The following is a 115,343-nucleotide window of genomic DNA, read 5'->3' on the forward strand; positions in this document are numbered from 1 at the left end:
GCGAGGTACGAAGCAATCCCCGACAGGCAGGTAACGATCTTTGTTCTATGGACTTACATCGTCGAGCTCTTGGCCGCGCGGGGCCAGATACTTTTGTCTTGACACAAAAGTATCCAAAAAGTCAAGTCAGCAGGTAGGCTTCTTTGCGCACAAGGCCTTTGCCCTGCAAACCGGACAGAACCACGGGCTGCAATTATTTTGCCCCGCTGCGCTCCCTAYGCTTCTGCAAAAACTTGCTATGCCCCTTCCCGCGCACAAGGCCACCATTGTTCTGCCCGCTTTCACCCGAAGCTTACCTGCTGACGCGAACATCCTTCATTTATTATGTCATGGGTAGGAATGAAGCATCTTCTTCGCCCTGTATAGCGGTCATGCTTGTTGAAGAAGATCCTTCGTACCTCAGGACGACAAGCGTTTTTTAAATTATGTTATGGTAGCTTGTCGAAGCATGGCGGGTAGGCCTCTGCGCGCGACCCTTCGACAAGCTCAGGGTGACAGGCCTAAGCTTGTAATGTTAATATGCTTCTAAAGGACAGAGATTTACATACTATTAAGATAGTAAATATTAATGTACCGGATGTACCGCCGAATCGGTGTCAGCGCCAAGCGTGGTAGTATCCGACGAATTAGGTGTAGCGGCGCTGTTGCCGGGCGTAGTTTTGGCTGAATCGGCCGGGCCGCCGCTGCCTTTAGCTGCGCTGCTATCGTTTTGACGGGTAGTATTTTTTTCGGAGCTGTGGCAGGAACTCAGGATTACACCTGTTGCAAAAAACAAAACAAATATTTTTTTCATGGATGTTGTTTAATGTGGTTAACAATGTTGTGTGATATAAGTTCTTAAGATGCCTTAAAGACTATTTGCAATACTTTTTGATATTATCCGGTGCAAGTTTATTGCCAAGTGTAGCAGCTTTATTGAAATCGGTACAGGCGCCCGTATCGTCATTAAGTAAATGTTTCGCATAACCACGATTATTATAGGCATCGTCATTTTTTGGATCCAATAATAAAACCTGGTTGTAATCGGCTATAGCCCCTTTATAATCATTAAGGTTTCTTTTGCAAAGGGCACGGTTATAAAGTGCATTTGAATATTGAGGATCGATTTTTATCGCCATGTTGTAATCTACCATAGCATTTTTATAATCCTCAAGATCAAATTTAGCATTGCCGCGTTTTAAATAACCATCAGTGTCTTTAGGCTCCAGCGCAATGTATTGTGTATAATCATCTATAGATGAGTTAGGATCATTCAAACCGTCCTCGGCTAACCCGCGGTTATAATATGGGGCCGAAAATTTATTATCAATAGCGATAGCTTTGGTAGCATCTTCTTTGGCACCATAATAGTCTTCCATGTTTATTTTGGCTAAACTCCGGTTATTGTAACCGTCCACATCGCCAGGTTCAAGATTGATATATACAGAATAATCAGCAATCGCATCTTTATAGAGACCAAGTTTTCGCCTTGCATTTCCCCTTGCAAAGTAGGCATCTGAGCGATTCTGTTCTTTTGATATCACAAGGTCAAGATCGGCAATTGCTCCTTTGTAGTCTTTCAAAGCATTTTTTGCGATCGCTCTGTTATAATAAGGATCGGTTTCTTTTGGATCAAACGCTATTGCCCTGGTATAATCGGCAATCGCCCCTTTATAATCTTCAAGGTGTTTTTTGCAAATTCCGCGCTCAATAAATGCATCCGGATCCTTGGGATTTAAGAGGATTGCCTGATTGTAATCAAGGAGAGCCCCTTTATAATCCTCTTTTTGCCGTTTGGCCAATCCGCGATTATAAAAGGCATCGGTATTGCCTTTCTTCAGCGCAATGGCTTTAGTATAATCGGCAATGGCCTTGTCATAGTCTTTAAGGGCAAAATAGGTACGACCGCGATCAAAAAAAGTTTCTTCGGTTTTTACATCCATCGAAATGCTTTTGTTCAGATCATCAAGCGCGTCTTTAAAATTATCAAGGTTTAAATAGGCAGCCCCACGTTTATGATAGTAGTCGGCGTTGTTTGGCTCCTGAGTAAGAGCTTTAGTATAATATTTAACGCTGCTGATGTATTTTAAACTATCAGTGTTGGTTTGAGCTCCTGCAAGTAAAGGAACAAAAAGGGTAGCGAAAAGCAGTTTTTTCATTTGTGATAAAGAATAAACAGGATAAAAATAATATTTTATTTTAGGTTCTGATTATCGATATGCTAAAAGCGAATTTGTTCGCTAAGGAGATTCACAAATAAAATAAATTATCAAGCCGTTGATTTACGGGATTGATAAGCATGCTGTTTACTTCGTGCTAACAAAAGGCTACGAAGCAGCAACACAGGCGCATGCTGTAAAATTTATTTTAATGATAAAAGAGTTGTACATGATACCCACAGGGAAATCAAACGTCCTGTACAGTTACCTTAAACTGCTTAAATTACTGAGCTTTTTCTACCCTTAAACCTACATCGCTGATCTCATGCAGTGGGTTATCGCGCATGTTTTGCTCTATCTGAAAACGGTAAACACCTTTTGCCGGGAAGTGATAATTTTTGCGCAAAAGTACCTGGTAACTGTATAAATTACCTGACCCTTTGCCCAGCCATTCGCCATCGGGGTTGGCCAGCTTTACTTCAAAACGGGTAGTCTGCGTTTTTTTATCAGGCGTGATCTGATAAACAATCACGAATATGTTGGAGTATTTATAGTTGCCTGTTACCCGTAAATTAAGGTATTGGTTATAGGCGGCCTTTTCATCATCAATTTTAACATCAAAATTTACGCGGTTAACGTACGACCAGTTATGATCGGTAATTTCGGTGTTGGTATCAATGATGCTATTAGGATCGGTACAGGAACCGGCAAGCATTGTTATCAATAACAATGCTGCCGGGTAAAGTATATTTAAAGCCCGTTTCATTCAGGTTTTGCCTGTTGATTGTTGTTGTTATTATTATTCCGGTTTGGCCTGCGGCGTCTGTTGTTATTACTGCCGCCTTCTCCCTGCGGTTTTCCCTCTCCTTGTGGTCTCGGTTCGCCCTGTGGTTTGCCCTCCCTTTGCGGTCTTGGTTCACCCTGTGACCTGCCCTCCCTTTGCGGTTTGGCTTCACCCTGTGGCCGGCCCTCTCCTTGTGGTTTATTTTGCTGTGGAGGTCTGTTTCCCTGAGGCCTGTTGTTTTGCGGCTGGCGGTTTCCTTCAGGACGTGGCTGTTGGGCCGGTTTTTCCTGCGGATTACCTGATCCCTGCTGAGGCTGCTGATTGGCAGGTTTGCCTTCGGCTTGCGCCTGGCCTCCGGGTTTCTGGTTTTTATTACGGCTTTTGTTCTTCTTTTTATTGTTGTTACGGCGCTCGTCAAGACGGGTAAGGCTATCCTGGCCAACCACGTTTTCGTAATCAAGCACTTTTGAGGGTGCTGTTTCCACTTCAACAATTTCGCCCAGGTCTTCAGGGATCACGCCATCTTTATTTTGCTGCTGGATCTCTTTAACCTTTTTTATCGGCAGCGGAACCCATGATTCTTCGCCGGGGTAACTAAACCACATCAGTTTTTTAAAGATGTCGGTTTTTTGCAGGCGGGCATCACCTTTTTGTGTTCTGAGTATGTTTACATTATCAGGGATGTGTTTAAGTGCATCCATGTAAGTATCCAACTCGTAGTTAAGGCAGCATTTCAACTTGCCGCACTGGCCGGCCAGCTTCAGCGTATTTAACGAAAGATTTTGATAGCGGGCAGCTGAAGTAGATACCGTTTTAAAGTCGGTAAGCCAGGTTGAGCAGCACAATTCGCGGCCGCATGAGCCTATGCCGCCTAAACGGCTTGCTTCCTGCCTCATGCCTATCTGCCTCATCTCGATACGGATGCGGAAGGTTTCGGCCATTTTTTTGATCAGTTCCCTGAAATCAACGCGGCCTTCGGCCGTATAATAAAATGTTGCCTTGGTTTTATCGCCCTGGTAATCTACATCGCTCAGCTTCATGCTCAGGTTAAGATCAAGCGCCAGCTTGCGCGATTTGTGCATGGTTTCCCATTCCATATCCTTGGCGGCTTTCCATTTTTCAACATCAGCAATGGTAGCTTTGCGGTAGATCTTTTTTACTACATCGGCTTCCTTAACGTGGCGTTTCACCATTTGCATCCGCACCAGTTCGCCGGTAAGCGAAATGTGGCCGATATCATAACCACCGGTAGTTGCTTCAACAGCCACCAGTTCACCGGCTTCGAGGTAAATATTATCGTGGTTTAAATAAAACTCCTTGCGCGAGCCTTTAAACTTAACTTCAATAACCTGGAAAGGCTTATAGTTAGTTGGCATGTCCATATGCGACAGCCAATCGTAAACATCTAATTTGCTGCAACCATTAGTAAGGCAACTGCCGTTACTTTTGCAGCCCGCAGGCGAACATCCGCCACCTGTTGAGCAACTTCCACATCCCATAATTAACTTGGCATATATTGATTCCCCGCAGGGACATTTTTATTAATTAGTATTTTAATAATTTGTAAAGATACATCTAAAAATAAGATTTTAGGATTAGCGTTACGCTCCACATGATAATGTGCTTTTTCAAGCTCGTCAATGATCAGTTGCGATTTGCCTATACTCAACACATTACTCATTTTTTGAGCCGTATCCAGTTCTTTCGCCGGTAAATGCACCAGGCTTCCTGCACCGGCAATCAACAAACAGCATTCACGAACAAAGCTGGTTCCGTAACGCAAAAAGTTCTTTTGGTTTTCGCGACCCATTTTGGCAAACTGATCAACAAAGGCCATAACCTCAATGCCCTTATTGCCAAAGCAATAGCGAAGCCACTGTACAAACAGCTCGTGGTAGCTTTTGTTATCCTGTTGCAGCATGGCTAAAGCCTCGGTCATGTTGCCGTTGCTCAGGTAAGCCATTTCGGCAGCCGCTTCTTCGGTTTGGTGATGGGCACTTATTAAATGTTCTTTAATTTCATCATACTCAAGCGGTGGTATTTTAACCAGTTGCGTACGCGATAATATGGTGTTCAGAATCTGGTCCTGGTTTTGAGCAACCAATAAAAACAGCGTATTGGGCTGCGGCTCTTCAATAATTTTAAGCAATGCGTTCCCTTCCTTATCCAGGTATTCGGGCAGCCAAAGGATCAGGATTTTATACTCCGATTCAAAAGGCTTAAAGCTTAATTTCTTGATGATCTGGTGGCATTCGGCAATGTTGATGTTGGCCTGTTTGTTTTCTGCATCCAGGTATCCTCGCCAAATATCGAGGCTTAAATAAGGATTGGTAGTTAAAGCCCCACGCCATTGCTCAATAAAAGTAAGCGCGGTATCGTCCTTATGTTTAGCAAAAAAAGGATAGGAAAAATGCAGATCAGGATGCATCAGTTTCTGATACTTCCGGCATGAAGAACATACTCCGCATGAGTCATCCGGCTGTTTATCTTCGCAGGAAAGGTACTGAGCATAAGCAACAGCAAGCGCCAGGCTACCCGAACCTTCAGGGCCTAAAAATAATTGCGCATGGCTTACCCGGTTCTCGCTCACTGTGTTAAGCAATCGTTGCTTGGTTGCCTCCTGTCCTACTATTTCTTTAAACTGCATTTGGTGCAAAATAGTAATTAGATATGAGATTTTAGATGTGAGATATGAGACAGGAATATTTTTTGACAGTAAAGAAAAGATATATCATGTATAATTTTCATCTGATTTGTAGAGATGATAGAGCTAAATCTCAAATCTATATTCCACATCTCATATCTTTACAAAATGAGAGTAATGGCATTTGATTACGGAACCAAGCGCATTGGCATTGCAGTTACCGACCCCCTGCAGATCATCGCTACCGGGCTTGATAATATCCACCCTAATAATATCATTGAGTTTTTAAAAAAATATCTCCAAACAGAACAGGTTGAGCGTTTTATTGTAGGCGAACCTAAGCAGATGGACAATACACCCTCTCAATCGGCCCCGCATGTAAAAGGCTTTGTGAACCTGTTAAAGAAAACTTTCCCTGAAATGCCCGTCGAAATGGTTGATGAGCGCTTTACCTCCAAAATGGCGTCGGCAACTATTGCTCAAAGTGGTATGAACAAAAAGAACCGACAAAATAAGGAATTGGTGGATACGATATCGGCGGTGATATTATTGCAGAGTTGGATGGGAACGAGATTTTAATCGATCTTGAGAATATTAATAAATTTCCTTTATGATGCAGCTGACCATTTTCTCCGTTCGGAGAAAATGATATTAAATAGATTTAAAGCGGTTAAAAGCAAAATAGAAGCGTCATTGCGAGGTACGAAGCAATCCCCTATTAGCAGGTCTGCCCTGTATAGTTTGGGATTGCTTCGTACCTCGCAATGACGCTTTTTTTACTGTACTTATTTTGAGCTACTGTTTTTAAAAAGGATTTAAAAGTGTTGTTATTCACTTGAAAACGCCATAGAAAGAGGACTAAAATAAAATTCCGTACATTTGCCCCCATGGATATTCTCCCTAATGCCTTATTGGCTTACTTAGATGACCATTGCGACCCGGAACCGGAAGCGCTTAAAAAGCTCAACCGCGAAACGCATATGAAGGTGTTAAAACCTAACATGCTATCGGGACATTACCAGGGCAGGCTGCTTAGTTTTTTGAGCAAAATGGTGCAGCCTAAACGCATCCTGGAGATAGGTACCTACACAGGCTACTCGGCTATTTGCCTGGCCGAAGGTTTGGCCGAGGATGGCATTCTCCATACCATTGAAGTTAATCGCGAGATGGAGGAGATCATCACTTCACACCTTAAACTAACAAATGTTGAAAATAAAATAAAGCTGCATTTTGGGCCGGCAGAGACTATTATTGCTGATTTACAGGAAGATATTTTCGATTTGGTGTTTATAGATGCGGATAAAAAGAATAATTATACTTACTTTGAATTAGTTTTTGACAAAGTCAGATCCGGAGGATTAATAATAATTGACAATGTTTTGTGGAAAGGAAAGGTGTATGGCCCCGAAAAAGATGCCGATACACAAGGAATTCGCAAACTAAATGACCAGATAGCTGTTGATAGCAGGATAGAAAAATTAATCCTGCCGGTACGCGATGGGCTGCTGGTTATCAGAAAAAAATAAATTATGAAGAAAATCTTACTGATTACAACACTGTTGATCTCAACATTAGCTGCTTCAGCACAGAAAAATACCTCATTATCCTACATCGATAAATTCAAAGATGATGCCATTCGCATCATGCATGAAACCGGGATCCCTGCAAGCATCGTTTTAGGTGTGGCCATGCACGAATCGGGCTGCGGTAACAGCACAATAGCACAAAACCTTAATAATCAATTTGGAGTAAAAGGTTACAACACTGTAGTTTATACCAAACACAATAAAAAAGTTCGTACTTCATATAAGCGTTACGATTCGGTTTTTGACTCATTCCAGGATTTTGCACGCATCATGACCGAGCGCAAACAGTTCAGTCACCTGGCCGACGCGCTAACCCATTATGATTACAAAGGATGGGCAAAAGGTATTCAACGTGCTGGTTATGCAGGTAGCCGCAAATGGGCCGCGCAGGTATTAGGCATTATTAATAAATATGACCTTAACGAACTTGATGAAAATCCGGCAACCCAAACTCAATTAGCCGACGCGACAACTAAACAATAATATTTACGTTTATAAATCTTAATTTGGCCCCTATTTATATGCCACTCAATAAGATTTAAGCATAATGCGAAAAATTATATACCTGTTTATTGCTGTCGCCTGCTTCAGTTCGTGCTCTGCCCGTAAAAAAACGTCGACCGTATCAAACCGCGATGCCCGGCGGAATAACAATAGCATCCAAAAAGCAAATAAGGACGCCGTTGCCAACTACAAATCATACACTTCGTTAGAATATATTGAACGCTTTAAGGCTATAGCTATACAGGAAATGAACCAGTATGGTATCCCTGCGAGTATTACCCTTGGGCAGGGTTTGTTTGAATCCGGTGGGGGCAGCAGCGATCTGGCTAAATATGCCAACAATCACTTCGGCATAAAATGCACCAGCGACTGGACGGGTAAAAGCTATTATAAGGACGATGACAACGTGAACGATTGCTTTCGCGTTTATGACAACCCGGAAGATTCTTTCCGCGACCACTCTAATTTTCTGAAACGTAAAAATTACGCCAAGCTTTTTGAGTTGGATAAGGATGATTATAAAGGCTGGGCTTTCGGCTTAAAAAAAGCCGGATATGCAACCAATCCTAATTATCCGCAGTTGCTGATCAATATCATCGAAAAGTACAACCTTGCCCAATATGACCGTCCTGAAGGTGAAATAGCTAAAATTAAACGGGAAGACCGCGTATTGGCCCAAATTAATAACAACATCAATAAACCCGCACAAGATACCCTTTCCAAAACCCCGCCCGACGATAAGATCTACACCGTAAAACAGGGCGATACACTATACAACATATCTAAACGTTTTGGAATAACTATCGACGACCTGAAAGCATTAAACAGCATGAGTGACATTGGCATTAAAATTGGCCAGAAGCTTGTCGTCGTGAAGTAAACAAGAGGCAAGACAGCAAGAACCAAGAGTCAAGATGGTAAGAGAAAGGATCTCCAAAACTGCCTTAATTCTTGATTCCTGACATCTTGACTCTTTCTCAAAAGGTTAATTGTTGTTAAATTGTATGATCACCCGCTACGCAACACGTATTTTTGCCTCCTCAATGAAACTGTGGTTGCTTTTCATATGTTTGGCCTTGCCCGCGACTGAAGTTTTTGCCCAGCAAAAAACGGTTGACGGAGTTGTGTTTGATAAAGACAGTAAGGACCGCATAGCTAAGGTAAACGTTCAAAATATCACTTCAGGCAAATCCATTTACAATACTTTTAAAGGCGAGTTCAAGATAGAAGCCCAACCCGGCGATGTGCTTGTTTTTACCAAGTTTGATCATCTCCCTGATACTTTAAAAGTGCAAAACGACGAATCACTTGCCGTTTATATGAAACGTTCGGCGATACAACTCAAAGAGGTTGTTGTACGCGATACCTTGCTTAATCCGCTAAAGCGCCTGGCGGCAACTAAGAATGATTACACTAAGATCTTCGGTCCGCTAAATAGCAAGGATCTGCTAAGTTTTGGGCCTGGTGGCGCAGGATTAAGCATTGATGCCATTTACAACGCCCTAAGCCGAAGCGGGCGTAATGCTGCCCATCTGCGTGAAACTATCGAAAAAGATTACCAGCAAAACGTTATCGACTATCGTTTTAACCGCACTTATGTTGGCGCTATAACCAATTTAAAAGATCAGCAGCTTACCGATTTCATGTTGCGGTACCGGCCCGGTTATTATTTGGTAAAAACCGCCAGCGACTATGAATTTATAGCCTCCATTAAAACAAACCTCAATCGCTTTTTAAAGTATAAAAAACGGCCATATTCCCTTACCCCCCTCATTACACCCGAAGACAGCAAGAGAGATCTTGGTCGCGACAGTATATCTAAATCTTAATAAAAGGTTCACTTTAGTATTCAAAAATTCCAATATTTTTGGCCAAAACTTGTTAGCCTGATTAAACCCAGGGGCAACATTTTTGTTTATTGTAGGTAAAAAAGGAGATTTTTGCTTTAATTTGTTTACTATGTTAAAAACAAAACCGGGATTACTAATACTCGCATTATCAGTCACGTGTGTTTTTTCAGTAAAAGCACAAACAGATACCCTGAAAAAAGACACTGTTAAAATAGACACAGCAGTACTCAATAAATACCGGATCAATTCCCGCAAAAACGCCATCCCCACCCGGGTCCGCCCTATACAAATTCAGCGCGAAATGGTACCCGTTACCATGCTTGATTATAAAATAAACTACTGGAAAAAAGCCGTCACCTTTGGGTTAAACTTTAGCCAGTCGGCATTCAGCAGCAATTATGCCGCTGGTGGTGTAAGTGCAGTGGCATTAGGCTCCAATTTTATTTATCACACCGAATATAACAAGGCTCCATTCAGTTATGTATCGGAGCTTAACCTTACTTATGGTGTATCAAAAAACAAGGGTCAGGGTAAGCGTAAAACGCAAGACCGTATCTATTTTGATAACAAAGTGGCCTCGCAATTATCAAAAAGCTGGTATTTCTTCGGTGCGTTGACCTTCGAGTCGCAGTTTGATAAAGGCTTTAATTATGTTGATCTTGGTAACGGCAAGTTCGATCAGCAATATATTTCAAACTTCATGTCACCGGGCTATTTAACCGAATCTATCGGTTTTGAGTATAAGCCTACAGGTTGGTTCGATTTGCGTTTAGGTACTGGTACCGCAAGGCAAACTTTTGTACTTGATGATAAGATCCACATCAAGAAGCCCGATAACTACGGTGTGGATACCCTAAAGACCGTTAAAAATGACCTCGCATTCCAGATTGTAGCCCTGTTTGATAAAGATATTGCCAAAAACATTCACCTTAATACGCGTTACGCACTATTTATCCCCTATGCGCAATCGCCCAAGTTTATCACACACCGTGTCGATTTGGTATTATCGGCAAAGGTTAACAGGCTCATCAGTGCAACAGTTAACGGCACTTTGCTTTACGATAAACACACCGCCGCCGCCGCCCAGGGCTATGAAGGTATTGGGTTGGGGATGCTATACAGGTTTCCGTAGCAGTTATTTGTAAAACACTAATACACTCATTTTGCGTTCGGCCTTATCCAGTATAAGGCCGAGCTTGTTTACAGACTGGATTACCCCCGCTTGTGTACGAACATCGACAGTTGTTTTAATATCATATTTTTCTTTCAGTCCGGTTTCGTCCACAACCGGAAGATCAAGGTCATTGCTTAAATAATCCTTCGCGAAATTTGCCAGAGACACAGATGTGCCGTTATACCCCTCCCCGCTAAAACTGACCATTGATTTATTTTGCGTTGATACCGGGAAAGCCAATTTTTCACCAGGATGTACCCTGAGAACATAAACCGGGATTAATTTTTCGGTTACCCGGGCCTTTATGGATAGGGATGCAAGCAGCTTTTTTTGCATGATGCTGTTAAGGCTATCCTTATCTTCCGGCTTAACCAACAGGTCAAAACAATAAAGGGAGTTTTTATTATCAAAATCACATATCTCTTTTTTATCCATCTCGTAAGCGATCTGTTTAGATGAGGTAATGTCGAAGGCATCTTTATATAAAACATCAGCACAAACGTTGACGAAGCTTACTCTCCTGCCATTGTATGGTGCATTGAGATAATGCCTGCCCATGCTTTGTTGTCCTTTCATATAACCGCGAAGCGTAAAGCTTTCGGCAATAGTGCTATCTACACCAAAAATGTCTTTACTATTGTTTACAGGAACCTCTTTTACTTCGGCCGAAGAAATAATTGCTTTACCGGCTAAAAGGTTGTTGATAAGCCGCTGATTTACAGAATCGGTTTTAACAAGTGCTACCACCCGGTGTTTGCTGTTGATGATGGCACTTTGCCCAACGTACGAAAGCCCGAAAGCTTTGTATAAAAAAAAGGTGGTGTCGCTGGCCAGCCATAGGGCCGAAGGCTTTTTTATTAAATATTTTTTTAACCGTTCAACCGGCTCGTTGGAAATGGCGATCACCCGGATTTTGCCTTCATTTGCTTTTTGCAGTTTAGCCAAAGCATCCATTTCGGGAATGCAGGGGCTGCACCAGGTTCCCCAAAAGCTTAAAATGTAAAATGGTACCTTGATCGGGTCTTTGAGGTTTACCTGGGTTACCGGGGCGTTGATCACCGGGCTTATTACGATAGCCGGGAAAGCATCGCCGGTTTTTAAAGTTTGCTGGGCCGATACCGAAAAGCACAAGGCCGATAAAAGGATAACAAATATTTTTTTCATTATGGATACAGATTTATACCCGCAAAAATGGCGTGGATGAAAATAAAACCGTGTTATCGGGCAGGTTAACTAACGTTATATTATGTTAACGGCCGGGTATATTTAATGCCGATGTTTTACATTTGACTATGCCGAAAAGTACCCGTTTTGTTATTGTTGTGTGCGCCATTGCCATAGCAATGGTTTTACTGCTGCAATTTTACTGGGTGAAAAATTACTATGCCGTAAACCAGGCCACTTTTGAAAAAGAGGTGAACATGGCTTTTGAGGATGCGTTGAAAAAAGAGTTTAGTCTTCGTTGCGATACTATACAGCAATTAATTGCCAAACGGCTGATGGATACAACCGAGTTTAGGATTACAAGCCAGTTTGATACAATACAAGGGAAACACATTTTTACCATCGCAAATGCCCATAAGCCGGGGCAAAAATTTTCATCGTCGGCATTAAGCTTCCGCGGCGTTAATAAGGCATTAATGCCAGGGGATACTACCTTTAAATGGACAATTGCCAGGCGTTTTGCTTACACCTTGCGCACCGAGGACCTGCAAAATCACGTGGTTTACTATCGTACTCAGAACCTCGGTGGCTTCATGGTTGATAACGTTAATAAATATGATTTTGACACTATACGGCTAAGACCTGTGCTTGTACATTATCTGAAGGACAGAAATATCGACATCCCTTTTCATTTTTATTTGCGCGAAGCAGACAGCACAATGAACCGGAGCCATTTTAATGAAAAACTGCTTTCCCACTATCCTATCGTTACAAAAGCGTATCCCACTTACAAGCAAACAGGGAAAGAACAATATGTAAGGGCGATGTTCAGTAATCCGTTTTCTTACATTGTTGGACGCATGGGGCTTATGTTTGCAGGTTCACTATTGCTTATTGCATTGGTGGCTTTTAGCCTTATTTACTTATTGCATTCCTTATTTAAGGAAAAGAGGTTATCGGCCATCAAAAACGATTTCATCAGTAATATTACCCATGAATTTAAAACGCCGATTGCCACGGCTTCGGCTGCAATTGAAGCATTGACTGGTTTTGGGGTGCTTGATGATCCTGAAAAAGCCCGGCGCTATCTCTCTCATTCAAAAAGCGAACTCGAAAAACTTGCCGGCCTGGTAGATAGGGTATTAAGCATTTCAATGTACGAAAGCCTGGATTTTAATATAAAGCCTGAAGCTGTTGATATCGACGCTAAAATAAACGAACTGTTAACCTGTACGGTTGCGTTGTCCGGAAAAGAGATTAATTGGGACTATATAAACAACACAGGGATAAACACTATAATGGCCGACGATCTGTATTTTGAACATGCGGTTAATAACATAGTTGATAACGCGCTTAAGTATTCGGGCGGCAAAGTTCAGTTACAAGTAAGTGTTGACATAAAAAGTGACTTTTTAATTCTGATGATAAAGGATAACGGAATAGGAATAGCCGCTGCCGACCTGCCAATGGTATTTGAAAAGTTTTACCGGGTACCATCCGGAAACCAGCACAAGGTAAAGGGGCATGGCCTTGGGCTAAACTATGTAAAAAGCATAGTGGAGCGGCACAAGGGCTGGTGCAAAATAGAAAGCGAACCAGGTAAGGGGACGATATTTAGTTTGGCATGGCCGTTATAAGCAGCGTTAAAGTTTTACTGGTTGAAGACGAACCGGTACTGGCCGAAATTGTGCAGGAAAGCCTGCAATCGCGTGGTTTTGAAGTGGTTCATGCCGATACTGTTGCCGGCGCAAAAGTGGTTTATTACAACAACAAACCTGATATTATTGTGCTTGATGTAATGCTTCCAGATGGAAGCGGGTTTGATTTTGCCCGGCAGATCAGGAATGTTGATACAGATTTGCCCGTTATTTTTTTAACCTCCAGGTCATTACCACAGGATGTTGTTGAAGGTTTTGAAAGCGGCGGTAACGACTATTTAAAAAAACCATTTAGTTTGGAGGAGCTCATTATCCGGATCAGGGTTTTGCTGAGTAAAAACCGGCTGGTGATAAATAAAAGTACGGGGGTAACTGAAATGGGCAGGTACCGGTTTTATTATCCACAGGGGGAGCTTAATTTTGAGGGCATTAGCCGTGCGCTTACCACTCGCGAAAGCGAGATCCTTAACCTGTTGATCATGAATAAAAACCAGCTGCTTAATCGCGATGAGCTATTGTTAAGCCTGTGGCAAAACAACGATTATTTTAGCGGCCGAAGCCTGGATGTGTTCATCACTAAGCTGAGGCGTTATTTAAAAGACGACCCATCGGTAAGCATCCTTAACATTCGTGGGCGTGGCTACAAGTTAATCTATTAAGTAATTATTTAATATAGTTCAAAATCATACCTTTGCATTCTTACAAAAGAGATTAAAGTTTTTTATCATAATGTTTGAAAATCTTTCGGATAAACTCGACAGGGCATTTAAAGTCCTAAAGGGTCAGGGATCAATTACTGAAATAAACGTGGCCGAAACTATGAAGGAGATCCGCAAGGCTCTTCTTGATGCCGACGTTAACTATAAAACCGCCAAAGCATTTACCGACGATGTAAGGCAAAAAGCGCTTGGTAATAATGTATTAACATCTATTTCGCCTGGGCAGCTGCTTACCAAGCTCATGAACGATGAGCTTACAGAACTAATGGGCGGGACCACTGCCGATCTGAATTTATCGGCTACGCCTACCATCATCCTCATTGCCGGTTTGAACGGTGCCGGTAAAACAACCTTTACCGGTAAGCTGGCCAACTACTTAAAAACACAACGTAATAAAAAGCCTTTACTGGTTGCTGATGATATTTACCGCCCTGCGGCTATTGACCAGCTGGAGGTATTAGGCCAACAGATAGGCATCCCTGTTTATGCCAACCGCGACTCAAAAGACCCGGTTGCTATTGCCCGCGAAGGTATAGCCCAGGCTAAGCAAAACGGAAATAACGTAGTGATCATCGATACCGCCGGCCGTTTAGCTATTGACGAGGCCATGATGGTGGAGATTGAGCAGGTAAAAGATGCCGTAAAACCACACGAGATCCTGTTTGTGGTCGACTCCATGACTGGTCAGGATGCTGTGAACACCGCTAAAGTGTTTAATGACCGCCTTGACTTTACCGGTGTGGTATTGACCAAATTGGATGGTGATACCCGCGGTGGTGCTGCGTTATCTATTAAATCGGTTGTTAACAAGCCTATCAAATTCATTGGTACCGGCGAGAAGATGGAAGCGCTTGATGTTTTCCACCCTGATCGTATGGCATCGAGGATCCTGGGCATGGGCGACGTGGTATCCTTGGTTGAACGTGCGCAACAGCAGTTTGACGAGAAAGAAGCCGCCGAGTTACAGAAGAAGATCCGCAAAAACAAATTCGACTTTAACGATTTTTACAGCCAGATCCAGCAGATCAAGAAAATGGGTAACATGAAGGATCTGATGGGCATGATACCGGGCGTAGGTAAAATGATGAAGGATGTTGAGGTTGATGATAATGCGTTTAAAGCTATCGAAGCAATTATACAGTCGATGACTCCATTTGAAAAGGAAAACCCTGAAACAATCAATCAAAGCCGCCGTAACCGAATAGCCAAAGGTTCGGGTACAGATTTGCAGGAAGTAAACCGCCTCATGAAGCAGTTTGATGATATGAAAAAGGTGATGAAGCAAATGAGCAACCCTGCCGCCATGGCCAACATGATGCGCCGGATGCCGAAGATGTAAAGTAACGTTTAATCTGAATTATAGAATGCCCCTTGCCAAACAAGGGGCATTTTGTTTTAACGAAAATAAAACAGCAACAAATAGCATTTACCTTACTTCAATATATCTTTAACTATTACCTAACGAAGCGTGTTTTTATTAGCTTTGTTGCAGAACACCACAAACTGAAGGAAGCATATGCGCAGGATATTTTTAGTTCTTTTATCGTTACCAACTTTTTTTGCTATACCGGCCATTGCACAGGTTCCCGGGGCAACGATTGATGTTAAACATTATACGTTTGATATTAAATTGAATGATACCGACAATAACATAGAAGGAAAAGCCACAGTTTCGGTAAAGTTTTTGAATGGAGCGGAGGGATTTAACCTTGACCTGGTAAAAAAGAACGCGGAGGGAAAGGGTATGCTGGTATCTGCAGTAACTGAAAATGGAAAGCCGGTAAAGTTTACACAGGATGATGAACAATTAAAGATTAATACCCGCGCATACAAAGGGAATACCCGCGATTATACCATAAGCTACAACGGTATTCCGGCTGATGGCTTGATCATCTCAACCAATGCTTTTGGTCACCGGACTTTTTTTGGTGATAACTGGCCTAACCGGGCCCATAACTGGCTGCCCTGCGTTGATAATATTGCCGATAAAGCCCCGGTTGATTTTATTGTTACTGCGCCTGATCATTACCAGGTAGTATCAAATGGTTTGCAAACAGAAGAAAAACAACTCGACAGAAACCTGAAACTTACCCATTGGGTTGAAACCGTTGCGCTGCCCACTAAGGTGATGGTTATTGGCGTAGCCGAATTTGCGGTTGATCGCCCTGGAGATGTTAATGGCATCCCGGTTTTTACTTATGTGTTTCCGGAAAGTAAGGAGGCTGGGTTTAAAAGCTATGCGGTGGCTAAAAACATTCTCCCCTACTTCATAAAAAATGTAGGCCCTTACAGCTATGAAAAACTGGCCAATGTACAATCGAAAACCATTTTTGGCGGAATGGAAAATGCCAGCGCTATATTCTACTTTGAAGAGTCGGTTAAAAGCCCGGAGATAGAGGAACTAATGGCGCACGAAATTGCCCACCAATGGTTTGGCGATGGGGCAAGCGAAAAAAGTTTCGGTCACCTGTGGCTAAGCGAAGGTTTTGCTACCTACATGACTAACCTCTATCTCGAAAACAAATACGGTGCTGATACATTAAAAACGCGCTTAAAAGCCGACCGCAAAAAGGTACTCGATTTTGAAAAGAAACGATTGACCCCTGTTGTTGATACTGCCGTTAAAACACAATATATGCAGTTGCTTAATGCTAACAGCTATGAAAAAGGCGGCTGGGTACTGCATATGCTAAGGCGTAAACTGGGCGATGATATTTTTTGGAAAGGGGTAAGAAATTACTATTCCAAATACCAGGGCAGCAATGCCAATACCGATGATTTAAGGAAAGTTATGGAAATGACCAGCGGTAGAGATCTGAAACAGTTTTTTACCCAATGGCTGCGCACGGCAGGGCACCCCAACCTGGTTGTTAGCTGGAAGTATGATGAAAAAGACAGTACCATTGCTATAAATGTAACCCAGAGCCAGGAATATGTTTACAATCTGTCGTTAGAGGTTTCTGCTGACGGGCAATTGCTGACTGTGCCGGTAAAAGAAAAATCAGCTACAGCAAAATTTAAAGTAAAAGCCAAGCCTGTTGATGTTAAGATTGATCCGAATGTGAATCTGTTGGCATCGTTTGAGGAGAAATAAGTAAAAAAAAGATTAAAAATAAAAATGTCATTTCGATAGAGCTGTGAGGGCCTGAACAAGGGGGCGAAAGAGAAATCTTCTACGCCAGGTAGAACCTTATGCAAGATTTAGAGTAGGGTGTATAAGATTTCTCCTCACCTCCCCCACGCATTCCTCAGCTAGTTCGTCGAAATGACAATTGGATTTTTTTGTAGTAATAAGATTTAAAAGAGGACCCTCTCAAGAGGGGAATCGCACGAACCGGAGTTTTTTCTTCTTGGCTCTCTCCAACCTACGCCGCAATCACTCTATTGATTACCTTTTCCAGGTCTTCCAGGTCAAAAGGCTTGGCTAAATAGCTTTGGGCACCGGCGTCGTTGGCCAGGATCTGGATATCGCTGTTGGCCGAAAAATAAATCACGGGTATTTCTTTAAGGACATCTGTTTTTTTGAGGGTTTGCGTGGCAATGATCCCGCCCGAATCAGGGATCCAGTTATCCATCATGATAACATCGGGCAAAATACCCGAAACTTTTTCAATGATGTTATTGCAATCGCTAAAGGTGTATACTTCCCATCCCTGTTCCTCTAAAATATAACTGCAAATAGATAGGATGTCCTCATCATCATCAAATATGACAATCTTTTTGTGTGAAGTATTCATGAGATAGTTGTACGTGAATTTATAAACATCTTTTCATAAAACCAAATGTTTTAAATTGCTAATTAAATTTATGGTGTTTAAACGGATTTTTAAGTCGTCTCTACGCGGATTATTTGCATAAAAGACCACTTCTTAACTACTACAAAACTCAATTATTGACTTTGTAACCGATTAATTACTGCTTTATATTGAAAACAGTAATATTTTTACCTATCCAATTCAAACAGCCTTATTAATTCCTGTTACACCAACAATATACCTGTAAACTCTGTTTCATGAACACGAAAATTAAATCTATTTTATTGGGTGCCTTGCTGCTTGGTCCGGCCGCTACAATAAACGCCCAAACAACAAAGGCAAGCTTATGGCTTACCAAGGCCGATAGGTCGGTACTTTTTGAGCAGCAAAAAGAGCCGCTTACATTTAAAACGGGGGAAGCCGCCGGTACTACTATTACGGTTGATGACAAGCAGCATTACCAGCCGATAGATGGATTTGGGTTTGCATTAACCGGGGGCAGCGCCATGCATATCATCCGTATGAGTGCCGATAGCCGTGCAGCCTTACTTAAAAATCTTTTTGCCGTTACCGGGAACGATATTGGCATCAGTTATTTAAGGCTGAGCATTGGCGCATCTGATCTGAACGAGAAAGTGTTCTCTTATGATGATATGCCCGGAGACCAAACCGATCCAACGTTAAAACACTTTGACCTTGGCCCGGATAAGACCGATGTGATCCCGGTAATGAAACAGATCCTTGCTATAAACCCGGCAATTAAGATCCTGGGCTCGCCATGGTCGCCACCGGCATGGATGAAAACCAATAATGATACCCGAGGTGGTCGGCTAAAACCCGATTGCTACCCGGTTTACGCCAGATACCTGGTTAAATATATCCAGGGCATGAAAGCCAACGGGATCAATATCGATGCCATCACCATTCAGAATGAGCCTTTGCACCCTGGTAATAACCCTAGCTTGCTGATGGTTGCACCAGATGAAGCTGATTTTATCAAGAACAATCTTGGCCCGGCATTTAAGGCCGCAGGCATCAAAACAAAAATTATTGTTTATGATCATAATGCCGACAGGCCCGACTACCCTATCTCGATATTAAATGACCCGGCTGCCCGTAAATATGTAGATGGTTCAGGCTTTCACCTGTATGGCGGCGATATCTCGGCGCTTACTGATGTGCACAATGCGCACCCGGATAAAAACATCTACTTTACCGAACAGATGACCGTTGAGCCTGAAAATCAAAGCACCATCAACATTGCCTGGCCTGTAAAAAGCCTCATCATTGGTGCTACCCGTAACTGGAGCCGTAATGTGCTGGAATGGAACCTTGCCGCCGACCCGGAATATAAGCCGTATACCGACAGAGGTGGCTGCCCTTCATGCCAGGGTGCGGTTACTATTGATAAAAACGAGGTGAAGAAAAATATTGCCTACTATTCGGTAGCGCATGCTTCAAAATTTGTGCGTCCGGGTTCGGTGCGTATAGCATCAAACAGTTCAGATACTTTGCCTAACGTGGCCTTTAAAACGCCCGATGGCAAAAAAGTGCTTATCGTAGCCAATACCGGCGATAGCGCGCAGGATTTCAATATCAAATGCCAGGGGAAAGTATTGGCAGTTAAGCTTGACAAAGGTTCGGTTGGAACATATATCTGGTAGTATAAACGGGTTCAGAAAAATTTAAAACGTACAACAACATGTTAACATCGTTAATAAAAAATATAAGGGTAAGCTCAGGGATTAAAGCCCTGTTAACCGTGGTTCCTGCCCTGTGTATCTCGCTGCAAAGCAATGCGCAAACCGGCTTTTTAAAGGCCGACGGTAAAAAAATAGTTGATGAAAAAGGCCAGAATGTACTGCTGCGAGGTATGGGTTTGGGTGGATGGATGCTACAGGAAGGCTATATGCTGCATATTAATAAAGACAGCCGTCAGTACCGCATCCGCGAGCGCCTGGAAGAACTGATGGGCCCGGCCGAAACCAAGGAGTTTTACGATACCTGGCTGGCCAACAATACCCGCAAAATTGATGTAGACTCGATGAAGCGCTGGGGCTTCAATTCTATCCGTCTGCCGATGCATTATAACCTTTACACCTTGCCGGTTGATAAAGAGCCAGTGGCCGGTCAAAACACCTGGCTGGATAAAGGTTTTAAAATGACGGATGATCTGCTGGCCTGGTGTAAAGCTAACCACATGTACCTGATCCTTGACCTGCATGCCACCCCCGGCGGGCAGGGCAACGACCTTAATATCTCCGACCGCGCCCCGGATAAACCATCACTCTGGGACAGCGAAGCCAATAAGCAAAAAACCATTGCCCTTTGGCGTAAACTGGCCGAGCGTTATAAAAATGAGCCAAACATAGGTGCATATGATATCATCAACGAGCCAAACTGGGGTTTCGACGATCGGCTGAATGATAAAAACGGTCTGAAGGAAAAAACAAACGGCCCGCTAAGAAAACTGATGGTTGATATTACCGCGGCCATCCGCGAGGTAGATAAAAAACACATCATCATTATTGAAGGCAACGGCTGGGGCAACAATTATAACGGTATTTTACCTCAATGGGATAAAAATATGGTGCTGAGCTTTCATAAATACTGGAATTTTAACGATCAAAAATCCGTTGATCATATCGTAAAAACACGAGATCAGTATAATATCCCCGTATGGCTGGGTGAAACAGGCGAGAACTCAAACACCTGGATAACTGAAGCGATAGGTTTGTTGGAGAAGAATAACATTGGCTGGTCGTTATGGCCATTGAAAAAACTTGGTATCAATAACCCGATGGAGATTGTATCAAACCTGAATTATGATGATGTCGCCAAGTATCTGAACACCAGCAGGCATAAACCTAAAGAAAGTAATGTGTACAGCGGTACTTTGGAGCTGGCAACTTATGCTAAACTGGAAAACACAATCATTCATCATGATGTGATCGACGCTATTTTCAGGCAGCCGCATACAACGGTTACCAAGTCGTTTAAGGCCAATAAAATCGGTAATGGTACAGTGATCAATGCTGTTGATTATGATCTGGGTCGTAATGGCTATGCTTATTTTGATACTGATACTGCCGACTATCATACTTCGGGCAAACCGGGCGTTGGCAACAAAGGGCATCTTTACCGCAATGACGGAGTTGATATCAGCAAAGATTCGACCCAATATAACAGCTATTATGTTGATCATATTGAGACCGGTGAATGGACACAGTACTCCGTACTGGTTAAAACACCGGGGGTATATTCTATAAGCCTCAAAGTGGCTTCCGCTACCGACGATGCAAAACTTTCTGTTTTGGTTAATAATACAACCCAGGCAAAAGAAGTGACAGTACCCAACACCGGCGGTCTTAAAAAATGGCAGGTTATTGCCGTTAAAAATATTGTACTAAAAGCCGGAAGCAACAAAATAAAAGTGTTGGCAAATACCGGCGGATACAACCTGCATTACCTGCAATTTTGGAAGGGTAAATAAAATATAATAGCGCTAAACAGCCGAGGTATGAAAATGCTCCGGCTGTTTTTTCTTCTCCCATTTCTGGCCCATCTCATCTCATCTCTGGCGCGAGTATGCAGCGTTGGCCAAAAGCGTGGAGTACTCGTGACTGTTTTTGCAATCCAGCATAGGTGTCACAAGTAGCCTTTGCCCTCATTCCCGCCCTTCATACTTGCGCCAGGAAAGATTTTATTTAATGCCAGGAAGGGGGAGCCAACTGTTAATATTATTTTTCTGATAATAGCTATTGTAAATAAGTGTTTTTATAGTTAAATTTATTATACCAATTATCAATATAATCTAAACAGGGGGATTCGTTATGAAAAAACAAGCTACGATAGTTTGTCAGCCAGATAAGACTGAAACTACCCAACCAATTTTGGTAAACTGCCCGCCACAACACCAAAAAATGTACCGCGATCATACACATTGCGATCACCAGTATGGTAGAGTTAACAAGTTCCCAATAGGCAGCAGCCGGGGGCCATGCTTCTTTTAAGTTAAAGCGCTATTTAATATAATAATACAGTTGGCCGTATGGCTTAAAGTTTTGCAGGTAAACTGCCAGGCTGCATAATCCAATTTGCTCCCGCCGGGTATCAACCCCGGCTTCGTCGGCAATAGAATAAGCTTCATATTGCCCGTTATTGAGCCTTAAATGAGTGCCATAGATCTGTGTATTGTTTTCATACAGGGCAATATTATCGGCCATGATCGCAAAGCCTTCGGCTGGCAGCGATCCGTTAAGCGCGGCAATTCTTATTATCGAAAAGTATTTTTTCTGATTGGCGATACTCGCATGAAGCAGCGTGGCGATCAGGGCTTCCGGCCCATCGGGGCCAAAGTATTCTTTGCCCTTCCATCCATAGGTGTTAACTATTGATGATACTTTTATAAAGTTGATAGAATCGGTTTCACGGATGCGCTCTTTAAACGATCTGGTTTCAGCAGCGTTTTTACCATGCTGATTAACCAGCAACTGATATTCGTCGAAATCCTTTTGGTAGTTTTTCAGCATCTGGGAAAGCTCCGCGGCTACAGCAGGAATAAGCTTAACCCGGTTTTGATGAACAGCCGATAAAATGGTTTCCCACTGGCTGTCACGATGCAACCTTGTAAAAAGAGGATCGGCCGATAGCATTCGCTCATTTTCAAAACCGCGACCGGCTATAAACTCCAGGTATAAAAAAGCGCTGTCGCGTTTACCAGTAGCAGCCCAGCAGGCTGCTGCTTTATACAGATGGGCGGTATCCAACACACCATAATTGAGCGTACGTACAGTGGCATAAACCGTGGCTGCTTTTTGATATTTTCTTGCTGCAAATAAGGAGTCGGCAATATGAAGCGGGAGAGCATAGTTTTGCTTGTCCTGCGCTTTGCTTTCAAAGGCAAAGGTCATGAACAATAATAAACAGCAGTATTTAAGGCACATGGTATAGGTTTAAATGATAATCATAAAAACGTATTTGCCATATTAAAAGATATATGAGAATGGTGGATTTAACATTTGAGGGCAGAGATTTAACAAATAAAGGCAAGTAGGAACACGAGGAATCGATTATAAATCCAAACCATCCCCTTTATGGTCAATAAACGTTTGGTTAGGATATAGCGTTAACTTATATAGAAAATAGCTATTAATCGAATCGAGTTGTTCTATCTCAACAATACCAAATTTGGGGCTAACACTAATTCTGAATATCCTGTCTTTGTAATAGCGGCCATCATTAGAATACGATTCATAAGGGTGAAACTCAAAAACATAATACTTTTCTCCATTAACTTCTTTCTTTTTTCTAAAAATCACAGAATCACCGCTAACAGTGTTGCGATCTGTCTGGTATTTAATTATCCAAGAAGCGTTTTCTTTGGCCTTAAAATCAAACAGTTTGTATTCGCTCAATGTGGGCTTAAACCATTTGTAATCATGGGGAACAAACATTACTGAATCCTTCGTGCTTCGCAGATAACCGGATAAGAAAAAGTACGATTGGCTATCATCATTGAGTTTCCAATATGTTTTTCCTCGGATATTATTGCTTGACTCTGAAAGACCAAAAGATTTTATAAAATAACCATATGCGATTTTTACGTCGGGATATGATTTTTTCATTTCCTGAAAAAAAGGCCTTCTGGTTTCTTCTTTGCAACCTTGTATTATAGCCGGTTGAAGTAAACAAGCAGCGATAATACAAGAGTGTAATTTGATGTTTTTTATCATGCGTTAAATCGCTGCATTACTCTGCCCTTTTCAACTCAAGTTTTCCTCCATCTCCATAAAATATCAAATGGATCTTACCGTCGGGATCTTTGTTAAACTCCAGTTCGTAAGGTAAATCTTTCAAAAAAAAGCGGTTGAGTGACTGTGGAAAAAGTTCCCGTTTGGCCTCTCCGCTGGCCTCGGCATAGAGCTTGCCATTTGTTTCGCTTATTATTAAAGTTCTTGGCGGGCCGATAAAAAATTTACCTGTATAAGTTTTCAGCATATCGGCTGGTACCGGTACTATTTTCTTTAGGTTGGCATGAAACAATCCTTTAAAGCCATAAACCTTTGCCACGCTGTTAATCAACTCCTGGATAACACCACCATTATCGCTGTTAACCATCACAACCACGCCATTTCCTCCCTCCAGGCTGCCATAATATTGACAGCGGAAACCTTCATTCCCGCCACTGTGGCTAAAATACAAGGTGCTGTCCATTTTATCTATAAAAGCTCCCAGTCCTACGTTATTACCGGCATGAACAGTAAGCCTGATCCTGGTAGTTTCCTGGTTTAAGATTTTTGCCGATTTCCCCTCGTAAGCCAATTGGGTTTCAATGATGTACTTTGAAAGATCGGTTGGGTTTGTCCATAAGCCGGCCGCGGCCTGTTCAGGATAAATATGATAATTGCCTTTAATTGGTTTGCCTTGCGGATTATAAGCAACCGTAAGCAGGTTCTGATCCACATCATAAGGTGGCTGAGCATAGGTACTGCCAGTCATGCCAAGCGGTTTTAATACTTCGTTTTTCATATAATCGGAATAGGGCATATGGGTTATATCCATCACTATCAGCTGCGTAATGGTGGTGCCCCCTCCCGAGTACTCGTACCGTTTCCCCGGTTCAAACATCGATTTAATGGCGGGAGAATTGGCCGGCTTTTCGCCATTGAGTACCTGTACTATGGTTGGCAACGATGTGCCGCGTTCATACCCGCCAAAGCCATGTACATTTAAGCCTGCACTATGGCTTAACAAGTTTGCGATGGTGATCTTTTTGCCTTTTGATAAGCTATCATACGGAAACTTCCAGCTTTTGAGGTAAACGTTGATATCGGTATTCAGATCGAGTTTTTTATCCTGCACCAGTTTAAGCAGCCCCATCGAGTTTAGCGACTTACTGATGGATGCCGCCTGGAAAAGTGTTTTCTCTGTCACCGGAATTTTGGCGCTGTCATTGGCAAATCCATAACCTTTGGCCCAGGCAATTTTATAATTTTGAATAACCGCTATACTTAAACCGGGAATTTTATAATATGCCATCCGGTTTAACAGGTTCCAGGGTTTTTCGCCCTCGATTTGAACACTACCAACCAGGCCATTCTCAACCTGTGTGATTTTATCCTGTGTGCTGTTTTGGGCATGAACTGCTACCTGGATAAATAGCAGCAGGGAAAGGGTTAATGATTTGCTTAAGATCCTCATAGGTTTAGCATTAAGGAAAGGAGTTTATTTCCTTTTATTAAAGCTAAAATATGAAATTAAGATTTATGAAATCAAAATTAAATTTTATAAATATTAGAATATCGAAATTATGTTTCGCTCCGATTGCGTAGAGACTGAGCTACTGTGCCTTTTAGGATCAAGAAGAACACCAATGGCCATTACTCTCGTTGCTGGCCCTTCATGCCTTGCGCCTTTGAACACGACCCCTTGCATATAATAACAAAGCCCTAAAATCAATGCCATCGGGCCTTTACAGCAATGAAGTTATCATCAGCTCCAACGTACGATGGTTCTTTTGATCGATGCGGAAATTTTTAAAAATTATTTTTCCATCTTTATCTATCAGAAAATTTTCGGGCTCGCCCTGCACAGCATAGTTTTTAAGGGCAAACGCCTCGCTGCCGCGTAACGGGATAAATGAATATCCTGCGTTTTTTATTAAAGGGGTTACGTACGGATCCTGCTCAGGTGCTACATTAATGCCAACATAAACAACATCTCCGGATTTAAATTTATTGATCACGGCCTGAAAGTGAGGAAACTCGGCACGGCACGGCCCACACCCCGGAAACCAAAAGGTAAGCAATACTACTTTTCCTTTCAGATCATTCAGGTTTAAGCTATCCTTACTGCTATACAGCCCTAAATTAAAGGGATAGGCTGCAACTTCTTTGCTGTTTCTTATTGTTTTAATATCAGTTATAATTTGCTCTTTATCTTTGCCTATTTCCTTTCCATACAATTCAAGTGCGGCGTAAAGCTCATCGGTGGGTAGTTTTGCAAATTTTTCGGCGAGGCTGTTATATGCTGTCTTAACATCGCCGGTCTTTTGCTGTAACGATGCTTTTTTTAATAATATAAAATCGTCTATATAATTAAATCGCGGAAGTATTACCTGGTTAAGCACATTAAAGGCTTCTTTATAATTTTTCGTTTGCTCCAGCTTACCGGCTTGTATTAGTGATTCGGCCACCTTTTTCCTCATTTGCCAACCCTTTTCATCACCCATGCTGTTAATTAATATCAGGGCTTTTTCAGGATCTATTTGCAAATACGCATCGGCCAATCCAATCATTCCGGAAGATGACCAATTAAACTCTTTAGGCGGGTATAACTTGCGAAGCTCTTCCAGATAGTTGATTTTATCGTGAATATCAATAGCATTTTCGCCCAACCAGTATAATGCCTGTGCACCATGTTCATCTGTTGGGAAGCGCTTTACAAAGTCAAAAACCTTTTGTTTGTACTCATCAGGGTTGCTATTGCTAAATATGAAAAGGTACGTAAATGCGTAACTCACATTTGAAGGGTCGGCAAGCGTGGCTTTTTTAATATATTCATTTGACAGATCGGTTTGCCCCCTGATAAAAGCATCTTGCGATAGCATAAACCATATTTGGGCATTATTGGGATCAATTTTAGCGGCCTTTAGCAAAAACTCTTTAGCCTCCGACATTTCGGCGTGATAATAAATCGTGCCAATGGTTAATGGAATATTTATGTTTTTCGGATATTTTTTCATCCACGCCCTATATTGGGGAATCAAAAGTGGATTATCCAGGTTCAACGCATAGATGTAAGTTTTATGCGCCTCAATGCTCTCCATATTAAGCATTACCGCCGCCCGCGCTTTCTCAATCTCCCCGGCAGGTGCCGGACCGATACGGACAAGCCTTTGGGCTGTAGCCGGCCCGCAATAAAAGGCTATTGTCAATAAGAGGGTATAAATGAAATAATTCAACTTGTTTTTCATCAGAGTGTGTTTTTGGTTCTTGTTGTGCTGTTATAAACAACCAACGGCTATACCATTGTTATTGAATTGACTCCTGTTTTAGCTTATGCCAATGGATATATCGTTTCTTTTACCCTGCCCAACCCTCTCTATCCAAACTCCTGAAATGAATAGCTTCGGCCAGGTGTTCCAGTTTAATCTCTTCGCTTCCGGCAAGGTCGGCGATGGTACGTGATACTTTGAGGATCCGGTCGTACGCCCTCGCCGAGAGGCCGAGCTTTTCCATTGCTTTTTTAAGCAGGGTTTGGCCGGCTGGGTTAATCTTGCATAGGTCGCGCACCATTTGGGGGCTCATCTGGGCGTTGGCATGTAAATCCTGCCGGTTGCCGAAACGCTCTACCTGGATTTCTCTTGCCTTAATCACCCTATCGCGGATAAGCTCGCTTTTTTCGGCCGGCCGATCAGAAGAAAGTTCGCTGAAGTTAACCGGCGTTACTTCCACATGCAGGTCAATCCTGTCTAACAGCGGACCGGAGATTTTGCTCAAATATTTTTGCACCATCCCCGGCGGACAGATGCATTCCTTTTCCGGGTGATTGTAATAGCCGCAAGGGCAAGGGTTCATACTTGCCACCAGCATAAAACTGCTGGGGTAATCAACCGTAAATTTGGCCCGCGATATGGTTACCCGGCGTTCTTCGAGCGGCTGGCGCATTACTTCAAGGGCGCTGCGCTTAAACTCGGGCAATTCATCTAAAAACAAAACGCCGTTGTGTGCTAATGAGATCTCTCCGGGAGCAGGATTACTACCCCCTCCTACTAAAGCCACATCACTAATAGTGTGGTGCGGACTTCTGAACGGACGAATAGTTACTAACGCGTCTGCGGCGGCAAGCTTCCCTGCAACTGAATGGATCTTGGTGGTTTCTAACGATTCATATAAACTTAAAGGTGGCAAAATTGATGGCAGCCTCCGGGCCAGCATAGTTTTACCAGCTCCCGGCGGACCAATCAATATCACATTATGGCCACCTGCTGCGGCTATTTCCAATGCCCGCTTAATGTTTTCCTGGCCTTTTACTTCGCTGAAATCGCTGTCGTAATTGCAAAGGCTGTCGTAAAATTCTTCGCGGGTGTTTACTACTTCGGGTTTAAGTTCGGTGGTGCCGTTGAAAAAGCCAACCACGTCTTTAATGCTTTCAACGCCGTAAACTTCCAGGTCGTTTACAATGGCGGCTTCGCGGGCGTTTTGCTTGGGAAGTATAAACCCTTTAAAGCCATCTTTGCGAGCTTGAATGGCAATGGGCAAAGCTCCTTTTATCGGCTGCAAGCTTCCATCAAGAGAAAGCTCGCCCATGATGATAAATTTTTCAAGGGTCTCGGGTTCTATCTGACCGGATGCTGCCAATACACCGGTGGCGATGGTAAGGTCATATGATGATCCTTCTTTTTTAATATCGGCGGGGGCCATATTAACCACTACCTGCTGGCGCGGCATCCTGAAACCACAGTTTTTCAGTGCCGATTCTATCCTGAAATAACTTTCTTTTACAGCCACATCGGGCAGGCCCACAATGAAATATTTTGTGCCCGACGCAATATTCACCTCAACCGTTATGGTGATAGCTTGTATCCCATAAACCGCGCTTCCAAAAGTTTTAACCAACACTGTGATAAAAGTTTAATTGAAGCGAAAGATATAGAATTTTGATGAGGGGATAAAGCCGGGAACATACAAAAAAAACCCGCCGGTACCGGCGGGCCTTCTATAATCACATTGTTAATCTTATCTTAAAAACACCCCGGCTTCAGAAACAACCAATAGCATAGCGCAGGAAACTATTACACAAACCATCAGCATTATTGACCATGTGTTGGGATTGTGTTTGCTGATGCGTGCAAATGCAATGTTTACCTTTTTAAAATAGATGCTGTTTAGCAGCACAAAATAATTAAGCACAAAAGCACCTGTGGCACCCAGCAATATTATTAAGCCTGACATCGGGCTTATCTGAAACCAACCGGAGTTTAAAAATAGCTGTGCAACACTTACTAAAATGGCCAGCAAAATGATCATTAAAAAACTTGCTCCAAAAAGGGCGTTGGCTTTTGGCAATCCGCCGTGACCAAAGTTTTTAACATTCCACCTGTAAAACGTTACATAAATGGATTTGTAGGTTTCTGCTGCTTTCATAATGTTATGGTTTTAGGTAATTAATTCGGTGCAAAATAATATTACTTGCACAATATTGGTTTAAAAACGGAATTGGCAAAATTTTATTGCGCTTTCATTTGATTTTTATCGGATTTGTATTCATTTATTTGGTTGAATACATATATCGCAACAAATACAATAAAGCGAAATGAATAATTTTATTTCTAACAAGAACAGACAAGACGGTCAGTTTAGTAAAACAAATGTTACAATGTTAAAATATGTGTTAAAAAAGCCCTTTCCTGGCAGGCATAGGGCAATATTTATACTGAATCCTTGTTATAGGAGCAAATTATAGCATATAATGCTGCCGTGCGAGGGTATTGTGTAGTGGTTAAGTAGAGGGGTGGTTATTTATGCTTTAAACCTTTCTGTTGATATTTGTCTAACACACGTTTATCAATAAAACAATTAACAAAATGCAACACATCTAAACCCTATAACTACCTCATGATTTAATTTCCAAACTTACCACGGCCCTACATCACCTATAACACAATTTACTTTTACCTTACACCGTCTGCACCTAAACCTGGATGAAAACAATTTTTCTTTCATTAATCCTGTTATGCCTATTTTCTTCGGTATCCGTTGCCCAAAACAGGGTTACCATTAAAGGCAAAGTTACCGACTCGCTGAATAACCAACCGCTTGAATTAAGTACAGTGGCGATGGTTGATCTGAAAGATACCTCGCTTATTGCATATACCCTAAGTAAAAAAACCGGAGATTTTGAATTACAACGCCTCCCTGTCGATAAGCAGGTCAGGCTGGTTATTTCTTATGCCGGGTACAAAAGCTATGTCCGTCAATTTAACTTTAAAAAAGGCGAAACAATTGATCTGGGTAATGTCGCCCTCAACAGCAAAATGCTTAGCGAGGTTATAGTGCGCGCTGAACGTGTACCTATCAGGATGAAAAAAGACACTATCGAGTTTGATGCAGCCGCCTTCAAAACACGGCCTAATGCCGCTGTTGAAGAACTGCTTAAAAAGCTTCCTGGTGTACAGATAGACGGCGATGGAACCATCACCGTTAACGGGAAACAGGTAAGCAAGCTGCTGATTGATGGTAAACAGTTTTTCGGTTCCGATCCCAAAATAGCCACCAAAAATCTTGACGCGGCTATTGTTGCGCAGATTCAGGTTTATGATGACCGCGAAAATGATCCCGACCACCTCGTGAGCGAAACCCAGGTACAAAAGATCATCAATATCAAACTTAAAAAGGCCATTAAAAAAAGCATTTTTGGCAAGGTATTCGGTGGTGTTGGCTCGCGCGACAGGTATGAGGCCGGCGGGCTGTTTAACATGTTTCGTGATACGTTGCAGGTAAGCCTTATCGGGTTAAGCAATAACCTTAACCATACTGCTTTTTCGCGCGAGGACCTTAATGCTCAGGGCGGTTTTGATCGCAGCGGAGGCAATACATCATTTAACGGTGGCCGAAACTGGGGCGGCGGCATAGAAAAAATAACCTCGGGAGGTTTTAACATCAACCAAAACTATGGCGAAAAACTAAAGCTCAACCTGCAGTACTTTTATACGCAGCGCAATAATGTAAATGAATCGGCCAATTTTCAACAGCAGTTTCTGAAGGATACTACGCTGTTAACCCGATCCTCAAACAGCAGGATCGCGAACAGCTATGTACATACTTTAAGTGGTCTTGTGGAGTGGAAACCCGATACCATCCGCAACCTGCGGTATAACCCGTCGTTAAATTATAATTCAAATAGCAATACTTCAACATCGGCGGGGAGCACCTCAAACAATTTTGATATGCCGGTAAACCAATCGGCATCAAATTCATGGGGCGATGGCCATTCAACACAGTTTAACCAAAGCTTTTATTTTCATAAACGCTCCAAAAAGAACAGTAAAGAGTCGTTCACTATATCGCATAACCTCAGTATTAATCCTAACCATAACAACAATTTCAATAATAATGATGTGGTTAATTATCAACGTCCGGAATTATCCGATAGCTTGCACAGGTTATCTGCCCGTACATCAAACAATGCTTCGGGCAATCTCGATTTCAGCTACAGGTTCCCGGTAACTAAAAAGCTCATTGTGGATATTACTACATCTGGCATATACAACAAAACCAGCGATCAGCTCTTTACCTACGACCGCAAAACCGGCTTTGATTCGCTGCTCACCAATCAAAGCTCCGACCTTAAACGCGATCAATGGACAGAGAACATCAAACCTGGGATCACCTATCAACTCAACAAAAAAACACAGATCATAGCCGGCCTTAACACCCAATGGCAGCAGATCAACAACAACTTTGTAACCAGCAGGCTTCTGCAAAATTATTTTTTCCTGCTACCAACTATCCGTATCGAAGCCTATGGCATATCTTTGAGTTACGAGCGCCGGGTTAACCAGCCAGGTATATCAAGCCTGCAGCCTATTACTATAGTTTATAGCCCGTTGTATAGCTATACGGGTAACCCTAACCTGGTGCCCAGTATTAGTAACAACTACAACTATAGCTTTTTTAAGTATTGGGATAACAGTCAATTTGGTGTTTATTCAAACGGCAGTGTATACTCACAAAAAAATATGGCCGTTACACAACAAACCATTCGCTCGGACGGGGCGCAGACTAATACAACGGTTAACCGCGACGGCAGGCCAAACTATAATTTCTCAGTCGGGGCTTTTAAAAGGCTTAAAACGAACAAAGACTGGCAGCTTAATTCATCAACCAGCTTTTACAGTAATTATTACCAAAGCCTTAATCTGCTGAATGATGTGGAAGGCTGGCAAAATACCTTTTCATACGGGGTTCATGAAAACATAAACGCTAACTGGAAAGATAAGATAGAACTGTACACCGGTTTTGGTTTTAACCAGTCGAACACGAAATACCGTTATGACGATTTCAGGAACGTAAAGGTGGGTACCTACAACATTAGCAATAGTCTGATAGTGAGGTTTCCTAAAAAAATTGTTTGGGAAACTAAACAGGATTTTAATTATAATGGCCAGGTGGCGGCAGGATTTAAAAAAGGCGTTAATGTAGTGAGCTCTTCACTCGCCCTGCAAATGCTTAAAAAGGATCGCGGAGAGCTTAAGTTTTCAGTTTATGACATCTTTAATCAAAATGTGAGCGTTTACCGTTACATTAATTCTAACTCGGTTAGCGATGTGCAAAACAATACATTGAAGCGATATTTTATGGTTACTTACAGCATTAAGTTTAATAAACTAATCACTAAATAAAAGCAGAAGCATCGGCATAAAACAAAGGGGCTGTATCAAAATTCAAAAGATGCAGCCCCTGTTTTTTACGAAGCTTTTCTGTAACTTTCTTTATCAAGGGATCGTCTTACTTACAATCAAATTACCTATCATGATGAGTACCAGGACCTGCCTTTTTTTAGCCATTGCTATCACATTAACATTTTGCCTGCCAGGCCGCGCTGCAGCGCAGGACATGCCCGGCAAACGCGACTCCATCAAATCAGTTGTATTGAATGAGAAACGCGTTATCCAGGTAATCCTGCCCGATGGCTATAAAGCAGGTTCAACGACTAAATATGATGTATTGTACATCATTGACGACTGGAATATAAAATTAGGGCGCGATATACAGCATTTCATAGTAGATGAGCACACCATGCCGCCGATGATAATAGTTGGCGTGTTGAATACCGACCGGAATAAGGATTTTTTGCCGACCCATAATAATGGGAATGGAACATCAGGCGGGGCTGATAAATTCCTGAAGTTTTTCAAGGACGAGCTGATACCATATGTTGATAAAACCTATTCTTCTGATGGTGACAATACACTTTTCGGCCACTCTTTCGGTGGCGTGTTTGTTACTTATGCTTTACTGAACGAGCCTCAGCTTTTTAGCAATTATATTGCCGGCGACCCAAGCTTTTGGTGGGATAACGGTGTTATGCTTAAACAGGTTAAAGAGAAATTGCCTTCGCTTGCCAACAAAGGGAAGTCGCTTTATATCGGCGGGCGTGAAGGACAGGGCATGAAGGAAATGAACATTAACGCCATGGATAGCCTGCTGAAAAAAGATGCACCGGCAGGGTTTGAATGGGTAGTGAAAGCGTATCCAAAGGAATCGCACGGTACCGTGAGGTTGAAAAATATGTATGATGGACTGAGATTTGCCTATAATGACTATGGCGGTAAACCGCTGGAGTTTCACCCATCCCGCGGGATCGTGCTTAAGGACAAGCCAATAAAGATCTGGTACTTTGATGATACAACAAAAGTGCATTATACATTCGATGGCTCACAGCCTTCAATGACATCGCCGACGGTAAGACCCGAAATAGAATTATCAGGCTCCACAAATGTTACCATGCGGCTGATCGCCGGTCGCTCTAAATTTGACAAATCCGCCACCGGCGAATTTACGGAAGGTACTTATCTGCCCGCGACACGGCTCAAGAAAAACTACAAGCCCGGCGGCTTTCACTACACTTACTACGAAGGCCAATGCGATAAGCTGCCCAACTTTAAGGCGTTAAAACCGGTTAAAGAGGGCGTAGCCGATAGTATCTTCAGTATCAATAAACTTCCCCGTCAAAACAATTTTGGCTTAGTGATGGATGGGCAATTTGAAGTTAAAGAGGATGGTTATTACATTTTTGGATTAGGGAGTGATGATGGCTGCAAAGTGTACCTGAATAATAAGCCGATAATCGACCTTGATGGTTTGCACGATGGCGATATAGAGCGGTCATACATTGTTCCCCTGAAAAAGGGGTTTTATCCGTTGCGGATAGAGTACTTTCAAAAAGAAGGAGGCCGTAAGCTTGAATTGGTGTACGTAACCCCCGATAATATCGCCAAAAAGAAGATAACGCCAATTCCTTACGCATTGCAATACGGCCCAAGATAGGTTGCCTGCCTTAGAGACTGTTTAAAAACGATAGTAAAGTTTTTTGTAGAGACGCATCACATGCGTCTCCCGGCGGATAGGCCATTTAAAGGCTTCTAATTCCGTCGGAAACTGCACGTGGGAGAGGCATGTGATGCGTCTCTACATTTAAAACAATCAATTTTAGCAGCTTCTTAGAATCGAAAAAGACTGTTCTATATTAAAGCAAAAGAGGCAACATCACGATCATGATGCTGCCCCTTTTGCGTTTTTATATAAAGTCTATTAATGATTTCACATAAAGCAATTAATAGTATCGATAAACAAGGTATTCGCTTTAAGCTTTGTGCATTCCGCTTTCAGCCTAAATTAGGTACATTATTCGTTAGAAAGAACCCGGACCGCCGGGGCCGCCACCACCGGGACCGCCGCCTGGTCCACCCGGGCCTCCGCCATCGCGGTTAAACCTGCGCTGGCCGGGCTCTTGTGTTGGGGCTTTGCCTGCAAATTTTTGCAGGCGGAATGTAAAGCTTAACAAGTAATAACGGCCAAGCCTGTTCACATTAGATTGCGTGGTAATGTTGCCATTAACAACCGATGTAAAACCAGTATTTTGATTAAACAAATCGTATGCCGCTAAGCGGATAGTAGCGCGGTGGTCTTTCAAAAACCGGCGCTCAACATAGGTATTAAAGATATTGGGGTTTTTAACATTAAGGGTGGCGGCATAGCCATAATTTACCGTACGGGTAAAATCGTAGCTCAATGTCCAGTCCTTCCAGAAATAGTTTTTGCCGGCTAAGCCTAAAGTCAGCGTACGGAAGTTTGAGCTGCCATCAATAATCTCAGTATGGATAGAGTTGCTTGTTTTGTTGATGCCATAGCTGCTGCTGGCTTCTGCATCAATAACATCAACAATGCTTACCCTGAATTTTAAACCCGGGGTAAAGTTGAGGTTTTTGGCTATGTTTTTTAATGGCACTTCTGACGCCAGGACGTTATTAGTAGTAACGCTATCAGAAAACGCAATGCCATTGGTGTACGTTAAAGCGCCATTAAATTGCAGGGTAAATTTACGCTGGGCCCATGGTTTGGCATATACCACATTTGCACTACCGGTATAGTAACCACCGGCATTTAAATAGTTGGTAAGGTTGGTCCCTTCAAAGCTTTTTAGCGATGGATTTGCTGCTAAAGCGGCTGGGGTAAATGCGCGGGGATAAGATATGGTGTATTGTACTATTTTATTTTGAGTTGTGGTAAAGTTGAAATTAGTAAAGAAAATATCGCCGGTTTGGAAGCTGAAATTATTGTATCTCAGTGAAAAGTTATTGGCAAACTCGGGCTGCAGGTTAGGGTTACCCTGTACCGGGTAAAGCGCGTTACTGAAATCAATAACCGGCTGCAACTGGCTGAATGTAGGCTGGTTGCTTGATCCGCTATACAGGAAGTTTAAAGCTTTTCCTCTTGTAAAGTTATAGCTGAAACGAGCTGTTGGGATCACATTAAAGGTGGTTACGTGGGTGGCCGAATCGTTTTTAAGGTTCAGGCCGTTCAATGTTGCCGGCTGTACGCCAATACCTACAGTAACGTTGTATTTCTTTTCGATAAAGCGATAGTTAAGGCCAACGCGGTTGGTGGTAAAGTTGTATTTATAATTGTTGCTCAACCGGTCATAATGATCATATGTATTGGAGGTACTAAGCGTATCGGTTTCCTTATCGCTTGTGGTATTTGAACGGTTAAAGGCATAGTTTAACTCCAGGTATCCCCTTTTGCTTATAGGCTCAATGTAGGAGAAATTTGCACCGACGCTGGTAACACGGCTATCGGTAAAAGTTTGCTGATTGGCAGGTGCCTGAACTGGTGCACCTGCGGCATAATCATATGTTGGATTATCAAACTGCGACGTTTTTGAGGTGTTAGCGCTCACATTAATACTCAGGTTACGGCCATGCCCGTTAAAGCGGTGGTTATACAACGCGTTAATACCGTAACTTGGTGTTGTGCCATCGCTGTGCGATAACGAGGTATATGACGGACGTGTTATGCCCCCTACCGTTGATGTTACATCCTCGTTAGCATCGGTATTGGTACTTGAATAGGTGAAGTTTGGTACAACCTTTAAATAGTTGATAGTATCCGGCTTCCACTCCAGGTTGAAGTTAAAACGGTGGTTGATCGGGTTGTCTGTCTGGTTACTTTTTTGTGTACTTCCGCTTGGTGATAAATTGTTATTGGTTTGAATAGATGAGCTAATGGTGTTCGTAGTATTATCTGTATAGCTATAGCTGCCGTAAACAGAGAGGGTTTTACCCCATTGGTCGCGGAAATTTGCCCCTATTGAATGTGCGTTGGTAATACCATTAGCGCTGGTTGTTGAGCCGCTTGAGCCGCGCAGAGCATTGCCCCTGCCGCCGCCGCCACCGCCAAAACCACCGCCGCCCCCGCCACCTGATGTTGCGCTGCCATAGGTGAACGTATTTACGTTGGTATTGTTAATGGTGCCCAATACGGCTATCTGTTGCTCGTTGTTAAAGTTGAAAAATTTCAAATCGCCTATGTAGCGGTTGGCATTGGCTATGCCCTGGTCTTTCGGTAAAAAGTCCTCGCCATCGCCGGCCGTTGCCTGGCCAAAGTAGCCGTGATTTTTGTCTTTGCGGATAGTGATGTTCAGGATCTTGTCTGGCTCGCCGGTTTTAATGCCGGTAAGGTTGGCCTGATCCCCGTAATCATCAATTACCTGAATGCTTTCTACCACATCGGCAGGAAGGTTCTTGGTAGCTGTTTTAACGTCGCCGCCAAAAAAGTCCTTTCCGTTAACCCTTACTTTGGTAACCGATTTTCCCTGGGCTGTCACGTTGCCGTCTTTATCCACATCAACGCCAGGTAGTTTTTTTAACACGTCTTCAACAGGTGCATTTTCGCGTACGGGATATGCGCTTACCTTATATTCGGTAGTATCCTCTTTTAATATTACGGGATTGACGCCTACAATGGTAACCTGGTTAAGCATATTGGTTTCTGCCTTTAAAATTATTGGGCCCAGATCAACCGGTTGTGTACCTGCATCAAGCGAGTAATGTTTTTTTATTGCAGTGAAACCAATTGATGAAATGGTAAGCGTTAGCTTGTTGCCCTTCACTACCGGAAACGAAAACTTACCGGTAGCATCGGCAATAGCTATAGTGCTGTCGCCGCTGTTTGAAACCAGTTTAACGCTGCTTCCCGGCAGGGAAAGCTTCGTGGAATCAACAACGGTTCCTTTTACTTCCCGTCCCGTTTGGGCATAGGAATTAAAGGCAAATAAAAAGGTAAAACTCAAGATAAGAAGTAGGGGTTTCATAAGTGTTTTTTCAGCGTACGATTGTTGTATTTGTGGTATATAGACGTAATTGAACTACAAATGTTCAACTTAATATATACATAAAGCCTAATCAATATATTATTGTTACATATAAGACCTGTAAAAGCCTATCAATCATATTATTGTTACAGATTATTAAATGAAAAAGGCCGGGATTTCCGGCCTTGAGATTGGTATAAAGATCCGTCAGTCAATTACAAGCAGAAAAGAAGCGCTGTCAGATTGGCATATTCGGTTTAATGCCAACAAAACTATTGGAAAACCGCATGGATTAAACCATTCCTGTAGGTGGGCACTATCAGGAAAGCCAGCCTTTAATATTTGATAAAGCTATGTGTGTTATTACGAATTGTGTGGATAATTAGTTTCAAAAAATGTTGCAGCGGATACCAATAACGCTTTGAAAGCGTTAAGTATTCCACACAAGAAATAAACTATTGTTTAAAATCATTTTATATGATAGTAACATTGTGGCACAGTATTTCGTAATACTTAATCAAACATTAACCTATGAACAATATTGGAAGCACGCTGCACTCAAAAGTGCACAAATGGATCGATACGATCGGATTCAGGCTTAATACTTCACAAACAAATAGTAAAAGCCATATTACAACCAATCATTATTTTTTTGAAACCTTTAATTTTTTCGAAAAATCGAAGAAAAATAAACCGGAGTTAACAAAGTTTTTGTGCTTTGATGCTTACGGCGAAAAAATAAATGTAAAGTCATTGCTTGATTTACAAGTGGCCTTTTTTGAAAATATAAGCCAGCTTAAATAAGTTAGCCTACTTTCAAACCAAACCAATTATATTTTTAAGCAATCTCCAAAGCCATTATAACAGATCTTTAAATAAAAAATCCCGCCCTAAAAATAAGGCAGGATTTTAAGAGGGATTTTTTGAAGATTATAGCAAATTAGTTTTCAACATTGGTGCGTGGCCAGCAGTTCATACTTCCTGTTTTCTCATTCAGTATATCCTGGTTAGCGGTGTTTATTCCTCTAACCATTCCACCTGCAATATTTACAACCGGCCTTGTTGGATTAAGGGCTTCCTTTATCCTCAGGCGAAGGTCGGCATAATGAGCTGCTGTCATAGCATCGCCGCCTTTTGGTAAACCGGCATCAATTTTTTTCAGCTCAGCACGTACCATTGGCCTGATATCAGATAGTGCAATGTTGATTGGCGTAAAGCCCCAGCTTGCCAGCTGTGCGCTTGATACGCCCGGGAACGAAAAGCTTGCATCTGCATTTAACAGGTTCTTCAGGTTTTCTATATATCCTCTTTGCAGGTTGCGCTGGTAGCCATCAGGTTTAGCCGTGCCGAATATACCCGCGTGCAGATCGGTTAAAAACTGCGCAACAGTGTATGCATTGGCGCCGTTTTTGGCTTCGTTATCATACATACGTGCCAACCTTGAAGCGTTTAACTCATTGCCTAATAATGAAACCTGCATAGCTTTAATGCGGTTGATAATAACACCGTTATCAAACTTGGCCAATTCTGTTTTGTTAATAAGCCACAACGGTGTAGTGTATAATTGCTGGTTTAAAAATAAAGCTGCTTCGCGCTGACGCTCTTTGCTAACAAAATCATAAACCGGACCTTTTTGATCGTAAGTTTTAAAGTTTTCGTTCATGCCGCCAATGTTGGTGGTTACATGGCCCATATAACGGTAGTACTGACCTAAAACTTCATTGTATAATTCATTAAGATCGCTATAATCCTCATCTTTTTTGTACGACCATTTTTCGAGGTTTGGCAAAATTCGTTTCAGATTGGCAATACCGTATGCGCTTGCCTTCATGGCGTTATCACCCAAATCTTCATTTTGCAGGCGAGGGTCAATAGATGTACCCTGGCGACCGAAATAGTAAACCGGGTTACCTGCGTTTTTATTGGTCCACACGGCTAATACTTCCTTCTCCTGCTCCGGTGTTTTATTGCCCGGGAACCAGGTATACCCCCATTTTATCGACCAGTCATCATATTCGCCAATTTGCGGATATAGGTGTGTAACGCCATCGCCGGGTTGGGCTATGTAGTTAAAGCGGGCATAATCCATAATGGATGGTGCGGTACCATGTTTATCGGTAAAAGTTTTTGAGCGTAATGAATCAACAGGATAAGCGTAGCTTGAACCAAAGTTGTGCGGCAAACCTAAAGTGTGACCCACCTCATGCGATGAAACAAAGCGGATCAGTTCGCCCATTTGATCATCAGTAAATTGCGCATGACGTGCATTAGGGTTTACTGCAGCTGTTTGGATCAGGTACCAGTCGCGCAATAGCTGCATTACATTGTGGTACCAGCCGACATGGCTTTCCAGGATCTCGCCGCTGCGGGGATCGGCCACGTGAGGGCCGTAAGCGTTTTCAACATCCGATGCAAAATACCTGATCACACTGTAACGGGCATCCTCGGTGCTAAACTGTGGGTCCTGTTTGGCTGTTGGGGCTTCTTTGGCGGTGATGGCATTTTTAAAACCAGCGGCTTCAAAGGCTTTTTGCCAGTCGTTAACGCCCTGTATTAAATAGGGAACCCATTTTTTAGGTGTAGCCGGATCAATATAAAATACAATTTGCTTTTTAGGTTCAACCAGTTCGCCTTTGGCATAAGCAGCGGGGTCTTTAGGCTCTAACCTCCAGCGATGGATATAGGCGGTAACCAGTGCTTTTTGTGCATTAGTGCCGTAATCTGTTTGGCGCTGGCCGAAAAAGCCCACACGCGGATCCATGATCCGGGCTTTCATCGGGGTTTTAGGTAGTAAAAGCATCGAGGTGTTCAACTCAAATGTAATGGCCGCAACACTGTTGTCTGTTGGCGATTCGCCGGCACGGTATGTTTTTAATGTGTGTGCTTCAATATTTACCGGGAAGCTTTTAATGGTGTCGATATAGGAACGTGAGTTATCAACCCCCATAGTTTTATAAGCCTTCTTGATATCGTCTGATAAACCAATAGCGGTAATATCGCCGTTATAAAAATCGGTAACATCAATTAAAACACCGGTAGTATCTTTATTAAATGCTTTTATTTCAAATGATGCCAGTATAGCATCAAGATTGGAGTTTTTAACCGATTGGTACATGTCGCTGGTGCTATCGGCACGTAACGAATAGCTTGGTACACGGATAAATACCTGTTTATCGTGTTTTTCCCACTTCCAAACCTGGTCGTTTATCTCTTCGCCGCCATACTGCTGGCCAAAGGTTCTTAGACCGCCCGGCGTTTTTACAAAGCGGGTAACCACCAGCATTTCGCGGTTAATTAATGAATCGGGTATTTCGTAGTAGTATTTGCCATCAACCTTATAGGTGTTAAAAAGCCCGCTGTCGGCTTTTGTTTTAGCGGGGATAAGGTCGCTGAACTTTTTAATGCCCTCTTTTTTGGGAGCTCCCGTTGTTGCTGTTGCAACAGTGCCGTTAGCTGTAGTTGTAGTTTTTAGGGTTAGGCTTTGGTTTGCTGCCTGCTTTTTGGTGGCACAAGAGCCTGCCAAAACCGCAAGTGCCAATACAGAGCCACGCAAATAAATACCCGGCAACGAATGTTTTTTCATTTATTAATAATAGTTTAAACCGTAAACTTATATAAAAAGCGGATCTTTTTTAATGATAAAGCGTTTTATCAACAATAAATTTACAGTTATTATTAATTATATCCTTCGTTTTAATGTTAGCACAACATTATCCACTCGTTTCTCATGATAAACCTCAAGCAACAAGCTCCTATCATCCTTTGATTTGAATAATTCATCAATATCCTGGAGGTTCATTCTTGAAACAGGTTTAAAATTTATCGAGATGATCTCGTCGTCGCGTTCAAGGCCAACTTCGTCGGCTGCCGAGCCTGGTTCTACCCTGCTGATCACTATCCTTTCCAGGTGATCGCCTGCCGCATAATATTCGAGGCCGCTCATATCATGTTCAAACGAATCGTTATATGTTGAGCCTGGTTTTAAATACATGACACTATCAGGATAGTCAAGAATAACATTAAATCGCTTCAATATGCCTACGCCAAGGTTTCCGTCACGCTTCACCGACAGGTTAGTTTGATTATTCCTGTCATCAGGAAAGGAGGCTAATACTTTTTTCAACCTGAATTTACCTAAGTCAAATTCATCCATCCTGCTTATAAAGCCGTTTATTGGCCCGTTTAAACCAATACCAAGGTTAGCCGAGGCAATGAATTTTTGGGGAAGGCCGTAAGTTGTGATATACCGTTCAATTGATACCGGGTGCCCGGCCCCAAGGTCAACAACCAGCTTTGTTTTGAAAGGCGCTATGCCGGGCATGATCACCCGGGCTTCTACATAGGCCTTTCTGTCTTCAACAGACATGGGAATCTTATTCGCTTTTCTGAACGGTTTAAGATCTTTAGGCCTGCAAACGGTAACCACGCTATCCTGGAAACTGATCTTCACAGCCAGGTTGTTAAAAAACTCATAACCTAACAAACCATGAATAGGCATTCCGGCATATCCCGAAAGGTTAAAAACATCTTTTTTTAGTATGGCAGCGGCAACATCGTAACTAACCAGACCGGGGATGGCAACATCCAAAGTTGAGGTTACGTAAGCCTCCGAGTCATCGCCTTCACCGAGGCCCGGGATTTTTAGTGTTCGTTTATTAGGAATGCTGATGGAATCAACTAATTTCGGATCGGTTATGATCATGAGGCCTACGCCGGTATCCAATATAAAATTAAAGGGCCCTTTGTTGTTGATCTTGAGTTTAATGATCATCAGGTTACGTTCCAGCTTAAATGGAATATTCACCTTTTTTTTATGCACATCAAGATCAAAGTACTGGGCCCGGGCTGTGGTTGTAAAGCAAAATGTTAACACAAATGCCAGCCACAATGCTCCCGGATGGCGTAAATTATGATATAGCTTGTGTAACAAAGTGGTTATAGTTGGTATATTAAATTTACGAGATTTATTTGTTAAATAATTATTTTATTATGCGAAAGTCAACTATTTCATTTCTGTTAATTGTTTGTGTTTTATCCCTTTGTCATGATACTATTTATGCCCGTTCAATAAAAAAACGAAAGGTTAAAAAGCTGTTTAAGCATTCGCAGATTGTTAACGACCACTTTACCGGTTTCGCGCTTTATGACCTGGACGAGCATAAAATGATATATGAATTAAATGCCGATAAATATTTTACCCCGGCCTCCAATACCAAGCTCTTTACTTTTTATACCTGTCTTAAAATGCTTGGCGATTCTATCCCCGCGTTACGCTACCAAACCCGCGGCGATTCGCTGATATTTTGGGGCACCGGCGATCCCTCCTTTTTGCACAGCGACTTGAAAGGCGTGAACGGACTTGATTTTTTGACGAGCAGCAATAAACATCTTTTTTATTCGCCCGGCAATTATACCGGCGAGTTTTTTGGCGCAGGCTGGGCCTGGGACGATTATAATGATTATTACCAGGCCGAAATTACCGCCCTGCCCATTGAAGATAATGTTGCCCAGCTTTACGCTGATCGGGACGGCAACATGCAGGTGAAACCAAGCTATTTAAAACGGTTTTTAAATGCAGATATCAACTATCGTCCTGCCCAGTTTAAAGTTAAGCGAGATTTTATCAGCAATAATTTTGTATACCCTGCCGGCGGGATCCCCCCAAATTACAAACAGGAAATCCCCTGGAAAACAAGCCTGCAATTGACCATGGCCCTGTTGCAGGATACATTGAAAAAGCCCGTATCGTTATTGCAGGAACCAATGGCCGCTGATGCCAAAATTGTTTTCAACACCAATGCCGATTCGGTTTACCGCCGTATGCTGCAGCCAAGCGATAATTTTATTGCCGAGCAATTGCTGCTGGTTTGTTCGTCTCTGAAGTTTAATACCCTTAATACCGATTCGGTGATCAATTACTCAAAAGCACATTTTTTGAATGATTTGCCCGATGTTCCGCAATGGGTTGATGGCTCGGGATTGTCGCGCTATAATTTGTTTACCCCTCGGGATATCGTAGCCCTGCTGCTCAAAATTCAGGACGAAGTGAAAGATGAAAACCTGCTGCATAGCATGATGCCGATAGGCGGCGTTGCCGGTACAATTAAAAGCACCTATAAAACAGATAACGGGCAGCCATTTGTATGGGCTAAAACAGGATCGCTAAGCAATAACCACAATCAAAGCGGCTATATGGTTACCCGCAAAGGCAAACGGCTGGCTTTTGCCTTTATGAATAATAACTTTACCCGGCCTTCCCGCGAAATAAGAGATGAAATGGTGAGGATCATGACGTATATACATGAGGAGTTTTAAAGAAAGCTGAAAGCAAAACTCGCAATGACGGGTGGAAATAGAAGTTTTCTTTTGGCGCATGTGTTGTGCGATTGGTTGCAGGTATGCTCACTTGTGCCGATTAGAAAAAGCACAATTAAAAGGGCCCTACCCCTTCCCCTCTCCTCCATCCTTTTTTAAATTTCCTTCAAGCTGGGGGTTTTGAGCGGGCAGGATCTTTACGCGGTGTTCAACTTCGGTTTGCTGGATGTGAACGGCGTAATCAGCAGGTTCAATATGGCTTCCGCTGGCTTCGGCAAATACCTGGGTAAACTCTGCTCCAATGTATAATATAGCTGATGTATAATAGATCCAAACCAAAATTACAATAATGGAACCCGCAGCTCCATAGGCCGAACCTTGCGCAGTGTATTGAATATAAAGGCTGATGGCATACTGGCCCAGCATAAACAGGATAGCCGTAAATATGGCTCCGCTACGCACATCGCGCCATTTGATCTTAACATCGGGCAAAAACTTGAATATGATACCGAATAAGGTAGTGATCACCACCAGGGTAATACCAAGGTTTAAAACCTCGACAACTATTTTGGTTACAGAATCTATCCCCGGTAAAAAACGCTGGATCTGGCTTTGAAGTGCGCTTATGATCAGGTTGATAATGAGCGAGGCTAATAACAGGAACCCCAGGCTGATGATGAGCGAAAATGATACAAAGCGGTTTCTGAGGAGCTGTAGCCAGCCGCTTTTGGGTTTGGCTTTAACCCGCCAGATCATATTAAGCGAATCCTGAATCTCGATAAAAATACTGCTTGCGCCTAATAAAAGCGTAACTACGCCAATAATAACGGCTATGCCCGATTTTCCGGACAATGCCAGGTGCTTCAGTACATCCTGGATTTGTGCTGCTGGTCCTTTGCCAACATAATGAACAATTTGAGGATATAAGCGATCGGTCGCGGCATCTTGTCCAAAAACAAGACCTGCTACCGATATTACAATAATTAATAATGGAGCGATTGAAAAAACGGTATAATAAGCCAGTGATGCACTTAATTTTAAGCCGTTATCTTTTGAAAAGGCCGAGAACGATGCCAGCAGCACCCTCCATAGTTGTTTGAAATATTCTTTGCTGAAAAGCTTCATGCCTGTATTTTTGTGAGGTTAACGCCGTTTGTGTATAGCTAAGCAATATTAATGCCTTTTGTAGGGTTGTGTGATAAAAGGTGTAAGTTTTGAAGCGGTAAGCGCAGGAAAGACCTATAAATTTTGAACGGGAATATCCAGCAATTCATACCCGGCCCAGCCTGTAAAATCATAATGCCACCATTCGGTTGAGATCACCCTGAAGCCGTATTTGGCCATTACTGTTTTCAACAGTTCGCGGTTGGCAATTTGTTGTGCCGGTAAATCCATGTAGTCTGCCCCTGCCCTGCGGCTAAAGCTGTCAAACCCTGTTGGCATATCCAGTTCTTTGCCGGTTTTAAGATTGATGAGAGAAAGGTCAATTGCGCAGCCCCTGTTATGTTTTGAACCCTTGCGCGGGTCGGCTACGAAATTGGTATCAGAGGCCATTTCGTAAAAATTAACCGTAACCGAATATGGCCGGTAAGCATCATAAATTTTAAGGCCAAGCCCCTGCGTTTTTAATTCGGCCTCAACCTGCTGAAGCGCTTTTACAACCGGAAGCCTTGCAAACGCTTTGGCCGTGGTGTACATGCGGCGGTGCATAAAATTGTTGCTTGTGGCATATCGCAGGTCTAAGGCGATGCCTGGAATGTATTTTTTTATTTCAACCAGCTGTTTATCGGGGTTGGCCTTCACCTGTAGCTTATAACGGGCAATACCGCAAACTTTTGTACTGTCGATATATTTATAATGCTGCGCACTAACGCGTAATGTTACGGCAGTAAACAGCAACAGCATTAAATATTTACTGACCATATTATCTGTGCGATACGATGAGCAGATCAAGGTCTTTGCAGGGGATGGAGAAACGTTCGCCGATGTGTTTGTTGGTTAGCTGGCCCTGGTAAATATAAACCGCGTTGCGTACGCCTGATTTTTGCCAGATGAGGTTTTTGATGCCCCCCATATCGCCGATATCAAGTAGTATCGGGGCAAAAATATTGGTAAGCGCATAAGTAGCGGTACGGGCTACGCGCGATGCAATATTAGGTACACAATAATGAATTACATCATACTTGCGGAAAACAGGATGCGTATGGTTGGTAACTTCGGATGTTTCAAAGCAGCCGCCCTGGTCAATGCTTACATCAATGATCACCGAGTCGCGTTTCATGCGGCTAACGGTAGCTTCAGAGATAATACATGGACTGCGTCCGTCCTCAGCCCGAAGCGCGCCAATGGCTACATCGCAGGTGGTGATGGCTTTTTCCAATACAATAGGCTGCACTACCGAGGTGAAAACCCTTGCACCGATATTGTTTTGCAGGCGGCGAAGCTTGTATATGGATGGGTCGAACACTTTAACTTCGGCGCCCAGTGATATAGCGGTACGTGCTGCGTACTCACCTACTGTGCCTGCTCCGAGTATCACAATTTCAGTAGGCGGAACACCTGTTATGCCTCCCAGCATCAGGCCCTTGCCCTCAAAAACATTACTTAAATATTCGGCTGCTATGAGTATGGAGGTAGCGCCAACAATTTCGCTCATGGCCCTTACCACCGTAAGTATATTTCCCTCATCGCGCAGGTGTTCAAAACTTAGCGCGGTGATTTTTTTGACCATCAGTGCGTGGATACTTTCGGCTTTAAGCGTAGCCAATTGCAGGGTGGAGATCAGAATTTGCCCTGGTTTCATCATTTCAATTTCGTGGGCGGTAGGCGGCGCTATTTTAATGATGATATCGGCTTCGTAAACCTTTTTGGTATCATAAACTATCTGCGCGCCCTGCTCGCTGTAATCCTTATCCGAAAAATTAGCGGCCTGTCCGGCATGGGTTTCCAGCAATACGTCGTGACCGTTATTAACCAGCAAGGCTACCGAAAGCGGCGTTAACGGCACGCGGTTTTCCTGGAAGGAGACCTCTTTAGGAATGCCGATGTATAGCTTGTTCTTTTTACTTTTTACCTCCAGCAACGACTCCTGGGGTTGCATCATTGCTTGTTTGGCAATATCCGAAAACCCGCTATATATCCCTGAACTCATGATGTATTGTTTTTAAGGCTGTTGAAGATAATAAAAAACGATGGATGATAAAACTAAATATTTTCGATGCTGATGCTATGCGAATTGCTGTCCAAAACGTTGATCCGGATAGTGGTATAGTGGTCCGGGAGCAGGTCGGGAATCTTTTCGGGCCACTCAATAAAGCAGTAGGCACCGCTATAAAAATATTCCTCATAGCCCATATCAAGCGCTTCTGTTTGGTTTTTAAGGCGATAGAAATCAAAATGAAAGATCCGGCTGTCGCGGCCAATGTATTCGTTCACGATAGAAAACGTTGGACTGGTGGCCTGTTCGGTTACACCTAAGGTTTCACACAAAACTTTGATAAGCGTTGTTTTCCCAGCGCCCATTTCGCCATAAAAAAGAAAAATTTTATTCCCCGCCGAGTTGGCCAGTATGGCTTCGGCTGCCTGCGGAAGTTTGGATAATGAATTTACAGATAGTTGCACAGTGTAATGATGTTATGTCGGCCTGTCATCCTGAGCCTGTCGAAGGATCGCGCGGAGGGGCTTGCCCACCATGGTTCGACGGGCTCACCATGACACCCTTTTATTTACATTCAAAAATACTCAAAATCCCTAAATTATAAATTAGCTGTCAACGCCTTAAAAAAAGATTCTTTTGCTTCAATATGTGGGATATGCCCGCAATTGTCAAATTCAATGAGCTTACAGCCGGGAATCTTTTTAGCAGTTTCGGGGCCTAGTATTTTATACTGACCGTGTTTGGCTTTTTCTTCCTCGCTGAGCAAGGCCTTGCCTACAATGGTTTTATCCTCTTTGCCTATGAACAATACCGTTGGTGCTTTAATGAGGCCAAATTCATAACAAACCGGCTGCTCATAGATCATTTCAAAGGTGAGTGCTGCAACTTTAGCATAACGCGGGAAATCGGCGCTTTTACTTACGCCTGCACCAATGGCAACTAAATAATCATATTCAGGTTTCCAGGTAGTGAAGTAGGATGTTTGGTAGTATTTCTTAACGCTTTCGTAGCTGGTTTTCAACTCGGCCTTATAATCATCCTCGGCACTTGCATAAGGCACAAAGGTGCGGTAATCCTCTAAGCCAATAGGGTCTTCAAGCAGGAGTTTTTCAACTGTGTTCGGGTACATAAGTGTGAAACGGGTAGCCAGCATCCCTCCCATGGAATGCCCCATTAAGGTGATCTTTTGGATCCCTAAGCTATCCAGCAGGTTTTTGTTAAACCTTGCCAACTGGTGAAAGCTGTAATGAATAAATGCTTTTGATGATTTGCCAAACCCTATTTGATCGGGCACTATTACCCGGTAGCCTTTATCGTTTAATAGCTTAATTACGTCTTTCCAATAATATCCGCCAAAGTTTTTCCCATGGAAAAGCACGATGGTTTTGCCATTTGGAGTAGCCGCTTTTACATCCATATAAGCCATGCGGATGTCCTGCCCTTCAACTTTTATGGGCATGAAATTTACGGGGTATGGGTACTTTACATTTTCGAGTGTGATAGAAAGGGTATCGGACTGGGCATGGGCCGTAATGGTTCCGGATATCAGGAGAAGGAGGATTAGTATTTTGCGCATGTAGAAGATACAGGAGATGGAATTAAATGTTTGTCACTTGGTTCCTAAAGGAGGAGTTTGACCTGATGGTGACGATTACATAGCCAGCAGTAATAAGCTCGCAAAGGCGCGAAGACGCTAAGAAAAAGCTTTGCGCCTTCGCGCCTTTGCGAGAAATAGTGTATAAGCCAGAAGATCATCTAAACAAAAAAGTCCCACCATTACGGCGGGACCTTCAGTTAATAGCTTAAACGAGATCAGGATTTTTTATTACTGTTAAATCCAAAGGGAACCACCACTTTAAAGCTGATGTTGCGCCCCATATTAAATATGCCGGGGTGTACACCTTCAGGCACGTTAGGATTATCAAAATATTTAAGCCTGCTCATGTTTGATTGGTAGTTAACATTGGCAAGGTTGGTGCCTTCAATAAAAAGCTTAATAACCGGCTGACCAGCTTTATTAACAATGTTGCCGCCGAAGCCTGCGCTTAACAGGTTGTAGCCTGCGGTGTAGGTTTCTGTTCCGTATGCTGCGAAAAAGCGGTCTTGCGCACTGTAATGGTCAAAGCCGACAAAGGCATAAATGCTTTTAACTTTACCGAAGCCGCCGTTAAATGTACCACGCAGTTCTGAGTGTGTGTGCAATGGCGGAATGAATGGCAGGTATTTTAAGCTATCAGCTACCGGGCCGCCGTTGCCTTTGTTTTCGCCATAGGTTAAGCTTAAAGAGTTTTCAAAGTGCAGCCATGTTAGCGGGTGCAGGTCAACGCTGACCTCGCCGCCATAAATGCGGGCTTTACTTTGTACATAGGTAAACGTGGTATAACCCTGAGTATAAACCGGACTGCCATCGGCAGCTAATACCTGTTGCTGATATATATAGTTTGACAGGTTGTTGTTAAACACCTCAACACTGGCCGAGATATTGGGCAGCGTAAGGAAGGTGCCAATATCTTCCTGCAAACTAAACTCAGGTTTAAAGTTTTTATCGCCGATGTGATAGATCTGTGAACCCGGATCCGGGCCGTTAGCTGAGATCTCGGCAATGCTTGGCGCCCTGAAACCGCGCGAAATATTACCCTTGATCAGGAAAGCATCCGACACATTATAGGTTGCTCCAAAGCTGCCTGAAAAGCCGCTGAACCTTTTGTTAAACGAATCAAATTGTTTAGTAACATTTGCTGCTGTTTCGGGATTGCTGCCGGTATATAACTGCGGAAACCCATTCCGGCCAAGTGTATCAACATAGGCTGCGCTGTTGCTGAACGAGCGGGTATCATACCTTGCGCCTGCTGAAAGGTCAAGCTTGCCGAAACTCTTTTTGATTACAAAGAAAGGGCCGATATCAAACTGATGATAGGCTGGGATCGGGAAGTCGGTAGCATCGCCAATGGTATTGTTTTGGTACTGCCCATTAATGCCAAAGGTGGTTTCATAATCGTTACCGATGTTAAAGTTGTACTTAACATCATAAGTATAAGTAGTAAGGTGCAGGTTAAGTCCGGCAATATCGCCCGCCTCGGGGTGGGTATATTCACGACGGTGGCTGAATTGATAGCCCAGGTTAACTGCAAGGTTTCCGTTGCCTAATATAAAGTTACTGTTATTGTAGATGCGGTAAAGTTGTACGTGCTGATGCAATGTTGGGATGCCGTACGAGTTTAAAACCGATTGCGGAACAATTGGTCTGGGGGCATCACCGTCCTCAACAACCTGTCGCGTAAATTTGCGGGTAAGCGAGTCGCGGCTGCCGTCGGGGATAGCCTGCTCATCATCAAATACTGAGGCATGCAGGTATGAATAGCCCCATGATTTATTAAGGCCTACCATTACGCGGGCATCTTTTTCGCGGTAGTTGGTAGCATATACACGGCCGTCATGCTCGTTTTGATAATCCTTGCTGCCTTTAGCCGAAACTACTGTACCCCAGATAAGGCCGTTTTGATTGCCCTGCAACCTGAATGAACCATTATATAAGCCCTGGTTGGTGCCATACAGGCCTTGTACCGATCCGAGGATCTTCCCTTCGGGTACTGGTGCCGGCGAGATGAGGTTCACAACACCGCCAATAGCATCCGAACCATAGGTTAAACTTGCCGGGCCTTTGATCACCTCTACCCTGTCGATAGAGTTTTGATCCACTTCAATGCCGTGCTCATCGCCCCACTGCTGGCCTTCCTGGCGGATACCGTCCTGCAGGGTGATCACCCGGTTATAACCCAGACCATGAATAAACGGTTTTGATACGTTAGGGCCGGTAGTAACGGCACTTACGCCGGGCAGTGTGGCTATCTGGTCGATAATGTTACCCGAGGCCGCACGCTGTTCCAAATAGGCTTTACCTACTGCTAACATGGGCACTGGGCTGCGTTTTATTTCGGTGGCTTTGCTTACACCGGTAATAACAACCTCGCCTGCTTCAAGCGACGAAGTTTGCATTTTGACATCAAATACGCTTGTTTTTGAAAAATCGACCCTTTGGTTAACGGTTAAATAACCGATGTAAGTTACCTGAACAAGGAAAATCCCCTTAGGCACGTTGGCGAAGCTGTATTTACCATTCACATCGGTAATGGCCCCTTTGCGTAAATCCGGAATGTTTACTGTTGCGCCGATAATGGGTTTACCGTCGGCTTTATCAGTAATAGTACCTGAAAGGCTGCCCACTGCATCTTCAGTTTTATTATTTATGGCGTTAGCGGAGTTGTTGGCAAATACAAAAGATTGAGCAGATACTAATAATATAATGAAGCTTATAAGCTTTAATTTCATGATGAAAATTTAAGAAAATTCAATAATGCCGCTGTTGGGGCGGTTTTGTTTTGAGGAAAAGATAAGATAGCGTTATACAGCTGCCGGAGGGGCTCTGCCAGCCGAGAGGATAAGCGCAATGCTTACAAAGTCGTAATCGCCGGGTTTAAAAACGTGGGCAGATGTTACGAGGGGGATTAAAAATAGGGTATTGCTTACCACCAATGCATCGGTATGGTGCATGGCATCGCACAGTAAACATTTTTCTTTGACTGTTTGCTGCCCTTGGGCCACATGACTGTGTTTGGTAATACCTTTAATAAGGATATGCTGGTGCGAATAAACCATATACTGCCCGGCCACAAAGCAAACAAGCAGCAGCCACGCGAATACAATATGTAGGCGGTTTTTTTTCACAGTCAACATCCTTTTAACGGACTAAAGCAAAAGTAAGTATTAAAACGGGAATATTAATGCAACATTGTAACAATAATGCGATCGTTCATTAGTTCACTGGTTCATTAGTTTATTTGTCCTTTCTCTCGTACAGGTATTAAAACGGGGTTATTAAACTTTTCACCAATGAACCAGTGAACTAATGAACCAATGAACCTATCTTTGCCAATTATGACACCTGCCGAGATCAATAAAAAATGGGACGTGCTGCAGCAGCGGATAGCTGAGGATTTCGATAACGAAAAACCCGATATAAAAGTGATGCTTTTTTTGATCGGTGTACAGGAGCTGGGGCAAGGCCCGCGTAAGTTCAGCAAGCGACAAAAAGAGGAACTGATGCATATAGCCACCTGCCGCTTAATGAGCATGGTGGGCTTTTACGAGCTTGAAGGCCTTGACCAGGATGGCTGGCCGCATTGGAAACGCATAAAAGTGATCCCTAACTATACCCTGCTTGAACAGGAAATGATGATGAAATCCCTCATTGTAAATTACTTTGAGGAGATGGATGGTGAGGGATAGTGAGTGGTTTATTGAGTTGATTAGGCGAGTGGTTGGCAAAGGGCCAATGTGTTTGTAAATGGCTTTTGAGCTGGGGATACGTGCGATTCTCTCCCCTGGGAGGGTGTAGGGAGGGGGTTCTCAACTATACTTATTAATTGGCAAGGCTTATAAAGCCCCTCCCTTCCAACACACTTGACAGCCGAAACCCTCCCCAAGGAGGGAATTTAAAATATTCGAATACCTATAATTCATCTATATCAACAATACGGTTGTTGTAATCAGAAAAAATCAACGTAATCATCGAAATCAAAAAAATCAACGGTCATATATGAAGAAACTTTTTACCCTAAGCATTCTTTTATTAACCCTTACTGCTGCATTTGCAGGGCCGCCTAAAAACCAATATGTGCGCATTCATACGGTTTATGGCGATTGTATCCTTCGTCTGTATAATGAAACACCTTTGCACAGGGATAACTTTATCAAGCTTACCAAAAAAGGATTTTATAATGGTACGCTGTTTCACCGGGTGATCCAGAATTTTATGATCCAGGGTGGTGATCCGGACTCAAAAGATCCGGTAAAAGCTAAACCCGGTGCCGAGTTAGGCAATGGCGATGTGGGTTACACCATCCCGGCCGAATTTCGCGACAGCCTGTTTCACAAACGTGGCGTACTTGCCGCTGCGCGAGATGACAATCCTAAAAAAGAATCAAGCGGCTGCCAGTTTTATATTGTAGAAGGCAAGCGCTTTACCGATGGCAAACTGGATACGCTGGAAAACACCCGGCTTAAAGGCCGCAAGATCCCGGTAGGGCAGCGCGAATGGTATAAGTCGGTTGGCGGTTCGCCTCACCTTGATCAAAACTATACCGTTTTTGGCGAGGTTGTTTCGGGTATCGATATGGTTGATAGGATTGCTGCCGTTAAAAAGGATGCCAATGATCGTCCGAATGCTGATGTGCCTATGACGGTTGAGTTGCTGAGCAAAAAGGAATGCAAGCAGTTGGATAAGATTCTTTTCCCGGAGAAAAAATAAACCAGACTACCGCGAGTTTAGCGATAGCGTAACTCGTGGTTGGCATGATGTAAGTTTTCAACTTATACAATTTAGCTGAAAGCTGAAATCATGGTACACCACGGGTTAAAAACCCGCGGCAGTGGAGCAATTTTATTGTAGTTTCGTGATTTGATTCAAATCCAAAATCGAACATCCGAAATCCGACATGAAAATAATTACATATAACGTTAACGGTATCCGTTCGGCAATAAACAAGGGTTGGCTGGCCTGGTTGCAGGCTACAGATGCTGATGTTGTTTGTTTGCAGGAAATAAAAGCAACACCCGATGTGCTCACCGATCTTGGTTTGGTTGACCAAATGGGCTATCAGCATTACTGGTTCCCGGCCGAAAAGAAAGGTTACAGTGGTACTGCCATTTTCACCAAAATATTGCCTAAACATATTGAGTATGGCTGCGGTATCCCCGACTTCGACCGAGAAGGCCGCTGTATCCGTGTTGATTTCGACGAGGTATCGGTGATGAGTGTTTATTTCCCGTCAGGCTCAAGCGGTGATGAGCGGCAAATTTTTAAATACCGTTTCCTGGATGAGTTTGGTAAATACCTTACCTTGCTTAAAGTAGAACATCCTAACCTGGTGGTCTGCGGCGATTACAATATTTGCCATCGCCCTATTGACATCCACAATCCAAAGTCAAACGCCAATTCATCAGGTTTTTTGCCGGAGGAACGCGAATGGATGGAGAACTTTATTGAAGGAGGGTTTATAGATACCTTCCGCCATATAAATAAGGAACCGCACAATTATACCTGGTGGAGTTTCCGCGCCGGGTCCCGGGGTAAAAACTTAGGCTGGCGTATCGATTATGCTATGGCCAGTACCCCGCTTGAAGATAAGATCCGCCGTGCCGCGATACTGCCCGAGGCCAAGCACTCTGACCATTGCCCAGTATTACTGGAGCTGGAATTTTAGGCCCTCTTAATTAATAAAAAAAGACGCCATTGCACGAAGCAATGGCGTCTTTTTTTATTAAAATGGATGTCATGCTGAGCTCGTCGAAGCATGGTGGGCAGGCCTCTACGCGCGAGTCTTCGACAGGCTCAGACTGACAAACCCTCTTTATTCCTATTTCGGCCCGTAAGTAACCACCGGCACTATCATTTCCTCTAACGAGATCCCTCCGTGCTGGAAGGTTTCATTATAGAAATTCACAAAGTGATTGTAGTTGTTAGGATATACAAAATAGCTATCTTCCTTTGCAAATACAAAGCTTGAGCTGATGTGCAGCCTTGGCAGCATGGCATCATGCGGGTTACGGATATGGAAAACCTCCTTGGCGTTATAGTTCAGGTTTTTGCCTTGTTTATAACGCAGGTTGGTGTTTGTATTCCTGTCGCCCACAATTTTGCTTGGGTTTTTTACGCGGATGGTGCCGTGATCTGTAGTTATCACAACACGTACCTGTTTTTGCGCAAGGAACTTCAACAGATCAAACAGCGGCGAGTGCTCAAACCACGACAGGGTTAATGAACGGTAAGCGGCATCGTCACTTGCCAGCTCGCGGATCATCTGCATATCTGTACGGGCATGCGATAGCATATCCACAAAGTTATACACCACCACGTTAAGCTCGTTGTTCATGAGGTTATTTACCGACTCATTCAGTGCTCGGCCTTCGTCAATATTCAGGATTTTGTGGTATGAGTGTTTACAATCCTTACGCAGTACGCGTTTCAGGTGATCAGCTAAAAATTCGGCTTCATATAAGTTCTTACCACCCTCATCCTCGTCGTTTTGCCACATAGATGGGTAGCGGCGCTCCATATCTAAAGGCATCAGTCCAGAAAATATGGAATTACGCGCATATTGTGTAGCTGTTGGCAGGATACTATAATAGGTATCTTCTTCCTCCAGCCTGAAGTATTCAGAAATAATAGGGTTTATGATCTTAAACTGATCGTACCGCAGGTTATCTATCAAAATGAAAAATAAAGGGCCTTTGCCATCCAGTTTGGGGAACACCTTCTTTTTAAATAATTGAGGCGATGAGGTTGGCGCCATATCCGGATTCTTGATCCAGTTAAGGTAATTGCGCTCAACAAATTTGCAAAACTGCGTGTTGGCTTCGGCTTTTTGCAGCGTCAGGATCTCGTGCATGCCGGCATCTTCCAACTGTTCAAGCTCAAGCTCCCAGTAGATCAGTTTTTTGTAAACATCAACCCATTCCTGGTGGCTCAGGTTATCATTAAGTGTCATACCCAGTGTACGGAAATCCATCTGGTAGGCCATGGTGGTTTTTTCGGTAACGAGGCGTTTGTTTTCGGTCAGCTTTTTGATGGTGAGCAATATTTGCTTAGGGTGTACCGGCTTGATCAGGTAGTCGTCAATCTTCGATCCGATGGCATCTTCCATCAGGTACTCTTCTTCGTTTTTGGTGATCAGCACAATAGGTACATCATTATTGATGTTCTTGATCTGCTGCAGAGTTTCCAGGCCGGTAAGGCCGGGCATGTTCTCGTCAAGGAAAACCAGGTCGAAATAATTGCTCTTAAAAGAGTCAACAGCGTCATAGCCATTGGTAACGGTAGTTACTTTGTAGCCCTTTTCGCCCAGGAAAAGTATATGTGGTCTTAGCAGGTCAATTTCGTCATCGGCCCATAAAATGGTGGTGTCTTGCATGGTATGTATATTAAATTTCTGAATCAAAATTTTCAGGATTAAAAAATTTCAGAATGATTCAGTATAAGGTTAAACGTTAATTCAAATATCGGTTTTTTTGCACCGAGATTCGGTAAATCCTAAAATTCTGTAATCCTGATTCAGACAAACTTCTGATTCAGACAGTAAACCCCAAAGAGATGCTTTTGTTGTTGCACAGTAAAGGTATTAACAAAATTTAACAAACCTGACTCGCTTATTTTACCTTTGTTTTACATTTTTGCACTTACATAAGCAGCATTGAATAAAAAGAAAATAATAAACGACCCGGTTTACGGTTTTATCAGTATCCCTACCGAACTGATCTTTGACCTTATATCCCATCCATACTTTCAGCGGTTACGTTATATCAAACAGCTGGGCATGACCCACCTGGTATATCCCGGTGCCCTGCATACCCGTTTTCATCATGCTTTAGGCGCGATGTACCTGATGGATACGGCGCTTGAAACCTTGCGGAGTAAGGGCCACCACATCTCTGCCGAAGAGGAAGAAGCCGTTACCATTGCCATATTGCTGCACGATATTGGTCACGGGCCGTTTTCGCATGCTTTGGAAAACACCATTATTGATGGCATAGCACACGAGGATATTTCATCCTTGCTGATGAATAAGCTCAATGAAGGGTTTGAGGGCAAGCTTACCATGGCCATTGATATTTTTAATGATACGTATCCGCGTAAGTTCCTGCACCAGCTGGTATCCAGTCAGCTGGATATGGACAGACTCGACTATCTTAATCGCGACAGTTTCTTTACGGGTGTATCTGAAGGAGTGATCAGTTCCGAGCGGATCATCAAAATGCTGAATGTTAAAGATGATCATGTGGTTGTTGACGAAAAAGGGATTTACTCGATAGAGAAATTTTTGATTGCCCGCAGGTTGATGTACTGGCAGGTTTACCTGCATAAAACAGTAATAGCAGGCGAGGAAGTACTGACCAAGATTTTTAGACGTGGCCGGGAGCTGATTTTGCGGGGCGAAAAATTGTTTGCAACCCCTGCCCTGCTGCATTTTTTAAAGAACCGCATCAGTCGCGATGCTTTTATGAACGAAGACCACCACCTGGAAACTTTTGCCTGTTTGGATGATACCGATATTATGGCCTCTGTAAAAGTGTGGGCCTACCACCCCGACCTGGTGCTTTCGCACCTTTGCAAAAACCTGGTGCAGCGTAACCTTTTCAGAGTTGATATCACCAACGAATGCCCGGATGAGGTTTTTGTTGAACAGCTCCGCCAAAAAGCAATGCAGAAATATGGGATAACTTATGAAGATGCAGCGGCATACTTTGTATTTACCACATCCATCCGCAACAACGCTTATAACCAGAACGATGGCAATATTTGCATATTAATGAAGAATGGTGAGGTAAAGGATATAGCTGCCGCCAGTGATAACTCAAACCTAATGGCTTTGGCTAAAACGGTTAAAAAACACATATTGTGTTACAATAAGGACTTGCTGAATTAACAGGCGGTTTTTCACTGTAGCGGCGCATAATTGCGTCTCCCGCATGCCGGTTACGGGAGTTTGGGATTGGCAGGGCGGCTTGCCCTAAAGGAGATGCAATTATACGTCATCTATGTAAAAGGCATTATGGATAAATGCCGGGAATGTGCACTGGCCGCGTTAGGGATTGTAGAGGAAAGCCCACAGCGAGGGCTGGAATTGCGGGTTGGGTAAGCGAGGACTTAGAACGGAAAGCCCGGCCGCAGGCAACGCCCATATTCAGAGATTGGTGAATAAAGATTAGTTGTTGTTTTTTTTAAAGAGAACGATCAAAAATGACGTTGTACATGGGATTTTAACAAATAGTAAAACAAAACCAGATATATACTTGCGACAAATGAAGAAATAGTGAAAAATGAAACACTATGACAGTCAAAACTTTTTAACGTGTGTTCATAACTCATTAATAATTTGTTGCTTCAATTTTAACATTTAAATTTGCCCGATGCAATTTACTGCTCATGATATAAGTTTACTGCTCAACGGAACTGTTGAGGGCGATGCTACAGCTACGGTTAGCCAGCTTGCTAAAATAGAAGAGGCCGGTTCCGGCTGTCTGTCTTTTTTAGCAAACCCCAAGTATGAGCCATTTCTGTATACCACCAACGCCTCAATAGTTATTGTTAATAACGATCAGCAATTGACAGCCCCGGTAAAGGCTACCCTTATCAGGGTTGAAAATGCTTACAGTGCTTTCACTATCCTGCTTGATAAATACAACACTTTCAGGCTCGATAAAAAGGGAATTGAACAGCCCAGCTTTATCCACCCCACGGCGCAGGTTGGCGCGGGGGCTTATATTGGCGCATTTGCCTACATCGGCCAAAATGTAACTATCGGCGATAATTGCAAAATTTACCCCAACGTTAACATTGGCGATAATGTAAGCCTTGGCAACAACGTAACCCTGTTTGCCGGTGCTACCGTTTATTTTGACTGCGTTATCGGGAATAATGTAATAGTGCATTCGGGCGCAGTTATTGGTAGCGATGGTTTTGGCTTTGCGCCTAACCCGGATGGAACCTATACTAAAATTGCACAGATTGGTAACGTAATATTGGAAGATGACGTTGAAGTGGGTTCAAACACCACTATCGACAGGGCAACAATGGGTTCGACGATAGTACGTAAAGGAGCTAAAATTGATAACCTGATACAAATAGCTCATAATGTTGAGATTGGCGCGGATACTGTAATTGCAGCACAATCGGGCATATCAGGAAGTACTAAAATTGGTGAAAGGGTTGTGATTGGCGGACAGGTAGGTTTTGCCGGTCACCTCAATATAGCAAACGGGTCACAGTTTTCGGCCCAGACGGGTATAAACCGCTCTATCACAGACGAGGGTAAGGCCTGGGGAGGTTCTCCAAATATGCCTTTAAAAGACTACCTTCGTGCCCACGCAAAGTTGCGTAAACTGCCCGAGCTTGACCGCAGGGTTTACGAGCTTGAAAAATTGATTGAAGAACTACGTAAAGGCGGCGCTACAGCATAGCGCCTGCCTGTAAATTTAAATATGAACGTTAAACAAAGAACTATTAAAGCGCCGGTTTCGGTATCAGGAACAGGCTTGCACACCGGACAAAGCGTTACAATGACCTTTAATCCTGCCCCTGAAAACCATGGTTATAAATTCAGGAGGGTTGATATTCCCGGTGCGCCAATTATTGATGCCGATGTTGACAATGTAACCGATACTTCGCGCGGAACATCTATCAGCCAGAACGGTGCTACTGTAAATACTGTTGAACACGTGCTGGCCGCTTTAGTTGGGCTTGAAATTGATAATGTGCTGATTGATCTTGATGGTCCGGAAACGCCAATTATGGATGGCAGCTCGATCCAGTTTGTTGACGTAATAACCGAAACAGGCCTTATTGAGCAGGATGCCGATCGCGAATACTATCACATCCCTTATAATATCCACTATTCTGAACCTGACCGTAAAGTGGAAATGGTGGCTATGCCGTTAGACGATTATCGTTTTACCTGTATGGTTGATTATAACTCGCAGGTATTAGGAAGTCAGCACGCCAGTATCTCAACCATTGGCGAGTTCAAAAAGGAAATAGCCTCATGCCGTACCTTCTGCTTTTTGCATGAGCTTGAAATGCTGTTAAAACATGACCTTATAAAAGGCGGCGATTTGAACAATGCTATCGTGGTTGTTGATAAGGATGTTGATGAAGAAGAACTTAATCACCTCGCCAAGTTGTTTAACCGTAAGGATATCAGCGTTGCACCGCAGGGTATTTTAAATAACATTGAGCTTCGCCATCAAAATGAGCCTGCACGCCACAAGCTGCTGGACATGATAGGCGATTTAGCGCTGGTTGGTGTGCCGCTTAAAGGGCATATCATGGCTGCAAGGCCGGGCCATGCCGCTAACGTTGCTTTTGCTAAAAAGATCAAGGCGTTAATTAAAAAAGAAAAAAGCCGTAAGCAGGTAAAAACGTATGACCTTAACGCCAAGCCGCTTTTTGATACGGTTGATATTATGGGGATGCTGCCCCACCGTCAGCCTTTCCTGATGATTGATAAGATCCTGGAGCTTACCAAAAGCCACGTTGTAGGTTGCAAAAACGTAACCATTAACGAGGAGTTTTTTAAAGGCCATTTCCCGGGAGCTCCAATATTTCCCGGTGTATTGCAAATTGAAGGCATGGTGCAAACAGGAGGTATCCTGGTGTTAAACACTGTTCCCGATCCGCAAAACTACCTTACCCTGTTCCTGAAAATTGAGAATGCCCGTTTTAAAAGCAAAGTAGTTCCGGGCGATACTATCATTTATATTTGTGACCTTATGGCCCCTATCCGCCGTGGTATAGCTACCATGAAAGGCGTGGGGATGGTAGGCGACCGCGTTGTTGTTGAAGCCGAACTGATGGCTCAAATTGTAAAAGTAAAAGAATCTGAAGCATGATCCAGCCATTAGCATACATACATCCACAGGCAAAAATTGCCGACAATGTGGTAATTGAACCTTTCGTTACCATTCACAAGGATGTTGAAATTGGCGAAGGTACCTGGATCGGTTCCAACTCCGTAATTATGGATGGCGCCCGCATAGGTAAAAACTGCCGGATCTTCCCCGGTGCGGTAGTATCTGCCCCGCCGCAGGATTTGAAATACAAAGGCGAGCAAAGCACGGTAACCATAGGCGATAACACTACCATACGCGAGTGTGTTACCCTTAACCGTGGTACAGCGCTTGATAAAAATACCACTACCATTGGCAGTAACTGTTTATTGATGGCCTATGTGCACGTAGCGCATGATTGCGTTATAGGCGACAACGTGATTGTTGCGAATGCTGTTCAGCTGGCTGGTCATATTACAGTTTATGATTACGCTTTCATTGGCGGTTCATCTGCCGTACACCAGTTTGTTGAGATTGGTGCACACAGTATGATCTCTGGTGGTTCATTGGTCCGTAAAGACGTTCCTCCGTTTACCAAAGCTGGCAGGGAGCCGTTATCCTATGTAGGTATTAACTCTGTAGGTTTGCGCCGCAGGGGCTTCTCGGCCGCTACCATAGCCGAGATCCAGGAGATTTACCGGATCATCTTCCTTAAAAAATATAACGTAACCAAAGCACTTGATATCATCGAAGCCGAGTTTACCCCAAGCGTGGAACGCGATGAGATCATCAACTTCCTGCAAAACTCGCAAAGAGGTATCATGAAAGGCTTTGGGAATACCTAAATTTGTCCGAATCAGAATTTACAGGATTTTAGAATTTTCAGAATCCTGTAAATCCTGATTATTTGCCTTACTATTCTGTTGATTCTTCCATTCTGAAAATTCTGATTCAGACAATATTATGATCATCACCCTCCAAAACATCGGCCGCCGCTTTAACCGCGACTGGATTTTCAAAGGGGTGGATTATACCTTTACTTCCGGCGAATCATATGCCATTCTTGGTCCTAACGGTTCCGGGAAATCAACCTTGCTACAGGTTTTAAATGGCAGTCTCTCTCCTTCGTCCGGTAAAATTGAATTTGTTAACGATGGAAAGCCGGTTGAGATAGAAACAGTTTTTACCCACTTAAGTCTTGCCGCACCCTATCTTGAGCTGATAGAAGAGTTTACCATGAGTGAGATGATCGATTTTCACTTTAAATTCAAAAGCTTTAAGCCGGGCATGGATAAAGCCCAGTTAATCGATTTGCTCAATCTGCCTAAAAGCGCCAATAAGCTTATCAAATACTTTTCGTCGGGCATGAAACAGCGCCTTAAGCTGGCCCTTGCTTTTTGTGCCGATACCCCTTTGCTCATGCTTGATGAGCCAACCTCCAACCTGGATACCCAGGGTGTTAACTGGTACCTAAGCCTCGTGCAGCAATTCGCGGCAGGTCGCCTAACCATAGTATGCTCCAACCAGGAACACGAGTACGGTTTTTGTAATCACAGGCTGAGTATTGTGGATTATAAGGTTTAGTGAGTGGTTGTTGTGCTGGTGAGTGGTTGATTAGGTTGATTGAGAGAGTGGTTTGCATGTCTGATTCAGAATCTTTCGATTGAGGAATTTCTTAAACTTCTCAGCTGGGTAGCTGGCAGTCATTGAATATTGAACTATTCAACCACTCTCCACCCACCCAATCAACCACTCACTAAAAAACTAACTACTTGTTTCTTTGCACTTAAGTAACTAAGTTTGCGCCTCAATATTATTTTATGGCTAAGGCATCAGATGTTAAAAATGGAAATGTACTTCGCTTCAACGGCGAATTAGTTCAGGTTGAAGAGTTTTTACACCGTACCCCGGGCAACTTACGCGCGTTTTACCAGGCCCGTATGCGCAACGTTAAATCAGGTAAACTGGTTGAATACCGTTTCCGTACAGATGAAGAGGTTGACATAGCCCGCGTTGAAACTAACGATTATCAATACCTGTATGACGAAGGTGATTCATTAGTAGTAATGGACAACACCACATACGATCAGCATAACGTACCAAAGGCATTATTTGGCCCCGCAGTTAAATTTTTGAAAGAAGGCATGAACGTAATTGTTGCCTTTGAAAGCGAAGAGCCTATCATGGGTACTATCCCAGGCTCTGCCGAGCTGGAAATTACTTACACGGAGCCAGCTGTTAAAGGCGATACTTCAAGCGGTGCCCTTAAAAGTGCTACTGTTGAAACAGGTGCAGAGATCCGCGTACCGTTGTTCATCAACATTGGCGATAAAGTTAAAGTTGATACAGCTACCGGCGCATACGTTGAGCGTGTAAAAGGGTAAGCCCTCCGGCCTCCTAAAGGGGGAGTGAAGGTATTTTATAAAAAGAGAAGGGGATTCGCATTGCGAATCCCCTTCTCTCATTTATCCACCCGTCATGCTGAACTTGTTTCAGCACCCCACAGGATAGATATGCGAGTTGCTAAGCATGGCGGCTTAGCGAGTGAGGTGTTGAAACAAGTTCAGCATGACCATAATTTATAAATAAACTAAAGGAAATAACCAGAGAGGCCCGCTAAGTAAAATCCGGTTAATCCTCTAATCCACCCAAATCCCGGTTCAGTTTCCCCACAATCTCATCTGCAGTCAATTTCTCCTGTACACCGCTGGTCATATCCTTAAAGGTCAATAAGCCGGTTTGTATCTCATCGCCGCCGATAACTACCACGTACGGAATGTTTTTATTGTTGGCGTAGTCCATTTGCTTTTTGATTTTTGCCCCGGCTGGATAAAGCTCGGTGTTGATATTGTTGCGGCGAAGCTGCTGTAATAGAGACAAACTATAAAGTTCGCCTTCTTTATCGAAATTGCATATAAGTACCTGTGTGGTTTGATTGCTGCCGGCCGGGAATAGGTTCAGCTCTTCCAGTACGTCATAGATCCTGTCGGCACCGAAGGAGATTCCCGCGCCGGTAAGGCCTTTTAATCCGAACATTCCGGTTAAGTCATCATATCTGCCACCGCCTCCGATGCTACCCATATTTACCTCGTTGGTTTTTACTTCGAAGATTGCGCCGGTGTAATAGTTCAATCCGCGGGCAAGGGTAATATCCAGTTCAAGCTTGGCGGTTTGCAGCGGACAGCGTTCTATATAACCAAAAACGGTTTCTATTTCATCGCAGCCCTTTAAGCCGATCTCTGATTGAGCTAATGCTTCGCGAAGGCTCGCCAGTTTTTCGGTATTGTTGCCTTCAAGCAGGATCACCGGTTTTAATTTGTCGATATCAGCATCGGTAAAGCCTTTTTCAATCAACTCTTTGATTACGCCATCAAGGCCTATTTTATCCAGTTTGTCGATGGCTACAGTTAAATCAATGATGTTATCAGCTTTGTCTATAACTTGCGCTATTCCAGATAGTATTTTTCTATTATTGATTTTTATGCTGAAATCTTTCAACCCAAGTTTGGTTAAAGCCTCATCGTAGATCATGATAAATTCAGCCTCGTTCAGCAAGGAATCGGAACCGACAACATCCGCATCGCATTGGTAAAACTCGCGGTAACGGCCACGCTGTGGCCTGTCGGCACGCCAAACCGGCTGCACCTGGAAACGCTTGAACGGAAAAGTGATCTCGTTTTGGTGTTGTACTACATAACGTGCGAAGGGCACGGTAAGATCGTAGCGGAGGGCTTTTTCGGAGATGGCTGCGGCTACTGAATTGGAGTTGCGCTCAACAAGTTTTTGTTCGTCAACTTTAGCAAGATAGTCGCCACTGTTAAGTACTTTAAATATCAGCTTATCCCCTTCTTCGCCATATTTTCCCATTAGGGTTGATGAGTTTTCCATTGTCGGTGTTTCTATCTGCTGATAGCCGTACTTACGGAAAACGGATTTAATGGTATCGAAAATATAATTGCGTTTCACCATTTCGGCCGGTGAAAAATCGCGGGTGCCTTTGGGTACAGATGGTTTAATGGATGCCATGCGGCAAATGTACAAAAAAGAGGGTTATGCGGTAGATTGTCGTGTCGGTTACTAAGCATGCGGGCCACAAGCCGGGAGGCTTGCGGCAGCGATTTATCTCCCTCCCGTCATTGCGAGGCACTAAGCAATCCCCGATTTGCAGAGCGGCTATGCAAGTCTCCCTGTAAAGTTTGGGATTGCTTCGTGCCTCGCAATGACGATTTGAGAGTTGTGTGTTTGTTACTACTACTTATGCGTGTGAAAGCTCAAGCTACTGGCAAAGCCAACCGTAACATAACCATAGCTATCTTCAAAAAACTGGTTATAGTCGTCCTGTCCGCGGTAGCCTCCGCCAACCATGAGGGCTGCATCGGGCATAAACGGAAACTGGTAATAGTATTTCAGGCTTACGTTTAAACGTTTCTTAAAGTTAAAGGAAGAATAATTATCGTACTTATCGGCAATGTAAGTAAAGTCGAACCGGATGCGCTGCCAGTTTTGATATACTTTTTTGCTCTTGTCGGTTGGATCCTCGTAGGCTTTGGCAAAGTTATACATGCGGCTGCCGTTAATACGAATAAAGCCATAATGATCTTTTAAACCCTCAGATAAACCAAGATTAAACAAGCCGGCGTGAACTTCTAAGCCCAGGTTATCGTAGCGGTTTATGATCAGGTCTTTTTTATCAAAGCGTTTACCGCTGTAATAAGTTAAAGTATAAAAGTTAGTAGTAAACTTGCCGCTGTCGCGGTTAAAGCTGCCATCGGGATTAAGTGATGGTCCGCGTACCCCGTTTGAGTGGTGTGAGTAACCGAACGAGAAGAACTTGGGATTGTAAGTGTCCTCATTTACCCTGAAGTACAGCGTACCGCCCGGCATAAAGCTCGGCGATTTTACAGGTGCCCCTTGTGAGGCCAGCAAGCGGATCTTCACCCTCGCGGTAAACACGAAAAAGAAGCGCGATTTGGGTGTACTGAACAAAATAAAGTTAGGTGCAAGATCGGCAGTAAGCTGAGTTTTTACTTTGTTAAAGTAGTCGTTCCCTCCTTCTGATACCCGCAGGTTTTGCTCATAAATATGATCGAAAGCCTGGTTAATGAGGCGCTTTTTCATCAGCGCGCTATCGGCCAGTGTATCTGCCGGAGCTGTGGTATGGCTAATTGCGGCCGCTTTTAAATTATCGGCAGCAATAAAAATAAACAAGGCACAAATTGCTTTTAATGCAAACGTGAACTTGAAACGCGAAGTCAAGCCGGACTTCATAAAAGCCGGCTCTGAAAAATAAAAATTGATCAATGTAGTAAGTATTATTTTACCGATAATGTCTGGGTTGTAGTTAATTATAGCTAACCATATGTGTTAACGTACGGTTAATTATAACGGCGCAATATTACTTATTATAAGTTTTTTCGCAATCGGGCATATGTCAGCATTAAGTAAATGTATCGGTAATCGGCATCTTGTGACATTAGCCGGAAATTATAAGCGTTTGTTGGCTGGTTCTGTGGCGCGAATGAATAAGAAATTTTTACACTAATTTTTTCGAATTAATCTAATTACACGAATTTTTCAATTGCATAAATTTGAAATTCGTGTAATTCGATTAATTGTGGTACATGGAAAAATCAATTCGTGTGAAAATTTCTTACTGCGATTTTTAAATACTCAACCGGCATCAACTGGCGCGAGTATGCAGCGTTGGTTTGCAGGGCCGGGTACTCGTGACTTCTTGAGGATTGTCAACAGTGTTTTGTTAAACGTAGGCTTATTTTGCCCCAAGGGGCAAAATAACGCATTTCAATCCGGAATTATGGTGGTGCTATTTTGTCAGTACTTAGTACTATTCATTCCGTTAATTTGGAAAAACTTAAAAAACCCATAAAAACAACTAAAATAAATACGGTTTTTCAGACCTGCGTGTGAAACACTTTTTAACTATCCCTTTAAGTTTTATTTATTGATAATCAATTATTTAAAGATGTTTCACGCTGTGTTTTAAACGTTTGATTATCAGTGTGTTTCATAAAAAAGGTGTTTCGCTGTTTCACTCTCAAAAAATGGAACATTACGGGTTCTTTAAAAAATAACGGTAGGCGGTTTTTCGCTTTTTTATGGAGAATCAAAAGATTGGGACACCGCATTTGTTACAATCAGATGCCATGGCGGCGTTGTCCATCTACCGTAATTTATCCATTGTAACCAAGCTTTTACCTCGGTTTTGACGGGCTTATACTTTATTTTTGCGATAATCGTTTTAGCATTAAAAAAAAGCCAATATATTTAGCCCAACCTAAAAAAATGTTCGCTTAATTTGTAATTAAAACGTTTTATCAAAACAGGGCACTTAAACAGTTTTATATTATTTAAGTCACATACCTTGTACAAAGCAAAACAATGAAACCAACAGGAGCTGCCTCAACCAACCAAAGCTATTTAAATGGCGGTTCCGCTACTATAAAAACAATTATAACTTTATGAAAAAGATCATGCTTGGCCTGATGGCCATCCCTGCCTTTTGCCTGTCGGTATCGGCACAAACTAAACTGTTCGACGGCAAAACCACCACAGGCTGGCACACTTATCTTAAAAAAGATGTTGTAGGCTGGAAAGTTGTTGACGGCACCTTACAACTCGACCCGAAAGCCGAAGGTCACGGCGATTTGGTTACCGATGGGGAATACGAAAACTACGAACTTAATATTGAGTGGAACATTAGCAAGGAAGGGAACAGCGGTATCATTTTCGGTGTGCACGAAGACCCTGAATTTAGCCAAACCTATTTGACCGGGTTGGAAATGCAGGTGCTTGATAATAAAGACGCAAGCGACAACAAAAAAGCCAATCACCTTGCGGGTTCATTATACGATATGAAAGCCCCGTCAAAAGATGTGGCTAAACCGGCCGGCGAATGGAACAAAGTTAAATTGCGTAAAAAAGATGGCCAGCTTACCTTTTGGCTTAACGGAACTAAAATTGTTGAAGTAAAAATAGGTAGCGATGAATGGAATCAACTGTTAAATGACAGTAAGTTTAAGACTTGGAAAGGTTTTGCTGCTTATCCTAAAGGCCACATTGCTTTGCAGGATCACGGTCACCTGGTTAGCTTCCGCAACATCAGCATTAAAGAGCTTTAATATTTTTATGAACAGGGTGCGGATATAGCGCCCTGTTCATATATTTATACCTTAACTTAAATTGTGTTTACATGCGCTGGCATGTATAATTTCCTCTCCGTATAAGAAAGAAGGATACTTTGATATAATATGAGCGATCTGCAAATTAAAAAATCATCAGCCACCTATGACGTGGTGATTGTTGGTTCGGGTGCCGGCGGGGGTATGGCCGGTTACGTTTTGGCCAACGCCGGTATAAAAGTTTTAATGCTTGAAGCCGGTGCTTACTTTGACCCTGCTAAAGATTCACAACAATTAAAATGGCCGTGGGAATCGCCGCGCCGTGGCGCCGGTACAACCCGCCCTTTCGGCGATTTTGATGCTGCTTTTGGCGGTTGGGAAATTGACGGCGAACCTTACACCACAAAAGACAAAACCGAGTTTTTCTGGTTCCGCTCGCGTATGCTGGGCGGCCGTACCAATCACTGGGGAAGAATCTCCTTAAGGATGGGCCCGCGTGATTTCCAGGCCAAAGATGGCCTTACCGACGATTGGCCAATCACCTATGATGATGTAAAACCTTACTATGACAAGGTTGACCGTATGATTGGTGTATATGGTACCAAAGAAGGTTTGGAGAATGAGCCGGATGGCATCTTCCTGCCTCCGCCAAAACCAAGGCTTAATGAGCTGTACATAGTAAAAGGCGCTCAAAAAGCAGGTGTAAAAATCATTCCGGGTCGTGGGTCTGTATTAACAGAAGCTTTACCTGGTAATAAAGACCGTGGCGCTTGTTTCTTCTGCGGGCAGTGCGGTCGTAGCTGTAAAGTGTACGGCGATTTCTCCGCTTCATCATGTTTGGTGATCCCTGCTCTTAAAACGGGTAACTTAAAAGTGATCACCAACGCCATGGTACGCGAGGTAATCACGAATGCCGAAGGCTTGGCTGTCGGTGTATCATACGTTAATAAAGAGGACCTACAAGAATACCAGGTAAATGCCAAAACAGTTATTCTTGGTGCGAGTGCCGGCGAATCAGCCAGGATCCTGCTTAACTCAAAATCTGCTCAGCATCCGGGCGGTTTGGCTAACAGCAGTGGTGTTGTTGGTCGTTATCTGCATGACTCAACCGGCTCAAGTGCGGGTGGTTTCCTTCCGGAGTTGATGGACCGCAAGCGTTACAATGAAGACGGCGTAGGCAGTGTGCATATTTACTCACCATGGTGGCTGGATAATAAAAAACTTGACTTCCCGCGTGGTTACCACATTGAATATGGCGGTGGTTTACACATGCCATCTTACGGTTTCAGCGGCGGCATCCAGAATATGAACGGCGTAGTGCCGGGTCGTGATGGTAAAATGAAAGAAGCCGGTGGTTACGGTGCATCATTAAAAGATGACTACCGTCGTTTTTATGGTACCCAGTTTGGTATGGCCGGCCGTGGTACTGCTATTGCCCGCTATGATAACTATTGCGAAATTGATCCTAACGTAGTCGATAAATACGGGATCCCTGTATTGCGTTTCCACTACAAATGGGCTCCTGATGAAATTAAACAGGCTAAGCACATGCAGGAAACCTTCCAGGAGATCATGCACAATATGGGCGGCGCTATATATGGCGGTCCGCAAGGCCCTGAAACCAATTATGGTTTAGAGGCTCCTGGTAAGATCATCCACGAGGTTGGTACTATCCGTATGGGTAACGATCCTAAAAAATCGGCCTTAAATAAATGGTGCCAGGCGCATGATTGTAAAAACCTGTTCGTGGTTGATGCGGCTCCATTTGTGCAGCAAGGCGACAAAAACGCAACCTGGACAATTTTGGCATTATCAATGCGTACCGCAGAATACATCATCCAGGAAAGAAAAAAATTAAACGTTTAACAAGCTAACATAACAATTTTATGAACAGACGTGACTCCCTTAAAGCTCTTGGCTTAGGAACACTTTCGGCAGGATTATTACTGGAGGCCTGTAAAACCGATACTAAAAAAGGCGCAGAAGAAGCAGTTGCCCCGGCAGCCGGCGACGAAACCGGTCGCCAGCCGTTTGAGGTTGAGCGTGATAAAAAGCTTCATGCCGATAAATTTTTTACCACTGCCGAGTTGGCTACCATCACGGTACTGGCTGATATTATTATTCCAAAGGATGAAAAATCGGGTAGTGCATCTGATGCCAAGGTGCCCGATTTTATCGAATTTATAGTGAAAGATATGCCAGATCACCAAACCCCGATGCGCGGTGGTTTGCGCTGGCTCGATCTGCAATGCCTTAACCGTTTCGGTAAGCCATTTACAGATTGCACTAAAGATCAGCAGATCCAGCTAATTGATATGATCGCTTACCCGAACAAAGCAAAACCAGAAATGGCCCAGGGTGTAGCTTTTTTTAACCGCATGCGTGACCTTACCGCATCGGGCTTTTTCACCAGCGAAATTGGTGTGAAAGATATTGGCTACGCTGGTAACCAACCCGGCAAATGGACAGGTGTACCTGATGATATCTTGAAGCATTACGGTATGGAAAATGTAAAAGCTTCCGCTTCGATGTAAAAAGCCTCTCGTCATTGCGAGGTACGAAGCAATCCCCGATTAGCAGAGCCGCTCTGTATAGTTTGGGATTGCTTCGTGCCTCGCAATGACGTTTTTTATTCTTGCGTTTTCCGGATTTTTTACTTCAACTCCCATGCCCCTACCCCCAACGCAGGCAAATTAACCGCCAGCTTCCCCTCTTTTACAACCGGTTTTACATTGCCTATAATAACAACGGAATTTCCGTTAGTGTCAATAGTCGTCCCCGTTTCTTTGTCCGATAGATTTATCGCTACAAGTATAGTTTGCCCGGCATCCTTCCTTAAAAACGTAAATACATGGTCATTATCATTGCTGATAGTTTTGTAGCTGCCATCAACAAAAGCCGGGTTTGCTTTGCGGATAGCGATCATCTGCTTGTAGTAGTTCCATAACGAATTGGGGTCCTGTTTTTCTTCTTCCAGGGAGATTCCATCATTAGGTTTATCATTATTAAACTGATCTTTCCATGGTCCTGTTTGTTTATACCATAGGGCCATGCCTTTCCCGGTATCGCTTTTGTACCATTCAAAAGCCTCTCTGTCGGGGATCTCATTGGCATCAGTTGCGCCGAAGTTTGCCGAAGTGCCGGTCATGCCCAATTCCTGGCCGTAGTAAATAGAGGGGATGCCGCCCATCAGCAGGTTAAAAGCACAGCCCACTTTCAATTTTGCTAAATCTCCTTTTACAGCGGAGTCGAACCGGGGTACATCGTGATTCTCAATAAAAACCACTTGCTGCTTACCGGGCGGCAGCATAGCCAGCGTGGAATCGGCATTGGCCAAAAGCAGTTTTTTATCAAACGACCGGATAGCAAAACAAAGCCGCAAACCGAATACCCGGTCAACGCCGCCGTGTTCCAGGTATTCGGTGCCGAGACTAAACCAGTTAGCTTGCTCTGCAACGATATTTATTTTAGGATTAATCGCCCGGAGTTTGGTCAATAATGGGTTCCAGAAAGTGTCAAATAAATGCGGGAGTCGGCCTTTGTTATCCAGATCGTCCATCATATGATCGAGCCGGAAACCATCTACCCCGTCATCAAATTTACCATCGCCGTTAGGGTCTATCCAGTAGCTGAACAGTTTTAAATTATAAGCCTTTGAGGCCTCACTGTTAAGATTAGCAGTTGTTATTTTACGCGTTACGCTGTCATATCCTTTTAGTCCGGTGAGGTTGTATACTATGGTCGATGGCTTTTTGTTGTCCTTATCATCCCATAAAATATAATCGCTGTACGGCGATTGGGGATTGCCGAAAGCTTCCTTCCACCAGTGGGAATCCTCAGTAACATACTGGGTTTCCATGTCCATATAAAATTTCATGCCCCGACGGTGCAGCTCTTTGATCAGTTTAAGATAGTCGGCAAGAGAGCCATATTTAGGGTCGATCTTTTCAAAATCGATGGCGAAATAATTGTGGTAAAAAGCAGATTCATAAAGCGGGGTAAGCAATATGGATGTTATACCAAGTTCCTGCAAATAATCAAGTTTTTGGCGAATGCCGTTCAGGTCGCCATGATAATCGCCATTGCTGTCATAAAAGCTTCGCTGAAATATGTGGTAGATAATTTCGTTGTTGGCCGGCGCGCCGGGTTGGGCATTAACCCCGGAACAAATTAATCCAAACGATAAAGAGGCCAGGATAAAGAGTTTATTTGGTTTCATAGAGGTTATAACTGGAGCGTTAAAGTAACGTAAAGTGTTGATAGTTAACAATAACTACAAGTGTGAAAAAATGGCTTATTTTATCCTTTGGTGCTTTAAACGGATTGGTTGTAGGCACGAGAGCCCCGCCAGGGATAAGATAAGCCATTTTTTGGACAATTTGCTAAAGTTTTAAAAGGGGGTGTTGGCCTATTTTTGTTGTATAAGTTAAGCGTATTTTAGTGCGGCTAAAAAAAGTTAAGCTATATACAGCTATTATATGCAAATCCGTTTTAACGGCCTATGAAAAGTACTCAATATAAACCTCAATTATGGCAGTAACATGTAAGGCCGCTGTTGCCAATGGTAAGGGGGGCTTTTCTGTACAGGATATCGTAGTGAACGAACCGAAGGATGATGAAGTGCTGGTGAAAATAAAGGCAGCCGGCCTTTGCCATACCGATCATGACTCGCTAAACTGGGGGAAACAACTCATTATAGGGCATGAAGGTGCCGGCATTGTGATTTCGGTTGGGAAAAATGTTAGCAGTGTATTACCCGGCGATAAGGTGATCTTGAACTGGGCCATGCATTGCGGCAAATGCTTTCAGTGCCTTGAGGGCAATCAGCATTTGTGTGAAGTAGCCTCGCCGGTTGCAGCCGGCGGCAATGGCTACACTCCCGGACATGCCGATCTTGAGGGTACAACACTTAACGGCGAACCTATTTTGAGGTCTTTCAATATTGGCACTATTGCCGAATATACGTTGGTAAAAGAGTCGGCAGTGGTAAAAAACACATCGGAAACCATGTCGTTCCCGGCTGCAAGTATTATCAGTTGCGGCGTAATGACAGGCTATGGATCGGTTGTAAACGCCGCTAAACTAAAGGCGGGTTCATCTGCTGTGGTGCTGGGTACCGGCGGCGTTGGCCTTAATGTGATACAGGGTGCAAAAGTTGCCGGAGCCGGGAAGATCATCGCCATCGATATTAATCCCACGCGACTTGAAATGGCTGTCAAGTTTGGTGCAACCCATACTATTTTAGCTACCAAAGAAGACATCGGCCTGCTCAAAGCAGCCGAAGAAGTAAAGAAGCTTACAGACGGCCGCGGTGCCGATTATGCTTTTGAATGTACCGCGATACCTGAGTTGGGCGCCGCCCCTTTAGCTATGGTGCGTAATGCCGGCACGGCAGTGCAGGTAAGTGGTATTGAACAGGATATCACTATTGATATGCGCCTTTTTGAATGGGATAAAATTTATATCAATCCGCTTTATGGAAAATGCCGCCCGCAAACTGATTTCCCCGAGATAGTACAGCACTACGCCAGCGGGCACTTATTACTTGAAGAAATGATTACACGTACATATTCTATAAACGAACTGGATAACGCTTTTGACGACATGCTGAAAGGCAGAAACGCTAAAGGTGTTATCGTGTTCGACTAAAAAGCCCATGCCATTTAAGACAACAGAAATTTCCAATCCGCAATATGAAAGTAATCAGCTACGGTTTATAACTGTAAAAACCCCCAATTTAAAAGGCAGGGGTGATATTTGCGTATACGTTCCGCCGGGGGCCAATAAAGGCGAGGTTTTGCCCATTGTAATATTGCTGCACGGGGTATATGGCAGCGCATGGAGCTGGGCCATGAGCGCAGGCGTGCATTTAAAAACCGATGAGCTTATTCAAAAAAGCGAATTGCCAAGAATGATACTGGCCATGCCGTCTGACGGGCTTTGGGGCGATGGCTCGGGCTATTTGCCGCATAGCGGCTTTAACTTTGAACAATGGATAGCCGAGGATGTGCCTATGGCCGTAATGGAAAATATTCCCGGTGCAAAACAAAATTCGCCGTTGTTTATAGCTGGCCTTTCTATGGGGGGCTTTGGCGCTTTAAGGATAGGCGCAAAATACGGGTATAAGTTTAAGGCCATTGCAGGCCTTTCCTCCATAACAAGCCTGCCGCAGATCAAGCTTTTTGCCGGCGAGCCTCTGAAAACCTATGCTCAGGACATCGTGGCCGATGAAGATGTGTTTGCAACATTTAAAAAGTACAGGGATCAGTTACCCCCGGTTCGTTTTGATTGCGGTAATAATGACCTGCTCATCAATTACAACCGCGACCTGCATAAAAAACTGGAAAAGGAGAAGATCCCGCATATTTATGAAGAAAACCCCGGCGGGCACGAGTGGTTGTACTGGGGAAAGCATATTTTATCAACCCTTAAGTTTTTTGCCAGTAAGCTGTAGCTAAGGCCGTTAATATAAACTAACCGTTGGGTTATAATGTGCGAATATCATTATTTTGTCAGTTTTGATTAGTCGAATATACCATTATCACTATTAGCAACGTTTATCTACTTTGTAGGTTAACGCCTGCAAATAGTGATAAGGTTTAGGTTTAAAGCCCCCAAGCAGCGAGTGCAAGGGGGCTTTTATTTTAAAAAATGCAGAAAAATTTACAAACAACAAGCTAATTCGTCCTGGGCCGTTTTATATATAACGAAGCATTTGTCAAAAACAATCATAGGGTCTGGGTGACAGATGATTGAAGCTACAAGTTGAAAGCATTCTACTTTCCATTACTAATTTACAAATTCGCGATAATGAGAGCTTTTTAGGATACTCTAACCTTTTCAAAATTCAAACCCGACATTTGTTCTTTTTGTATTATTTTTTTCAATTCCTCACTTACATAAATTGCTGATGGTATTTTCCACAAATTGCCGGGAGATGGTTTTGTGAATATCGTATATCTCTTAATTTTTGAATGCAAAAAGCATGGTACAATTATTCTATCTGTTCCTTTTATGAACATTGTTTTTTCAAAGTCTAAAACATCTAATGACTGCTTAAATCTCAACAAAAAATATATTCTCTGTTCATTATTGCCGTTTACCTTTACTGAAATCCAATCGACACCTTCATAGCCTGTTAATTTACTATCTATAGTCGCCTTGAGTTTTTCTGAAAACAAAGGTGTTGCGGAGTCATTGGGGAGATAATCTAACCAAATTTTATCTAATAAGCTTAGATCATCATCTCGTTTCAATCCGCCTTTGTCTACTGATAATTTAGATAATTTTAACCCGAAAGGTAATTCATTCATATTATCTAAATCGTTTATTAATTCATAAACAGATTTGGTTCCTTCCGGAGCAAACGCACTTGCCGTAGCCGTGCTATTATTTGGCCCTCCTAATAAAAAAAATGAGTTTATTATTGCCATACTGCTTTACGTAAAAGTTGTGAGGTTGTATTACTGGCTGCTTAAAATGTTTTGTTCAAATAAATAAATGTAAGAAAACATTCCTGTCTCCTCAAGCAACATTTGCTGCCGATTTCATCTCCTCAAAAACAAAATCGTGGTACACGTTTGGGAGGCTTGTTTTTCTTCCCGGCAGATATTGATCTTTCGCTTACTTTAGTTGCCTGTTTAATATCCCGAATGAACGATCTGAAGAAAGAATTACATCAGCTATGTGTTAACCATGTGCGTAAAATTATGGAGGCCATAGAGCTTGCCATTGCCGATGCGCAAAAGGCATCAACTGATGATACTAAAAGTAGTGCGGGTGATAAATATGAAACCGGGCGTGAAATGGCGCAGCAGGAAACCAACCGCAATATGGCCCAGCTAAATGAAGCCAACAAACTGCTGGTGGCCTTAAACCGGATAGGCACAACAGGAGTATCAGCAAATGCCGAGCCTGGCAGCGTGATAGTTACTAATAACGGTAATTTTTACCTTGCTATCAGTGCCGGGAGCTTGATGCATGATGGTAAAACGTATTTCGCGGTGTCGCCGGCATCGCCTGTGGGCAATATGCTGAACGGAAAAAAAGCCGGGGATGAGTTTACGCTGAATGGAAAATTATATAAAATAGAGTCGGTTGTTTAGGGGTTTGCGATAGATTTATCTTTGAAAAATAATTTTTTGTTACGTTAATATTAAAAAAATAAGGGTTAATCATTCTTTATATATTTATTTTACGAAAACACTATATTTTAAAAACAAAACGGATTGCCCTTTGTACTAACGTGTTGGCTTTTCTCATTTATTTCACCAAAAACGCGAAAAAAATAATTTTTTTTAAAATAAAAGCACTCATTCACATAAACATGCTGTAATCATCAAATATCTATTACTATATTTGATGTTAACAAAACGTGGGTAATTAACAAAGCATGCCCATTAAAAACTAAATATTAATGAACATATTCGTAGGAAGTCTTCCTTTTACTTTAGGGGAAGCCGATTTAAAACAGCTTTTCGAAGCTTATGGTGAGGTTAATTCCGTAAAAATTATTATTGACAGGGAATCAGGAAGAAGTAAAGGGTTCGGATTCATTGAGATGGCAGATGATGAGGCAGCTCAACAGGCTATAAGCAATCTAAACGGTTCTGAAGTTAAAGGAAGATCAATTGCAGTAAGCCAGGCAGAAGAGAAAAAACCAGGTGGTGATCGCAGGAGCAGTGGCGGTGGCTACGGTGGTGGTGGTAACCGTGGTGGCGGTGGTTATGGTGGTGGCGGTAACCGCGGCGGCGGTGGCGGCGGCTATTCAAGAGACAACCGTGGCGGCGGCGGCAAAAGCTGGTAAAAATATAACCTAAATTGAAATACCGGATCAAAGTACCCGGTATTTTAATTTAGATATTGCATCTGTAAATCTACCTTTCCGAAAAACTTTTTATTTAAGGATATTTTGCCTTACGCAAACTTCTATGTCCTGAAATTTCCTAAAAGATAGATTTTTATTATTGCATTTTTTGTGGTAGCCTCACCTCAAAGGTAGTACCCTTACCCGGTTTTGAATAGATGTTGATCGACCCTTTAAGGGTTTCAATCAGGTGTTTTACCAATGCCAGGCCAAAACCGAAGCCAGCCTCGCCGGTTGTTCCGTTTGAGGAAGTAGAATTTCCTTTCAGTATTTTTTCGATGCCTTTTTCGTCGATGCCAATTCCATTGTCTTTTATCTGGATTTGCAGGATACTGATGTGGTCATTTACTTCCAGGCTTAGGTCAACCTCAACAAAACCACCCTTTGGTGTAAACTTTATCGAATTTGAGATCAGGTTGCCGGTTATTTGTAGCAGTTTATTTCTGGCAAACGGGATCTGTTCCGATTCGGACGAGGTTTTAACTGTAAGCAAAATACTTTTGTTGCGGGCCTGTGGGATAAATAGCCTTTCAATTTTATCTTTAAATATCAGCAAGTTAAATTCGGCCCCGTTAGCTATGGGTTTGTGGTCTTTTTTGTCGGCACTCAGGATCTCATCTGCAAGCTCCAGGATAGACCGACCGCTTTTATGGATCAGGTTTATAAATTCAAGCACCTCTTCTATCTGATTGTCTTCTCCCTGTTCACTGATGAGTTGGGCGAGACCTATAATACCGCTTAATGGTCCGCGGATATCATGCGCTACCTTCTTTTGGGTTTCGTTGGCTTCTGAAAGCTTATTTTTTAGTTTGTCAATTACTTTCAGGTCTTTTAACCGGTTCACTATTTCATCGGCAATGATCTTTAAAAGTTCAACCTTTTCGGGCGTAAGCTCCTTAACGTTTTTATCAAGTACACATAGGGCACCAATATTATGATCATCGCTTACTTTGAGCGGTATACCGTAATAATATCTGAGTTTTGGCTCGTCGGTAACATAAAACTTATCCTTAAAACGTTCGTCATTTCGGAGGTCTTCCACCTCAAAGTACTCACCATTTACAATAGTATACTGGCAAACCGAATCCTCGCGGGGCATTTGTTCAATTTCCAGTCCGTGGCCGCTGATACTCCATTGGGTATAAGAGTCAATGAGGTTTACAAGCGAGATCTCGGTGCCGGTAACTTTGGCCGCCAGCTTGGCCAGGTCCTTAAAACTGTCTTTGTGTTCGGCATAATCGAGGTCAAATTCCGACAGGCTTAAGAGCCTTTCCATTTCGTTATCAGGAATTGGTGGGACAGGCATATTAAATATATATTAGTAATTATTATATACGTGTTATTGCTCGATAAGGTTCTACGGGCAATAGCACGTATGCATTAAATTTTAAGTAATTGTATGTTACATTATCATAAATTTATGCCGGTTAATCACATTGGCCTGACAACTGAAACTCTGTTGTCAGCGTATTTGTTTTAAAATGCACATCAGCTTTTAATTAACGTAAAACTTTCACCCATGAAAAAACTACTTCTATTAACACTATTTATTGGTTTGACTACTATAAGCTTTGCTCAACGCAAAGTAGTTTGCTGTAGTAATCCATCGGCAACGCAACAGTTTGCCATGCTGGCTTCTAACCCGCAATTTAAAATGTCGCACAAAAATCCTTTGCCTATCCGCTTTCAAAGCAGTATTGGTGAAGCTATCACTTACAAAACATCCGACGGAAAACAGGCGTCGGCTTTTTTTATGAAGGCTAAAAAGCCAACTAACAATTATTTATTGGTGATACATGAATGGTGGGGCCTTAATGATTATGTAAAAAAGGAATCGGAAAAGCTATATAATGACCTGGGTAATATTAATATCATCGATCTTGACCTTTATGACGGCAAAGTGGCAACCACCCGTGAAGATGCAGGCAAATTTATGCAGGCCGTAAATGACGACAGGGCGCGTGCTATTGTAAACGGGGCCATTGCTTATGCCGGGGCCAACGCGCATATTGCTACTATTGGCTGGTGCTTTGGCGGCGGCTGGAGCCTGCAAACCAGTTTGCTTGCAGGTAAAAAAGCTGTGGCTTGTGTAATGTACTACGGGATGCCCGAGCAGGACGTTAATAAGCTAAAAGCCCTAAACGCCGACGTGCTGGGGAACTTTGCCAATAAAGACCAGTGGATCAACCCAAAGGTGGTGGCCAAATTTGATACTGACATGAAAGCTGCCGGGAAGAAAGTTTACCTGCACCAGTATGATGCCGACCATGGTTTTGCAAACCCAAGCAATCCTATTTATAACAGCGATGCTACCAAAGATGCATATGCAAATACATTAGTGTTTTTAAAAGCACGATTGAAGTAAACAAAACTAACCGTGTAGTGTTGTATGGGGCAAGCTTTGGCATGCCCCATTTTTTTGTAACATTGCATAAAATTTATCTACTTGACACGTTCTGCAAAAAAGGTTGTTTCGTATCTTCTTAAGGCCGGTATATTAATTGTTGCAGGGTGGTTTATTTACCGGCAGTTCAATAAAAAGAATAACGACCTAAAGCAGTTTGAGCATTTCGCATCGCAAATAAGTACCACCCATGTTGTTATTGTGATGGGGCTGGTTGTTTTATTAATGTTTTTGAACTGGTTCCTGGAAGCGCTTAAGTGGCGCTATGTAACCAAAACATTGATCAATATTAGTTTGTGGGAAGCTGTTGAAGCTGTTTTTTGCGGGCTTACCTGGGCGGTAACCACACCTAACAGGCTGGGCGAATACGGAGGTCGTGTTATGTTTTTACCTCCCCGCAAACGTGTTCCCGGTATTTTTGCTATGGGCGTAGGTTCATTTAGCCAGGGCTCGGTTACCAATGTTTTGGGGGTAATAGCCATGGTGTGGTTTGTTGCCAATTACATCCATACTAATTTGGCGCTGGCCTGGAGCGTAACGGCTGTTTGCGCAATCATCGTAGCTATGCAGCTGGTATTTTATTTTAATATAAACTGGGCTGTTGCTTTGCTTGACAGGGTTCCCTTCATCAAAAAATATCACCGCTTTTTTGAAGTAATGGGGCGGTATCATACTCATGAGCTTATCAAGATCATGGGCTTTAGTATAGCCCGTTACCTTACCTTTTCGTTTCAGTATTTCCTGGTGTTTCAGATGCTGGTACCGGGCATGAATATTGGGGCTATGATGATGATGCTGACGTTGTTTTTCCTGGTATCGTCTGCTATCCCATCGCTTGATCTTTTTGATATCGGCGTACGCGGTTTTACTGCTTCGCACCTGTTTGTGTACGTAACAGATCAAAATATTGCCGTAATAGCCGGCGTATCGTCAATATGGCTTATTAATTTATTTATTCCTGCTATTTTAGGATCGTTGTTCGTTTTAAAACTCAAATTCTTTGACCGCGCTGATTAGTATTATTTCGTTATTTTCCATCGGGCTTTATGCGCTGTTGCTCATTTATCTGCGGATTGGCTGGGCAAAGGTAACGATGCCCCCCGTTGTTGCCGATTCGGTCAACACTAAAGTGACTGTGCTTATTGCAGCCCGTAATGAGGAAGAAAAGATCCACCTTACTATTGAAGATATTTTAGCCCAGGATTATCCTAAACACCTGCTGGAGATAATTATTGTTGATGATCATTCAACGGATAATACCGCTGCCATCATCAGCAGCTATGCACCCCAAGGAGTAAAACTATTGAAACTTAGTCTTGGTGAAACATTTAACTCCTACAAGAAGAAGGCAATTGCCGAAGCTATTAAGCTTTCAACAGGTGAGCTGATGGTGGCAACAGATGCCGACTGCCGCATGGGTGATCAATGGCTGCGTACTATTGTCGGTTTCTATGAGCAGAATGACCTGGTGATGATCTCGTCGCCGGTAACATATTTCCAGGAGCAATCGGTATTTGAGCGCATGCAAACGCTCGATTTTTCATCGCTCATTGGTATGGGCGGTTCATTTTTAGGGCATGGTTTTGCGGCCACCTGTAACGGGGCAAATTTTGCTTATCGTAAAGATGTATTTTATGAAGTTGGCGGTTTTGCCGGTATCGATGAGCTGGCTTCGGGCGATGATGAACTTTTATTGCACAAGGTTGGAGAGCGTTATCCTGGCAGGATAGGCTTCTTGAAACGGCGCGAGGCAATTGTATATACCCATGCAAAGCCTAATTTGAAAGAGTTTATGCAGCAAAGGCGCCGCTGGGCATCAAAATCAACCAAGTACAAAAATAAAAAGATGGTGGCCTTTGCGCTCAGTATCTGGCTGTGCAATTTTATGCTGTTGCTTACAGCAATATTGGGGCTTTTCGATATCTATTTCCTGAAATTGTTTTTGCTTACCATCGGCATTAAATATGCGATAGACCTGTTATACATGACACCGATCATGAACTTCCTAAAACGGCGCGAACTGTTATTGTATGTAAGCTTTGTTCTGCCGCTTAATATCCTTTATTTCGTTCTCATCGGCTTTTTGGGAAAAAACAAAAAGTACGCCTGGAAGGGCAGGATGGTTAAGTAAGCTATAATTAAGCTAAAAGCCGAAGGCTGAAAGCATACAGCTACCAAACGTCGGTATAGGAAATCTGCTCCGGACTTGTAAAAGGTTATGTGCTTTGAGCCTTAAGCTCCTAAAATAGCTTTAAGCATTTTGCTTTTAGCTCCCCAAAGTGCTTTTGGCTTTCGGCGTTCTGCTTTTAGCTCCCCAAAGTGCTCTCGGCTTCATAATGCGTTTGTAAAGAAAACAGCCATTATTGTTAATTGTACCTATTTAAGCGATATTTAGCCAATGCACATGAACTGTTAACACATTGGCCGAAATTACACCAGCAAAACGCACCTGGCTTGTTTTTAAGCGCAATAAAATTGCTGTAGGCGGGCTGGCATTTATCCTGCTTACCTTGCTTGTTGCCATACTGGGCTATCTTATCATGCCCGATGATACTGCCCTGGCCAATAATATGATCATACAGCTCAGCATAAAAAAACCGGGATCAACTTACATGATGCTGAAGCTCCGGAAAACGGAACCTGTTGATACCGTAAATGTATTTGCCAGAATGCTGTACGGGCAGCCATCGTTTTATAAAGAAATCCCTATAACCGGCTATCATTTTGTTAAAGATTCCATTTATGTTAATGGTTACATTGGCGATGAAGATAAACCCGAAAAAAAGGCATTCAATATTTTTGAGGTGACGACCGGGCAAAAGCCTGTTTATAAAAATGGGAAGGTTACTCTTAACGATAACGGACAAGCGACTGTTATTGCAGCCACAGAGGCTGTTTATAAGAATTTTGAAAACAGGATCAGGAAAGAAAATATCGGTGTTAAGACTTTTTGGCTTGGTACCGATGGTTATGGCCGGGATATGCTGAGCCGCCTGCTGCTGGGAACCCGCATCTCGCTCGCGGTAGGCCTGATGTCGGTTATTATCAGCATGCTACTTGGTGTAACCGTGGGCGCGATAGCCGGTTATTTTGGCGGTTGGGTAGATGCATCGTTAAGCTGGCTGATGAATATTTTATGGGCGCTGCCTGCATTGTTACTGGTAATAGCGATATCATTTGCGTTAGGTAAAGGGTTGTGGCAAATATTTATAGCCGTTGGCCTATCCATGTGGGTTGAGGTTGCCCGCCTGGTACGTGGCCAGGTAATGGGCCTTAAGCAAGTAGAATATATTGAAGCTGCAAGGGCTTTGGGTTTTAGTAACAAGCGTATTATAGCCAAACATATTTTACCCAATATAACCGGCCCCATACTGGTATTGGCATCATCAAATTTTGCATCAGCCATACTTTTAGAAGCAGGGCTTAGCTTTTTGGGGTTTGGCGCACAGCCTCCTACCCCAACCTGGGGAGGCATGATCAAAGAACACTATGGTTATATTGTTATGGATTCGGCATTTTTAGCTGTAATTCCGGGCATGGCAATTATGCTGCTGGTGTATGCTTTTAACCTGGTTACGGTTGGTCTGCGCGATGCCTTTGATATTAAATCACAAAGTACTCGTATTTAAAAATTATTTCTTCTATTTTAGTCAGCGGACTTATATCAATATGCTGAATATAGACGACGGTTCCGGCGAAGACGAATTGATCAGGCTTTTGCTCAAACGGCAGTCGGAATTAAATTCTTTATTGGAAATTACGCGGGCGATAAATAAAAACACCGCTACTCCTATCCTCATTCAAATGCTGGAAGTTATTCTGCAAAATTATTTGCAGGTGGGCAAACTGCGTTTTTTGATTGAGAAGGATACTAAGTTTGCTTGTATAGCCAAATACGGCGGTGATATTGAATCGTCGGTGGTGCTGGCCCGTGCCTGCAAAAAACTAAGTAAGGTTAAAGCCCCTACGGCCATAGCCGGGCACCGCGACCCAGTCCTCAAAAAATACAATTACTTTATCCCGGTATATCACAAAAGCAAAGCGCTTGCCTACGCCCTTATCGGCGACTTTAATACCTCGGGCGAGATGCTTAACAATGATCTCAATTTCATCCAAACGCTGATGAACGTGATCATTGTGGCTTTGGAGAATAAAAAACTTTTCCGCGAGCGCCTGCAGTCCGAGCGTTTTCAGCGCGAAATGGAACTTGCTGTAGAGGTGCAGAATATGCTGATCCCTATGCGGGAGCATAAAGACGATAGTGTGGAGATCGGCGCAAAATATCTTCCGCATCAAAACATCGGCGGCGATTATTTTGATTTTATCCGCCTTAATGAACATGAGTTTCTATGGTGTATTGCTGATGTATCGGGCAAGGGGATTTCTGCAGCATTGCTGATGGCCAACTTTCAGGCCAGTTTGCATGCCTGGGCAGCGGTTGATGGTGATTTGACCAGCATTGTTGACAGATTAAATAAAATTGTATTAAGCAACACCAAGGGCGAGCGGTTTATCACCTTGTTTCTTGCGCGTTATAATCAAAAAAAACGGCGGCTTAACTATATTAACGCGGGGCACAACCCAACCATACTTTATTCGGAAGGTGGTGCTATTCCGCTTAAGTTGGGAACCACGATGATCGGTGTTTTTGAAGATCTGCCTTTTTTAAACGAGGGCGAAGTTGATGTTGAGCCCGGCAGCCTGATTTTTAACTATACGGATGGGCTCATGGATTTTGAGTCGCCAAGCTCCAAAATATGGAACGAGGATAAATTACTTGATTTTGTGCTGGCACATGGCGAGCTCTCACCCGATAATTTTAACCAGGCTTTGATGGATTACCTGAACAATGTACATAAGAGCAAGCCAATTGATGATATTACCCTGCTTACGCTAAAGATTTTTTAATTTTAGATGTAGAGACGCATCACATGCGTCTGCCGGGTGCAAATCACGATAGGTTGCGCTATAAGAGCTTGTGCTAAGGGAGACGCATGTGATGTGTCTCTACCCAAAAAGGGCTGAAAATTATTTTAATCGGCCTTTAAAAATTCGTAAATCTCATTGTTGAAAAACTCATCATACTAATTGCTTCACTAACACGTTTACAACACTTATTATATTTGTCGGATGCTATCAGCCAGGTACCAGTATGAATTTTTGGAAGCAGGATGCGACGAAGCAGGGCGCGGGTGCCTTGCCGGGCCGGTTTTTGCCGCCGCGGTTATTTTGCCTCCCAACTTTAACCATCACCTCCTAAACGACTCCAAGCAGGTTACCGAAGAGATAAGATACCAGCTTCGTGCCGAGATAGAAGAAAAAGCCTTGGCTTATGCAGTAGCGTCTGTTGATAACCTGGAGATAGATGAGATCAACATCCTCAATGCATCATTCCTGGCTATGCATCGGGCCATCGAAAAACTACATCTTGAGCCCCAGTTTTTAATCATCGACGGTAATCGCTTTAAAAAATACCGGAGCATTCCGCACGAATGTATTATCAAGGGCGACGGGAAATATTTCAGTATAGCTGCAGCATCCATACTGGCTAAAACCTACCGTGATGATTATATGATGCAATTAGCAGCCGAACACCCAGAGTATGACTGGCATAGCAATAAAGGGTATCCAACTATCAAACATCGCGAAACGGTAATGAAGTTTGGTTTTACGCCCTATCACCGCCGTACCTTCAGAGTAAGCGACCCGCAGTTAAGTATTTTTTAATGAAGTTTTGAATACCACGTTCAGGATGGTATTTTTGTTAAAAACCAATTCCACCGTTTGAAGATCCTAATTTTAACACATCGTGTACCATTTCCGCAAAATGGCGGTTACGCCATTGTGGTTTGCAATACCATTAAAGGGTTGATCGCGCTTGGGCACGAAGTTGCGCTGGTGGCTTTGAACGGCAAAAAATATCATGGTAGCGTGCAAACTACCGAAGATGAACTACTGCAGAAAATTCAGTACACATCCTACGATATCAACATCAATGTATCCGTACTGGATGCCATAACCAGCCTGTTCAACAAAAAAGCAAACGATGTTGACCGCTATTACGATGCCGAGTTTGAAAAGCTCCTGTTGCGCGAATTGCGCCAAACCACTTATGATGTTATTCAGTTTGAAGGGCTGTTTGTAACACCTTATCACGCTGCTATCCGTAAGCATACAAAAGCGAGATTGATTTATCGGTCGCACAATATTGAACATCAGGTATGGATGAGGCTGGCACAGCAAAAAAGCGACCTGTTTAAGAAATGGTACCTGCATTTGCTGGCCCGTAGGGTGAAGGATTACGAACTGCAGCAGCTCAATAAATTTGATGCCATAGCGGTATTTACCAATGAGGATAAAAAAACGCTGTTATCATACGGTGTTACCATTCCGGTTGATATTTTCCCGGTAGGGATCTCCCTGCCCGATTATAAGCCCGACTATAATAAAACAGAGTTCCCAAGCTTGTTTTTCCTGGGCTCATTGGATTGGATGCCCAACAGGGAGGGTATTGAGTGGTTTATTGAGAGCTTTTATAAAGACCTTACCGAGGGCGACCTTCGCGTGAAATTTTACGTTGCCGGGCATAATATCCCCGATAGCTTTGATGATTATGAGGCGATGGGAAAGATATTTATCCAGGGTGAGGTTGACGATGCTTTTGAGTTTGTAAACAGTAAGGCTATTATGGTGGTGCCGTTGCTTTCAAGCGGAGGTATGCGGGTTAAGATAGTAGAAGGCATGGCTATGGAAAAATGTATCATCTCCACCTCATTAGGGGCCGAAGGAATAAACTTTACCAATGGCACTAATATTCTTATCGCCAATAACCGGCAGGAGTTTTATGATGCCATTGAGCGTTGCATTACCGACGAAGAGTTTTGCCGTAACATTGGCCTCAACGCCCGCCGTTTAATTGAAGAGCAGCACGATGTACATGTAGTAGCGCCCAGGCTGGTTACTTTTTATCAGAGCGTTGAACCTTGATTGGCATGATTTAACGATTGCCTGAGTTTAGCAAAGCTGTGATGCTTCGCGGTCAACAACGGCGTAAATGACATGTTTTTCTATTCTTTCTGCCAACTGCCAACTCCCCTACTGCTGCTGCTGCTGTTGAATGATCTCCATATAGCGCTGGTAGCTGTTTTTAGAAAACTCTGTTACTGCATGCATAGCCGGTGTTTCGTGGGTTTTATCCTCAAAAACTATAGTATCAGCATCATCTACAATTACAGATACTTCAAGCTTGTGGCCGTATGCGCCTTTATAAACACCTTTAACCGGTGAGCAATCTGAAAAATTGCGGCCTACGGCCAGGCGCACATGGGTTTCATTGGCTATACAGTTGTTTGTAGGGTCGATGCCAAGCCAGCCGTAATCGGGTATATAAACCTCGGCCCAGGCATGGGTAGCCCCTTCACCGCGCATAGCGCTGCTGTGGGTGCAGATGTAGCCACTTACATAGCGCGATGGTATTTTAAGCTGGCGGAGCATTACCATCAATATGTGGGCAAAATCCTGGCAAACGCCCGCTTTAAGCTTCCATACTTCGTCGAGCGTGGTTTCCACTGTGGTTACACCTTTTATGTACTCGAAGTTTTTGTATACCCAGCCACAAAAACGGAGCGCCACCTGGAATGGGGTTTCATCTTTATGTCGCTCCTGTTCAACTACCTCCTGCAACTCGGGAAGGCCTTCAAAATATTCCTGCTTTAAAAAATCAATATAGGGCACCATATACTGAAGCCGCTTAAGATCTTCCCATTGCTGCTCCGGAAAAATATCATTTACCGGCAGGGGGCGCTGGCGGGTAGTAACAACCAGCTTTGAGTTAATGATCAGCATATTGTGCTGATTACTGTAGGTGAAACTGCCAACCTCGTTGCCATAATAATCAATATGGGTGTCAACTACGGGGTTTCCGGTTATGTTCAACTCCTGTTTTATCACTTCCTGGTATTCATCTTTTATCGGAAACAGGATGATTTGGTTGGCGCTGTCACGTACAGGCCCCTCATAGGTATATTTGGTAATATGTTGGATCTTAAATTCAGGCATCTCTTCTTTAATTAGTTAATTGAACAATTTGAAGATTTGAAAATAAAAAAAGTAAATCTGCATTTTCAAATCTTCAAATCAACACATTTTCAAATCATATTTATGAATTAGCAAAATAATGCTGGTTTAGTGAATTACCCACGCCGTATAGCTCACTCCTGATCTGGGTGAGAAACAGGTGCAGGCCCTCCTGCTTAATGCTTTTTACCGAACTGTATTTTATACGGCTTTGCAGCCTGCCTATCTGGAACGACATTTCCCGGTAATCATCGGCATTGCTGTCGTTTTTCAATCTATCGAAATAGCGCTGAATATTGTTAACCGAATAGATAACCGAACGCGGGAAGTCGTTGTTCAGCACAACCTGCTCCAAAACATTTTCGGCCTCAAAGCCCTCACGATAGGTTTTTAAATACAGCTCGTAACCGCCTAACGAAAGCAACAGGTGTTTCCAATAGGTAGTATCCGTAAGCAAGTCGGGGTTATCACTGATTGAGCTGAACTTGGTATCCAAAATATCAACCGACTGGATAGCCCGCTCCAGATATTTGCCAATGTTCATAAATGCACGGCCTTCGCCACGCTCCATGGTGATCTCCACCGTGCCGTAATAAAGCATTACCTGTTTTATTAAAACATCCAGCACTCCTATAGGGTCTTCCCGGTGCAGGGCACGTTCCAGGCGCGGATCTTTTACCGTGTGGTAATATTCGTTAAGGCATTGCCAAAGGTCCTTGGTAATGTGTTCCTGTACGCCACGGGCATTTTCCCGTGCCAGGGTAATAATATTAAGTATGGAATTAGGATTGTTTTTCCCGGTAACCATATACTTTAAAACCGACCGGCTGTCATTGTCCAGTTTTTCGGCTTCGCCGGCGTTCAATCCGGCAAAGATCCTCATCACGGGCTCCCAGGTAAATTCCTGCACCGTATCCTGCGACGAGGCATAATTAATTTTTAACATCCGCAGCATACCATCGCTGCGCTCAATGTAACGGCTTAACCAATAAAAACTTGCTGCAACCCTGCTTAACATATGATCTGTATTTCGGAAGTCGGATGTTCAATTTCGGATTTACTTAAACCCCATCCTTGTTTATTTTTGTTTTACTTGAAAAGCCTTTTACCTTTAACCTCAGGCCAAAACCCAAGTATCCTTACTGCCGCCACCCTGTGAGCTGTTTACCACCAGCGAGCCTTCTTTTAAAGCCACGCGGGTTAAGCCACCGGGTACTATTTCAATACCATCGGGGCCGTAAAGCGCGTAAGGCCTGAAATCAACCCGGCGTGGTTTTAATTCGCCCTGCATATAGCACGGTGCCGCCGAAAGACTGATAGTTGGCTGTGCTATGAAGTTACGTGGATCTTTCAGTATTTCCTTTTTATATTCATCTATTTCCTGTTCGCTTGCCGCGTGGCCCATCAGCATACCATACCCGCCGCTGCCATTGGTTTTTTTAACCACCATTTTATTGAGGTTTTTAAATACCATTTCGCGCTCGTCGCGGTTGCCTAACTGGTGTGTGGGTACATTTTTTAGGATCGGTTCCTCATTCAGGTAATAGCGGATCATATCGGGCACATAGGTATAAACCGCCTTATCGTCGGCAACGCCGGTACCTGTGGCATTTACTATGGCTACATTGCCTTTGCGATAGGCTCCCATAAGGCCTGCCACGCCCAACATACTTGCCGGGTTAAATACCAGCGGATCAAGAAACTCATCGTCAACCCGGCGGTAGATCACGTCAACCTGTTGCAGGCCGGTAGTGGTTTTCATATATACCTTATGGTTATTTACTACAAGGTCGCGCCCTTCTACCAGCTCAACCCCCATTAAGCGGGCCAGCGTGGTATGTTCAAAATAGGCCGAGTTGTAAATGCCCGGCGTAAGTAAAACGATAGTTGGGTTATGGATCTGCCGCGGGGAAAGCGCCAGCAGGTTTTTATATAATATGGATGGGTATTCGGTAACGCTGCGTACGCTGCATTGCGGCAGCAGATCGGGGAATAATCGTTTGGTGATTTCCCTGTTCTCGAGCATATAGCTTACACCCGATGGGGTACGCAGGTTATCCTCAAGCACGTAAAAAGTGCCGTCCTCATCGCGAATGAGGTCGATACCCGAAATGTGTACATAGATATCATAGGGCACCTGGAGCTGATACATTTCGCGCAGAAAATGCGGGCACGAATAAATGATATCAATAGGCACTATGCCATCCTTTATTATAAACTGATTGTGGTAAATATCTTTCAGGAAAAGATTGAGTGCATTAAGGCGCTGCTTAATGCCCCGCTCAACAAAAGCCCATTCATCGGCCGTTATAATACGGGGGATGATATCAAAAGGAAAGATCTTTTCAATACCCTCGCCGCTGTTATAAACGGTAAAGGTAATGCCCTGGCTCATAAAAAGGCGCTTGGCAAGCTCCTCCTTCTTGTTCAGGTCGTCGGCCGATTCTTTTGAAATGTAGTCAATAACTTTGCGGTAATGTTCCCGGACATTCGCGTCTAAGCCATACATTTCATCCCAAACATTATCAATTGGGCTATATTGGTTAAAATAAGCTGATTCTTCCATAAAAAAATCACAATAAATTAAAAATTGATAATCAGTTATCTTTATGAATTGTAATTTATGAAGTGTTTTTGATAAAAAAGCAAATTATTTTGAAATTATTGAAGATTTTTTAATCAAATTTTCAATTTGCATTGATTTATATAACAAAAAATTGTGATTTGCTGATTTGAAAGTACAAATGATAAGGCCGGTTCTGCGAGTATTCGCCCTAAATTGTATTAGCCGCTTTTCTAAATTCCGATGGGTTTATACTCCTGTACTTTTTAAAAATACGGTTCAGGTGGCTTTCGTCATTAAACCCAAGCTCATTTGCAATTTCAACCATGCGCATGTTACTATGCAGCAGACGGTTTTCGATAAGCTTAAGTTTATAATTAATGATATATTGCTGTAGGGTTTCATTGGTGTGTTTTTTAAAATAGCGGCCGACATAGGTTTCTGAAATCCCCATCTTATCGGCTATAGCCTCAGCCCTAAGCTTTTCGGGGAAATAGATATTGACCTGGACGTACTGCAAAATATCAAGCGCTTTTTCCTCTGTATTTTCATCTACTTCGTCAGGCATACTCATAGCCACATTGCGGGCAACAATTACAATAACCGTGTTGATATATTGCTGCAAAAGCTCTTTGCTATAAAGGCCATTCTTTTGCTGTTCGCTGATAATGGCTTGCATAATGGGTTTTACAACGGCGCTGTCTTCATGGCTTTTTAATACACAGCCGGGCGCCCGGGAAGCATTTTTCAGGATAAATTCAAGGTGCTTAACGGCATCGCCGGGCAGCTTATAATTCTTAATATAAGCCATATTAAAGCGGATGAACAGGAACTGCGTTGATGTTGCTATCTCAAAATAATGAGAGTCATCGGGCGTAAGCAGAAACAGGTGTCCGGGCTTATAGGCGAACTTGCTTTTGTTAATGCATTGTTTACCGGTACCACTAACAATATAAATAAACTCGAAGAAGCTGTGTGAATGTTCGCTGCGGGGGCAGGCATTGAGCGGTTCGCGTAAAACGATCTCAAAGGGCTGGTATAAATTATCTTTAACCATAGTGTAAATGTACAATTATTACGAGGATTTGTACAAGGCTGACGGGGGGTGTGTTGTATAATTTTGTACTATAATCAAACGACAGAATTACTAAAATGGAAAATCAAAATAAACCGACCATGCAGGCGCTAATAGCACCCGAAGCAAATGCCCCTTTTACACTTACCGAAGTTGAACGTCCTGTTGCTGCAGAAGGGCAGGTGCTGGTGCGCATTATAGCCAGCGGTGTAAGTGTATTGGATAACAAGATCCGTACAGGTAAAGGAGGGCATGCAAGGCAACCATTACCGGCTATTTTAGGGATGGATTTTGCCGGCATTGTTGAAGCTGTAGGTGCTGGTGTCACCCGCTTCCGGACTGGCGACGAAGTGTATGGCCTTGCCGGTGGTATAGGGGGTTTACAGGGCACTTACGCGCAATATGCTGCTTTTGATGCCGACCTGCTCACGGTTAAACCCGCCAGTTTAAGCATGCATCAATCTGCTTCAATGCCGCTTAATTTTATAACCGCCTGGGAGGGCCTTGTGGATAGGGCAAACGTACACGAAGGGCAAAAGGTATTGGTACATGGTGGTGCAGGCGGCGTTGGTCATTTGGCGGTTCAGATAGCTAAAGCTTTCGGGGCAGATGTTTATGCTACCGGTAGTGCGGCACAGCAACAATATATTGAAAGTATCGGCGCCACATTTATTGACTACCGGGCCACAACCGTCGAAGAATATGTAAATAAATATACCAATGATGAGGGGTTCGATATTGTTTACGATACTTTGGGTGGTGCTACGTTAGATGCTTCATTTGTGGCTGCGAAGTATTATACCGGCCATGTGGTAAGCTGCCTTGGCTGGGGCGAACATAAACTGGCACCATTATCGTTCCGTGGCGCTACCTATTCAGGGGTGTTCACTTTGATGCCGATGCTTACCGGGAAAGGGCGTAAACACCACGGTGAAATTATGCAGGAAGCAACCCGGCTTGCTGAGGCAGGTAAACTGATTCCGCTGGTTGATGAACGTTCTTTTACACTGCCTACCGCCAATGAAGCTCATGATATATTGGAAAACGGCAAAGCAAGTGGCAAGTTGGTGATTGACGTAGCAGAGTAAATAACGCTAACAAACCATTATGTCATTTCGACGAACAGTGTGAGGCCTGTGTGCAAGGGTGAGGAGGAATCTTCTACGCCATGCTCCCTAAAAAATGCATTGCGGCTTTTCAAGGCGTACAAGATTTCTTTTTCGCCCCGGCGCCTGTCCCCTCTCTACTCAATCGAAAGGACATTTTTTTATCAGGATAATCCTACTTCTCAGCTACCACACGATAAGCAGGATCCTCCATTATATTCACATGGACGATATCTTCGGCATTTTTCAGCAATATCCGGCAATCTTCACTAAGGTGTTTGAGGAGTAATTTCTTACCTGCCGAGCGATATTTTTCGGTAAGCTTGTTTAACGCGTCAATGCCCGACATGTCAGCAACACGACTGTCTTTAAAGTCGATAATTACTTCATTCGGATCATTGGTAATATCAAACTTTTCGTTAAAAGCCATTACAGAACCAAAAAACAGCGGGCCATAGATCTCATAGTGCTTAACGCCTGAAGCATCAATGTATTTGCGGGCGCGGATGCGTTTGGCGCTTTCCCATGCAAAAACCAGGGCCGAGATAATAACACCGATCAATACAGCAAGTGCGAGGTTATGCAGCCATATAGTGATCAGTGCTACCAGGATCCCAACAAATATATCCTGTTTGGGCATTTTATTAATGATGCGAAAGCTTATCCACTCAAAGGTGCTAATAGCTACCATGATCATCACACCGGTAAGCGCCGCCATCGGCAGTTTTTCGATAACCGGTGCGCCAAAAAGTATGATAAGCAGAATGGTTAAAGCGGCAATAATACCCGAGAGCCTCGCCCTGGACCCCGCGGAAAGGTTAACCAGTGTTTGAGCAATCATGGGGCAACCGCCCATGCCCGAAAAGAAACCGTTCAAAATATTGGCACTTCCCTGCGCAATGCATTCACGGTTACTGTTACCGCGGGTTGCGGTCATTTCATCAACAAGGTTTAAAGTTAATAATCCCTCGGTGAGGCCAACTCCAGCCATAATGAGTGCATAGGGAAAAATGATCTTTAAGGTATCGATGTTAAAAGCGATGGCCGGAATATGAAATGGTGGAAAGCCTCCGCTTACCGCTGCAATATCCCTAACCGTTTTGGTATGGATGCCAAGACCAAGCACTAACGCAAACACAACAATAATTGCAACCAATGATGGAGGAACAGCTTTGGTGAATTTAGGCAAAACAAACACTATGGCGATAGTTAAAGCGACCAATCCGGCCATGATGAATAAAGGAGTGCCGCTAAGCCAGGCTTCATGACCGTTCACTACGGTTTTAAACTGTTCAAGCTGCGCCATAAAAATTATAACGGCAAGCCCGTTAACAAAGCCATACATTACCGGTTGAGGTACCAGGCGGATAAACTTTCCCAGCTTAAACAAACCAACCAGGATTTGAATTACGCCCGCCAAAGCCACAGCTGCGAATACATATTCCTGCCCGTGCGATTTCATGAGCGCTATCAGCACAACTACTGTAGCTCCTGCTCCGCCCGAAATTAACCCGGGCCGGCCACCAAAAATGGAGGTGACCAATCCCATTATAAAAGCGGCATATAAGCCCATTAAAGGCGGGAAACCAGCCAGTATAGCAAATGACAATGATTCGGGCATCATGGTCATAGCTACGGTTAAGCCCGCCAGGATTTCGTTTTTATAATTGATTTTTTGCGAAAAATCGAAAAGGCGTAAATGAAGCTTCATCCAAAATAATTAAGCGTTGTAATAATAAAGATAAACAGCAACCAGGGAGGCTGAGAATATGATAACTCAAAGGGGCGTAACCGGATTATTATAAAATAAAAACGGCCCGGAAAAACCAGGCCGCTTGTATGATATGCATCAAATTCAATTAATGATTTTGCTCATGTACTTCTTCTTCCCTGAACAGTTTCGCGCTGAAATAGTCGTTGTTCATGCGGGCAATGTTGGTAAGCTTAATTTCCTTTGGACATTCTGCTTCGCAGGCACCGGTGTTGGTACAGCTACCGAAACCTTCTTCGTCCATCTGTGCAACCATTGATTGCACACGACGGTAGCGCTCAGGCTGGCCTTGCGGCAATAAACCCAGCTGAGTGATCTTAGCCGATACGAACAGCATGGCAGATGCATTTTTACAAGCTGCAACGCAGGCACCGCAACCAATACAGGTAGCCGAGTTGAAAGCCTCGTCAGCAATAACCTTAGGGATTGGGATAGCGTTGCCATCAGGTACACCACCGGTGTTTACCGAAACATATCCACCGGCCTGCTGGATCCTATCGAAAGCTGAACGGTCAACCGCTAAGTCTTTTACAATAGGGAATGCTTCCGCGCGCCATGGTTCAATGGTAATGGTTTCGCCATCATGAAAGGTACGCATGTGTAGCTGGCAGGTAGTGATACCTCGTTTTGGTCCGTGCGGGTGACCGTTGATATATAATGAACACATACCGCAGATACCTTCGCGGCAGTCGTGGTCAAAGTTTATTGGCTCATCACCTTTGTGGGTAAGGCTTTCGTTTACCACGTCGAGCATTTCAAGGAACGACATGTCGGGCGAAATGTTCTCAGCTTTATAGCTTACGAATTTACCCGAGGTTTGAGCATTTTTTTGACGCCATACTTTAAGCGTCAGGTTCATATTTCCGTTACTCATCTTTGTTTTAGATTTGAGTTATCGTTGTTTTGTTGATTGAGTGAGTAGTTAATTGGGTGAGTGGTTTTTAAGGGCAGGAAAACCTGATCTAACTTAATCATCTACTCACTTAATAAACCATTCACTATGCATAATTACGCTGTGATAAATGTACCGCTTCGAAAGTTAATTGCTCTTTGTGCAATTCTTCCGGCTGGTTTTCACCTTTAAACTCCCATGCAGCTACAAACGCAAAGTTTTCGTCATCACGTAGTGCTTCACCTTCTGGTGTTTGTGATTCAACCCTGAAGTGACCTCCGCATGATTCTTTGCGCATTAAAGCGTCATCAACCATTAGCTCGCCAAGCTCAATAAAGTCGGCAATACGACCAGCCCTTTCAAGCGATGCATTTACTTCTTCGTTTTCACCTGTTACGATAGCATTTTTCCAGAAATCGGCTTTCAGCGCCTGGATCAGGCCTTTTGCTTTAATCAGGCCTTCTTCAGTACGGGCCATGCCGCAATATTCCCACATAATGTGGCCAAGGTCGCGGTGGTATTCGTTAACAGTTTTGGTGCCTTTTAATGCAAGCAGTTTATTTACGTGAGCAATTACGTCCTGTTTGGTTTGTTCAAAAGCAGGGTGGCTGGTATCAACCTTTTTAGGGCCGGTTTTAGCTAAATAATCACCAAGGGTGTAAGGGATCACGAAGTAACCATCAGATAAACCCTGCATCAGTGCAGATGCACCAAGGCGGTTAGCGCCGTGGTCGGAGAAGTTACACTCGCCCAAAGCATATAAACCAGGAATGGTAGTGCTCAGGTTATAATCAACCCAAAGGCCACCCATGGTATAGTGAACCGCCGGGTAAATACGCATTGGTTGTTTGTATGGGTTTTCGTCGGTGATCTGGATATACATGTCAAACAGGTTACCGTATTTGGCTTTAACGGTTTCCTCGCCTAAGCGCTTAATCGCGTCAGCAAAGTCAAGGAATACCGCGAAGCCTGAGCCACCAACACCTTTACCTTCTTCAACCATTTCCTTGGCGTTACGTGAAGCCACGTCGCGCGGAACAAGGTTACCGAAAGCCGGATATTTACGTTCCAGGAAGTAATCGCGCTCGTCTTCTTTAACCTGGTCGGCTTTTAATGTGCCTTTGCGTAATTGCTCGGCAATTTCAACAGTTTTTGGTGCCCATACCCTACCGTCGTTACGTAACGATTCAGACATCAGCGTTAACTTAGACTGGTGATCGCCGCTTACAGGGATACAGGTTGGGTGAATTTGAGTATAGCAAGGGTTGCCGAAGAAAGCACCGCGTTTGTGTGCCCTCCATGCTGCAGTTACGTTTGAGCCGATGGCGTTTGTTGACAGGTAGAACACATTACTGTAACCACCTGTACACAATAATACTGCGTGGCCTGCATGGGTATCAATGTCGCCTGTAAGCATATTACGGGTAACAATACCTTTGGCATGGCCGTCGATAGTTACTACGTCAAGCATTTCGTGACGGGTGTATACTTTTACTTTGCCGGCATGGATCTGGCGGTTAAGGGCAGAGTATGCACCTAATAAAAGCTGCTGTCCTGTTTGTCCCCTTGCGTAGAAGGTACGTGATACCTGCGAACCACCGAATGAACGGTTATCCAGCAAGCCGCCGTATTCGCGGGCAAAAGGTACACCCTGTGCAACGCACTGGTCAATGATGTTTACCGAAACCTCGGCCAAACGGTGAACGTTTGATTCGCGGGCACGGTAGTCACCACCTTTAATCGTATCGTAAAATAAACGGAAAACGCTGTCGCCGTCGTTCTGGTAGTTTTTAGCAGCATTAATACCGCCTTGTGCAGCAATAGAGTGCGCACGGCGGGGGCTGTCCTGAAAACAAAATGCCTTCACATTGTAACCCAGTTCGGCCAATGTTGCAGCCGCCGAAGCTCCGGCCAAACCTGTACCTACAATGATGATATCGTATTTACGTTTGTTGGCGGGGTTAACCAGCTTCAGATCAAATTTATGCTTGCTCCATTTTTCGGCTAATGGGCCTTGAGGAATTTTAGCATCTAATGTCATCTCTTCTATATGTTTATGTTTGTGGCTTTTGGCCAGCTAACTTAGTGAGCTCCCTGGGTTGATAAATAGTAGTAATAAACCGGCATGGCGGCAAAAGCCAGCGGAATAATAACCGCAAACAGCCATGTGCCAACAAAATAAACTACCGGGGTATATTTACGGTGTACCCAGCCCAGCGTGCGGAACGCGCTCTGGAAACCATGCAGTAAGTGAAATGCTACAGCGCCCATCGCTATTACGTAAAATATTACGTAAATAATGTTACTAAAGCTGTAAGCCACACGTGCGTGCAGATCTTTCACTCTTACAACTTCCACATTGTTTTCGGTTGATACAGAGTGACTGAATTCGGCGTTAGCTGGTGTGTAATCACTAACTTTTGTTTCGCCGGTTGCCAGATCGGTACGGTACTCTTTGAAGCCCATGGTTTTGTCGTTGTGGTAACGGAACCAGAAATCGCCCATGTGGATAACGATGAACAGGAACATGATTGAACCCAGCAGGCCCATGTTTTTTGACGACCACGAGGCATCAGATTTTGCCGCTACTGCATAGCGTACAGGACGGGCTTTACGGTTTTTGACAGTCAGGATCAAACCGTATAGTGCATGCACTAAAATGGAAAGGTACAACAGGTATGCAATAACTTCAATAGGCGGAAAATGCGTAAGGAAGTTGGCATACACGTTAAAACTGAAACCGTTATCGTTGTTAAACAACAGCAGGTTGCCGCCTACGTGCACAATCAGAAACGTGCACAGAAACAAGCCTGTTAAAGCCATGATCAGCTTTTTGCCCAGCGACGAGTTTAAGGTTTGTTTGAATTCGCTCATTATGAATTGGATTTATTAGGCAAAAGTATTTATTAAATAACAAAACATAGAAGAGGTTTTGGCTTATTGAAGACCAAAAAGCTATTTAGAATCAATCTAAAACAATGTGCTGGAATTCAATGCTCAAATACACTGCTATGACAGGTAATTTATTGAAATAAAGCGTGTTTTACGAGATGAATTTAGGCTATGGGGATAACCTTATCTTTTAATACGGCAAAGATCCTGTCGTTTTGAAGGCTCCTGATAGCTACCCGCCCGGTAAACTTTCCGAATGATGGTAGTATCCCCTGCCTGCTGCCGAAGGCAAAACAAGGCAGCGTGATGCTTTGCCGTCCCCGGCCGCTTAAGTTAACCCCGGGATGGATATGTCCGCAAAAGACATAGCCTGCAGCTTCCTGCTGATCAGTAGCAAGCGGGTGGTGCATCATCAGGAAAGGGCCAATCAATAGTTCGTCATGCAGTTCGATATTCAGATTGTGATAATGCTTATCGTCAATGATATCGTGGTTGCCGCGGATGAGAATGATCTGTAATGCCGGGAACTGACTTCGCCACAGAATAAACCAATCCCAGTCGTTATTCATGTCGCTGTGGAACAGATCACCCAGGAAAATTAACTTTTCCGGTTTGTGTTCGTAAATCAGATCGGAAAGTACAGCGAGGTCGCTTTGCTCCATATCCCTTGGCACCGCTATGCCTGCCTTACGGAAATGCCCAACCTTACCCAGGTGTACATCGGCAACTATCAGCGCTTTTTGTTGCTGCCAGTAAATGGCTTTTTGTGGAAGTAATAAAAGATCCTGCCCCAGCAGGTTAAATGGAGTAGCCGCACTTATCATAACGGAGCAAAGTTAATAGGAATAAATTTATTTGAATTGGTTGGCCTTGTTGTACCCGGCATAAAAATCTTATTGAAAAGTTTTTGTCATGCTGAGTGTTTAAATCCGTTGGACTCTTAAGGTGTAAAGACATCCCCATGCCGTCATGCTGAACTTGTTTCAGCACCCCACAAGAAAGGTAGGCGATTTGCTTAGCATGTGGCTTAGCGAGTGAGGTGTTGAAACAAGTTCAACATGACGATAATTAAAAAAACTGTCATCCTGAGGCACGAAGGATCTTCTTCACAAGTATGGCCGCAATAAAGGGCGAAGAAGATGCTTCGTGCCTCAGCATGACAAAAGGGGCAAATGTCATTTTCCCCTTCAAAGACCCTGGATTCAAATACTCAACATAACAAGTAGTTTAGTTGAAAATATTTTCAATAAGGGTGTAACCTGTTTAAAAAACGTGTGGTCATAGTTTACAAATACACCACAACGGGGTATTTACAGAGAGAAAAAACAAAATTAACTTAATTAAAAAAACAAATATTATGGGCGCAGGTGAATTAGGTGTATTAGCAGGAATTATAATACCCCTCAGCTTATTCGCAATGATCTTCGGGATCGTTTACTTAAACAAACGGGAGAAATTAGCTATGATTGAACGAAACATGGATCCAAGGAGTTACAAACCACAATCAGCTCCTTATCAAAATTTAAAATGGGGCTTATTGCTCATTGGTTCAGGTATCGGTTTATTTTTGGCCTATGTTTTAAACCGTGGCATATTCAATAGTTTTGACGATGATGTTTTCTTTTTATACGTAGCGCTAATCGCTATTTTTGGAGGAGCGGGTTTGTTTATTTCATACCGTATCGAAAAAAAGGAAGTGCTGGATAAAGAAGATCAGCGGATCGAAAAATTATAAGCTATTTAGTCAGTATTATTTAAAGCTCCGGCCTTTTGGCGGGGCTTTTTTTGTTTGTGGCCAATAAGTATATTCGCCCGATAAATCAGGGCTTAAACCATATCATTAGCAAACAATAAAGCGCTTAACTGCAGTAATTGCGGCGGACAGCTTGAATATAATTATACCCAGGAAATCAGCAAATGCCTTTATTGCGGTAGCGAGTTTAAAAAAGATAAGCCCAAAAGAGATCATCAGGATAAAGCAGATCAAAAGCCCCGCTTTGTAGAAAAGCCGGTTACTGTACCGGAAGAAAATAAGGTTATATATGATATGGTATTTAGTCCAAGGCCAAAGTTTTGGAAAGCTTTTTTATGGGGTTTGGGTGTCTGGACTGTTTGGTTAATTGTATCCCTAATACTTGCAGGCGTTATAATGTCGGCAACCAACACGAATACTATGCCTGATAATTTGCTAACAAGTAGGCTTTTCGGATTTTATTGGTGTCTACGAGGAATAATATTCTGTTTGGTTTGGCCGTTTTTGCGTACCCGTGTTTTTTACAGAAGGTATTAATCCGTTTAAAAAAGCGGCAGGTTTACTCAATCCCGTACCGCTCTTTAAATAAGTTTAAATGATGGCGCTCATGCCCGGCCAGCATAAATACAAAGGCTGTAACGGTAAATAAGTGGTTACTGGCTATGCCGTTACGATTTAACTGCTCGTTGCTGAAAGCCTTAACCATATAAAGATTGCCCTGGCGCAATGCCCTGAATTCTTCGGCAAGGTCTTTTATATTTTGACTGTTGAAATCGGTGTTGTTAACATAAACGTCCTGGTCAAAGCCCGGCAGCTCGATATGATTGCGCGAAAACACCAATGCCCTGTAAGCAAACGTACGCTCGGTATCAATCATATGGCCCAAAGCTTGTTTAACTGTCCATTTGCCGGGAGCATACGCATATAAACCCTGCTCATCGGTTAAATTGCTGAAAAGCTGGTAGCTGATCTCCATTTGCTGCTCAAGCATGTTAATTACATCGTTGTCGCCAACAAGTCCTACATATCCTGCTGCAAACGGCGAATAATCACCTGGTTTTGGTTTTGTTATCATTACGCGTGTTTTTTAATACTATCCTGAAAGTTGTTCCCTTCCCTACTTCCGAATCTTTCACAAATACCTGTCCGTTATGGTAGTTTTCCATGATCCGTTTGGTGAGCGATAAGCCCAGTCCCCAGCCACGTTTACGAGTGGTATAGCCCGGTTGAAAAACGGTATCAAACTTAGAGCGCGGGATGCCTTTGCCGGTATCTGTAATATCAATAAAGATTTGATTTTTTACCTTGTTGCCGCTGATTTCAACTTTAATGCTTCCCTTGCCCTCAATGGCGTTAACGGCGTTTTTTAGTAAATTTTCCAATACCCAGTCAAACAGCGGAATATTAAGCCCGGCCTTAAGGTGCGGGTTGCCCGTCATTTCAAAGCTGATATTCTTGCTTACGCGCACCTTAAAATAGTCTACAAAATCTTTCACTACAGCATATACGCCATGCTCTTCCAGTACCGGTTTTGATCCGATCTTCGAAAAGCGGTCGGCCACAATTTCCAGGCGTTTTACGTCGTTCTCCATTTCGGCCACCAGCACATCGTCCTCGGCATTGAATTTTTCCTTCATCAGCTCAATCCAGGCCATGAGCGATGATATTGGTGTTCCCAGTTGATGGGCCGTTTCCTTGGCTAAACCCACCCAAACCTGGTCCTGCTCCGATTTACGCGAGGAGCTGAAGGCCGTATAAGCCATCAATAAAAATACAGCAATTACAGTAAGCTGTACGTAAGGGAATAGCCGAAGCTGCGTAAGTAAAGGAGAATCTTTGTAGTAAACATAGTTGTTATCGCCCAAAACTTTAAACTTTATGGGCGCGTGCTGGCCTTTCATATATTGCAGCTCATTCTCGAAATAAGTCGGGTCGTATTTTTTTCCTTTTTTATTTTCGGCTTCCAGCTTGTTGTAGGTTTTGGTGGTGTCTAATCCGCGCCATAAAATAATCTCGTCTTTTTCGTCGGTGATAATTGCGGGTACGGTTAAACTGTCACGTACAGAAATTACGTAACTGAAAAAATCGTCATCGTCTGAGTTCAGTAACTGCCTCATGGTCATGGCCCAAACCTGGGCGCGGGTACGCTCCGAGCGGGCAATGTTTTTTACCAGGTAGCTGGTGTAAAATAATGAACCGCTGGCAATTACTACTGCAAAAGCGAGGAGTAAATATTTCCAACGTTTTTTCTGTTGATATGGGTTCATGCTGGGCACAGCCCAAATAACGTAAAATTGCTTTGTAAAATATAATTTTTGTTGGGGAGGGAGATGTCTGGAAGTCGGAAAGTCCGCAAGTCCGCAGATTGATCCGGCAAAAAGTTCGGATTTTACTTTCGGGCAGGCTTTTAAACTTCTAATCTTTCGGACTCACGGACTTTCCGACTTCCGGACTTATAAACTATCTTTGCCCCCATCATGACCGATAAAAAAGTAAGAGTCCGTTTTGCGCCGAGCCCTACAGGTGGTTTGCACCTTGGCGGTGTGCGCACTGTGTTGTTCAACTATTTATTCGCCAAAAAGCATGGCGGCGATTTTGTTTTAAGAATTGAGGATACCGACCAGACCCGTTATGTGGGGGGTGCCGAAGAATATATTTTAGACTGCCTTAAATGGTGCGGTCTTCACCCCGATGAAAGCCCTGTTGCCGGCGGCCCTTATGCCCCTTATCGCCAAAGTGAACGTAAACCACTTTACCGCGAATATGCCGAACGCCTGGTTATGGAAGGCCATGCTTATTATGCGTTTGATACTGCCGAAGATCTGGACAAGAACCGTAAGGAAATTCCTAATTTTCAGTACGGGTTGGCCTATCGCCATACTTTACGTAACTCATTATCATTACCGCAACATGAGGTTGATGAGCTGCTTGCCGCCGGAACGCCACACGTGATCCGTATCAAAATGCCGGAAGGCGAAACCGTGAGTTTCAATGATATGATCCGTGGGTATGTGAGCTTTGAAACCAGCCTGGTTGATGATAAAGTATTGTTGAAGGCCGATGGTATGCCTACTTACCATTTGGCGGTTGTGGTTGATGATTTCCTGATGAAGATCACCCACGCCTTCCGTGGCGAGGAATGGTTGCCTTCGGCCCCTGTACATTTGTTGCTTTGGGAATATTTAGGATGGAAAGCAGACATGCCGCAATGGGCACATCTACCGCTGATATTGAAACCGGATGGTCATGGTAAGCTCAGCAAGCGCGATGGGGCACGTTTAGGCTTCCCGGTTTACGCTATGAGCTGGTTTGATGCAAAATCGGGCGAGTTAACCCCTGGTTTCCGTGAGCTTGGTTTTTTACCTGAAGCATTCCTGAACCTGCTGGCTACTTTAGGGTGGAACGATGGTACCGAACAGGAGATTTTTACGCTTGATGAACTGATCGAAAAATTTTCGATAGAACGGGTTAATAAATCGGGTGCTAAGTTTGATTTTGAAAAAGCCAAATGGTTCAACGCCGAGTGGATTAAACAGTCATCAGCTGGCAGTTTGCAGTTAGCAGTTAGCCACGTTTTAACAGATAAAGGAATTGTTGTTAAGGATGAGGAATATCTTGTAAAAGTTATTAACCTGATCAAAGATAGGTGTGTGCTGTTACCCGATTTTTACCAGCAGGCAGGGTTCTTTTTTGAGCAGCCTGCAGCATATGATCTTAACGCCGTAAAACCTAAATGGACAGCTGCCAAAACAGAATTTTATCATGAGTTCATCACGTTATTAAATGGTGAAACTACTATAGATGCGCACGAGCTGGAAGCTAAGTTCAAAGCACTTGGCGAAGAAAAAGGCTTAAAGGTTGGTGACGTAATGCTGCCTTTCCGCATTATGCTGGTTGGCGGCAAGTTCGGCCCGCATGTGTTTGATATTGTTGCGCTGCTGGGTAAACAAGAAACTATCAGCAGGATTGAAAAGGCGCTTGTGGAGTTTACTGCGGCGTAATAAAAATTATCAAAAAAGACGTCATTGCGAGGTACGAAGCAATCCCAAACTATACAGGGCGAACCTGCTATCGGGGATTGCTTCGTACCTCGCAATGACGCTGTTTTTAGATGCGGGCTTGTTATACCGCTAACTTCACCAGCTTCTCCCCTTCCAAAACAGGAATTGCCGTGGTTAAATCAACCTGTAAACAAAACTCGATATCTTTTTCGATGCCTAATTTTTTAAGGCGCTCGCCGTGCGATGTTTTCTTGAGATAAACATTGATATTCGTTTTGCCGATCTGGAAAAGATCATTAGCTGCGATAGCAGCATCATCCAATACAAAGCCTTTATCTTTTAACTGTTCAATTACAGCACCAGCAAACAGGGTATCTTCCAAATTGAAATTGTTTTTCCAGCCGGCGCACACCAGCAGCACATTCTCGTTTTGGGTGTTAAGCCAGTTACTCAACGCAGTAAGGTTCAGGAACGAACCTATTGCTATTTTTTTGGCGCTGCGCGATAGATGAAGCGCATGCGTGCCGTTTGTAGTGGTTAACACAATTGTTTTACCGGCTACTTTTTCTTTAGTGTAAGAAAATGGCGAGTTGCCAAAATCAAAACCCTCGACTACCGATCCGTCGCGTTCGGCGGCAAGAAGGTAATCCAGCCCTTTCTCTCTATACGCGGCACACTCCTCAACTTGTGATACCGGTATAATAGCCTCAGCACCGTTTTCAATACCATAACATATAGATGATGTTGCCCTGAAAATATCAATAACCACTACAATATAATCTTCCACATTAAACAGCGGCAATAGTGCAGGGGTCAGGCAAACGTTTAATTCCTTTTTCATTTGTGATTGGTCATTATGTCATTGAGTCATCAGGTCATTGGTTGAGTCAATAAAAAATGACCTGATGACCCAATGACCTGAAAGGAATGACCTATTTATAAAACGGTGGTTTTACAATCTTCGCCTTGATTTTATTATCCCTGATACTGATGTAGATCTCCGTGCCTTCTTTAGCAAAAGCGGTGTCCACATAGCCCATACCAATAGCTTTTTGTAACGATGGCGATTGCGTGCCCGAGGTTACTTTACCAATGGTATTGCCATCGGCATCAACTACCACATAATCGTGACGAGGGATACCACGGTCAATCATTTCAAAGCCTACCAATTTACGGCTTACGCCAGCTTGTTTTTGTGACTGCAGGGCTTCGGCATTGGTAAATTCTTTATTGAATTTGGTTACCCAGCCCAAACCAGCTTCAAGTGGAGAGGTAGTATCATCTATATCATTACCGTAAAGGCAAAAGCCCATTTCCAAACGTAAAGTATCGCGTGCGCCTAAGCCAATTGGTTTTATACCGAAAGGCTCGCCTGCTTTGAAAATAGCATCCCAGATCTGTTCTGCATATTGATTTTCAAAATAGATCTCGAAACCGCCAGCGCCGGTATAACCGGTAGCAGATATCACCACGTTGTCAACACCTGCAAAAGTGCCTTTTGTAAAGGTGTAGTATTCCATAGATACCAGGTCCGTATCGGTAAGGCTTTGCAAAGCTTCGGCAGCTTTCGGGCCCTGGATAGCCAGCAGTGATGTACGGTCGGATATGTTTTTCATATCTACACCGTTGGTATTGTATTTGGAGATCCAGTCCCAGTCTTTTTCGATGTTTGAGGCATTAACCACCAGCATGTAGGTTTTCTCGTCGATGCGATAAACTAACAGGTCATCAACAATACCACCATCTTCATTGGGCAGGCATGAGTACTGCACTTTGCCATCATATAATTTTGAGGCATCGTTGCTGGTAACACGCTGGATCAGGTCAAGCGCGTTCTCGCCTTTTAAAATGAATTCGCCCATGTGGCTTACGTCAAAAACACCAACGGCCTTACGCACGGTTTCGTGCTCGGCGTTAATGCCTACGTATTGAACGGGCATGTTGTAACCGGCAAAAGGAACCATTTTGGCACCGGTTTTTACGTGGATATCGGTTAATGCGGTATTCTTCATCGTCAACTTAAATATGGCCGCAAAGGTAAATATTCTGGAGCGTAATCAGTACCCCCTTGATTGGTTTTGATTGCGTTGATTAAAATGATTCGAAAAAATAAGATCGTCATTGCGAGGTACGAAGCAATCCCAAACTGTACAGGGCGGATCTGCTAATTGGGGATTGCTTCGTACCTCGCAATGACGCTTTGTTGTTTGAGGCTCACAGTGTTTAAGTCAAGGTCCATCTGGGCCTCTCGCAGAGGACCCTGAGGTTCGCCGCGTTTTAAGCTACTAACGGGTATTCAGAACAGCAAATCTGCATGGCGTATACATCAGGGTTCTCTGCGAGAGGCCCTGATGGGACGTTAAAACAAAAAGCCGGTTAACGTAACGTTAACCGGCTTTGATATAAGTTAGCTACTTTATACTTTCTTAAGCGTTTCCATCAGCACCGGAATTTTTGGCACTTTGGGGTACGACTGAAATAATTTACCATACTTGTTATAAATGGCTATGTACGGTGTGGTTTGCACACTATAAAATTTCTGTACAAGGTACGTGTAACCTTCGGTGCCGATAGTGATGTTATGGTATTTGGCCAGGTCAAAATCGCGCTGAAAAGTTTGAATACCTTTAAGCATGGGCATAAAAGTGATCATCACGATCTGCACATCTTTTAACTTGGGCAATTCGGGTTTCAGATCGTACATCAGGTGCTGGCAATGGCTGCAATCGGGCGAAAAATAGATCACCATTACCGGTTTGTTCTTTTTTAAATTAGCAGGAGTAACGTAAACACTGTCTGTAGTGAGGATGTGATATGGCGGTAAGCCCGAATTAGCAGGTGGCGTTTGTGCCTGGCTGCACCCGGCGGCAATAATCAGACAAAGCAGTAAATACAGTTTCTTCATTATTTTAATTAGCGTTTAATAAGCATAGTTACAATATTTTTAGCTTTCAAGCAATTCAATTTGCCAGGCAACATGCTCTTCCGTTACCGGGAATAACGCATTTTCACGTACGGTATGATACACCGCATCAAATATGCCGTTATAATTACCTTTCGGTGACTTGATCCACTCCACAGTTTTTTGTCCGTCGGCACCCATTAGTACCAGTTTGCCGTCGCTGCCTTCGGGTTCAATACCAAAGCCTTCGTCGGTTGGCATCATATCGGTATCAAGCTGGGCTTCCTGAACATCGGTACGCATTTTAACAAAGCTGCCTAATGTGCCGTGCACCACAAAACCGTAGGTGTGCTCGGCAATAAGTAAGCCTGAAGTAAGGTAAACATTAAGCTGGTTAGGGTATTTGAGGTGAATGTTGAAATAGTCATCTACCTGTGAACCCGGCCTGTGCGCTGCAGTGGTTTTTTCGTAGCTCAACGGGCGGCCAAAAATACTGATGGCGTTATCAACCAGATGTGCACCAAGATCATAAGTAAGACCACCTCCCGGAACGCCGGCTGTTTCTTTAAATTGTTTTACGCCGATGGCCATGCGGTACCTGTCCAGCCTGAAATGAACCTCGATCAACTCCCCTAACCTGCCGCTTTCAATTACCTCTTTTACCGAAAGGAAACCACTATCGTAACGACGGTTTTGGTAGATCATCACTTTCAGATCAAGCTTTTTACCCAGGTCATACAGCGCTTTTACCTCGCTTGAAGTTACGGCTGCCGGTTTTTCGATCAAAACATGCTTACCTGCATTAAGAGCTTGTATCGCATAGTCAAAGTGGGTATTGTTGGGGGTGTTAACAATAATGAGTTCTATCTCGTCGTCATTAAGCAGCTGGTCGATAGTGTCATAGCTGATCACGTCCGGATATTTTTTGCCGGCTTTTTTTTCATGGCGCTCCACTACGGCTTTAAAAGTAAAACCCGGATTGGTTGTTAAAAACGGGGCATGAAAAATCCGTCCCGACATTCCGTAGGCCATGAGGCCGGTTACTATTGGTTTCGACATAATATTTATAGTAGATTTTGCTGTGTTAAAAGTATCGTTTTAGCTACACCTGTACAAGCAATTAAAAAGAAAAAGGGAGATTGTTACATCTCCCTTTCCCGTTCTGAACTAATCAATAGCTGATTATTTCATGCCTTTTTGGATAGCCTCAATTTCGGCTAAGTGATGTTGAATCGTAGGTAATGTTTTGGCAGCAAAGGCTTTCAAATCGGCATCTTTGCAGTTTTTTGAGGCATCTTCAAACAGTGATTCTACTTTTTTATGCCCTTTAACCATGGCATCAACATAGGCCTTGTCAAAATCAGTTCCTGACTTTGCAGCAAGATCTGCTTTCATTTTTTGGTGATCTTCATCTGGTGCCGATGGCAGGGTAATGTTTTTGTTTTTGGCAATGGCCATTAACTCATCATTTGCCTTGGTGTGGTCGGTAACCATCATTTTGGCAAAGTCTTTTACTTTGGCATTGGTCGCCTTTTCGCTGGCCAGCTGACCAGCGGCAACTTCGGCTAAGCCTGCGTTGGCTGCGTCGGTTGCAAATTTTGCATCATCGGCAGTAACGGCGATTCCCGTTTTACCTGTGGTGGTGGTGTCTTTAACCTTGTTGACGCTGTCGGCAGTGTCTTTTACAATTGCCGAGCTATCAACAGCACCGCTTTTAGCTCCGCCATTACAGGCCTGGAACGATAAGGCCGCAAGTGCCATCATCGCCATTAAACTTAATCTTTTCATAGTAGGTGTTTTATATTGTTTTTAGAGTTAACATTTTATACTTGATTAAGTTTCATTTTCTTATTTGTAAAACTTAAAGACGGGGTATTTGGTGAGACTCTACGTTAATATTTAGTTTTTAATAAATATTTAACATTTGTTTAAAAGCACTTTTATAAGTTGTGATATATTATAACGCTACTAAATTATACCTGATATGTTAATAGGATCATTGTTTTTGGGCAAGGTGCATGAGGTTAACGGGCAGTGGATAGAGACCAAATTTGTGGTTATTGGCATTCCGCTGTTTCCTACCAGTTCTATGCTGGTTACCCGGTCGGCCTGGCGAAGCCGGAACGGGTTTAATATCACGCTGAATTATCAAAGCATCATTGCTGGCTATGCGCGCATGTTTTCGCTGATCATCGCTTTTATAGCTTTTATATTTTTTTTTATTGAGCGAGACTCCACTGCATCTATGATTGGAGGAGCGGGTTTATTGCTCTGGCTATACTTTTATTTTGTATTTGGCAGCGCCGATACTGCGGAAGCAGAGGAACGCAAAAAGATGGGTGACCTAACCGGTTTATACATCAAACCTGAATGGCTTGATCATGACGATGCTTACGGGATCTACGAACGCCTCGAAAAAAAATACCGTACTGAATTTGATGGTGCCGATTGGCTTAGCGATTTGCAGCAAAAGGAAATAGCACCGACAAAGTATCCGCTGCTCTATGCGCTTTCACGTTTTAACTATTCGTTAGGGGCTACTGAATGTAACAGGAAGCTGTTTGAAAAGGCCGATAGTTTATATTTGTAATCAGTTTTTTGTGTTGAGCCGGATTATTTAGGTGGAAAAATAAACCGGATAAAACTTCGTGCCATCCCGGTAAAAACTATCAGCCATGCGGCCATCGAGAAATAAATAAATCCGTTTGAGATATGCATCACAAATGGAAGATCAAGAACCTTTGAAAGATTAAAAGTTGCAACCGTATACATACCCGCCGGGAATACCAGCGACCAATATTGCGGGTCATATTTAAGGGGCACCCGCTGGAAAATATGCCGCCACACCGGCAGCAAGAATAATATAGGGAGCCACCAGGTGGCAAAGGCCCAAAACAACACAGTAAAGCCTGGTAAAAAATACTGAACACCTGCTATCCATTCATGAGTACGGGCATAAATCAGCAAGCGCGAACCGGCCAGGGTTGTTATGGCTACTGCACCCATGTTTATCCAATAAGGCGGCGTAAGTAATTCGGCTTTCATGCTCATAAAAAGCCAGCGATAAATGATCAGGGAAATAAATACCATATAATGCATGCCCCCAATCAGGAAAGCGCAAAATGATATGAAGATCACCACATCGCTGTTGGCCGTTTGGCCGGCAATCAATGCCCCCAGTACAGCTACGGATTCCGTAGCTACTACAATAAGCAGCCAGGCTCCGCTTAAGCTGGCCTCTACCCCCTGCTTAGGTTCTTTTGCAGTAATGACAATAAAAAAGGTGTAGGTGATCAATGCCCACAGTACTATGCCCAGCCACCATAAATATACAGCTATCTCCTGGTGGTGGGTCATTAAAGCAAACTGGTTGCCCAAAACATTATTGGCCGCAACCATGGTTAAAAAGGTTACCCCGCGCGATGAGCTGGTAATATCTTTCCAAACAGCTGCCGGGTATTTGATAACCCGCAAAAAGAAAATAGCCCACAAAACTACGTAAAAACCAATATTCGCTATAAAAAGGATATTGGCGATCTGGTTCATGCCATATAAAAAAGTACCGATGGAAACAATGCCCGTTGCCATTACCAAGGCAAAATAGCCCGGGAAAAAAGATTGAAGCGAATGGCCCGTAATTGGTTCGCCCGGTTTTGACAACGGCGGATGTTGGTCTATCATTTACAATATGAGGTTTATATGTAGCGGTATTTAAGCCTTTGCATTTCGGTTATATCTAATAAATATCCACAATTTATTAATTACCTTTAACTGTGTTATTATATTTTTAAATAATATGTAAGTCATTACTTAATAAATTACACCTACCTTATATGTTTACCAATTTTAACGCAGCGGAACAAGCGGTTCATTTTCCGGCAGACAGAAGATTATTTTTAGGAATTAAACCCTTTGTATTTGTTGCTATCGGTGCTTTGCTGCTGGCCACAGTTGGCGTAGCATGGTTGCAGTACCTTATCGGTGGGCTTCCTGCCGATCCATCAGCTTCTTTCGCTCCGGTTACCGAAGCTGATCCAAAAGGCTTTCCGTGGTGGCTATGCCTGAGCCACTGGGTTAACTTTTTCTTTTTAATTATCATTATCAGAAGCGGGCTTTCTATCCTGGCAGATCATCCCCGGTTATACTGGAATAATGACTGCACGCCCGATTCTGAATGGATCAAATTCACCCCCTTAAAAATACCTGACAATAAAATATGGACGGCAAAAGATGAAGCCCGCTATTTAAGCCCGGTTGTTGGCCTGCCCGGTTACCGGCATACTGTTGGGCTTGCCCGTTGCTGGCATTTTATCAACGTCCCATTTTTTCTTTTGAATGGTGTGATATTTACCGTGCTGCTTTTTACTACCAACCAATGGAAACGGCTTGTACCTGTATCCTGGCAAATACTGCCCGATTCATGGAACGTATTTGTTCATTATGCTACCCTGAACATGCCGGTTGAGCCTAACGGTTTTTATCATTACAACGCGCTGCAGCAGCTTTCTTATTTTGGGGTGGTGTTTATACTTGCCCCTGTTGCCATGCTTAGCGGCATGGCTATGTCGCCGGCTATTGAAAACAGGTTTCATTGGCTACCCAAACTATTCGGGAACAGGCAAGGTGCCCGTTCTGTTCATTTTTTAGTGATGCTGGCTTACCTGGCATTTATCGTGATCCACGTAAGCATGGTTGCGGCGACAGGCCTTGTTCGCAACATGAACCACATCATACACGGAACAGATAGCCCTACTGATACCTCAGGGCTTTACATTGGTTTGGGCTTTGTATTATTTATAGTAGCGTTTGGTTTTTTTGCACATTGGCTATCCTGGAAAAGGCCGCGATTGCTGCAAAAAATAGAAGCCTTTATTAACGGAACATTGTGGAAGCTATCTATCAATAAATTTAAACCTGAAATTTATTATCAGCCAAAAGATATCTCGCCTTATTTTTGGGCAAACGGAAAAGTCCCTGAGTCTGAAGAGTGGCGCAACATGGCGGCCGATGGGTTTAAAGAGTATAAGCTTAAAGTTGGTGGCCTGGTTGATAACCCGGTAGAGTTATCAATTACGGACCTGATTAACCTTGGTAAGGAGCAAAATATAACCATGCACCACTGTATCCAGGGGTGGTCGGGCATTGCAGAGTGGGGCGGTGTGCCAATAAAAGCGCTTGTTGGATTGGTTAAACCCCATGCAAACGTGACAACCGTAGCTTTTTATTCGTTTGGAGAAGGTTTGTACGGCGGTACTTATTATGATACCCATACGCTTGATAATTGTATGAAACCAGCCTCAATTTTGGCCTGGGAGATGAATTACGAACCACTCACCCCGGCTTACGGAGCCCCGCTCCGGCTCCGGATAGAAAATCAATTAGGCTATAAAATGGTAAAATGGATTGCCCGTATTGATTTTGTAGAAAGCCATGAAACAATTGGAAAAGGCTTTGGCGGTAAAAATGAAGATGATGAATATTTTGATTTGATTGCGAATACGTGATATGATAAAAATAAAGAGCCGCTATATTAACATTTGCATTATTTGCCTGGTTGTACTTATCCTCTTTTTGGGTTTTGAATGGGTCAATAACCTTGTTAGTTACAAATATGAGGTGCAAGATTTTTTAAAAGAGGGAGCGAATCCGCTGTCCGACCTGGATGGGCAACAATTGGGTATAATTAACACTATCGCCTTTTGTAAATATGCAATGCTAACCTGTTGTGTTCTGTTAGTTGGGGTATTTATAATAAATGAAAAAGAGCCATCATTTAAAGGGCGGGTCCGGTGGGGTCAATGAATGAAAAGGTTAATTGAAGCTCAATTTGCGTTAAGGATAGAAGCGGATACCGGCCTTGAGCGTAATGCCTGCAGGCGTATGAGCGTATAGCCCGGCCGCGGGCAACGCTATTGACTGAACCGGGATTAAAAGGATTTTGCTGCTGTTAGTCCTTTGTTGGTGATAACGTCAACAACGGTGAGCGAAATTTTATATCACATGAGTATAAGCGAAAAATACGATCTGGAAATATCAAGAATTTCTGAGTCAAGGGTTTCAACCGAAACCAGATTCATTTTTTCTAATATCCTGCTTTTTCGGGAATATCAATCCAGGCTTTTTGAATGGAAGTTGGCTTTGAATTTTGACGGAAACGAGTTTTTTAACAAGAGAAAATCTTACCACAATCTTTTTGTTAACTTAAATCCTGGTTGGATTGAAGAACTGATACCAGAAGATAAGATAGTAAAAGATTTGAATTCTGCGGGCTGGCACTTTGTCCGCTCCGGCTATAGAGGGTTTATGGGATATTTTATGTTCTTATTTGTGAACTGGGAGATCTTTAAAGTAGAAAAAGAAGTTACGCAGTTTATTAATTTGCCTCATCCTTATGAACCCCTTTTTATGATTTTGCAAAGGCAGGGCTTAATAGATTTCTCTGATAATAAGTTTGTAATTAATGGACGGACCTATTTAAAGTATGATAACACCTTTAGATTACCATCAACAGATAGTGATTTTTTAAACTTTATCGATACAAAATCAACAGATTTTCCAAATCAAGAAACTGTAAACAGTCTTTGGAATGAATACAGAACCGTTAAGACAAAGGATTGAAAACAATGAGCTATAATATCATAAAAATCAGAGGTATGTAATCATTTAGCAAAACTAAATGGCAACATCAACAGCGGCGAGCATTCTGTTAATTCCTGAATTCCATAAATTCGAGTTCAGAATAAATTTTCTCCTATCAAAAAGTTTACACCCTGCATTCCCCCGCATCATATAAAAACATAACTTTGCCCCTGCAAAATTTAATACCATGAGTTTCAGAACCGAACACGATACCATGGGCGAGGTACAAGTACCTGCCGACAAATACTGGGGAGCGCAAACCGAACGCTCACGCAATAATTTTAAAATTGGTCCGGAGGCGTCAATGCCGAAGGAAATTATCGACGCTTTCGCGTACCTGAAAAAAGCAGCAGCCTTTACTAATACCGACTTAGGCGTACTACCTGCTGAAAAGCGCGACCTGATAGCACAAGTATGCGACGAGATCCTGACCGGTGCGCTGGCTTCAGAGTTTCCGCTGGTGATCTGGCAAACAGGCTCGGGCACGCAATCAAACATGAACGTGAACGAGGTTGTTGCAAACCGCGCCCACGTATTACAAGGCAATAAACTGGGCGAAGGCAAAACCTTCATACACCCTAATGATGACGTGAATAAATCACAATCATCAAACGATACCTACCCAACCGCTATGCACATTGCGGCATACAAGATCCTGATTGATGTAACCATCCCGGGCATCGAAAAACTGCGCGACACTTTGCAGGCTAAGGTTGAAGCTTTTAAATCGGTAGTGAAAATTGGTCGTACCCACCTGATGGATGCTACTCCGCTTACTTTAGGCCAGGAGTTTTCAGGCTATGTATCACAACTGAATCACGGTTTAAAAGCCCTGCGTAACACGCTTGATCACCTTTCGGAATTAGCTCTTGGCGGTACTGCCGTAGGTACAGGCATCAACACCCCTAAAGGTTATGATGTTAAGGTAGCTGAGTACATTGCTCAGTTCACCGGCTTGCCGTTCATCACTGCCGAAAATAAATTTGAAGCCCTTGCTGCTCATGATGCCATTGTAGAAAGCCACGGCGCATTAAAGCAAATTGCGGTTTCATTAATGAAAATTGCTAACGATATCAGGATGCTGGCATCTGGTCCGCGTTCGGGTATCGGCGAGATCCATATTCCGGATAACGAGCCGGGTTCGTCAATTATGCCAGGTAAAGTTAACCCAACCCAAAACGAGGCTGTTACCATGGTAGCTGCACAGGTTATGGGTAATGATGTGGCTATCTCTATCGGCGGTTCAAACGGCCATTATGAGCTCAATGTGTTTAAGCCACTGATGGCGGCTAACTTCCTGCAGTCGGCAAGGCTAATTGGCGATGCTTGTGTATCGTTCAATGACCATTGCGCATTAGGTATTGAGCCAAACTACGAAGGCATCAAAAAACACCTTGAAAACTCGCTGATGCTGGTAACTGCACTTAACCCGCACATCGGTTACGAAAATGCAGCTAAAATTGCTAAAACAGCTCTTAAAAGCGGCAGCTCATTACGTGAAGCAGCTATTGGTTTAGGCTTACTAACCAACGAGCAGTTTGACGAGTGGGTACGCCCCGAAAATATGATAGGCAGCTTAAAATAAGAAGCCTCACCCCAACCCCCCTCCTTTAGGAGAGGGGCTTTTTAATAAACGTATAGTTTATGCCAAAACGCTTTAATTTGCGCCATCTTTCTATAACTAAGGCCTTAAGCCTTATGCCTTCCGCTTTCAGCTTAAAAAAAGCCTTTCGCCTTTTACCTTTCGCCTTTTGCCTTATAATGGTAGCCTCCTGTACCAGGAACCCAGATATGCAGGAACCCGGAGATAGTAAACTACAGGGGGAGTGGAAGCAGGATAGTGTGCCTGCGCAAAAAAGCCTGGTAACATATTCGCTATATGATATCAAATTCAGCTGCGATTCATTTCTTTTGAAGATTAGTACCGTTAGCAAGGTTAATTACGGAGCTGATACGTGTATGAGCAAAGGGCATTGGGAGGAATATATTCGCGGAACGTACTCGCAACGGCAGGATACGCTGCACATTAAAGGGCAGTTTTGTAATGCCGATGGCTCGTATAAAAACGAACAGGGCTGTTTCAGGTTTGGCGATTATGAAGAATATTTTAAGGTCCACCACCAAAGCGATTCACTCATCAGGTTTGTAAGTACATCTAACGTAATACCTATTGATGCGCATCTGATAAAAAGAACAAGCTGTATTCCAAAACCATTGTAATGAAAACACAACTTTTAAAGAAACTTTTACTGCTGGTGGCGATATTTTATATCCCCTTGCAAAGCATGGCCTGGGGCACCAACGGTCACCGCATTTGCGGACAGGTTGCCGATAGCTACCTGAGCCCTAAAGCCCGCAAAGCTATACAGGCAATTTTAGGGGACGAATCGATAGCGATCACCAGTAATTGGGCTGATTTTATCAAATCGGACCCGGCTTATAATTACCTGTATAACTGGCATTTTATTAACCTGGAAAAGGCATATACTTATCCGGAATTGCAAGGCTATTTAAAAGCCGATACAGCCGTTGATGCCTACACTAAAATGAACTTTTTGATTGGCGAGCTCAAAAAGAAAACAACTACTAAAACCAACAAGCTGCTTTACCTGCGCATGCTGATCCATATTGTGGAGGATGTTCATCAACCCTTGCACACCGGTCACCTGAGCGATAAAGGTGGTAACGATGTAAAAGTGCAATGGTTTGGCAAAGACAGTAACCTGCACTCGGTTTGGGATAGCCAGTTGATAGATTTTCAACAATTGAGCTACACAGAGTATGCAACCATGATCAACCACACCACTGCTGCTCAGCGCACTAAACTCCAAGCGGCCCCGATAAGTGAATGGATCTACGAAAGCGACCAGATTGCCGACAAGCTATACACCGACGTTAAACCAGGTGAAAACCTGAGCTACAAATACAATTTTAAATACATTGGTTTACTAAACGACCAGATGGTAAAAGCCGGCGTTCGTTTAGCTGGGGTGTTGAATCAGATATTTGGTTGATTTTAGCTGAAAGCTAAAGGCTCAAAGCCGAAAGCTTTTGTG

The 115,343-nt window shown here is 43.3% G+C and carries 94 protein-coding genes; 48 read left to right on the forward strand and 46 right to left on the reverse strand.

Annotation, left to right across the window (positions count from 1 at the left end; all coding sequences use genetic code 11):
- Positions 1 to 565: 565 nt before the first annotated feature.
- From AC1DUD_RS17870 to AC1DUD_RS17890, 5 genes are all read right to left on the reverse strand, one after another.
- On the reverse strand, positions 566 to 793 hold the full coding sequence (locus AC1DUD_RS17870; RefSeq protein WP_477376774.1) for a hypothetical protein: 228 nt from the start codon (positions 791 to 793) through the stop codon (positions 566 to 568).
- Positions 794 to 854: 61 nt separating this feature from the next.
- Entirely contained in the window at positions 855 to 2,138 is a 1,284-nt protein-coding gene (locus tag AC1DUD_RS17875) for a tetratricopeptide repeat protein (RefSeq protein ID WP_477376776.1), read from the reverse strand.
- 283 nt (positions 2,139 to 2,421) lie between these two features.
- A complete protein-coding gene (locus tag AC1DUD_RS17880; RefSeq protein WP_477376778.1) occupies positions 2,422 to 2,904 on the reverse strand; it encodes a gliding motility lipoprotein GldH in 483 nt (160 codons plus the stop codon).
- Positions 2,901 to 4,421, reverse strand: coding sequence for a regulatory iron-sulfur-containing complex subunit RicT (gene ricT / locus AC1DUD_RS17885; protein WP_477376780.1), 1,521 nt, complete (start codon positions 4,419 to 4,421; stop codon positions 2,901 to 2,903). The genes AC1DUD_RS17880 and ricT overlap by 4 nt, the downstream gene beginning before the upstream one ends.
- A 2-nt stretch (positions 4,422 to 4,423) precedes the next feature.
- Complete coding sequence (locus AC1DUD_RS17890) at positions 4,424 to 5,569, reverse strand: DNA polymerase III subunit (protein ID WP_477376782.1); 1,146 nt, start codon at positions 5,567 to 5,569, stop codon at positions 4,424 to 4,426.
- 165 nt (positions 5,570 to 5,734) lie between these two features.
- Between AC1DUD_RS17890 and ruvX the strand changes: the two genes are divergently transcribed.
- The 6 genes from ruvX to AC1DUD_RS17920 all read left to right on the forward strand — a co-directional run bounded on the left by ruvX (position 5,735) and on the right by AC1DUD_RS17920 (position 10,638).
- Positions 5,735 to 6,145: a Holliday junction resolvase RuvX gene (gene ruvX, locus AC1DUD_RS17895; RefSeq protein WP_477376785.1), complete on the forward strand. Its 411-nt coding sequence runs from the start codon at positions 5,735 to 5,737 to the stop codon at positions 6,143 to 6,145.
- A gap of 308 nt (positions 6,146 to 6,453) precedes the next feature.
- Positions 6,454 to 7,092, forward strand: a complete 639-nt coding sequence (locus AC1DUD_RS17900; protein WP_477376787.1) for an O-methyltransferase — start codon at positions 6,454 to 6,456, stop codon at positions 7,090 to 7,092.
- A gap of 3 nt (positions 7,093 to 7,095) precedes the next feature.
- Positions 7,096 to 7,635 carry a glucosaminidase domain-containing protein gene (locus AC1DUD_RS17905; protein ID WP_330861148.1) on the forward strand — a complete coding sequence of 180 codons (540 nt, stop codon included), beginning with the start codon at positions 7,096 to 7,098 and terminating at the stop codon, positions 7,633 to 7,635.
- A 64-nt stretch (positions 7,636 to 7,699) separates the two neighbouring features.
- Positions 7,700 to 8,536, forward strand: coding sequence for a glucosaminidase domain-containing protein (locus AC1DUD_RS17910; protein WP_477376790.1), 837 nt, complete (start codon positions 7,700 to 7,702; stop codon positions 8,534 to 8,536).
- A gap of 163 nt (positions 8,537 to 8,699) precedes the next feature.
- Entirely contained in the window at positions 8,700 to 9,485 is a 786-nt protein-coding gene (locus AC1DUD_RS17915; protein ID WP_477376792.1) for a peptidase associated/transthyretin-like domain-containing protein, read from the forward strand.
- A 130-nt stretch (positions 9,486 to 9,615) separates the two neighbouring features.
- Positions 9,616 to 10,638: a DUF3078 domain-containing protein gene (locus AC1DUD_RS17920; RefSeq protein ID WP_477376794.1), complete on the forward strand. Its 1,023-nt coding sequence runs from the start codon at positions 9,616 to 9,618 to the stop codon at positions 10,636 to 10,638.
- Positions 10,639 to 10,641: 3 nt separating this feature from the next.
- Here the strand turns inward: AC1DUD_RS17920 and AC1DUD_RS17925 are convergent, their stop codons facing one another.
- The gene (locus tag AC1DUD_RS17925; RefSeq protein ID WP_477376796.1) at positions 10,642 to 11,844 is read right to left on the reverse strand and encodes a DUF3738 domain-containing protein; all 1,203 of its coding nucleotides are present in this window, start codon (positions 11,842 to 11,844) and stop codon (positions 10,642 to 10,644) included.
- Between the two features lie 128 nt (positions 11,845 to 11,972).
- On the opposite strand from AC1DUD_RS17925, the gene AC1DUD_RS17930 reads away from it, so the two are divergent.
- The 4 genes from AC1DUD_RS17930 to AC1DUD_RS17945 all read left to right on the forward strand — a co-directional run bounded on the left by AC1DUD_RS17930 (position 11,973) and on the right by AC1DUD_RS17945 (position 17,315).
- A complete protein-coding gene (locus AC1DUD_RS17930; protein WP_477376798.1) occupies positions 11,973 to 13,481 on the forward strand; it encodes a sensor histidine kinase in 1,509 nt (502 codons plus the stop codon).
- Positions 13,469 to 14,161: a response regulator transcription factor gene (locus AC1DUD_RS17935; protein ID WP_477376800.1), complete on the forward strand. Its 693-nt coding sequence runs from the start codon at positions 13,469 to 13,471 to the stop codon at positions 14,159 to 14,161. The genes AC1DUD_RS17930 and AC1DUD_RS17935 overlap by 13 nt, the downstream gene beginning before the upstream one ends.
- 70 nt (positions 14,162 to 14,231) lie before the next feature.
- On the forward strand, positions 14,232 to 15,560 hold the full coding sequence (gene ffh, locus AC1DUD_RS17940; RefSeq protein WP_477376802.1) for a signal recognition particle protein: 1,329 nt from the start codon (positions 14,232 to 14,234) through the stop codon (positions 15,558 to 15,560).
- Between the two features lie 177 nt (positions 15,561 to 15,737).
- Positions 15,738 to 17,315, forward strand: coding sequence for a M1 family metallopeptidase (locus AC1DUD_RS17945; protein ID WP_477376804.1), 1,578 nt, complete (start codon positions 15,738 to 15,740; stop codon positions 17,313 to 17,315).
- A gap of 271 nt (positions 17,316 to 17,586) precedes the next feature.
- Here AC1DUD_RS17945 and AC1DUD_RS17950 read toward each other — a convergent pair whose 3' ends face one another.
- Positions 17,587 to 17,958 (reverse strand): response regulator, encoded by a 372-nt coding sequence (locus AC1DUD_RS17950; protein ID WP_477376806.1) that lies wholly within the window; start codon positions 17,956 to 17,958, stop codon positions 17,587 to 17,589.
- Between the two features lie 275 nt (positions 17,959 to 18,233).
- Here AC1DUD_RS17950 and AC1DUD_RS17955 point away from each other — a divergent pair, with 275 nt between their 5' ends.
- Positions 18,234 to 19,640, forward strand: a complete 1,407-nt coding sequence (locus AC1DUD_RS17955) for a glycoside hydrolase family 30 protein (protein ID WP_477376808.1) — start codon at positions 18,234 to 18,236, stop codon at positions 19,638 to 19,640.
- A 38-nt stretch (positions 19,641 to 19,678) separates the two neighbouring features.
- Positions 19,679 to 21,469 (forward strand): cellulase family glycosylhydrolase, encoded by a 1,791-nt coding sequence (locus tag AC1DUD_RS17960; RefSeq protein ID WP_477376810.1) that lies wholly within the window; start codon positions 19,679 to 19,681, stop codon positions 21,467 to 21,469.
- A gap of 529 nt (positions 21,470 to 21,998) precedes the next feature.
- On the opposite strand, the gene AC1DUD_RS17965 is transcribed toward AC1DUD_RS17960, so the two are convergent.
- From AC1DUD_RS17965 to AC1DUD_RS17990, 6 genes are all read right to left on the reverse strand, one after another.
- Complete coding sequence (locus AC1DUD_RS17965) at positions 21,999 to 22,922, reverse strand: DUF6624 domain-containing protein (protein ID WP_477376813.1); 924 nt, start codon at positions 22,920 to 22,922, stop codon at positions 21,999 to 22,001.
- Between the two features lie 126 nt (positions 22,923 to 23,048).
- The gene (locus AC1DUD_RS17970; RefSeq protein ID WP_477376815.1) at positions 23,049 to 23,711 is read right to left on the reverse strand and encodes a hypothetical protein; all 663 of its coding nucleotides are present in this window, start codon (positions 23,709 to 23,711) and stop codon (positions 23,049 to 23,051) included.
- A gap of 16 nt (positions 23,712 to 23,727) precedes the next feature.
- On the reverse strand, positions 23,728 to 25,179 hold the full coding sequence (locus AC1DUD_RS17975) for a serine hydrolase (protein WP_477376817.1): 1,452 nt from the start codon (positions 25,177 to 25,179) through the stop codon (positions 23,728 to 23,730).
- Positions 25,180 to 25,450: 271 nt separating this feature from the next.
- Positions 25,451 to 26,953 (reverse strand): redoxin family protein, encoded by a 1,503-nt coding sequence (locus tag AC1DUD_RS17980; RefSeq protein ID WP_477376819.1) that lies wholly within the window; start codon positions 26,951 to 26,953, stop codon positions 25,451 to 25,453.
- Positions 26,954 to 27,062: 109 nt separating this feature from the next.
- Complete coding sequence (locus AC1DUD_RS17985; protein ID WP_477376821.1) at positions 27,063 to 28,601, reverse strand: YifB family Mg chelatase-like AAA ATPase; 1,539 nt, start codon at positions 28,599 to 28,601, stop codon at positions 27,063 to 27,065.
- Between the two features lie 117 nt (positions 28,602 to 28,718).
- On the reverse strand, positions 28,719 to 29,126 hold the full coding sequence (locus AC1DUD_RS17990) for a hypothetical protein (RefSeq protein WP_477376823.1): 408 nt from the start codon (positions 29,124 to 29,126) through the stop codon (positions 28,719 to 28,721).
- A gap of 557 nt (positions 29,127 to 29,683) precedes the next feature.
- Here AC1DUD_RS17990 and AC1DUD_RS17995 point away from each other — a divergent pair.
- Positions 29,684 to 32,383, forward strand: a complete 2,700-nt coding sequence (locus AC1DUD_RS17995) for an outer membrane beta-barrel protein (protein ID WP_477376825.1) — start codon at positions 29,684 to 29,686, stop codon at positions 32,381 to 32,383.
- A gap of 130 nt (positions 32,384 to 32,513) precedes the next feature.
- Entirely contained in the window at positions 32,514 to 34,031 is a 1,518-nt protein-coding gene (locus AC1DUD_RS18000) for a PA14 domain-containing protein (RefSeq protein ID WP_477376827.1), read from the forward strand.
- Between the two features lie 364 nt (positions 34,032 to 34,395).
- On the opposite strand, the gene AC1DUD_RS18005 is transcribed toward AC1DUD_RS18000, so the two are convergent.
- On the reverse strand, positions 34,396 to 37,356 hold the full coding sequence (locus AC1DUD_RS18005; protein ID WP_477376829.1) for an outer membrane beta-barrel protein: 2,961 nt from the start codon (positions 37,354 to 37,356) through the stop codon (positions 34,396 to 34,398).
- Positions 37,357 to 37,887: 531 nt separating this feature from the next.
- Here AC1DUD_RS18005 and AC1DUD_RS18010 point away from each other — a divergent pair.
- The gene (locus AC1DUD_RS18010; protein WP_121232161.1) at positions 37,888 to 38,160 is read left to right on the forward strand and encodes a hypothetical protein; all 273 of its coding nucleotides are present in this window, start codon (positions 37,888 to 37,890) and stop codon (positions 38,158 to 38,160) included.
- Between the two features lie 136 nt (positions 38,161 to 38,296).
- On the opposite strand, the gene AC1DUD_RS18015 is transcribed toward AC1DUD_RS18010, so the two are convergent.
- Both AC1DUD_RS18015 and AC1DUD_RS18020 read right to left on the reverse strand, forming a co-directional pair.
- Positions 38,297 to 40,939 carry a zinc-dependent metalloprotease gene (locus tag AC1DUD_RS18015; protein WP_477376832.1) on the reverse strand — a complete coding sequence of 881 codons (2,643 nt, stop codon included), beginning with the start codon at positions 40,937 to 40,939 and terminating at the stop codon, positions 38,297 to 38,299.
- A gap of 96 nt (positions 40,940 to 41,035) precedes the next feature.
- Entirely contained in the window at positions 41,036 to 42,286 is a 1,251-nt protein-coding gene (locus AC1DUD_RS18020) for a retropepsin-like aspartic protease (protein ID WP_477376834.1), read from the reverse strand.
- Positions 42,287 to 42,345: 59 nt separating this feature from the next.
- Here AC1DUD_RS18020 and AC1DUD_RS18025 point away from each other — a divergent pair, with 59 nt between their 5' ends.
- A complete protein-coding gene (locus AC1DUD_RS18025; RefSeq protein ID WP_477376836.1) occupies positions 42,346 to 43,671 on the forward strand; it encodes a D-alanyl-D-alanine carboxypeptidase/D-alanyl-D-alanine-endopeptidase in 1,326 nt (441 codons plus the stop codon).
- 126 nt (positions 43,672 to 43,797) lie between these two features.
- On the opposite strand, the gene AC1DUD_RS18030 is transcribed toward AC1DUD_RS18025, so the two are convergent.
- The 7 genes from AC1DUD_RS18030 to AC1DUD_RS18060 form a co-directional block, all read right to left on the reverse strand.
- Complete coding sequence (locus AC1DUD_RS18030; protein WP_477376838.1) at positions 43,798 to 44,796, reverse strand: YihY/virulence factor BrkB family protein; 999 nt, start codon at positions 44,794 to 44,796, stop codon at positions 43,798 to 43,800.
- Positions 44,797 to 44,910: 114 nt separating this feature from the next.
- Positions 44,911 to 45,594 (reverse strand): M15 family metallopeptidase, encoded by a 684-nt coding sequence (locus AC1DUD_RS18035; protein ID WP_477376840.1) that lies wholly within the window; start codon positions 45,592 to 45,594, stop codon positions 44,911 to 44,913.
- A gap of 1 nt (position 45,595) precedes the next feature.
- Positions 45,596 to 46,822 carry an alanine dehydrogenase gene (locus tag AC1DUD_RS18040; RefSeq protein WP_477376842.1) on the reverse strand — a complete coding sequence of 409 codons (1,227 nt, stop codon included), beginning with the start codon at positions 46,820 to 46,822 and terminating at the stop codon, positions 45,596 to 45,598.
- 53 nt (positions 46,823 to 46,875) lie between these two features.
- Positions 46,876 to 47,292: a tRNA (adenosine(37)-N6)-threonylcarbamoyltransferase complex ATPase subunit type 1 TsaE gene (gene tsaE, locus AC1DUD_RS18045; RefSeq protein ID WP_477376844.1), complete on the reverse strand. Its 417-nt coding sequence runs from the start codon at positions 47,290 to 47,292 to the stop codon at positions 46,876 to 46,878.
- A 134-nt stretch (positions 47,293 to 47,426) separates the two neighbouring features.
- On the reverse strand, positions 47,427 to 48,404 hold the full coding sequence (locus AC1DUD_RS18050) for an alpha/beta fold hydrolase (RefSeq protein WP_477376846.1): 978 nt from the start codon (positions 48,402 to 48,404) through the stop codon (positions 47,427 to 47,429).
- Positions 48,405 to 48,640: 236 nt separating this feature from the next.
- Positions 48,641 to 51,157, reverse strand: a complete 2,517-nt coding sequence (locus AC1DUD_RS18055) for a TonB-dependent receptor (protein WP_477376848.1) — start codon at positions 51,155 to 51,157, stop codon at positions 48,641 to 48,643.
- Between the two features lie 72 nt (positions 51,158 to 51,229).
- A complete protein-coding gene (locus AC1DUD_RS18060) occupies positions 51,230 to 51,553 on the reverse strand; it encodes a hypothetical protein (RefSeq protein WP_477376850.1) in 324 nt (107 codons plus the stop codon).
- Between the two features lie 210 nt (positions 51,554 to 51,763).
- Between AC1DUD_RS18060 and AC1DUD_RS18065 the strand changes: the two genes are divergently transcribed.
- The 3 genes from AC1DUD_RS18065 to AC1DUD_RS18075 all read left to right on the forward strand — a co-directional run bounded on the left by AC1DUD_RS18065 (position 51,764) and on the right by AC1DUD_RS18075 (position 54,090).
- Entirely contained in the window at positions 51,764 to 52,114 is a 351-nt protein-coding gene (locus AC1DUD_RS18065; RefSeq protein WP_477377254.1) for a hypothetical protein, read from the forward strand.
- Between the two features lie 310 nt (positions 52,115 to 52,424).
- Complete coding sequence (locus tag AC1DUD_RS18070; RefSeq protein WP_477376852.1) at positions 52,425 to 53,135, forward strand: peptidylprolyl isomerase; 711 nt, start codon at positions 52,425 to 52,427, stop codon at positions 53,133 to 53,135.
- A gap of 187 nt (positions 53,136 to 53,322) precedes the next feature.
- Entirely contained in the window at positions 53,323 to 54,090 is a 768-nt protein-coding gene (locus AC1DUD_RS18075) for an exodeoxyribonuclease III (protein WP_477376854.1), read from the forward strand.
- Positions 54,091 to 54,243: 153 nt separating this feature from the next.
- Here AC1DUD_RS18075 and porX read toward each other — a convergent pair whose 3' ends face one another.
- On the reverse strand, positions 54,244 to 55,797 hold the full coding sequence (porX, locus tag AC1DUD_RS18080; RefSeq protein WP_477376856.1) for a T9SS response regulator signal transducer PorX: 1,554 nt from the start codon (positions 55,795 to 55,797) through the stop codon (positions 54,244 to 54,246).
- Positions 55,798 to 56,076: 279 nt separating this feature from the next.
- Here porX and AC1DUD_RS18085 point away from each other — a divergent pair, with 279 nt between their 5' ends.
- The 6 genes from AC1DUD_RS18085 to efp all read left to right on the forward strand — a co-directional run bounded on the left by AC1DUD_RS18085 (position 56,077) and on the right by efp (position 62,592).
- The gene (locus AC1DUD_RS18085) at positions 56,077 to 57,309 is read left to right on the forward strand and encodes an HD domain-containing protein (protein WP_477376858.1); all 1,233 of its coding nucleotides are present in this window, start codon (positions 56,077 to 56,079) and stop codon (positions 57,307 to 57,309) included.
- A 484-nt stretch (positions 57,310 to 57,793) separates the two neighbouring features.
- A complete protein-coding gene (gene lpxD / locus AC1DUD_RS18090) occupies positions 57,794 to 58,843 on the forward strand; it encodes a UDP-3-O-(3-hydroxymyristoyl)glucosamine N-acyltransferase (protein ID WP_477376860.1) in 1,050 nt (349 codons plus the stop codon).
- 21 nt (positions 58,844 to 58,864) lie between these two features.
- Complete coding sequence (locus AC1DUD_RS18095) at positions 58,865 to 60,271, forward strand: bifunctional UDP-3-O-[3-hydroxymyristoyl] N-acetylglucosamine deacetylase/3-hydroxyacyl-ACP dehydratase (RefSeq protein WP_477376862.1); 1,407 nt, start codon at positions 58,865 to 58,867, stop codon at positions 60,269 to 60,271.
- The gene (lpxA, locus tag AC1DUD_RS18100) at positions 60,268 to 61,053 is read left to right on the forward strand and encodes an acyl-ACP--UDP-N-acetylglucosamine O-acyltransferase (protein ID WP_090532656.1); all 786 of its coding nucleotides are present in this window, start codon (positions 60,268 to 60,270) and stop codon (positions 61,051 to 61,053) included. Before AC1DUD_RS18095 ends, lpxA begins: the two co-directional genes overlap by 4 nt.
- A 118-nt stretch (positions 61,054 to 61,171) precedes the next feature.
- On the forward strand, positions 61,172 to 61,792 hold the full coding sequence (locus AC1DUD_RS18105) for an ABC transporter ATP-binding protein (RefSeq protein ID WP_477376865.1): 621 nt from the start codon (positions 61,172 to 61,174) through the stop codon (positions 61,790 to 61,792).
- 236 nt (positions 61,793 to 62,028) lie between these two features.
- Positions 62,029 to 62,592: an elongation factor P gene (efp, locus tag AC1DUD_RS18110; protein ID WP_243484433.1), complete on the forward strand. Its 564-nt coding sequence runs from the start codon at positions 62,029 to 62,031 to the stop codon at positions 62,590 to 62,592.
- Positions 62,593 to 62,839: 247 nt separating this feature from the next.
- Here the strand turns inward: efp and hisS are convergent, their stop codons facing one another.
- Positions 62,840 to 64,234 (reverse strand): histidine--tRNA ligase, encoded by a 1,395-nt coding sequence (hisS, locus tag AC1DUD_RS18115; protein ID WP_477376868.1) that lies wholly within the window; start codon positions 64,232 to 64,234, stop codon positions 62,840 to 62,842.
- 225 nt (positions 64,235 to 64,459) lie between these two features.
- Positions 64,460 to 65,476 carry a hypothetical protein gene (locus tag AC1DUD_RS18120; protein WP_477376870.1) on the reverse strand — a complete coding sequence of 339 codons (1,017 nt, stop codon included), beginning with the start codon at positions 65,474 to 65,476 and terminating at the stop codon, positions 64,460 to 64,462.
- 1,211 nt (positions 65,477 to 66,687) lie between these two features.
- Between AC1DUD_RS18120 and AC1DUD_RS18125 the strand changes: the two genes are divergently transcribed.
- From AC1DUD_RS18125 to AC1DUD_RS18135, 3 genes are all read left to right on the forward strand, one after another.
- The gene (locus AC1DUD_RS18125) at positions 66,688 to 67,347 is read left to right on the forward strand and encodes a 3-keto-disaccharide hydrolase (protein WP_477376872.1); all 660 of its coding nucleotides are present in this window, start codon (positions 66,688 to 66,690) and stop codon (positions 67,345 to 67,347) included.
- Between the two features lie 129 nt (positions 67,348 to 67,476).
- Positions 67,477 to 69,213, forward strand: a complete 1,737-nt coding sequence (locus tag AC1DUD_RS18130) for a GMC family oxidoreductase (protein WP_477376874.1) — start codon at positions 67,477 to 67,479, stop codon at positions 69,211 to 69,213.
- Positions 69,214 to 69,233: 20 nt separating this feature from the next.
- Positions 69,234 to 69,881, forward strand: a complete 648-nt coding sequence (locus tag AC1DUD_RS18135) for a gluconate 2-dehydrogenase subunit 3 family protein (RefSeq protein ID WP_477376876.1) — start codon at positions 69,234 to 69,236, stop codon at positions 69,879 to 69,881.
- Positions 69,882 to 70,000: 119 nt separating this feature from the next.
- Here the strand turns inward: AC1DUD_RS18135 and AC1DUD_RS18140 are convergent, their stop codons facing one another.
- The gene (locus tag AC1DUD_RS18140) at positions 70,001 to 71,566 is read right to left on the reverse strand and encodes an alpha-amylase family glycosyl hydrolase (RefSeq protein WP_477376878.1); all 1,566 of its coding nucleotides are present in this window, start codon (positions 71,564 to 71,566) and stop codon (positions 70,001 to 70,003) included.
- A 311-nt stretch (positions 71,567 to 71,877) separates the two neighbouring features.
- Here AC1DUD_RS18140 and AC1DUD_RS18145 point away from each other — a divergent pair, with 311 nt between their 5' ends.
- The gene (locus AC1DUD_RS18145; protein ID WP_477376880.1) at positions 71,878 to 72,996 is read left to right on the forward strand and encodes a Zn-dependent alcohol dehydrogenase; all 1,119 of its coding nucleotides are present in this window, start codon (positions 71,878 to 71,880) and stop codon (positions 72,994 to 72,996) included.
- A gap of 7 nt (positions 72,997 to 73,003) precedes the next feature.
- Positions 73,004 to 73,801 (forward strand): alpha/beta hydrolase, encoded by a 798-nt coding sequence (locus AC1DUD_RS18150; protein ID WP_477376882.1) that lies wholly within the window; start codon positions 73,004 to 73,006, stop codon positions 73,799 to 73,801.
- A gap of 367 nt (positions 73,802 to 74,168) precedes the next feature.
- On the opposite strand, the gene AC1DUD_RS18155 is transcribed toward AC1DUD_RS18150, so the two are convergent.
- Positions 74,169 to 74,780 (reverse strand): hypothetical protein, encoded by a 612-nt coding sequence (locus AC1DUD_RS18155; RefSeq protein WP_477376884.1) that lies wholly within the window; start codon positions 74,778 to 74,780, stop codon positions 74,169 to 74,171.
- Between the two features lie 219 nt (positions 74,781 to 74,999).
- Here AC1DUD_RS18155 and AC1DUD_RS18160 point away from each other — a divergent pair, with 219 nt between their 5' ends.
- Both AC1DUD_RS18160 and AC1DUD_RS18165 read left to right on the forward strand, forming a co-directional pair.
- Positions 75,000 to 75,452, forward strand: coding sequence for a 3-oxoacyl-ACP synthase (locus AC1DUD_RS18160; RefSeq protein WP_477376886.1), 453 nt, complete (start codon positions 75,000 to 75,002; stop codon positions 75,450 to 75,452).
- 311 nt (positions 75,453 to 75,763) lie between these two features.
- Entirely contained in the window at positions 75,764 to 76,153 is a 390-nt protein-coding gene (locus AC1DUD_RS18165) for an RNA recognition motif domain-containing protein (RefSeq protein ID WP_477376888.1), read from the forward strand.
- 157 nt (positions 76,154 to 76,310) lie between these two features.
- Here the strand turns inward: AC1DUD_RS18165 and AC1DUD_RS18170 are convergent, their stop codons facing one another.
- Positions 76,311 to 77,519 (reverse strand): GAF domain-containing sensor histidine kinase, encoded by a 1,209-nt coding sequence (locus tag AC1DUD_RS18170; RefSeq protein ID WP_477376890.1) that lies wholly within the window; start codon positions 77,517 to 77,519, stop codon positions 76,311 to 76,313.
- Between the two features lie 213 nt (positions 77,520 to 77,732).
- On the opposite strand from AC1DUD_RS18170, the gene AC1DUD_RS18175 reads away from it, so the two are divergent.
- From AC1DUD_RS18175 to AC1DUD_RS18205, 7 genes are all read left to right on the forward strand, one after another.
- A complete protein-coding gene (locus AC1DUD_RS18175) occupies positions 77,733 to 78,578 on the forward strand; it encodes a dienelactone hydrolase family protein (protein WP_477376892.1) in 846 nt (281 codons plus the stop codon).
- 81 nt (positions 78,579 to 78,659) lie between these two features.
- Entirely contained in the window at positions 78,660 to 79,634 is a 975-nt protein-coding gene (locus tag AC1DUD_RS18180; protein WP_477376894.1) for a hypothetical protein, read from the forward strand.
- Entirely contained in the window at positions 79,618 to 80,748 is a 1,131-nt protein-coding gene (locus tag AC1DUD_RS18185) for a glycosyltransferase (protein ID WP_477376896.1), read from the forward strand. The genes AC1DUD_RS18180 and AC1DUD_RS18185 overlap by 17 nt, the downstream gene beginning before the upstream one ends.
- Positions 80,749 to 81,037: 289 nt before the next feature.
- The gene (locus tag AC1DUD_RS18190; RefSeq protein WP_477376898.1) at positions 81,038 to 82,246 is read left to right on the forward strand and encodes an ABC transporter permease; all 1,209 of its coding nucleotides are present in this window, start codon (positions 81,038 to 81,040) and stop codon (positions 82,244 to 82,246) included.
- A gap of 40 nt (positions 82,247 to 82,286) precedes the next feature.
- Entirely contained in the window at positions 82,287 to 83,525 is a 1,239-nt protein-coding gene (locus AC1DUD_RS18195) for a PP2C family protein-serine/threonine phosphatase (protein ID WP_121232228.1), read from the forward strand.
- 222 nt (positions 83,526 to 83,747) lie between these two features.
- A complete protein-coding gene (locus tag AC1DUD_RS18200; protein ID WP_477376901.1) occupies positions 83,748 to 84,344 on the forward strand; it encodes a ribonuclease HII in 597 nt (198 codons plus the stop codon).
- A 57-nt stretch (positions 84,345 to 84,401) separates the two neighbouring features.
- On the forward strand, positions 84,402 to 85,604 hold the full coding sequence (locus AC1DUD_RS18205; protein ID WP_477376903.1) for a glycosyltransferase family 4 protein: 1,203 nt from the start codon (positions 84,402 to 84,404) through the stop codon (positions 85,602 to 85,604).
- A gap of 108 nt (positions 85,605 to 85,712) precedes the next feature.
- On the opposite strand, the gene AC1DUD_RS18210 is transcribed toward AC1DUD_RS18205, so the two are convergent.
- From AC1DUD_RS18210 to AC1DUD_RS18225, 4 genes are all read right to left on the reverse strand, one after another.
- Positions 85,713 to 86,675 carry a transglutaminase family protein gene (locus AC1DUD_RS18210; RefSeq protein ID WP_477376905.1) on the reverse strand — a complete coding sequence of 321 codons (963 nt, stop codon included), beginning with the start codon at positions 86,673 to 86,675 and terminating at the stop codon, positions 85,713 to 85,715.
- Between the two features lie 100 nt (positions 86,676 to 86,775).
- Positions 86,776 to 87,711 (reverse strand): alpha-E domain-containing protein, encoded by a 936-nt coding sequence (locus AC1DUD_RS18215; protein ID WP_121232236.1) that lies wholly within the window; start codon positions 87,709 to 87,711, stop codon positions 86,776 to 86,778.
- Between the two features lie 99 nt (positions 87,712 to 87,810).
- A complete protein-coding gene (locus AC1DUD_RS18220) occupies positions 87,811 to 89,259 on the reverse strand; it encodes a circularly permuted type 2 ATP-grasp protein (protein WP_477376908.1) in 1,449 nt (482 codons plus the stop codon).
- 208 nt (positions 89,260 to 89,467) lie between these two features.
- A complete protein-coding gene (locus AC1DUD_RS18225; RefSeq protein ID WP_477376910.1) occupies positions 89,468 to 90,313 on the reverse strand; it encodes an AraC family transcriptional regulator in 846 nt (281 codons plus the stop codon).
- 95 nt (positions 90,314 to 90,408) lie between these two features.
- Here AC1DUD_RS18225 and AC1DUD_RS18230 point away from each other — a divergent pair, with 95 nt between their 5' ends.
- Positions 90,409 to 91,419, forward strand: coding sequence for a zinc-dependent alcohol dehydrogenase family protein (locus AC1DUD_RS18230; RefSeq protein WP_477376912.1), 1,011 nt, complete (start codon positions 90,409 to 90,411; stop codon positions 91,417 to 91,419).
- Positions 91,420 to 91,612: 193 nt separating this feature from the next.
- On the opposite strand, the gene AC1DUD_RS18235 is transcribed toward AC1DUD_RS18230, so the two are convergent.
- The 5 genes from AC1DUD_RS18235 to pdeM all read right to left on the reverse strand — a co-directional run bounded on the left by AC1DUD_RS18235 (position 91,613) and on the right by pdeM (position 97,816).
- A complete protein-coding gene (locus tag AC1DUD_RS18235; protein ID WP_477376914.1) occupies positions 91,613 to 93,148 on the reverse strand; it encodes a SulP family inorganic anion transporter in 1,536 nt (511 codons plus the stop codon).
- A 148-nt stretch (positions 93,149 to 93,296) separates the two neighbouring features.
- Positions 93,297 to 94,082, reverse strand: a complete 786-nt coding sequence (locus AC1DUD_RS18240) for a succinate dehydrogenase/fumarate reductase iron-sulfur subunit (protein ID WP_477376916.1) — start codon at positions 94,080 to 94,082, stop codon at positions 93,297 to 93,299.
- A 124-nt stretch (positions 94,083 to 94,206) separates the two neighbouring features.
- On the reverse strand, positions 94,207 to 96,141 hold the full coding sequence (locus tag AC1DUD_RS18245; protein ID WP_477376918.1) for a fumarate reductase/succinate dehydrogenase flavoprotein subunit: 1,935 nt from the start codon (positions 96,139 to 96,141) through the stop codon (positions 94,207 to 94,209).
- A 41-nt stretch (positions 96,142 to 96,182) separates the two neighbouring features.
- Positions 96,183 to 96,974 (reverse strand): succinate dehydrogenase cytochrome b subunit, encoded by a 792-nt coding sequence (locus tag AC1DUD_RS18250; RefSeq protein ID WP_477376920.1) that lies wholly within the window; start codon positions 96,972 to 96,974, stop codon positions 96,183 to 96,185.
- A 182-nt stretch (positions 96,975 to 97,156) separates the two neighbouring features.
- Positions 97,157 to 97,816: a ligase-associated DNA damage response endonuclease PdeM gene (pdeM, locus tag AC1DUD_RS18255; RefSeq protein ID WP_477376923.1), complete on the reverse strand. Its 660-nt coding sequence runs from the start codon at positions 97,814 to 97,816 to the stop codon at positions 97,157 to 97,159.
- Between the two features lie 533 nt (positions 97,817 to 98,349).
- Between pdeM and AC1DUD_RS18260 the strand changes: the two genes are divergently transcribed.
- Positions 98,350 to 98,727, forward strand: coding sequence for a DUF6249 domain-containing protein (locus tag AC1DUD_RS18260; RefSeq protein WP_091210100.1), 378 nt, complete (start codon positions 98,350 to 98,352; stop codon positions 98,725 to 98,727).
- A 577-nt stretch (positions 98,728 to 99,304) separates the two neighbouring features.
- On the opposite strand, the gene AC1DUD_RS18265 is transcribed toward AC1DUD_RS18260, so the two are convergent.
- A complete protein-coding gene (locus AC1DUD_RS18265; RefSeq protein WP_477376925.1) occupies positions 99,305 to 99,820 on the reverse strand; it encodes a DinB family protein in 516 nt (171 codons plus the stop codon).
- On the reverse strand, positions 99,795 to 101,012 hold the full coding sequence (locus AC1DUD_RS18270; RefSeq protein WP_477376927.1) for a sensor histidine kinase: 1,218 nt from the start codon (positions 101,010 to 101,012) through the stop codon (positions 99,795 to 99,797). The genes AC1DUD_RS18265 and AC1DUD_RS18270 overlap by 26 nt, the downstream gene beginning before the upstream one ends.
- A gap of 210 nt (positions 101,013 to 101,222) precedes the next feature.
- On the opposite strand from AC1DUD_RS18270, the gene gltX reads away from it, so the two are divergent.
- Positions 101,223 to 102,746 (forward strand): glutamate--tRNA ligase, encoded by a 1,524-nt coding sequence (gene gltX, locus AC1DUD_RS18275; protein WP_477376929.1) that lies wholly within the window; start codon positions 101,223 to 101,225, stop codon positions 102,744 to 102,746.
- Between the two features lie 121 nt (positions 102,747 to 102,867).
- Here the strand turns inward: gltX and AC1DUD_RS18280 are convergent, their stop codons facing one another.
- The 5 genes from AC1DUD_RS18280 to AC1DUD_RS18300 all read right to left on the reverse strand — a co-directional run bounded on the left by AC1DUD_RS18280 (position 102,868) and on the right by AC1DUD_RS18300 (position 107,436).
- Positions 102,868 to 103,587, reverse strand: coding sequence for a 2-phosphosulfolactate phosphatase (locus AC1DUD_RS18280; protein WP_477376931.1), 720 nt, complete (start codon positions 103,585 to 103,587; stop codon positions 102,868 to 102,870).
- A 91-nt stretch (positions 103,588 to 103,678) separates the two neighbouring features.
- Positions 103,679 to 104,758 carry a glycine cleavage system aminomethyltransferase GcvT gene (gene gcvT / locus AC1DUD_RS18285; RefSeq protein WP_477376933.1) on the reverse strand — a complete coding sequence of 360 codons (1,080 nt, stop codon included), beginning with the start codon at positions 104,756 to 104,758 and terminating at the stop codon, positions 103,679 to 103,681.
- A 404-nt stretch (positions 104,759 to 105,162) separates the two neighbouring features.
- Positions 105,163 to 105,651 carry a TlpA family protein disulfide reductase gene (locus AC1DUD_RS18290; protein WP_477376935.1) on the reverse strand — a complete coding sequence of 163 codons (489 nt, stop codon included), beginning with the start codon at positions 105,649 to 105,651 and terminating at the stop codon, positions 105,163 to 105,165.
- Between the two features lie 39 nt (positions 105,652 to 105,690).
- A complete protein-coding gene (locus AC1DUD_RS18295; protein WP_477376938.1) occupies positions 105,691 to 106,707 on the reverse strand; it encodes a Gfo/Idh/MocA family oxidoreductase in 1,017 nt (338 codons plus the stop codon).
- Positions 106,708 to 106,830: 123 nt separating this feature from the next.
- Positions 106,831 to 107,436 carry a DUF4142 domain-containing protein gene (locus tag AC1DUD_RS18300; protein WP_477376940.1) on the reverse strand — a complete coding sequence of 202 codons (606 nt, stop codon included), beginning with the start codon at positions 107,434 to 107,436 and terminating at the stop codon, positions 106,831 to 106,833.
- Between the two features lie 196 nt (positions 107,437 to 107,632).
- Between AC1DUD_RS18300 and AC1DUD_RS18305 the strand changes: the two genes are divergently transcribed.
- Complete coding sequence (locus AC1DUD_RS18305; protein ID WP_477376943.1) at positions 107,633 to 108,238, forward strand: hypothetical protein; 606 nt, start codon at positions 107,633 to 107,635, stop codon at positions 108,236 to 108,238.
- A 23-nt stretch (positions 108,239 to 108,261) separates the two neighbouring features.
- Here AC1DUD_RS18305 and AC1DUD_RS18310 read toward each other — a convergent pair whose 3' ends face one another.
- On the reverse strand, positions 108,262 to 109,329 hold the full coding sequence (locus tag AC1DUD_RS18310; RefSeq protein WP_477376945.1) for a tellurite resistance/C4-dicarboxylate transporter family protein: 1,068 nt from the start codon (positions 109,327 to 109,329) through the stop codon (positions 108,262 to 108,264).
- A gap of 152 nt (positions 109,330 to 109,481) precedes the next feature.
- Between AC1DUD_RS18310 and AC1DUD_RS18315 the strand changes: the two genes are divergently transcribed.
- The 5 genes from AC1DUD_RS18315 (at position 109,482) to AC1DUD_RS18335 (ending at position 115,301) form a co-directional block, all read left to right on the forward strand.
- Positions 109,482 to 111,152: a molybdopterin-dependent oxidoreductase gene (locus AC1DUD_RS18315; RefSeq protein ID WP_477376947.1), complete on the forward strand. Its 1,671-nt coding sequence runs from the start codon at positions 109,482 to 109,484 to the stop codon at positions 111,150 to 111,152.
- Between the two features lie 496 nt (positions 111,153 to 111,648).
- On the forward strand, positions 111,649 to 112,266 hold the full coding sequence (locus tag AC1DUD_RS18320) for a hypothetical protein (RefSeq protein WP_477376949.1): 618 nt from the start codon (positions 111,649 to 111,651) through the stop codon (positions 112,264 to 112,266).
- 208 nt (positions 112,267 to 112,474) lie between these two features.
- On the forward strand, positions 112,475 to 113,872 hold the full coding sequence (fumC, locus tag AC1DUD_RS18325) for a class II fumarate hydratase (protein WP_477376951.1): 1,398 nt from the start codon (positions 112,475 to 112,477) through the stop codon (positions 113,870 to 113,872).
- A gap of 206 nt (positions 113,873 to 114,078) precedes the next feature.
- Positions 114,079 to 114,507, forward strand: coding sequence for a fumarate hydratase (locus tag AC1DUD_RS18330; protein ID WP_477376953.1), 429 nt, complete (start codon positions 114,079 to 114,081; stop codon positions 114,505 to 114,507).
- Positions 114,507 to 115,301, forward strand: coding sequence for a S1/P1 nuclease (locus AC1DUD_RS18335; RefSeq protein WP_477376955.1), 795 nt, complete (start codon positions 114,507 to 114,509; stop codon positions 115,299 to 115,301). The genes AC1DUD_RS18330 and AC1DUD_RS18335 overlap by 1 nt, the downstream gene beginning before the upstream one ends.
- Positions 115,302 to 115,343 lie beyond the last annotated feature (42 nt).

Source organism: Mucilaginibacter sp. P4_A11, from assembly GCF_056402535.1.

Coding starts and splice junctions, on each gene's coding strand:
- AC1DUD_RS18330 (WP_477376953.1), top strand. CDS start 114,079: ATGCAGGAACCCGGAGATAGTAAACTACAGGGGGAGTGGAAGCAGGAT.
- AC1DUD_RS18040 (WP_477376842.1), bottom strand. CDS start 46,822: ATGAGTTCAGGGATATATAGCGGGTTTTCGGATATTGCCAAACAAGCA.
- AC1DUD_RS18265 (WP_477376925.1), bottom strand. CDS start 99,820: ATGATAACAAAACCAAAACCAGGTGATTATTCGCCGTTTGCAGCAGGA.
- AC1DUD_RS18025 (WP_477376836.1), top strand. CDS start 42,346: ATGCGAAAGTCAACTATTTCATTTCTGTTAATTGTTTGTGTTTTATCC.
- AC1DUD_RS18290 (WP_477376935.1), bottom strand. CDS start 105,651: ATGAAGAAACTGTATTTACTGCTTTGTCTGATTATTGCCGCCGGGTGC.
- AC1DUD_RS18300 (WP_477376940.1), bottom strand. CDS start 107,436: ATGAAAAGATTAAGTTTAATGGCGATGATGGCACTTGCGGCCTTATCG.
- AC1DUD_RS17975 (WP_477376817.1), bottom strand. CDS start 25,179: ATGAGGATCTTAAGCAAATCATTAACCCTTTCCCTGCTGCTATTTATC.
- AC1DUD_RS18280 (WP_477376931.1), bottom strand. CDS start 103,587: ATGAAAAAGGAATTAAACGTTTGCCTGACCCCTGCACTATTGCCGCTG.
- AC1DUD_RS17915 (WP_477376792.1), top strand. CDS start 8,700: ATGAAACTGTGGTTGCTTTTCATATGTTTGGCCTTGCCCGCGACTGAA.
- AC1DUD_RS18095 (WP_477376862.1), top strand. CDS start 58,865: ATGAACGTTAAACAAAGAACTATTAAAGCGCCGGTTTCGGTATCAGGA.
- AC1DUD_RS18070 (WP_477376852.1), top strand. CDS start 52,425: ATGAAGAAACTTTTTACCCTAAGCATTCTTTTATTAACCCTTACTGCT.
- AC1DUD_RS18055 (WP_477376848.1), bottom strand. CDS start 51,157: ATGAAATTAAAGCTTATAAGCTTCATTATATTATTAGTATCTGCTCAA.
- AC1DUD_RS18320 (WP_477376949.1), top strand. CDS start 111,649: ATGAGTATAAGCGAAAAATACGATCTGGAAATATCAAGAATTTCTGAG.
- gcvT (WP_477376933.1), bottom strand. CDS start 104,758: ATGAAGAATACCGCATTAACCGATATCCACGTAAAAACCGGTGCCAAA.
- AC1DUD_RS18130 (WP_477376874.1), top strand. CDS start 67,477: ATGAGCGATCTGCAAATTAAAAAATCATCAGCCACCTATGACGTGGTG.
- AC1DUD_RS18175 (WP_477376892.1), top strand. CDS start 77,733: ATGAAAAAACTACTTCTATTAACACTATTTATTGGTTTGACTACTATA.
- AC1DUD_RS18315 (WP_477376947.1), top strand. CDS start 109,482: ATGTTTACCAATTTTAACGCAGCGGAACAAGCGGTTCATTTTCCGGCA.
- AC1DUD_RS17960 (WP_477376810.1), top strand. CDS start 19,679: ATGTTAACATCGTTAATAAAAAATATAAGGGTAAGCTCAGGGATTAAA.
- pdeM (WP_477376923.1), bottom strand. CDS start 97,816: ATGATAAGTGCGGCTACTCCATTTAACCTGCTGGGGCAGGATCTTTTA.
- AC1DUD_RS18105 (WP_477376865.1), top strand. CDS start 61,172: ATGATCATCACCCTCCAAAACATCGGCCGCCGCTTTAACCGCGACTGG.
- AC1DUD_RS18295 (WP_477376938.1), bottom strand. CDS start 106,707: ATGTCGAAACCAATAGTAACCGGCCTCATGGCCTACGGAATGTCGGGA.
- AC1DUD_RS17900 (WP_477376787.1), top strand. CDS start 6,454: ATGGATATTCTCCCTAATGCCTTATTGGCTTACTTAGATGACCATTGC.
- AC1DUD_RS18260 (WP_091210100.1), top strand. CDS start 98,350: ATGGGCGCAGGTGAATTAGGTGTATTAGCAGGAATTATAATACCCCTC.
- hisS (WP_477376868.1), bottom strand. CDS start 64,234: ATGGCATCCATTAAACCATCTGTACCCAAAGGCACCCGCGATTTTTCA.
- AC1DUD_RS17955 (WP_477376808.1), top strand. CDS start 18,234: ATGAACACGAAAATTAAATCTATTTTATTGGGTGCCTTGCTGCTTGGT.
- ffh (WP_477376802.1), top strand. CDS start 14,232: ATGTTTGAAAATCTTTCGGATAAACTCGACAGGGCATTTAAAGTCCTA.
- lpxA (WP_090532656.1), top strand. CDS start 60,268: ATGATCCAGCCATTAGCATACATACATCCACAGGCAAAAATTGCCGAC.
- AC1DUD_RS18155 (WP_477376884.1), bottom strand. CDS start 74,780: ATGGCAATAATAAACTCATTTTTTTTATTAGGAGGGCCAAATAATAGC.
- AC1DUD_RS18195 (WP_121232228.1), top strand. CDS start 82,287: ATGCTGAATATAGACGACGGTTCCGGCGAAGACGAATTGATCAGGCTT.
- AC1DUD_RS18240 (WP_477376916.1), bottom strand. CDS start 94,082: ATGAGTAACGGAAATATGAACCTGACGCTTAAAGTATGGCGTCAAAAA.
- AC1DUD_RS17980 (WP_477376819.1), bottom strand. CDS start 26,953: ATGAAAAACAAGTTGAATTATTTCATTTATACCCTCTTATTGACAATA.
- AC1DUD_RS17990 (WP_477376823.1), bottom strand. CDS start 29,126: ATGAAAGCAGCAGAAACCTACAAATCCATTTATGTAACGTTTTACAGG.
- AC1DUD_RS17890 (WP_477376782.1), bottom strand. CDS start 5,569: ATGCAGTTTAAAGAAATAGTAGGACAGGAGGCAACCAAGCAACGATTG.
- AC1DUD_RS18140 (WP_477376878.1), bottom strand. CDS start 71,566: ATGAAACCAAATAAACTCTTTATCCTGGCCTCTTTATCGTTTGGATTA.
- AC1DUD_RS17875 (WP_477376776.1), bottom strand. CDS start 2,138: ATGAAAAAACTGCTTTTCGCTACCCTTTTTGTTCCTTTACTTGCAGGA.
- AC1DUD_RS17910 (WP_477376790.1), top strand. CDS start 7,700: ATGCGAAAAATTATATACCTGTTTATTGCTGTCGCCTGCTTCAGTTCG.
- AC1DUD_RS18250 (WP_477376920.1), bottom strand. CDS start 96,974: ATGAGCGAATTCAAACAAACCTTAAACTCGTCGCTGGGCAAAAAGCTG.
- AC1DUD_RS17945 (WP_477376804.1), top strand. CDS start 15,738: ATGCGCAGGATATTTTTAGTTCTTTTATCGTTACCAACTTTTTTTGCT.
- AC1DUD_RS18120 (WP_477376870.1), bottom strand. CDS start 65,476: ATGAAGTCCGGCTTGACTTCGCGTTTCAAGTTCACGTTTGCATTAAAA.
- ricT (WP_477376780.1), bottom strand. CDS start 4,421: ATGGGATGTGGAAGTTGCTCAACAGGTGGCGGATGTTCGCCTGCGGGC.
- AC1DUD_RS18230 (WP_477376912.1), top strand. CDS start 90,409: ATGGAAAATCAAAATAAACCGACCATGCAGGCGCTAATAGCACCCGAA.
- AC1DUD_RS18220 (WP_477376908.1), bottom strand. CDS start 89,259: ATGGAAGAATCAGCTTATTTTAACCAATATAGCCCAATTGATAATGTT.
- lpxD (WP_477376860.1), top strand. CDS start 57,794: ATGCAATTTACTGCTCATGATATAAGTTTACTGCTCAACGGAACTGTT.
- AC1DUD_RS18050 (WP_477376846.1), bottom strand. CDS start 48,404: ATGCGCAAAATACTAATCCTCCTTCTCCTGATATCCGGAACCATTACG.
- AC1DUD_RS18065 (WP_477377254.1), top strand. CDS start 51,764: ATGACACCTGCCGAGATCAATAAAAAATGGGACGTGCTGCAGCAGCGG.
- fumC (WP_477376951.1), top strand. CDS start 112,475: ATGAGTTTCAGAACCGAACACGATACCATGGGCGAGGTACAAGTACCT.
- AC1DUD_RS18125 (WP_477376872.1), top strand. CDS start 66,688: ATGAAAAAGATCATGCTTGGCCTGATGGCCATCCCTGCCTTTTGCCTG.
- AC1DUD_RS17925 (WP_477376796.1), bottom strand. CDS start 11,844: ATGAAAAAAATATTTGTTATCCTTTTATCGGCCTTGTGCTTTTCGGTA.
- AC1DUD_RS18135 (WP_477376876.1), top strand. CDS start 69,234: ATGAACAGACGTGACTCCCTTAAAGCTCTTGGCTTAGGAACACTTTCG.
- AC1DUD_RS18015 (WP_477376832.1), bottom strand. CDS start 40,939: ATGAAAAAACATTCGTTGCCGGGTATTTATTTGCGTGGCTCTGTATTG.
- AC1DUD_RS18010 (WP_121232161.1), top strand. CDS start 37,888: ATGAACAATATTGGAAGCACGCTGCACTCAAAAGTGCACAAATGGATC.
- AC1DUD_RS18030 (WP_477376838.1), bottom strand. CDS start 44,796: ATGAAGCTTTTCAGCAAAGAATATTTCAAACAACTATGGAGGGTGCTG.
- AC1DUD_RS18235 (WP_477376914.1), bottom strand. CDS start 93,148: ATGAAGCTTCATTTACGCCTTTTCGATTTTTCGCAAAAAATCAATTAT.
- AC1DUD_RS18200 (WP_477376901.1), top strand. CDS start 83,748: ATGCTATCAGCCAGGTACCAGTATGAATTTTTGGAAGCAGGATGCGAC.
- AC1DUD_RS18335 (WP_477376955.1), top strand. CDS start 114,507: ATGAAAACACAACTTTTAAAGAAACTTTTACTGCTGGTGGCGATATTT.
- ruvX (WP_477376785.1), top strand. CDS start 5,735: ATGAGAGTAATGGCATTTGATTACGGAACCAAGCGCATTGGCATTGCA.
- AC1DUD_RS17935 (WP_477376800.1), top strand. CDS start 13,469: ATGGCCGTTATAAGCAGCGTTAAAGTTTTACTGGTTGAAGACGAACCG.
- AC1DUD_RS18000 (WP_477376827.1), top strand. CDS start 32,514: ATGATGAGTACCAGGACCTGCCTTTTTTTAGCCATTGCTATCACATTA.
- AC1DUD_RS18160 (WP_477376886.1), top strand. CDS start 75,000: ATGAACGATCTGAAGAAAGAATTACATCAGCTATGTGTTAACCATGTG.
- efp (WP_243484433.1), top strand. CDS start 62,029: ATGGCTAAGGCATCAGATGTTAAAAATGGAAATGTACTTCGCTTCAAC.
- AC1DUD_RS18215 (WP_121232236.1), bottom strand. CDS start 87,711: ATGTTAAGCAGGGTTGCAGCAAGTTTTTATTGGTTAAGCCGTTACATT.
- AC1DUD_RS17930 (WP_477376798.1), top strand. CDS start 11,973: ATGCCGAAAAGTACCCGTTTTGTTATTGTTGTGTGCGCCATTGCCATA.
- AC1DUD_RS18035 (WP_477376840.1), bottom strand. CDS start 45,594: ATGGTCAGTAAATATTTAATGCTGTTGCTGTTTACTGCCGTAACATTA.
- AC1DUD_RS18145 (WP_477376880.1), top strand. CDS start 71,878: ATGGCAGTAACATGTAAGGCCGCTGTTGCCAATGGTAAGGGGGGCTTT.
- AC1DUD_RS17920 (WP_477376794.1), top strand. CDS start 9,616: ATGTTAAAAACAAAACCGGGATTACTAATACTCGCATTATCAGTCACG.
- AC1DUD_RS18150 (WP_477376882.1), top strand. CDS start 73,004: ATGCCATTTAAGACAACAGAAATTTCCAATCCGCAATATGAAAGTAAT.
- AC1DUD_RS18310 (WP_477376945.1), bottom strand. CDS start 109,329: ATGATAGACCAACATCCGCCGTTGTCAAAACCGGGCGAACCAATTACG.
- AC1DUD_RS17970 (WP_477376815.1), bottom strand. CDS start 23,711: ATGATAAAAAACATCAAATTACACTCTTGTATTATCGCTGCTTGTTTA.
- AC1DUD_RS18225 (WP_477376910.1), bottom strand. CDS start 90,313: ATGGTTAAAGATAATTTATACCAGCCCTTTGAGATCGTTTTACGCGAA.
- AC1DUD_RS18075 (WP_477376854.1), top strand. CDS start 53,323: ATGAAAATAATTACATATAACGTTAACGGTATCCGTTCGGCAATAAAC.
- AC1DUD_RS18245 (WP_477376918.1), bottom strand. CDS start 96,141: ATGACATTAGATGCTAAAATTCCTCAAGGCCCATTAGCCGAAAAATGG.
- AC1DUD_RS18210 (WP_477376905.1), bottom strand. CDS start 86,675: ATGCCTGAATTTAAGATCCAACATATTACCAAATATACCTATGAGGGG.
- gltX (WP_477376929.1), top strand. CDS start 101,223: ATGACCGATAAAAAAGTAAGAGTCCGTTTTGCGCCGAGCCCTACAGGT.
- AC1DUD_RS18170 (WP_477376890.1), bottom strand. CDS start 77,519: ATGCCTGTCCCACCAATTCCTGATAACGAAATGGAAAGGCTCTTAAGC.
- AC1DUD_RS17870 (WP_477376774.1), bottom strand. CDS start 793: ATGAAAAAAATATTTGTTTTGTTTTTTGCAACAGGTGTAATCCTGAGT.
- AC1DUD_RS17880 (WP_477376778.1), bottom strand. CDS start 2,904: ATGAAACGGGCTTTAAATATACTTTACCCGGCAGCATTGTTATTGATA.
- AC1DUD_RS17995 (WP_477376825.1), top strand. CDS start 29,684: ATGAAAACAATTTTTCTTTCATTAATCCTGTTATGCCTATTTTCTTCG.
- AC1DUD_RS18005 (WP_477376829.1), bottom strand. CDS start 37,356: ATGAAACCCCTACTTCTTATCTTGAGTTTTACCTTTTTATTTGCCTTT.
- AC1DUD_RS18270 (WP_477376927.1), bottom strand. CDS start 101,012: ATGAACCCATATCAACAGAAAAAACGTTGGAAATATTTACTCCTCGCT.
- AC1DUD_RS17905 (WP_330861148.1), top strand. CDS start 7,096: ATGAAGAAAATCTTACTGATTACAACACTGTTGATCTCAACATTAGCT.
- AC1DUD_RS17965 (WP_477376813.1), bottom strand. CDS start 22,922: ATGTGCCTTAAATACTGCTGTTTATTATTGTTCATGACCTTTGCCTTT.
- porX (WP_477376856.1), bottom strand. CDS start 55,797: ATGCAAGACACCACCATTTTATGGGCCGATGACGAAATTGACCTGCTA.
- AC1DUD_RS18165 (WP_477376888.1), top strand. CDS start 75,764: ATGAACATATTCGTAGGAAGTCTTCCTTTTACTTTAGGGGAAGCCGAT.
- AC1DUD_RS17950 (WP_477376806.1), bottom strand. CDS start 17,958: ATGAATACTTCACACAAAAAGATTGTCATATTTGATGATGATGAGGAC.
- AC1DUD_RS18305 (WP_477376943.1), top strand. CDS start 107,633: ATGTTAATAGGATCATTGTTTTTGGGCAAGGTGCATGAGGTTAACGGG.